We start from the raw sequence: 110716 nt of genomic DNA, 5'->3' as shown, positions 1-110716 counted from the left end.
AAGCTTTGTCGGATCTCATAGAAGCCGAAACAGAAAGTCAGCGTGTGCAGGCGCTGCGTGTTTTTTCCGGGAAGCTTGGTGAACGGATAGAACTCTGGCGCAAGCAGTTGATTGAGGCCGCATCGCTGCTTGAGGCGGTCATTGATTTCGCGGATGAAGAGGTGCCTGTCGACGTTACCGAACGGGTAAGCTACCTCGTCAAAGAGACGATTCAGTCCCTTGAGCGCGAAATTTCTGGAATCTCCGCTGCAGAAAGGTTGCGAACTGGTTTTGAAGTCGCAATCGTTGGTGCCCCAAATGTCGGAAAGTCGACGTTGCTAAATGCGCTCGCTGGTCGAGAGGCCGCGATCACATCCGAGCTCGCGGGTACCACGAGAGATGTGATTGAAGTAAGGATGGAGATTGATGGCCTTCCTGTGACTCTTCTTGATACTGCAGGCCTTCGCGAGACAGACGATTATGTGGAGCAGATCGGCATCTCACGTGCACTTGAGCGTGCAAAAACGTCCGATTTGCGCGTTCTGCTCTTGGGGGATGGCGTCTCGCCAGAAATTGACTTGAGCCCTGATGACATCGTCGTACGGTCAAAGTCAGACATCACCGGCATTGATGGCGGGATTTCGGCGGTAACGGGGCAGGGGATCGATGAGCTGGTCGGTCAGATTGGTGATCTTCTGAAAGACAGGGTTTCGTCCGCCGGGTTGGCATCGCGTGAGCGGCATCGTGTCGCCTTTCTCGCCGGTCAGAACTGGCTCAAGCAAGCGCTTGCACATTTGGCATTTGGTCCGGAACGATACGACCTCTCTGCAGAAGAAATCCGCACGGCCATTCGTGCGCTTGAGGTTTTGATCGGTCGTATTGACGTTGAGAATCTGCTAGACGAGATATTCTCAAGTTTCTGTATCGGCAAGTAGGAGTGTTTCACGTGAAACATCGCGATTTTGATGTTGTGGTTGTTGGCGGAGGCCATGCAGGAGCCGAAGCCGCAGCGGCCTCCGCGCGTTTCGGAGCACGAACTGCGTTGATTACGCTGACACTTGACGGGATCGGGGTGATGTCCTGCAATCCAGCGATCGGTGGGCTCGGGAAGGGGCATCTTGTACGTGAGATAGACGCGATGGATGGCGTCATGGGGCGGATTGCAGATCGTGCAGGGATTCAGTTCCGCCTATTGAATCGCCGAAAGGGCCCCGCTGTGCAGGGGCCGCGTGCTCAGGCTGATCGGGGAATCTATCGTAAGGCAATGCAGAGCGAGCTTGCTGACACGCAAAATCTTACAATTGTGAAGGGCGAGGTCGTCGATCTTCTGTCTGTAGATGGCAAGGTAGGCGGAGTTACGCTCGCCGACGGTAGCGAAATCGCGACACCTACAGTTGTGTTGACGACAGGTACATTCCTGCGCGGCGTAATCCACATTGGGGATCAAAAGAGACCAGGTGGGCGCATGGGTGATCAGCCCTCGGTCCGCCTTGCTCAGCGGATCGACTCCTTGGGGCTCGAACTAGGGCGCTTGAAGACTGGTACTCCGCCTCGCCTTGATGGTCGCACCATCAACTGGTCGATACTCGATGAACAGCCTGGAGATGATGAGCCGGTCCTGTTTTCTTTTTTGTCCAAGGCACCCGTCGTGCGGCAGGTAAGCTGCGGTATCACGCACACGAACTCAAAGACGCATGATATCATCCGCGAAAACCTCCACCAATCTGCGATGTATGGTGGGCACATCGAAGGTGTTGGGCCGAGGTATTGCCCCTCGATCGAAGATAAAGTCGTGCGGTTTTCTGATAAGGACTCTCACCAGATATTTCTGGAACCTGAGGGCCTGGATGACCACACGATCTATCCGAACGGAATCTCCACATCGTTGCCAATAGATGTGCAATTGTCCTATGTCCGATCGATTTCAGGTCTAGAAAACGTTGAGATCACGCAGCCAGGCTATGCGATTGAATATGACTTCGTCGATCCAAGGTCTCTGGATCTACGGCTTGGTGTTCGTAACCTTCCAGGCCTTTTCTTGGCGGGGCAGATCAATGGTACGACAGGGTACGAAGAGGCGGCTGCACAAGGTCTTGTGGCAGGTCTGAACGCTGCGCAGGAGGCCAGAGGTTTGGAGCCTGTTCTGTTTGGTCGCGCTGATTCTTATATTGGGGTTATGGTGGATGACCTCACGACCAGGGGAGTGGTTGAACCATATCGGATGTTTACCTCTCGGGCTGAATTTCGGCTGTCTCTTCGTGCTGACAATGCAGATCAACGTCTGACACCGCGCGCCATCGCCCTCGGTTGTGTATCTGAGCGTCGTAAGTCACTGTTTGAACGGAAGCAGCGACAGCTTGACGCAGGTAAGAAGCTGCTCAATGAGCGTAGCTTCTCATCTCGGGAGATTGTCGCGATGGGAATACCTGCCTCAGCCGATGGGCAGAGAAGGACAGGTTACCAGTTGTTGTCGTTTCCAGATGTCACCATCGACAGTCTGAAAAAGGCAGAGGATTCCTTCTCGGAGATTGATCAGCCTATCGCGGAGCAGCTGCAAAAGGACGCTCTATATGCCAATTATATCCAGCGCCAAGAGCGTGATGTTGCAGCGCTACGACGTGATGAAGCACTTGAGATTCCTGTCGATTTTAATTTCGATCTGGTCGAAGGGCTCTCTCATGAGTTGAAGCAGAAGCTATCGCGTGCGCGCCCGAAGAACCTGTCGCAAGCGGGGAAGGTTGACGGTATTACGCCTGCAGCTCTTTCCTTGCTCTTGCTCCGGATTCGTCGCTTTTCTGAGGTGCGCAGCGCATGAGCGACTTGCTCCCGGGGTTGGATGTTTCACGTGAAACACTGCAGCGGCTTGAAGTGTTTCAGCAACTACTTATGAAGTGGTCGCCGAAGATCAATCTTGTGTCGAATTCAACGATTCAAAATAGTTGGAATCGACATATCCTCGATTCTGCGCAGCTGTTCACGCTTTTTGATCAAGCCGAAGGTCACTGGCTGGATCTTGGGGCTGGGGGTGGATTTCCCGGGCTGGTCATTGCAATCCTTCGGGTAGAGCTTGCACCACAGTTGAAAGTCACTCTTGTCGAAAGCGATCAGAGAAAGTGCGTTTTTCTTCGCCAAGTCCTGCGAGAGACAGGGGTGGTCGCGAACGTGCTGGCGGAGAGAATCGAAGCGCTCGAGCCGCAGAATGCCACGGTCCTGAGTGCACGTGCTCTTGCAGATCTTGAAACCCTTCTAGGGTTTGCTGAGCGGCATATGGCCGAGGATGGAACCGCCTTGTTTCTGAAGGGCGTAAATTGGAAAAAAGAACTCACTGCAGCACGGAAATCGTGGAATTTCAGCTGTTGCCATCGTAGAAGTGTAACTGACCCCAACGCCGTCGTCCTTTCCATTGGAGCATTGGCCCATGTATGACCCCTCGCGCCCCAGCGGGCCAAAAATCATCGCGATTGCCAACCAGAAGGGAGGCGTCGGTAAGACAACGACAACGATCAATCTCGGTGCCGCTCTTGCTGAGCGTGGGCTCAAGATTCTGGTCGTGGATCTCGATCCTCAGGGGAATTCGTCGACCGGTCTCGGCATCGATGTAGAAAACCGCACAAACACAACCTACGAGCTGTTGGTTGATGAGCTTGCGCTCAGCGACGTCATTCTTGAAACCCGTCACACCAATATCTCGCTGATCCCGGCGACCGTTGATCTTAGCTCCGCGGATATCGAGCTGTTCTCTAATGAAAAGCGCAGTTTTTTGCTGCATGATGCCCTTCGTCGAACCGAGATCGATGGGTTTGGCTTCGATTATATCCTGATTGATTGCCCTCCGTCGCTCAATTTGCTGACAGTAAACGCGATGGTTGCTGCGCATTCTGTTCTCGTTCCACTCCAAAGTGAGTTCTTTGCGCTTGAAGGGTTGTCGCAACTGATGCTGACCGTTCGCGAGGTTCGCCAGTCTGCCAATCCAGATTTGCGGATCGAGGGGGTTCTGCTGACCATGTATGACGCGCGCAACAACCTGTCGAAGCAGGTCGAAGACGACGCTCGCGAAAATCTGGGTGATCTTGTCTTTGCGACAGTCATCCCGCGCAACGTTCGGGTAAGTGAAGCGCCGTCTTACGCAATGCCCGTGCTGAGCTATGACAGTCAATCCAAGGGGGCTGTCGCTTATCGCGATCTCGCCGAGGAGTTGTTGCGCAAGAATGCGCGTCTGGCCGCCTGAGCCCAACTCAAAGAATAAAAGGAAGAGCAGTCATGTCAGAGAAAAGGGAACAGCGGCGCGGACTCGGGCGAGGTCTGTCTGCGCTCATGTCCGATGTTGACATCAATCCAGGAAAACCCGAAATCGAGACGACACCAAAGACCCCTGATCGACTTGTGCCGATCGAGAAGATTATCCCGAACAAGGACCAGCCGCGCCGGACGTTTACCGATGCCCAGCTAAGCGAACTGTCAGAATCGATCAAGGCCAAGGGCATCATCCAGCCGCTGATCGTGCGTGTTGCTCCGAGCGATCCTGAAAAGTTTGAAATCGTCGCAGGGGAACGTCGCTGGCGCGCGGCGCAGCTTGCTCAGGTGCATGAGCTTCCGGTTCTGGTTCGCGACCTTGATGACCAGGAAACCCTTGAGATCGCGATCATCGAGAACATTCAGCGTGCGGACCTGAACGCGATTGAAGAAGCGGCGGGTTACAAGGCCTTGATGTTCAAGTTTGGACACACTCAAGAGCGGATCGCAGAGGCGTTGGGGAAAAGCCGGTCTCATATTGCCAACCTGCTGCGGCTGCTTAATCTGCCCGATCAAGTTCAGGAATACGTGCGCGCTGGGGAACTTTCGGCCGGTCATGCCCGAACACTGGTGACGTCCCGCGATCCCGAAACCATGGCGGAAGAAATCATCCGCAAGAAGCTTTCGGTGCGTCAGGCCGAAGCGCTCTTGCGGGCTGAAAATCAACCGGCGCGGCCCAAGGTGGTGAACATGCCAGGTGTGACCGAGGTGGAGAAAGACGCGGACACACGCGCGCTCGAGGGGGATCTGTCCGCTGCCTTGGGCATGAAAGTCTCGGTCGGGCACAAGGCTGGCACTGAGTCGGGCAAGCTGACGATTTCCTATGAAACGCTTGAAGAGCTAGACACGCTTTGCATGATCCTCAGCGCCGCGCGCTGAGGATTACACGGTCAGCAGATCTGCGGTCAGGGTGTTAAGTACCATCCGGCCGCTCTGCGTCACGCCAAAACGCTCATTTGTCTGCCACATCAGGCCCATGTCGATCAGGCTGGACAGATCGAGCGTTTCGGCCTTTTCGCCGCCAATCTGCGCTGCGCGCGCAGAGTCGATGCCCTCGGACAGGCGCAACCCCATCATCAGGAATTCGTTCCAGACGTCGTTAGATGACAGCCACTCGGTTTCGTCTCGGAAACTGGCGTTCAACCAGTCTCCGGGCATCCGGCGTGCAACAGTGGCATGTCGATGGCCGTTCAGCGTGACCCGTCCATGCGCGCCAGGGCCGACGCCGACATAGTCGCCACCTCGCCAGTATACCATATTATGCCGTGACATTGCGTCGGGGCGCGCGTGATTTGAGACTTCGTAGGCGGAAAATCCCTGCGCTTCGCAGATTTCCTGCGTTGCGAGGTACATATCGGCCCCGAGATCTTCGTCAGGTAAGCCGCGCAAGCCACCCGCCTGAAACCGATCCCAGAAAGCCGTACCCTGTTCAATGGTCAACTGATACAATGACAGGTGGTCACCCGCGATATCTAGTGCTTCGCGAAGTTCTGTACCCCAATCATTGAGTGTTTGCCCCTGCCGCGCATAGATAAGATCAAAGGTCACACGGTCGAACACAGATTTCGCCACGTTCAGGGCGCTCAGCGCTTCATCGACCCCGTGCAGGCGACCGAGTTTGCGCAGATCATCGGGCCGCAACGCCTGAACGCCAAGCGAAACTCGGTTCACACCGGCAAGGGAAAAACCCTCGAACTTGCGGATTTCGACAGAGCGGGGGTTGGCTTCAAGCGTGATCTCGATGTCATTGGCCCAGGCCCAGTGCTCGCGCGATGCATCCAGCGCGGCGCGCACGGTTTGCGGGTCCATCAGAGACGGTGTTCCACCGCCAAAATAGATCGAATTGAGCACGCGGCCTTCGGTCATCACGCCATAGCGCCGAATTTCCGAGGCCAGCGCTTCGGCCCATCGCGACTGGTCGACATGGCTGACGACATGCGAATTGAAATCGCAATAGGGGCATTTGGCTTCGCAGAAGGGCCAGTGGACGTAAAGCCCAAGGCCTCCTGCGCGCCACGTGTCGGACAGGTCAGCCAAAGCAGCCGGTCACGAATTTGTTGAAGGCATCGGCGCGGTGGCTGATGCGGTTCTTTTCGAAGCGATCCATCTCGCCAAAGGTGATGTCATGGCCCGAGGGTTGGAACACCGGGTCGTAGCCATGGCCCTGATTGCCCCGCATCGGCCAGACGATCTGGCCTTCCATCACGCCGGGGAACACCTCGTCATGGCCATCGGGCCAAGCGAGGACCAGTGTGCAGCAAAACCGCGCTGTCCAAGGCTGGGGCGCGCCGCTGGCGACCAGCTCGTCATGGGCGCGGGTCATCGCCATGACGAAATCGCGCCCGTTCGGGGTTTCGGCCCAGTCGGCGGTATAAACGCCGGGAGCGCCGTTCAGCGCGTCGATCTCGATGCCGCTGTCATCGGAGAGGGCGGGCAAACCGGTTGCCTTGGCCGCCGCGTGGGCCTTGAGCCGGGCGTTGTGCACGAAGGTGGTGCCATCCTCGACCGGTTCGGGCAGGTTCATCTCGGCGGCGCCGACCACTGAAACCCCGTGAGGTTTCAGCAGATCGGCGATCTCGACGAGTTTGCCGGCATTGTGAGTGGCGACCAGAAGTCGGTCGCCAGTGAACTTGCGGGTCATGCCACGGCGGCCTTTTGCGCTGCGACCAGCTCGGCCACACCTTTTTCGGCGAGGTCCATCAGCGTGCTCATCTGCTCGCGGTTGAAGGTCGCGCCCTCGGCAGACATCTGCACTTCGATCAACTGACCGTCTGCGCGTAAGATGAAGTTTCCGTCGACGCCGGCTTCGCTGTCCTCGGGATAGTCGAGATCGAGCACCGGCTGGCCCGCGTAGATGCCGCAGGATACGGCAGCAACCGGCGATACCAGCGGATCGGAGGTGATTGCCCGCGCCTTGATCAGCTTGTTCACCGCCAGTTTCAGCGCAACCCAGCCGCCGGTGATCGACGCGCAGCGGGTGCCGCCATCGGCCTGGATCACGTCGCAGTCGATGGTGATCTGGCGTTCGCCAAGCGCAACGCGATCGACGCCGGCGCGCAGGCTGCGCCCGATCAGGCGCTGAATTTCGACGGTGCGCCCGCCTTGCTTGCCGCTGGCGGCCTCGCGGCGCATCCGGCTGCCGGTCGATCGGGGCAGCATGCCGTATTCCGCCGTGACCCAGCCGAGGCCCGAGCCCTTGATGAACGGCGGCACGCGTTCTTCAAGCGAAGCGGTGCAGATGACGGCTGTATCCCCGATCCGGATGAGGCAGGAGCCCTCGGCATGTTTCACAACGTTCGTTTCGATTGAAACGGCGCGCATTTCGCTTAAATCTCGTCCTGACGGTCTCATCTGAACCCCTTTCTCGGTTGCGTTCGGGATACTGATGCCACGCCAGCCCCGCAACCCCGATTGACGGCAGGATGACAGCGTCTTTAATGGTCGGACGGCTTCGGAGGGCATGTATATGATAGAGGACCAAAGCCTGCTCTCGCAGATGAATGATCGCTCGCGCGAAGTTTTTCGCAAGGTCGTCGAGGGCTATCTCGACAATGGTGAGCCGGTGGGCTCGCGCACGCTGAGCCGCGCGCTGTCGGAAAAGGTATCGGCGGCGACGATCCGCAACGTGATGCAGGATCTCGAATTCCTTGGCCTGCTGGACAGCCCGCATGTGTCGGCGGGGCGGATTCCGACGCAGCGCGGCTTGCGGATGTTCGTCGATGGCTTGCTCGAGGTGCGCGATCTCGATGTGCAGGATCGCGAGGCACTGGATGCGACGCGGGGCACCGGGGCGGGGGATGTCGGCGGTCTGCTCGACCGGGTCAGTACGGCGTTGTCGGGTGTGACCCACGGCGCGAGTCTTGTGCTGACACCCAAGCATGAAGCCCCGATCAAGCATATCGAATTTGTCAGCCTCGGGCATGACCGGGCGCTGGTCGTGCTGGTCTTTGCCGATGGCCATGTCGAGAACCGCCTGTTCAAGCCGCCTCCCGGGCAGACACCCAGTTCGATGCGCGAGGCAGCGAATTTTCTCAACGCGCTGATCGAGGGGCGCACCCTGTCAGAGCTGCGGCGTGTCATGGGCGATGAGATCGTGCGGCGACGCCGGGAGATCGACAGCCTTGCCGCCGAGCTGATCGAGGCGGGGATCGCCAGCTGGGAAGGCGATGCCGACAGCTCGGCGCGGCTGATCGTGCGCGGGCGGGCGAATCTGCTGGGCGGTGAGGCCGAAAGCGACGAGCTGGACCGTATCCGCAGCCTGTTCGACGATCTGGAGCGCAAGCGGGATATCGCGGAATTTCTTGATCTGGCGGAAAGCGGCGATGGGGTTCGGATTTTTATCGGATCGGAGAACAAACTTTTCTCACTTTCGGGTTCCTCTCTGGTGGTGTCTCCCTATATGAACGCTGATCGTAAGATCATCGGTGCGGTGGGGGTCATCGGCCCCACGCGCCTCAACTATGGCCGGATCGTTCCGATTGTGGATTACACGGCCCAGCTGGTCGGCAAGCTGCTTGCCGAACGGAGCTAGAGGTTAAGACATGGCAGACCCGAAGAACGACGATTTTCTCGATGACATCGAATCGGCAGAGGCAGAGGCCTATGCCGAGGATGAGGCCGAGATCGACCCCGAAGCGCTGGCTCTGGACGAGTTGCGTGCCGAGCGGGACGATTACAAGGACCGCTTCATGCGCGCCCTGGCCGATGCCGAGAACGCCCGCAAGCGCGCCGACAAGGACCGCCGCGAGGCCCAGCAGTATGGCGGCTCGCGCATGGCGCGCGATCTTCTGCCGATCTACGACAATCTTCAGCGGGCGCTGAATGCGGCGCGGGAAGAGAACGTGGCGCCGGCGCTGATCGAAGGCGTTGAACTGACGCTGCGCGAGCTGAGCAATGTGTTTGCCAAGCATGGCATGACCACGATCACCCCGAAGGTCGGCGATCGCTTCGATCCGAAGGAACACGAAGCGATGTTCGAAGCGCCGCTGCCGGGAACCAAGGCTGGCGAGATCATTCAGGTCTCTGCCGAGGGCTTCATGTTGCATGACCGCCTGCTGCGTCCGGCGCAGGTGGGTGTCAGCTCGATGCCTGCAAGCTGAGCAATCAGCTTCTGCGCCAACGGCTCCGTTGAGCCGAGGCATCGCAGGCAGCGGGCAGGGTGAGGCCAGCCCCACACGTGGGATAAAGTGGGGGCCAGCCCCCACACCCCCGGGATATTTTCAGCCAGAAGAAGACAGGGGCGGCGCTTTCGGGCGCCGTCAGTTGTTTTTGATCAGTGCCTTCAGATCGTACAGCGCCTGCAAGGCGTCGCGCGGGCTGAGGTCGTCTGGGTTGAGATCCGTGAGGCGTTGTTCCACGGGGGACGGCCCCGTTGCTGGCGGGCTGGCCTGGGCGGCGGCGGAGAACAGCGGCAGATCGTCGATCAGCGCTTTTGGCGTGGGTCGGTCGCGCTCTCCCTTTTCCAAGGCTTCGAGCACGGTGCGGGCTCGGTCGATCACCGGCTTTGGCAGACCCGCCAGTTGGGCAACCTGCACGCCGTAAGAGCGGTCGGCGGCGCCCTTGCGGACTTCGTGCAGGAAAATGACCTCGCCGTCCCACTCCTTGACCGCGACCGTGGCATTGGTGACGCCGCTGAGCTTGCCGGCCAATTGGGTCAGTTCGTGGTAATGCGTGGCGAAGAGGGCGCGCACGCGGTTGCTGGCGTGCAGGTGTTCCAGTGTGGCCCAGGCGATGGACAGGCCATCGTAGGTAGCCGTGCCGCGGCCGATCTCGTCGAGAATGACCAGCGCGCGCTCGTCTGCCTGATTGAGGATGGCGGCGGTTTCGACCATTTCCACCATGAAGGTCGATCGCCCGCGCGCGAGATCGTCCGACGCGCCGACACGGCTGAAGACTTGGGACACCAGCCCGACATGAGCGCTTTGCGCGGGCACGAAGCTGCCCATCTGGGCGAGCAGAGCGATCAGTGCATTCTGGCGCAGATAGGTCGATTTACCCGCCATGTTGGGGCCAGTGAGCAGGGTGATCGCGGCGCCATCGCCTTGAGGCATCAGGGCGCAGTCATTGGCAATGAAGGCGCCGGCATTTTGCTGTTGCAGGGCGCGTTCCACGACCGGGTGGCGGCCTCCAACGATATCGAAGGCGCGGCTGTCGTCGACCTTTGGCCGGGTCCAGTCTTGTTGGCGGGCGAGGTCGGACAGGCCGAGCGCGAGATCCAGCTCGCTGAGTGCGAGGCCTGTTTCCGATAGCTGCGGGGCGCTGTCGAGGATGGCACGGCGCAGGCTTGCGAATTGGCGTTTCTCGATTTCGAGACAATCTCCCGCGGCATTCAGGATCCGGGTTTCCAGCGCCGACAGCTCGACCGTGGTAAAGCGGACCTGATTGGCGGTGGTCTGACGATGGATGAAAGTGTCGCTCAGCGGGGGGGACATCATCTTTTCCGCATGGGTCGCGGTTGTTTCGATGAAGTAGCCCAGCACATTGTTGTGCTTGATCTTCAGCGAGGAGACCCCCGCCTGTTCGGCATAGCGCGCCTGCATCCCGGCGACGACGCCGCGGCCTTCGTCGCGCAATTGGCGCGACGCGTCGAGGTCTGCATCATAACCGGGCGCGATGAAGCCACCATCGCGGGCGAGTAGCGGCGGTTCGGCGACAAGGGCCTGATCCAGCAGGGACAGTAGATCGGTGTGGCCGTGCAGGGCTTTGCGGGATTCGGACAACAGGGGCGGCAAATCGGCGTCGGCCAGCGCCTCCGAGATGTCCTCGGCCTGTTCCAGCGCGTTGCGCACGGCGGCAAGATCACGCGGGCCGCCACGATCGAGGCCAAGGCGCGACAAGGCGCGATCGAGATCCGGTACCTTGCGCAGCCGTTCACGAAGCGCTGTCGCCTGCGGCGTGTCCATGGCCCAGTCGATGGCCTCCAGCCGTTCGTGGATCACTGGCAGGACCCGCGAGGGCGACGAGACGCGGCGTTCCAGCAGGCGCGCGCCTCCGGGGGTCACGGTGCGGTCTATGACCGACAGCAGCGATCCGGCGCGCCCGCCATTCATCGAATGGGTCAGTTCAAGATTGCGCCGGGTCGAGGCGTCGATCTGGAGCAGTCGGGAGATCGCTTCGCTTTGCGGTGGGCGAAGCAAGGGCAGGCGGCCCTTTTGGGTGATGTCGAGGTAGTCGACCAGCGCACCCATGGCGGAGAATTCAGGCCGGGAAAAATTCCCGAAGCCGGAAAGTGTTTGAACCCCAAAGAGATCGCACAGGCGTGCCTCGGCGCTGCTGCTATCGAATGATGCGCGCCCTAGAATCGTGGGAACAATTCCCAAATCAGAGAATACAGCGCGAAGCTCTTCGTCGACCGCGTCTGATACCAGCAACTCCGATGGTGCCAGCCGTGCCAATTCCGCGCCGATGCGCGCGCGGCCCAGCGGCATGACGTGAAACGCGCCGGTGGAAATATCTGCCCAGCTGATCGCCCAGTCGTCGCGCAGCGCAGTTAGCGCGGCGAGGTAATTGTGACGGCGGGCCTCGAGCAGGGATTCCTCGGTCAGCGTGCCGGGGGTGACAAGACGCACCACTTCGCGATGCACCACGGATTTGGCGCCGCGCTTTTTCGCCTCGGCGGGGCTTTCCATCTGCTCGCAGACTGCAACGCGAAAGCCCTTGCGGATCAGCGTCAGCAAATAGCCCTCGGCGCTATGCACCGGAACGCCGCACATCGGGATATCGTCGCCGTCATGCTTGCCGCGTTTGGTCAGCGCAATATCGAGCGCTTCGGCCGCCGCCGCGGCGTCATCAAAGAACAGCTCGTAGAAATCGCCCATACGATAAAACAGCAGGGCGTCCGGGTGGCCGGACTTGATTTCGAGATATTGCGCCATCATCGGCGTGACCGTTGTCATCGCTTTCCTCGCCTGCACGTTTGGCACGGGCATAGCAAACCCGTCCGGAATGGTGAAAGGCGAAAACCACGTAGTTGAGCCGCGCCCGGCGCTGCGCTAACAAAGACGACGCCCACTTGAGGAGAGACACGCGCAATGGCCAAGATGAAGTACACCCGGGAAGAGGCGCTGGCCTTCCATCTCGAACCCGTTCCGGGCAAGTGGGAAATTCAGGCCACCGTGCCGATGACCACGCAGCGCGACCTGAGCCTGGCCTATTCGCCCGGCGTTGCGGTTCCCTGCGAAGAGATCGCGGCGAACCCCGAGCTGGCCTATGATTATACCAACAAGGGCAACCTTGTTGCGGTGATCTCGAACGGGACGGCGGTTCTGGGTCTGGGCAATCTTGGCGCGCTGGGATCGAAGCCGGTGATGGAAGGCAAGTCGGTGCTGTTCAAGCGCTTTGCCGATGTGAACAGCATCGACATCGAGCTTGATACCGAAGATCCCGATGAATTCATCAAGGCGGTGCAGCTGATGGCGCCGACCTTTGGCGGCATCAATCTCGAAGACATCAAGGCGCCCGAGTGTTTCATCATCGAGCAACGTCTGAAAGAGATCTGCGACATTCCGGTGTTTCACGACGACCAGCACGGCACGGCGGTGATCTGTGCCGCCGGTCTGATCAACGCGCTGCACATCTCGGGCAAGAAGATCGAGGATGTGAAGATCGTGCTGAACGGCGCGGGGGCGGCGGGGATCGCCTGCCTTGAACTGATCAAGGCGATGGGTGCAAAGCACGACAACTGCATCATGTGCGACACCAAGGGCGTGATCTATCAGGGCCGCACCGAGGGCATGAACCAGTGGAAATCGGCCCATGCCGCCGTGACCGACGCGCGCAGCCTCGAAGAGGCGATGAAGGGCGCCGACGTGTTCCTTGGTGTCTCCGCCAAGGGGGCGGTGACGCAGGATATGGTGGCGGGCATGGCCGAGAACCCGGTGATTTTCGCCATGGCCAATCCCGACCCCGAGATCACGCCCGAAGAGGCCCATGAGGTGCGCCCCGACGCCATCGTCGCCACCGGCCGCAGCGATTATCCCAATCAGGTGAACAACGTTCTGGGCTTTCCCTACCTGTTCCGCGGTGCGCTTGATATTCACGCGCGGGCGATCAATGACGCGATGAAGATCGCCTGCGCCGAGGCGCTCGCCGCCATCGCCCGCGAGGATGTGCCAGATGAGGTCGGACTTGCCTATGGCAAGCAGCTCAGCTTTGGTCGCGATTACATCATCCCGACGCCGTTCGATCCGCGCCTGATTCACCGCGTTCCGCCCGCCGTAGCAAAGGCAGGGATGGACACGGGCGCGGCGCGCCGACCGATCATCGACATGGAGGCCTACGAGGAAACCCTGCGCGGGCGGATGGATTCCACCGCTCCGATGCTGCGCAGCATCAACAACCGGGCGCGTCAGGCGCAGGCCCGGATGATCTTTGCCGAAGGCGATGACGTGCGCGTGCTGCGCGCCGCCGTGATGTATCAGCGCAACGGGCTGGGCAAGGCGTTGGTGGTGGGCCGCGACGACGATGTGAAACGCAAGCTCGAAGAGGCCGGGCTGGGCGATGCCTTCCGCGAAATCGAGGTGGTGAACGCCGCCAACACCCGGCATCTCGAGACCTACAAGGATTTCCTCTATAAGCGGCTGCAACGGCATGGCCGCGACCAGAAGGACATTCACCGTCTGGCGGCGCGCGATCGGCACGTGTTCGGCGCGCTGATGCTGGCGCATGGGCATGCTGACGGCCTCGTCACCGGTGCGACCCGCAAATCGGCGCATGTGATGGAGCGGATCAACACGGTGTTCGATGCCGACGCGCCGCATGGTGCGGTCGGGGTCACGGCGCTGCTGCTCAAGGGGCGGATCGTGCTGATTTCCGATACGCTGGTGCATGAATGGCCCGACGAGCGGGATCTGGCGACCATCGCCGAGCGCGCGGCAGGCGTGGCGCGGCATCTGGGGCTGGAGCCGCGGGTGGCTTTCGTGTCGTTCTCGACCTTTGGCTATCCGGTGTCGGAACGGGCGACCAAGATGCATCTTGCGCCACAGATCCTTGATGAGCGCGGCGTCGATTTCGAATACGAAGGTGACATGACCGTCGACGTGGCGCTGAACACCAAGGCGCAAGAGGCCTATCCGTTCCAGCGCCTGACCGGCCCGGCGAACATCCTTGTGGTGCCGGCGCGGCACTCGGCGTCGATCTCGGTCAAGCTGATGCAGGAGATGGCCGGGGCGACGGTGATCGGGCCGATTCTGGCCGGGGTGGATGCCTCGATCCAGATCTGTTCGACCAACATGACGGCGAATGACATCCTCAATATGGCGGTTCTGGCGGCCTGCAAGGTCGGCTGAGGCACGCCCGTCCCGCTGGCGCTGTCGGCGGGACGGTCAGGAATAGGAAGGGCTTAGATGACGATCTGGAACCTTGGGTCCATCAATGCGGATCTGGCCTACGCGGTGCCGCATCTTCCGGCGCCGGGCGAGACCATCGCGGCAACGTCGCGGATGGTCGGGCTTGGCGGCAAGGGCGCCAACATGTCGGTGGCGGCGGCACGCTGCGCGGCGCGGGTGGTGCATCTGGGCGCGGTCGGCGCGGATGGGGCCTGGGCGATCGAGCGGATGATGGAATACGGCGTCGACACCCGGTTCATCGCGACGGTCGACGGGGTGACGGGCCATGCGGTCATCATGATCGACGCGGCCGGTGAAAATTCCATCATCCTGCACCACGGCGCCAATCATGAGATCCCTTATGACCTTCTGGCGCGGGCGCTGTCCGAGGCGGGCACCGGCGACTGGCTGCTGATGCAGAATGAAACGCTGCTTCAGCCCGAAGCGGCGCAACTGGCGCGGCGCATGGGGCTGAAGGTGGCCTATGCGCCCGCCCCGTTCGAGCCAGAGGCGACGCGCGCGGTGCTGCCCCATGTCGATCTTCTGGTGCTGAACGCGTTGGAACTGGAGCAGTTGCAGCAAGTGCTGGGGTTGGATTTTGCCGGGATGGGCGTGGCCACGGTGGTGGTCACCGAGGGCGCAAAGGGCGGCAGGGTGCACCAGCAGCGCGGCGGCTGGCAGCCCGAGCGGTTCGATGCGCCTAAAGTCGTGGCGGTCGATACCACCGGCGCCGGGGATACCTTTACCGGCTATTTGGTGGCGGGGCTGGATCGGGGGATGCCCTTGCGGCAGGCAATCGGGCTGGCGGCGCGGGCCTCGGCGCTGATGGTCACGCGGAATGGCACGGCGGATGTGATCCCGGATTTGAAAGACGTGCAGGACGCGGGCCTGTAACCCCTTTCGCCCCGCAGAAATCCGGCCTAGCGTCGCGGCATGGACAAGGTCACCACACATCAGGCGCAGGATGATCCGCGCAACGACGAGATCCTGATCTGGGTCAATGGCACGCTGAAACCAAAGGCCGAGGCGATGGTCTCGGTCTATGATTCCGGGTTTATGCTGGGCGATGGGATCTGGGAAGGGCTGCGGCTGTACAATGGCCGCTGGTCGTTTCTGGAGGAGCATCTCGATCGCCTGTTCGAGGCGGCTCTGGCGATCGATCTTGATATCGGGATGGATCGCGCCGCGCTGATCTCTGCGATCCGTGCCACGCAGGACGCCAACGGCATGGTTACCGATGCGCATTGCCGGCTGATGGTGACGCGCGGGGTCAAGATGCGGCCCTTTCAGCATCCCTCGCTGTCGGTGTCAGGGCCGACCATTGTGATCCTGATGGAACATTCGAAGCCGTCCATCCCGCGCCCGATCCGGCTGGCGACGGTGCCGCACCTGCGCGGTCTGCCGATGACGCAGGACCCCAAGCTGAATTCGCATTCCAAGCTGAACTGCATCCTTGCCTGCATCGCCGCCGAAAAGGCAGGCGCGGATGAAGCGCTGATGCTGGATGTGCATGGGTTCGTGAATACGACGAATGCCTGCAACTTCTTCATCGTGCGCAAGGGCGCGGTTTGGACCTCGACGGGCGATTACTGCATGAATGGCATCACGCGTGGCAAGGTGATCGCGCTTTGCAAGGCGCATGGAATCCCGGTGTATGAGCGCAATTTCAGCCTCGTCGACACTTACGGCGCCGACGAGGCCTTCCTGACGGGAACCTTTGGGGCACAGACGCCGGTCGCCGAAATCGACGGTCGAACGATCGGAACGGGCGAAATGGGCCCGGTCACGGAAAGGATTCGGCAGCTTTACAAGGCGATGGTGGCACCATGAGGGATTTTTCATGAGGCTCTGGCGATGAGAATTGCCATGTGGTCCGGCCCGCGGAACCTGTCGACGGCATTGATGTATGCTTTCGGCAGTCGACCTGATTTTCATGTCGTGGACGAGCCATTCTACGGCCCGTATCTGCGCCGCACCCGCCTGCCGCATCCGATGGCACAACAGATCATGGAAGACCGGTTCGAAACCGCGCGCGAAGTGTCAGCGGCTTTGCGCGGCCCGCTGCCGCAAGGCAAGCAGCACGCGTACCACAAGCACATGTGTCAGCACATGATTCCGGGAATGCCGCGCGATTTCATGACATCCTGTGTGCATGTGTTCTTGCTGCGCCACCCCGCGCGGGTGGTGGCGAGCTTTTCCAAGGGCTACGAGGATCCGACCGCCGCCGACATCGGCTTTGAAGCGCAGGCCGAGCTTTATGATCACGTGCTGTCGCTTGGTCTTCACCCGCATGTCATCGACAGCGCCGATATCCGCAACGATCCCGAAAGGCAGCTGCATGACCTGTGCAAGCGCATTGAGCTGGAATTTGATCCAAGGATGCTACATTGGCCGCTTGGAGGCCACCGGTCAGATGGCATCTGGGCGTCGCACTGGTATGGGGCCGTGCACAGGTCTACCGGCTTTGCCGGGCCCGAAGGCCCGCTGCCCGAGCTTGATGCCGCGGGGCGCGCGCTTGTTGCGCAAGCCATGCCACATTACGAGAAAATGCGCGCACAGTTAGCTTAGGCCGAGAGCGCTCAGGGTTTTTTGGCAGCGCTTGCCTTGGTAGAACCGGTCAAGAACTCTGCAGGCGCGTCTTTGACCGCTGAAAAAAAGTGTCATGCTGGATCGCAGCTTCAACGCGTCGATAGAGCCGAGAATCCTCACAGGATCCGTTTCGGGTTGATGCAAGAGCAGCAAGGACGCTTCTGCAAGCCGTGCGCGAAGAATTGGGTGCGACAGGTAGGCCTCGGCCTCTGCCAGATTGGCGATACCGTAATGCCGCGCGGTCTGAGACCGGCCAAGACATTCGAGCTGAGGAAAAACGTACCAGATCCAATGGCTTGTCTTGTGTCCCTGACGGAGTTCGCTGGTAATCTGTGTCCAATGGGCGTCTTGCGCCGCGAGAAAGTCGTTGAGTGCCGCCATTTTCAACCTTTCACCAGGCCGGGGCGCTGCCCCGGACCCCGGGATATTTAGAGCCAGAAGAAGCAGGGAAGAACGCTCGCGGCCTCTTCTGGCCAAAAATATCCCCGCCGGAGGCGCGTCCGGCGGGGGAAACAGTACGGCGCTTGTGAAAGGCTCAGCCCTTCAGACGGCGGTTCCGCGCGGCCAGAAGTTTCAGGCGCAGTGCGTTGAGCTGGATGAACCCCTTGGCGTCTTCCTGGTTGTAGGCACCAGCGTCATCTTCGAAGGTCACATGCGCCTCTGAGTAGAGCGACTGTTCGGACCAGCGAGCAATGGTGCGCGCCGAGCCCTTGTAGAGTTTCAGACGGACGGTGCCGGTCACATGCTCTTGCGACTTGTCGATCAGCGCCTGAAGCATTTCGCGTTCGGGCGAGAACCAGAAGCCGTTGTAGATCAGTTCCGCGTAGCGCGGCATGATCGAATCTTTGAGGTGACCTGCGCCGCTGTCCAGCGTGATCTGCTCGATGCCCCGATGTGCCTCAAGCAGGATCGTGCCGCCCGGGGTCTCGTAGATGCCACGGGATTTCATGCCGACGAAGCGGTTCTCGACAAGGTCGAGAACGCCGATGCCATGCTTGCCGCCCAGCTCGTTCAGCTTGGTCAGGATCGTCGCGGGCGACATCGCCTCGCCGTTGATCGCGACCGCATCACCTTTTTCAAACGAGATCTCGATCAGCTCGGGCTCGTTCGGGGCCTGCTCGACGGGCACAACGCGCTGAAGGACGTATTCGGGCGCTTCCTCGGCGGGATCTTCCAGAACCCGGCCTTCAGAGGAGGTGTGAAGCAGGTTCGCATCGACCGAGAACGGCGCTTCGCCGCGCTTGTTCTTGGCGATCGGAATCTGATTTTTCTCAGCAAAATCAATTAGTTTTGTGCGAGAAGACAGATCCCACAACCGCCACGGCGCGATCACCTTGATATCCGGGTTCAGCGCATAGGCGGCCAGTTCGAACCGCACCTGGTCGTTGCCCTTTCCGGTCGCACCATGCGCCACCGCATCGGCGCCGCAGGCTTCGGCGATCTCGACGAGACGCTTGGAGATCAGCGGGCGCGCGATCGAGGTGCCCAGCAGGTAAAGCCCTTCGTAAAGAGCGTTGGCGCGGAACATCGGGAAGACGAAGTCGCGCACGAATTCCTCGCGCAGGTCTTCGATGTGGATCTCGGTGGCCCCCATCATCTCGGCTTTGGCGCGCGCCGGTTCGAGCTCTTCGCCCTGACCGAGATCGGCGGTAAAGGTTACCACCTCGCAACCGTATTCGGTTTGCAGCCATTTTAGGATGATCGAGGTGTCGAGGCCTCCGGAATAGGCCAGGACGACTTTCTTGGGCGCCGACATGATAGGTTGTTCCTTACGCTGAATCTGCCGCGCGGTTTATGGCCTTTTGACGTAAGGAGCAAGGATCGGTCGTTGACCACCCCTTTTCCTGTGATAGCCCTGCCGGGAAAGTCGACAGATGAGGCGGGCGCGATGGGCTGGAAACTCTTCCTTCACTCGGTACGGATGGTGCTGGACAACCTTGGCGTCGCGCTGCGGCTGTCGGCATTGCTGTATCTGGTACAGATGGCGTTCACGGTGTTTCTTTTCGTCACACCGGATGATTCGCTGCAACAGCCGACGGCCGGAACCGTGGAGCTGTTGCTGCTGTCGATCTTCGCGGTGGTTGCAAGCCTCTGGATCGCGGTCGGCTGGCATCGCTTTGTGTTGACCGGAGAAGAACCGGCAGGCTTCGTGCCGCGCTGGCACGGATCAGAGATGCTGTCGTATTTCGGGCGCTCCTTGCTGATCGGCTTCATGCTGATCGCTCTGGGATCTGTCATTGCCGGGCTTGTCCTTGGTATCGGCTCATCGCCCGCGCTGATCGGCCTGATGACGTTCGGTCTTGTCGGGCTTGGCAGCTATATCTTCTTTCGTGTGGGACTCGTGCTGCCTGCATCGGCCATGGGCAAGCGCATGAAGATGCGGGAAAGCTGGGATGCGACCTCTGGCGATTCCACCGCGCTGCTGCAATTGGCGCTGATCGTCATCGGGGCCAAGCTGTTGATCGAAATCCCCGGCATGATCGATGGAAACACCACCGGGCCGATCAGTTTGATCTACGGGCTTGTCATCGACTGGTTCGTCACGATGTTTGGTGTGTCGCTGCTGACGACGCTTTACGGCGTCTTCATCGAGGGCCGTCGACTGTAAGCGGCTTGCCAAGCGCATCGGATTGCGCAAGGTCAGGGCATGGACAGCTTTCAAGACCGGGCCCGCGCCGCCGCCGAGCGGATGCGCGAGGTTTTCCCCGAGACACCACTTTTGCGCAATGCCCACCTGTCGCAGCTTTATGGCGCGGACATCTGGCTCAAGCGTGAGGATCTGAGCCCGGTGCGCAGCTACAAGCTGCGCGGCGCGTTCAACGCCATGTCGAAACGCCCGGAGGCCGAACTTTTCGTTGCGGCCTCGGCAGGGAACCACGCGCAGGGCGTGGCCTTCATGTGCCGGATATTCAAGAAAAAAGGCGTGATCTTCATGCCGGTGACCACGCCGGATCAAAAGATCCAGAAGACCCGGATCTTTGGCGGCGAAATGGTCGAGATCGTGATGACCGGCGATTATTTCGACGATACGCTGGCGGCGGCGCAGCAATATTGTGCCGGAAAGGGCGGGCATTTCCTGTCGCCCTTCGATGATGACGATGTGATCGAAGGTCAGGCCAGCGTGGCGGCCGAGATTGAATCCCAGTTGGGTCGCTTGCCGGATCACGTGGTGATTCCCGTCGGTGGTGGCGGCCTTGGGTCGGGGATGCTGGGGTATTTCGGCAACGATGTGCAGTATACCTTTGTTGAGCCATCTGGCGGCGCCTGTCTGCGCGCGGCGCTGAAGGCGGGGCGGCCGGTGCCGCTGACGCAGGTGAATACCTTTGCCGATGGCGCTGCGGTCGGGCAGATCGGGATGCGGACCTTCGAATGTCTCAAGGATGTCGGGCTGGCGAACACGCTGGCGATTTCCGAGGATCGCCTTTGCACCACCATGCTCGAGATGTTGAACGTCGAGGGAATCGTGCTGGAACCGGCGGGGGCGCTGTCGGTTGATGCACTCAAGGATCTTGGGCAGTCGATCCGCGGCAAGACAGTGGTTTGCGTGACCTCTGGCGGGAATTTCGATTTCGAGCGTCTGCCCGAGGTGAAGGAGCGGGCGCAGCGCTATTCCGGTGTGAAAAAGTATTTCATCCTGCGGCTGCCGCAGCGACCCGGCGCCTTGAAGGATTTCCTTGGGTTTCTGGGGCCGGATGACGATATTGCCCGGTTCGAGTATCTCAAGAAATCCGCCCGCAACTTCGGCTCGGTTCTGATCGGCATCGAGACCACCGCGCCCGAGAATTTCGCCAAGCTTCAGGCGCAGCTGGACGCGCATGGCTATGCGCTGCGCGACATCACCGAAGACGAGACGCTGGCGCAGTTCCTGATCTAAGCGGCGCAGCGCTTTGGCAGTTCGCGCAGGAAATGGTCGCGGGACGATTGGTATAGCGCCGCGACAGCGGGCAGATCGACATTGGCGTCGCCCGCGTTGGCGGCGCTTTCCGCTGTCTGGCACAGGGCTGACAACGCGGAAAACCCCAGATTCAGCGCGCTGCCCTTGAGGTAGTGAAGTTTTTCTTCGATTTTCGAGGCGTTTCCGGCTGTCTCTGGCAGCTCTTCAAGCGTTGCCTCTACCTCCATGAGGAAGGCCTCGACGATCTCGTCGAAATCCTCGGCCCCGATTTCATCGCGAAGCTCGGCAACGCGGGTCCAGTCGATCATGGCGCACCTCCTGCGGGCAGGCTAGCCGCAGGAAGTAAAGATAGTCTGAGCGAAGCCGATCAAATTTTTGGGCGCGGTTGAAGGGGGTCTTAACACATCTGCGCTAAGACTGACCAAACTGCCTTTTCATGCCCGGAACGCCGCTTGCAACCGAACACAGCAGATATCATCACTCCCAGCCCGTCGTCACCGCATCTGCGGCGGATTCTGGTGGTCGATGACAGCGTTGTGCAGCTCAAGATCCTCAGCGCGATGCTGAAACGTTGGGGGTTCGAGGTCTGGCAGGCGGAAAGTGCCGAAGAGGCGCTTGAGCTTTGCGAACAGGTCGTGCCCGATGCCGTGCTGTCGGACTGGATGATGCCCGGCATGGATGGGCTTGAATTCTGCCGTCGGTTTCGCGCTCTGCGGCGCGACAATTACGGCTATTTCATTCTTCTGACCTCAAAGAGCGAAAAGGGGGAGGTCGCCGCCGGGCTGGATGCCGGTGCCGACGATTTCCTGACCAAACCGGTCAATTCCAACGAGCTGCGCGCCCGTATCAACGCCGGTGCCCGCATTCTCGAGATGGAGCGCAAGCTGACCGACACGCTGGGCAAGTTGCAGGGCGCTTATGATGCCATCGATCGCGATCTGCGGCAGGCCCGGACCATCCAGCAGGCGCTGGTGCCGCGCCGCCACCATGATTACGGCGGCGCGCGGGTCAGTCTGTTGCTGAAACCCTGTGGGCATGTCGGCGGCGATCTCGTCGGTTTTTTCAGTCCGAACAAGTTTGGGGTCGGGGTCTACAGCATCGACGTGTCCGGTCACGGTATTACCTCGGCACTGATGACGGCGCGGGTGGCGGGCTATCTCGGGGGCGATTTTCCCGACCAGAACATCGCGCTCGAACGCCGTTTCGAAAAGCTTGTCGCCTTCAGCCCGCCCGAAGAGGTCGCGCGTCGCCTGAACGATCGTCTGTCCGCCGATCCGGGGGTGCTTGAATATCTGACGATGGGCTATGCGATCATCGACATGGGCACCGGGCGGGTCCGGCTGGTGCAGGCGGGGCATCCGCCGCCGCTGCTGATCCATGCCAACGGCAGCGTGGAATACATCGGCAACGGCGGCTTGCCCATCGGCCTTGTGCCCGATGTGTCCTACGACCGGATCGAGATCGAGATGCAGCCGGGCGACCGTCTGCTGATCTATTCCGATGGCATTACCGAAGCCACGCTGAAGAACGGCGAGATGCTTGACCAGAGCGGTCTGGTTGATCTTGTCAGGCAATGCTCCGGCGCCCTCGGCACGGAATTCCTTGACGATCTGTATTGGCGGCTCAGCCAGCTCACGCGCGGCGGTATCATCCTTGAAGACGACGTGTCCGCCGCGCTGCTTGAATTCGACGGTTTGCCCGCTGGTCAGACCGCGTGACGGCGCACGAAATCACGGTCTCCGGGGTTCCCCAGCAGCTCTGCGGCGACCATTGGCGCCATCCATCGCACCGAATGCCCGAGCTCCAGCGGCGCGCCGTGCGGGCGCACCGGCAGCGCGGCATAGATGATGCACAGCTTCTCGGCCCACAGGTCGTATTCCGGCATGTAGGTGAAACGCCGGAACGCCCCGAGCCGCTGGGCACGCGCGATGTGCCAGCCGGTTTCCTCGTAGACTTCACGGTGCAACGCCTGCACCGGCGATTCGCCCGGGTCGATGCCGCCGCCGGGCAGCTGAAATTCGGGCCATGGCTCTGATTGGTGGGTCACCAGCAGCGCGCCATCGCGCGGCAGGATCGCATAGGCGCCGGGGCGCAGGGTATAGCGGCGCGCCGGCTCGGGCGCGTCTCCGTAGCGTCGGATCATCAGGGGCCCCTTGGTATCGAGCTTGCTCTGCCTATATGGTGCCGGTATGCCAACGCGCGGCAGATAAGGAAACCCCATGACCATCGGCACCAAACTTGCCTGGGATGACACAGTCCTCCCTTTTCAGCTCGATCTTCCCGACATCCGTGGCCGGGTGGCGCGGCTTGATGGCGTGCTGAACGGCGTTCTGTCCCAGCACGATTACCCCGAACCGATCGAGGCGCTTGTCGCCGAAATGACGCTGCTGACAGCGCTGATCGGCCAGACGGTCAAGCTGCGCTGGAAGCTGTCGCTTCAGGTGCAGACCCGCGGCGCGCTGCGGATGATCGCGACGGACTATTTTGCCCCGAGCGCCGAAGGCGAGCCGGCGCGCATCCGCGCCTATGCAAGTTTCGACCGCGATCAGGTCAGCGACGCCACGGCTTTCGATCAGCTCGAAGAGGGATATTTCGCGATCCTGATGGATCAGGGCGAAGGCACGACGCCCTATCAGGGCATCACCCCGCTGGCGGGCGGCTCGCTTGCCGCCTGTGCCGAAAGCTATTTTGCGCAATCCGAACAATTGCCGACGCGCTTCGCGCTCAATTTCGGCAAGGTGATGAACGCCGACGGTTCTGGCGAATGGCGCGCTGGCGGCATCATGATCCAGACCATGCCCAAGGCGTCGCCCTTCGCGCAGGGTGGCGGATCGGGCGATGGCGGGCTGCTCAAGCCCGAAGACCTCGTGCAGGGCGACGAGCAGGAAAACTGGCGCCGCGTCAATTTCCACGTCGATACGGTGGACGAGCTTGAACTGATCGGCCCCGACCTGCCGCCGACCGATCTTTTGGTGCGCCTGTTCCACGAGGAACAGCCCCGCGTCTACGATGCCCAGCCGGTGCGGTTTGGCTGCACTTGTTCCGAAGACAAGGTGCGCCAGTCGCTGTCGATCTATTCGGCCAAGGATATCGAGAAGATGACCACGGACGATGGTCGCGTCACCGCCGACTGCCAGTTCTGCGGCGCGCATTACGATATGGACCCCACAAGCGTGGGGTTCGAGGCCAACAAGTGAGCCTCGCCGGGGATCAGGAACGCGCGCTGCGTCGCGCACTTCTGGAAGACGGGCAGCCGTCGTCTGATTTTGACCTGAACCCCGGCACCCTGCTGCCCGAGGGCCGCAAACTGCGCCCGGCTGGCGTGCTTGCGGTGTTCATGCCCGGCCCAGATGGTCTGGAACTGCTGCTGACCAAGCGGTCGTCGCGGCTGAAACATCATCCCGGCCAGATTGCCTTTCCCGGTGGCAAGGTCGATCCTGTCGATGATGGCCCGGTGGCGGCTGCGCTGCGTGAAGCGCGCGAAGAGGTGGGGCTTTTCCCGGAAACGGTCGAAATTCTTGGGACTCTGCCGACGCATGAAACGGTGACCGGCTTTGTGGTGACGCCCGTCGTGGCGCTGGCGCCTTGCTTTGATCCGGTGGCTGAGCCGGGCGAGGTGGCCGAGGTGTTTCGCGTGCCCTTTGCCCATGTCACCAACCCGGCGCGATACCATATCGAAGGCCGGCGCTGGCGCGGTCAGCGTCGGCTTTACTACACCGCGCCCTATGGTCCCTATTACATCTGGGGCGCGACGGCGCGGATGCTGAGGGCGCTGGCCGGGCGCATTGACCCGTGAAGGTCGATGGCGAGTGGCTGACCGCCGCGCCGACTCAGGCGGTGTTGGGGATGCTCGAGTCGGGCGGCCACGTGGCCTATGCCGTAGGCGGCTGCGTGCGTAATGCGCTGATGGGGGTTGCCGTCGCTGATGTGGATATCGCGACCGATGCGTCGCCCCAGCGGGTTGTCGCGCTGGCGCAGGCGGCAGGGCTGAAGCCGGTGCCGACCGGCATCGACCATGGCACCGTTACCGTCGTCGCGGATGGCATCGGGCACGAGGTCACCACCTTTCGCACCGACGTGGAAACCAATGGGCGGCATGCGGTCGTGCGCTTTTCCAGTTGCATGGCCGAAGACGCGCAGCGGCGCGATTTCACCATGAACGCGCTTTATGCCGATGCGCGCGGGCAGGTGTTCGACCCGGTTGGCGGGCTGCCGGACCTGCAGGCGCGGCGCGTGCGGTTCATCGGGGACGCCAGCGCGCGCATCGCCGAAGATTACCTGCGCATCCTGCGGTTCTTCCGGTTTTGCGCTTGGTATGCCGATCCGGCGCAGGGCATGGACCCTGTTGCGCTGGCAGGGATTGCCGATGGGCTTGACGGTCTGGAAAGCCTCTCCGCCGAACGAGTGGGGCAAGAGCTGCTCAAGCTGCTGGCCGCGCCCGATCCCGCCCCCGCCGTTGCGACAATGTCGCAGCTTGGCGTGTTGGCGCGGGTGCTGCCGGGGGCAGTGCCGGATGCGCTGGCCCCGCTGGTACATCTGGAGGCGGGGCTGACGCCGGACCCGCTGCGACGTCTTGCGGTGCTTGGCGCGGACGGCGAGGGGCTGCGGCTGTCGAAGCATCAGAAAAAACGCCTGACGCTATACCGCGAGGCCAGCGGTAGCCTTGCCGAGATCGCCTGGCGTCATGGCGAAACCATCGCCCGCGATATTGCGCTGATCCGCGCGGCCAGCCTTGGCCAGACGCTGGACCCCGAGACTGAGGTCGCGATTGCAAAAGGGGTCGCGGCGGTGTTTCCCGTGAAACCGCGCGACCTGATGCCGGGCCTGCAAGGCGCGGCGCTTGGCGCGGCGCTCAAAGACATGGAAACGCGCTGGATCGCCTCGGGCTTCGCGCTGACGAAAGACGAGCTGATAGGATGATCGACCCGCTTTACGGTTTCGTGTTCCTCGGCCTGTTCTCGCCGGGGCCGAACGTGGTGCTGCTGACCGCGTCTGGCGCGCGGTTCGGGCTGAAACGCACCTTGCCGCATCTGTTCGGTGTGGTGCTCGGCGTGGGCATCACGGCGGGGTTGACCGGGCTTGGCATCGCGGCGCTGCTGGCGCAGGTGCCGACACTGGCGCTGATACTGAAACTCGCCGCAAGTGCGTGGATGCTGTGGATGGCCTGGGGGCTGTGGAATTCCCACCGCAAACAGGGCGATGGCCGCGAGCGCCCGATGAGCTTTGTCGAGGCGGTGCTGTTTCAATGGATCAACCCCAAGGTCTGGGCGGTGGCGCTGGCGGCGAGCTCGGCCTATCCCGGCGGGCTTGGCCCCGTGGCCGAGGCGATGCGGCTGGGCAGCGCCTTCAGCGGGCTGAACCTGCTGTGCTGCCTGTTCTGGGCCAGCGCCGGCAGCTTGCTGACATGGCTGCTGACCACCCCGCGCGCGTGGCGGATCTTTGCCCGGATCATGGCGCTGGCGCTGGGAGGCTTTTCCGTCATGGTGTTCCTGTAGGGAATCAGGGACACTCCGCGCGCAGGCGAAGGACCCCCCGACATGTTCCGCTACTTTGAAAACCTCGTTGATCCCTATTGCGATTACGAGCAGACAGACACCCCGCCGCGCAAGATGCTGCCGTTCATCGCGCAATACGCCAGGCCGTTCCGCAAGCTGTTCATCTGGGCGGGGCTGCTGTCTGTTGCGGTTGCCAGCGTCGAGATCGGGCTGATCTGGGCGATGGGCTGGGTGGTCGACATCCTCGCGGGGGATCCGGAGCAGGTCTGGGCCGATCATGGCACGGCGCTGGTGCTGATGGGGCTGTTCATCCTGCTGATCCGGCCGCTGATCCAGGCGCTGGATGTGCTGGTTCTGAACAATGCGATCATGCCGAGCTTTGGGGTGCTGATCCGCTGGCGGGCGCATGCGCAGGTGCTGCGGCAATCCATCGGCTGGTTCGAAAATGATTTCGCCGGACGCATCGCCAACCGCATCATGCAGACGCCCCCGGCGGCGGGCGAGGCGGTGTTTCAGGTCTTTGACGCGCTGACCTTTGCGCTGGCCTATATCGTTGGCGCGGCGGTGTTGCTGGCGGATGCCGATCCGCGGCTGATGCTGCCGCTGATCCTGTGGTTCGTAGGCTACGGCGTGCTGATGCGCTGGCTGATCCGCAAGGTCGGACCGGCGTCGAAGGCGGCGTCGGATGCGCGCAGCCTTGTGAACGGGCGGGTGGTCGACGCCTATACCAACATCCACTCCGTCAAGATGTTTGCGCAGGACCGTCAGGAACTCAATTACGCGAAAGAGGCGATCGACCTCGCCCGCGACACGTTTCGCGCCGAAATGCGGATCTATACGCAGATGGATCTGGCGCTGGTGGTGCTGAACGGGCTGCTGATCGTCGGCGTGGTGGGCTGGGGGCTGGTGCTGTGGATGCAGGGCACCGCTTCGGTCGGGATCGTCGCTGCGGCGACGGCACTGACGCTGCGGTTGAACGCCATGACCGGCTGGATCATGTGGGCGCTGACCACGTTTTTCCGCCAGCTTGGGGTTGTCGCCGAGGGGATGGAGACCATCGCCCAGCCCATCGCGCTTGTCGATGTGCCGGGGGCAAAACCGCTGGCGCTGAGCGACGGGCGGATCGAGCTGCAAGCGCTGACGCATCATTATGGGCGCGGGCAGGGCGGGCTAGAGAAAATTTCTCTGACCCTGAAGCCGGGGGAAAAGATCGGCCTTGTCGGGCGCTCTGGCGCTGGCAAGTCGACGCTGGTGAAATTGCTGCTGCGCTTTTACGATCCGGAATCGGGAAAAATTCTCATCGATGGTCAGGACGTGACGCAGGTGCAACAAGACAGCCTGCGCCGCGCCATCGGCATGGTGCAGCAGGACAGCGCGCTGATGCATCGCTCGGTGCGCGACAACCTGCTGTATGGCCGCCCCGATGCAAGCGAAGACGAGATGATCGCCGCCGCAAAACAGGCGCAGGCGCATGAGTTCATCCTGACGCTACAGGACGGGCAGGGCCGCACCGGCTATGACGCGCAGGTCGGCGAGCGCGGCGTCAAGCTGTCGGGAGGGCAGCGCCAGCGGATCGCGCTGGCCCGGGTCATCCTCAAGGATGCACCGATCCTGCTGCTGGACGAGGCAACCAGCGCGCTGGATTCCGAAGTCGAAGCGGCGATTCAGGATACGCTGTATGGCATGATGCAGGGCAAGACCGTCATCGCCATCGCACACCGGCTCAGCACTATTGCGCATATGGACCGCATCCTTGTCCTTGACGGGGGAAAGATCGTCGAAGAGGGCACCCATGATGTGCTTTTGGCGCAAAAGGGGCTATATGCCGGGTTCTGGGCCCGCCAGTCCGGAGGTTTCCTCGACCCCGACCAGCCCGCCACCAACACCTCCGAGAAGGCTGCGGAATGACTCTTTCCGAACTCATTGACCCATTTGCGCGCGCCAAGACGCCGCCCCCCACGACGCTCTGGCGTTTCATGGCATGGGCGATCCGCGGCGCTTGGCCGGTGCTGGTTCCGGCGGCGATCTTTTCCATTCTTGGCGGCGTGACCGAGGTTCTGTCGGCCAAGCTGCTTGGCGATGTCATCGACCGGGCCCTCGGAGGCGCGCCAAGCGAGGTGTTCAGCGCGCAGGGCTGGTTCCTGTTGATGTGCCTTGGCTTTTTCGTGCTGCTGCGGCCGGCGATCCTTGGGATGTCGGCTTATACGCAATCGGTGATGATGCAGCCGAACGTGTTCAACCTGATCCTCAGCCGGGTGCACCGCTATACGCTGGGCCACGCGGTGACGTTTTTCGACAATGATTTCGCCGGGCGCATCTCGCAGAAAGAAATGCAGACGGCCCGCGCGATGAACGATGTAATCACGGAAACCGTGCATTCGGTGCTGTTCGCGGTGGCCTCGGTGGTCGGTTCGGTCTGGTTGCTGGGCGCGGTCGATTGGCGCATCGCGCTGGGACTGGTGGTATGGATCGTTGCCTATGGCTTTCTCATTCGCCATTTCATGCCGCGCATCCGTTCGACCTCCAAGGCGCGGGCGGCGGCGCGGGCGATGGTCACCGGCCAGCTGGTCGACACCGTGACCAACATCAAGACCGTCAAGTTGTTCGCCCATGACGAATTCGAGGATCAGGCCGCGCTGGGGGCCATGAGCACCTATCGCGACCGGTTCATCGCCTTTGGCCATGTCTCGGCGCAGTTCCGATTCTGGCTGATGGCGCTGGCGGGCACGCTGCCGGTGCTGCTGATCGGCGGTGCCCTGTTCTACTGGTCGGTCGGCATGGTCAGCGCTGGCGATATCGCGGCGACCGGTGCGGTGGCGTTGCGCCTTGCGCAGATGACCGGCTGGGTCAGCTTTACCCTGATGGGCATGTACGCCAACATCGGCGAGATCGAAGACGGCATCCGCACCATCACCCCGGCCCACACCTTGCTGGATGCGCCCGGCGCGCAGGCGCTGGAGGTCAGCGACGCGCGGGTCGAGTTTCGCGATGTCGCGTTTTCCTATGGCCGCAAGGAAGGCGGCATAGACCATGTCGCGCTGAACATCGCGCCGGGGGAAAAGATCGGCGTGGTCGGGGCTTCGGGGGCGGGGAAATCGACGATGGTGGCGCTGCTGCTGCGGCTGTACGACGCCGAAAAGGGCGGCATCTTCATCGACGGCCAGAACATCGCCGAGGTCACGCAGGAAAGCCTGCGCCGCCAGATCGGCATGGTCACGCAGGAAACCGCGATGTTCAATCGTTCTGCGCTGGACAACATCCGCTATGGCAAGCCCGATGCCACCATGGACGAGGTCATCGCCGCCGCCGAAAAGGCCGAGGCGCATGAGTTCATTCTGAAGTTGCGCGATCACAATGGGCGCGAGGGCTACGAGGCGCATCTGGGCGAGCGCGGCGTGAAGCTGTCCGGTGGCCAGCGCCAGCGGATCGCTCTGGCCCGCGCGATCCTCAAGAACGCGCCGATCCTCGTGCTGGACGAGGCAACCAGCGCGCTCGATTCCGAGGTCGAGGCGGCGATCCAGTCGGCGCTTGACCGGGTGATGCAGGGCAAGACCGTGCTGGCGATTGCGCACCGCCTGTCGACGCTGTCGGAAATGGACCGGATCATCGTGCTCGACGCCGGGCGCATCGTCGAGGCGGGTAGCCACGACGCGCTGCTGGCGCAAAACGGCCTGTATGCGCGTTACTGGCATCGCCAATCGGGCGGTTTCATGGTGCCCGAGGCAGACGCCGCCGAGTGAGGCTTGCCAAATGGCCCGTCTCCGGGGCATGAGCAGCGCATGGAACAGGTTACGATAGAGCGGCTTGGCCACCAGGGTGACGGTATCGCCCCGGGGCCGGTTTTTGTGCCCGGCGCGCTGCCGGGCGAGGTGGTGGAAGGCGTCATCCGTGGCGACCGCATGGCGGAGCCGCGCATCGTCACGCCGGTGGAACAGCGGGTCAAGGCACCCTGCCGCTATGCCAAAAGCTGCGGCGGCTGCCAGTTGCAGCACGCCCGTGACGATTTCGCCGCCGAGTGGAAGGTTGGCGTGGTGCGTCAGGCGCTTGCCGCGCATGCGCTTGATACCGCGTTCCGCCCCATCGCGATCTCGCCGCCGCAAAGCCGCCGCCGCGCGTCTTTTTCGGCGAAGCGCACCAAGAAGGGGGCGCAGGCCGGGTTCCACATGAAAGGCTCGGACATCATCGTTTCGGTGCCTGATTGCCTGCTGGTGCAGCCGGAGCTGACCGGCGCGCTACCACTGGTCGAGGCGCTGGCCGTGCTTGGCGCCGCCCGCAAGGGAGAGCTGTCGGTGATGGTGACGACCTCGCTGCACGGGCTCGATGTGCGGGTGAGCGGTGGCAAGCCGCTGGACCCGACCGAGGAAATGCAGCTGGCAGAGCTCGCCCGCCGTCACGGCTGCGCCCGCATCGCATGGGACAATACGGTGCTGACCCTGCGTCCGGCAGAGCAGCAGATGGGCGCGGCGCGGGTGGTGCCACCGCCCGGCGCGTTTCTTCAAGCGACGCCGCAGGGCGAAGCCGCGTTGCTCGCCGCTGTGCGCGAGGCCGTGGGCGATGCGGCGCATGTGGTGGATCTGTTCGCCGGGTCGGGCACCTTTGCGCTGCCGCTGGCAGAGCGCGCGCGGGTTCATGCGGTGGAAGGCGATAAGGCGATGATCGCGGCGCTCGACAAGGGCTGGCGTATGGCGCAAGGCCTGCGCCACGTCACCACCGAGGCGCGCGATCTGTTTCGCGATCCGCTGATCGATAGCGAACTGTCGCGGTTCGACGCGGCGGTGATCGACCCGCCGCGCGCCGGGGCCGAAGCCCAGATCGCCCAGCTGGCGCTGGCGAAGCTGCCGAAGATCGCGCATGTATCCTGCAACCCGGTGACCTTCGCCCGCGACGCGGCGGCGCTGGATCTGGCGGGTTATACGCTGGATTGGGTGCAGGTGGTGGACCAGTTCCGCTGGTCGACCCATGTCGAGCTGGTGGCGTCGTTCACGCACAGGTGAGCGCGCCTTGAGCTATCGCGGTGGGTGAATTCGCGCTATGGTTGGCCGCAAAACAACCCATAACAATACGAGCGGACAGATGCGGTTTTTCAGGATTGCCCTGCTACTGGTGGCGGGTGCCCTCGCGGCGTGCAGCAACAGCAAGTTCAGAACCTACAATGGCCCCGAGATCACTCATGTGGTGGTGCAGAAAAGCGCCCGGCGCATGTATCTGCTGCACAACGACAAGGTGCTGGAAAGCTACGACATCGGGCTGGGCTTTGCCCCGTCCGGGGACAAGAAGATCGAGGGCGATGGCAAGACCCCCGAGGGGCTGTATTTCATCGACCGGCGCAACCCCAACTCCCGGTATCACCTGAGCATCGGCCTGTCCTACCCCAGCCCCGATGACCGGGCCGAGGCTGAAGCGATGGGCAAGAGCCCCGGCGGTGACATCTTCATTCACGGCACCCCGCCGCCGTACCGCAGCGCCGGGCGTGACTGGACCTGGGGCTGCATTGCCGTGAGCGATCGCGAGATGGAAGACATCTACGCCATGGTTCGCGACGGCACACCGATCACCATTCACCCCTGATCGAGGCTGCGATCGCCCGGCAGGCGGGCTGACGTGCGGCAAGCGCCACGTCAGCCCGCGGCCACCGGGGGGCTTACTGCCCGAGGGCGATCTGCTGGGCGCCCGGAATCGAAGACGCGCTCGGCACGCCGGTGACCAGCGTCCACCAGATCTTGCCGTTCGGCTCCTGAAACCAGGCGATGCCCAGATCGCGCGCTGCCGCGTCAAGGATCACGTCGCGGGTGGCGGGATCTTCCATCCATGCCGCGAGAGTTTCGGTTTCGGTTTCGTAGGTTTCCGAGATGTTCTCGCCCACGAGCCGCCCGGTGTAGCCGACGCGCTGCACCCGGTCGATCGGCGACGAGCCGTCCGAGCCGAAATGCCACGGGCGGTTCTGCACCGACATGTCGCGCGAGTGGGTCGCGGCGGCGGCGTTGAGCTGGGCATTCAGCTGCAGCGGCGCAACCCCGCGGGCCTGACGCAGCGCGTTGACCGAATCGAGCACCGAATATTCGATCCGTCCGGTGTCATTGGCCGAGATCCGGTAAACCTTGGGCAGAGGCTTGCCATCCGGTCCAAGCGCCGGAGCTTCGTTATAGGGCGCGGGGGCACAGGCTGCCGCCAGCAGCGCCGCCCCCATCATCAAGAACGCACGTCTTTGCATAATACTGCCTTGGTTGTTTCGGATCGAAATCTCGGGTTTAATCCCGATTAGCGCGTTGGGCGTTGCCAATCAAACGCACATCGGCGTGAATGCGCCGGGTTTGATTTGCGACTGCGGCATTCAGGTCATATGATGTGCCCTTGTTATCCGTATGTCCGGCGCTTGGCCGGACCCAGCTTGGGGGACAGGATCCACATGGCAGGTACAGGTTTTGACCGGCGCGCGTTCCTTGCGGCCGGAGCGGCATTTGTCGGAACTCCGGCACTGGCGCAAACGCTCGACAGCACCGGCACGGTCGAGATCGAGCGGGATGTCTCTAATATCGTACGCCGCAACGTGTCGAGCTTCCGCTCGCTCGACTGGCAGCCGTATTTCTCGAACCTGACCAAGGGCGCGATCCTTGTCGATACCCAGTCGCGCGCCTTGCACTACTGGGAAGAGGCCGGCACCTATCATCTCTACCCGTGTTCCGTGCCGCTGACCGAGGATCTGACCCGTCGCGGCCGCACCGAGGTGATCCTCAAGGACCCCAAGCCCAGCTGGCGTCCGACGCCGTCGATGAAGGAACGCAACCCCGAGTGGCCCGATTTCGTCGGCCCCGGCCCGGACAATCCTCTTGGCACCCGCTCGCTGCATCTGAGCTGGACCTACTATCGCATCCACGGCACCCATGACACCCGCAAGATCGGCCGCCGGTCTTCGAACGGCTGCGTGGGCCTGTATAATGAGCACATCGAAGCTCTTTACGACATGGCAGAGGTCGGGACGCAGGTGTTGCTAATTTGACAATACTGCGGCAGGCTGGACACGGGCGAAGTGAGTCAGATTGCAAAAAACTTTGATTGCTGGTTAGACAGACTCACGAGGTAAGTCTTGGGTGCTTGTCGTTTGAAATCATTACGACAAGCGATTTTCTGGAGGTTAACATGAAGAAACTCGCTCTCGCCACCGTTTTCGCTGCAACTGCATCGACCGCAATGGCTGGCTCCTATGCTAAGGATGACGTGGTCATGGAACCCGTTGTCGTCGTCGAAGAAGCACAGCAGTCGTCGTCGTCGGCTGGCATCGTGATCCCGCTGCTGCTGATCGCCGTGATCGCCGCCGCTGCGTCGAACTGATACCGGGTTTTCGGTTTTTGAATTTGGAAAAGGCGGTGTCCACGGGCATCGCCTTTTTCTGTGTCCAGCGCCCGGGTCGGGCTGGCCGGGTCCTAGACCCAGCCGCCAAGATTCTCTGAAATCACCGTGCACAGCGCATCGATATGCGCACCGTCGTCGTTGAGGCAGGGAATATAGCTGAACCGCTGGCCGCCCGCGTGTTCAAAGCTTTCGCGGATTTCCTCGTTGATCTCTTCCAGCGTCTCGATGCAGTCGGCGGAAAACGCAGGGGCAATCACCGCGATGTTTTTCTTGCCCTGTTTCGCCAGCTCGGCGACATGATCGACAGTGTAGGGCTTGAGCCATTCCTCGGGGCCGAACACCGATTGAAAGGTCGTGGTGATCTGCGTCTCGTCCCAGCCCAGCCGTTCGCGCAGCAGGCGCGTCGTCTTCTGACATTGGCAATGGTAGGGGTCGCCCTGCATCAGGTAGCGTTTCGGCATGCCGTGATAACTCACCACCAGCATGTCGGGCTTCTCCGGCAGCGCCGCATAGCCGCGTTCGACCGACTGGGCGAGGGCCTCGATATATTGCGGATGTTCGAAGTAGGGATCGACGACGCGGGCCGTCGGTTGCCAGGACTGATCCATCAGCGCCCGGAAGAACTGGTCGTTGGCGGTGGCGGAGGTCGCTCCGGCGTATTGCGGATAGAGCGGGAAGAACAGGATCTTGCGGCAACCGGCCTTGACCATCGCATCGACCTTGGACTGCGTTGACGGGTTGCCGTAGCGCATGCAGTAATCGACCATCACCTGATCGCCGTACTGCGCCTGCATCCGTGCGGCGATGGCGGCGCTCTGCTGCTTGGTGATCGTCATCAGAGGGCTTTCATTCAGCTCCTCGTTCCAGATCGACTTGTAGTTCCTGCCAGAGCTGAAGGGCCGCTTGGTCAGGATGATGGTCTGAAGCAGCGGCTGCCATTTCCATTTCGGATAGTCGATAACCCGCTGATCCGAAAGAAACTCACTAAGATACCGGCGCATCGGCCAATAGCTGTAGTGATCCGGCGTGCCAAGGTTGGCGAGCAGAATGCCGACTTTCGGCGCGGCCACCTTCGGGTGGTCGGCGGGGGCGTGAACGGGGCGGCTGGCGGTGTCGTCGAGCATTTCCTGACCTTTTCCCAAAGTGTTTTGCTTAGGTATCGCAGATTCTGAATGAATCAATCGCTCAGGGGCGTTTCCCGCGTATTCAGTACATCGGCGAGACGATGCGCCGCAGATCCGGGGCGCAGCGGCTTTTGTTGGCTGTCATCTGGGGCCCAGCCGGTCAGCGTGACGATTTCGTAGGTGGCGGGGATGCGGCCATCGGTTCCGAAGGTCTGCGCGTAAAGCTGGGCGGCGCGCAGCATCACGGCGCGCCGCGTGGGCTGTTTCAGCCGCGCGCTCAAGGCGTTGGTCTCTCCCATCGCGCGCAGGTCGCGCATCAGGTGCAGCGGGCTTTCATAGCTCGCGGTCAGCGCAAAGCTGTCGGCCACCGGCAGCGCCAGCCCGGCGCGTTGCAAAAGCCCGCCAAGGTCGCGGATCTCGCCCATCGGCAGCACCCGCGGGGACAGGCCGCCGGAGATCTCGATTTCCGCCTGACCAAGCGCGCTGCGCAGCTCGCTGAGGGTCTGCCCGCCGAAACACAGCGCAAGGCACAGCCCGTCCGGCGCCAGCGCGCGGCGGCATTGCACCAGCTGGCCGACCGGATCATTCGACCAATGCAGCGCCATCGCGTGGATCACCAGATCATGCGCGCCCTGTTTGAGCGCCAGCACGTCCTCGTCAGGAATAACGTCCAGCCCCGGCAGCATTTCCTGCCAGACCTGCGGAAAAGGGCTCACCACGACCGGTGATTTAAACGTTCTGTTAACCACGAAGAGGCGATCCTGCACCTCGTCGCGGGCGGCCTCGTGCAGAAACAGCGCGGGGTTGCTCGCGGCACGAGATCTGTGCCGGGCAAGGGCGGGGCGGTCGACGAGGGGCGCGGGACTGGTCATGGAGGACAGTTAGAATGTTCATGCCCGCGTTGCAAACCGTGCTGAAGCTGGTCTACCCGTCGCGCTGCCTGATCTGCGGCGGGCTGGTGGAAACCGATTTCGGCCTGTGCGGCCCCTGCTGGCGCGATACGCCGTTCATCTCGGGGCTGGTCTGCGATTGCTGCGGGGTGCCGCTGATCGGCGATTCGGAGGATGCGGAATTCTGCGACGACTGCCTGACCACGCCCCCGGCGTGGAGCCAGGGGCGGGCGGGGCTTGTCTACAAGGACAATGGGCGAAAGCTGGTGCTGATGCTCAAGCACGGCGATCGCCACGACATCGCGCTGCCCGCCGCCGTGTGGATGGCGCGCCAGATCCGGCCATTGCTGCGCGAGAACATGGTGGCGGTGCCCATCCCGCTGCATTTCCGGCGCCATTTTAAACGCCGCTACAACCAGTCGGCGCTGTTGTCGCGTGCGCTGTCGCGCGAGCTCGGGATCGACCATGCGCCCGATGCGCTGGAACGGCTCCGGCATACCGCCTCGCTCGAGGGCAAGACCCGCGAGCAGCGCTATACCACGCTGAGCGATGTGCTGCGGGTGCGCCCGTCGCGCGTGGCGGCGATTGCGGGCCGCCCGGTGCTGATCGTCGATGATGTCCTGACATCCGGTGCGACGCTTTGTGCGGCAACCGAGGCCTGTCTTGCGGCAGGCGCCAGTGAAGTTTGCGTCAGTGTACTGGCGCGCGTTGCAAAGGAGGCTTAGATCCGGTGAAATAGCTTGAAGCGAAAGGCCCCGTTGATGCAACCGATCGAGATCTACACCACCCCCTATTGCGGCTATTGTCAGGCTGCCAAGCGCCTGCTGAATTCGAAAGGCGCGGCGTTTCACGAGATCGACCTTGCGGTCGAGCCCTCGCGCCGTGCGGAAATGACCCAGCGCGCCAATGGCGGGCGCACCGTGCCGCAGATCTTTGTCGGCAAGACACATGTGGGCGGTTGCGACGAATTATATGCGCTGGAACGCGACGGCAAGCTCGATGCGCTTCTCGCCGCAGCTTGAGCTTTCCGGTTGACCCGTTCGGGGGTTGCGGTCCAGAACGAGCGGCACCCAGACAGACACGGCAGAATGACCAAACCAGAGACCGCGCTTGCCATATCGCTCTTTAGCGAGATCCTGACCGCGGACCAGCTCCTGCGGAACAGATTGACGCGCGTGCTGCCCAACAAGATGGAAATCTCGCATTTCTCTGTGCTGAACCATCTGGCGCGGGCGCAGGACGAACGCAGCCCGGCGCAGCTGGCGCGTAGCTTTCATGTCACGCGAGGGGCGATGACCAACACGCTCGCCAAGCTGGAGATGGCCGGTTACGTGCATATCCGCCCCGATTGGGACGATGCGCGGCGCAAGATGGTGGCGATCAGCACCGCTGGCAAGAACGCCCGCGAGGCGGCCTTGCTGGCGATGGCCCCGGTGGTGACCGAGCTGGTCGGCGAGATTGGCGCCGAAAAGGTGCGGGCCATGCTGCCGGTGCTGCGCGACTTACGCCTCAAGCTCGAGGGCGACTAGAGCGCCTTCAGCGCCTCGGCCATGTTCGACGCGGAAAATTCGGTGATCGTGGTCGCAACCACCCCGGCGGTGGTGAATGGATCGCCCGCGATGATACCGTCGATCTGCGCCCGTGTGCCTTGCGCGATGACGATGCCGCCGGTGCGCGGCTCTTTGGGCCCCGACATCAAGAACACCCCCGAGGCATAGCAGGCGCGCACGTAGTCCATGTGCGGCGCCAGCACCTTTTGCACCTCTTCGAAGGGCGCGGTGTAGTCGATGTCGATGACGAACAGGCGGTTGCCCTCGGGAATCAGGCTCATGCTTTTTCTCCCGGGGCGAGGGCGGCGGTCACGTAGTTGACCGACAGGTCGCGATCGGAAATATGCCAGGCCCAGCTGATCGGGTTGAACACATATCCCTTGCGGTCGACCGGGGTCAGCCCGGCGCGGCGCAACAGCTCGTAAAGCTCGTCCGGCGTGATGAATTTCTGCCAGTCATGGGTGCCCTTAGGCAGCCAGCGCATCACCCATTCCGCGCCGAGAATCGCCATCGCAAAGCTTTTCGCGTTGCGATTCAGCGTCGAACACAGGTGCAGCGCGCCGGGTTTGAGCAGGGCGCGGCAGGCGCTCAGATAGGCGAGGGGGTCGGCCACATGCTCGACCACCTCCATATTGAGCACCACGTCGAATTTCTCGCCCGTTGCGGAAAGCGCTTCGGCGGTGGTGTGACGATAGTCGATCGTCAGCTCCGATTGCTGCGCGTGCAGTTGCGCCACGGGAATGTTGCGCTCGGCGGCATCGACGCCGACCACGGTGGCGCCAAGCCGTGCCATCGGCTCGCAGAGCAGACCGCCGCCGCAGCCGATATCGACGATGCGCAGCCCTTCGAACGGGCGATCCGACGCAAGGTCGCGACCGTATTCGGCGGCCACCTGCCGGGTGATGTAATCAAGCCGCACCGGGTTCATCATGTGCAGCGGTTTGAACTTGCCGGCAGGGTCCCACCATTCGGCGGCCATCGCCTCGAACTTGGCGATCTCGGCTGGGTCGACAGTGATGCTCATATCTTGAATTTCCCCCATGGTCATTCGGGCCTGCCTGCCAATATAGTCCTGATATGGACAAAAACTCGGGCCAAAAGAGCGCAGTGCAGTATCTCTATCCGCCCATCGACCCATTCGACCAACGCATGATCGACATGGGCGATGGACACAAGATCTATGTCGAACAATGCGGCAACCCCCGAGGTCTGCCGGTCATCGTGCTTCACGGAGGCCCCGGTGGCGCCTGTTCGCCCGCCATGCGCCGCTATTTCGATCCGCGCGCCTATCGCGTGGTGCTGTTCGATCAGCGCGGGTGCGGGCGCTCGCAGCCCCATGCCTCGGTCGAGGGCAACACCACTTGGCATCTCGTGCGCGATATCGAGGCGATCCGCGAGGCGCTGGGGATCGAGGATTTCATCGTCTTTGGCGGCAGCTGGGGCGCGACGCTGTCGCTGATCTACGGCATCTCACATCCGGAGCGGGTGCGGCGGCTGGTGCTGCGCGGCGTCTTCATGATGACACAGGCCGAGCTTGACTGGTTCTATGGCGGCGGCGCGGGGCAGTTCTGGCCCGAGCCATGGGCGCGGTTCCGCGACATGATTCCCGAGGACGAGCAGGGCGATCTGATCGCCGCCTATCACCGGCGGCTGTTCTCGGGCAACGTGCTGGAAGAGACGCGCTTTGCCCGCGCCTGGGCCAGCTGGGAAAACGCGCTGGCCTCGGTCTATTCCAACGGCAGCGGCGGCGATGCGCCCGGCGATTACGCCCGCGCCTTTGCCCGGCTGGAAAACCATTATTTCGTCAATGCGGGCTTCCTCGAAGAGGATGGCTGGATCCTGAACAATGTCGATCGGCTGGCGGACATCCCCGGCGTGATCGTGCAGGGGCGCTACGACATGATCTGCCCGCCGCGCCGCGCGTGGGAGCTGGCGCAGGCTTGGCCCGATTGCGATCTGCGGATGATCCGCAATGCCGGGCACGCGCTGTCCGAACCGGGAATCAGCGCCGAGCTGGTGCGGGTGATGGACAAGATCGCCGCAGAAGAAGGTTTACAGGACCCATGGCCCCGTTAACCTCTGGTCTTTCTGTCCTGGCCGGGATTCGTTTCGGCCCAAGGGGGGCTGCATGAGCGGGTTCAAACGACGTCGCCTGATCCAGACCGCGCTGGCCGCAGCGGTGCTTGGCGCGTCCGGTCTTGCCGCGGCGCCTGCCCGCATCGGCGGTACGCTGCGGGCTGGGCTGTCGGGCGCAAGCGCCACTGACAGCTGGGATTCGCGCAAGATCACTGGCGGATTCATGGCCGCTGCGGCGATGGCCGTTTTCGACACACTGACCGAAATCGCCGCCGACGGCTCGCTGCGCGCCGAGCTTGCCACCGACTGGACTGCCAGCGCCGACGCGCGCATCTGGGACGTGACGCTGCGCAAAGGCGTGCGCTTCCACGACGGCAGCGATTTTGGTGCGCGCGATGTGCTCGCGTCGCTGGCGCTACACAAGGGCGGCGGCTCTGGCGCGCGGCCGCTGGTCGAGACCATCGCAAAGGCGGATCGCCTGTCGGATCATCGCATCCGGTTCACGCTGGCGGCGGGCAATGCGGATTTCCCCTACCTGCTCGCCGATCCGCAGCTGTTGATCTATCCGGCGAGCCGCATCCCAGAGGCGATGGCACAGGGAATCGGCACCGGGCTGTATCGCGTCGCGGCATTCGAGCCGGGGCGGCGTTTTGTCGGCACGCGGGTCGAGGGGCATTACAAGGACGGTTCCGCGGGCTGGTTCGAAGCGCTGGAATTTCACGCCATGCCGGATGGCGCGGCGCGGGCTTCGGCGCTGCGCTCGGGGCAGGTCGATGTCATCGACCGGGTTGCACCGTCGCGGGCGGCGCGGCTGCGCGACGTGCCGGGGCTGACGGTGCAGCAGGTGTCGGGCAACCAGTTTTACGGCTTCGCGATGCAGACGAGTACTGCGCCGTTTGACGCGCGGCACATTCGGCAGGCGCTGAAACACGCCATCGACCGGCAGGCGATTCTGGATGCCGTGTTGCTGGGGCATGGCCGTATCGGGGCCGACAGCCCCATCGGCCCGCTCAATCACCACGACGCCGCGCTGACTGCGCCAGCCTATGACCCGGATCTGGCCGCATGGCATCTGCGGCAAGCGGGGCTCAGCCGGCTTTCCGTTGCGCTGCATGTTTCGGACAGCGCGTTCGAGGGCGCGGCCGAGGCGGCGCAGCTTTATGCGAACGCCGCCCGCCCTGCCGGGATCGAGATCATGCCAACCGGTGCACAGGATGCTGATTGGCAGGACACGCCGTTCCGCGCCACCGCGTGGTCGGGCCGGGTGACCGAAGACTGGATGTTCTCGACCGCGCTTCAGCACGGCGCGCCGTGGAACGAATCGCATTGGGGCATGGCGCAAAGCCCGCGGTTTCAGGCGCTGCTGCTCGAAGCCCGATCCGAGCTCGACAGCGCCCGGCGCGGGGCGCTTTATTCCGAGATGCAGCAGATCTTGCGCGATGAAGGTGGCCTGTTGATCCCGGTGTTTGCCGACCACCTGTCAGCGGTGGGCGAGCGCATCGCCACGCCGCCAACCCTTGGGGTGGCGCGTGGGCTGGACAATGCACGGATGGCGGAACGCTGGTGGCTGGCCTGATCAGCCGTTGAGCAGCGCCAGCGCCTTGGCATGCAGCGACGCATTCGCCGCTGCCAGAACGCGGCCGCCGCCATGGGCCGGGCCGCCTTCCCAATTGGTGACGATGCCGCCTGCCGCCTCGATCACCGCAATCGGGCCGCCGACGTCATAGGGGAACAGCCCCGCCTCGATCACAAGGTCGATGTGCCCCGCCGCCAGCAGCGCATAGGCATAGCAATCGGTGCCGTAGCGGGTCAGCTGCGCCTGCGCCTTGACCTTTTCGAATGCGATTCGATCAGCAGGGGCGCCGATCTCGGGGAAGGTGGTGAAGAGGATCGCCTTGGCCAGATCTGTGGTGGCTCGGGTACCAAGATTGCGGGTGCCAAGCGGGCCGACATAGTCGGCGCGGCCGAGGCCACCACAGAATCGCTCGCCGGTGAAGGGTTGATCGACAATGCCAAGCCGGGGGCCGCTGTCGTCGGACAGAGCAATCAGCACGCCCCAGGTCGGGGTGCCCGACAGAAAGCTGCGCGTGCCGTCGATGGGGTCAAGCACCCATGTCAGGCCGCTGGTGCCGGTTGTGCTGCCCAGCTCTTCTCCAAGGATGCCATCCGCTGGGCGGCGCTGTGCCAGTACCTCGCGCATCGCGACCTCGGCGGCGCGGTCGGCGATGGTCACCGGGTCGAAGCCAGAGGCATCCTTGTTTTCGGCATCAAGCCCAAGCGCGCGGAAATGCGGCAAGATCGCCGCGCGTGCGGCATCGGCCAACGCATGGGCGGTCGCCCAAAGCTCTGCCGCGAGCGGTTCGGAGATATCGGCACGGTGACGGCCGTTGGCCCCGTTGGCGTGTGTAGAGGTCATGTGCCCGCTCCGTTGCTGGATCTGCTGATCAGCTACCGCAGCGGGCCCAGAGGCTCAAGCCACGTCGGAAAGGACGCGGGCGAGTTCGAACAGTCGGCGACGCTGGTTCTCGGGGATCGCGTAATACGAACGCACCAAATCGAGCGCTTCCTTGTCGCCAAGGATGTCGGCGGGCATGGCCGCGACCGGGGCGTCTGTGGCGTCCTGTTCGGATTCGATGCCCTCAAAGAAAAAGCTCACCGGGACGTCGAGCGCGTCGGCGATATCCCAAAGCCGGGATGCGCTGACCCGGTTTGCACCGGTTTCGTATTTCTGGATCTGCTGGAACTTGATCCCGACCTGTTCGGCAAGTTGCTGTTGGGTCATTCCCACCAGCCACCGGCGGTGGCGGATGCGTTTGCCTACATGGACGTCGACGGGATGCGTCATCGGTTGTTCCTTCTATCACGCCCGGTGGGGCGATGTCTTTTCTTCTTGTTCTGGCATCAACGGCCGAACGACCAAGAGACGCGTCGCCTCAGCCAATCCCTGATGGCGCGAAACTACATCGGCGGATTGCACCGAAGCAAGCATTTTGCGCCCCTAACGATGAGGACGGTTAACATGAAACAAGTTAAGGTTGAGTGAAAGATGAGTCGCATTCTAGATTTTCGTGTTATTGACTCAAAAAGCTTATAACGATCAAACTATGGCACAGGCCGGAGACGCAAATGCGCGCTTATCACATTAATTCGCATGATATTTCTCCGCAACTGACAGAGTTGCCCGATCCCGCGGCGAAAGCTGATCACATCACCGTGTCGATCCGCGCCTGCGGGCTGAATTTCGCGGATCTGCTGATGATCGATGGCAGCTATCAGGACACGCCGCCGCTGCCCTTCACGCTTGGGATGGAGGTCGCCGGTGTGGTCGAGACGCTGGGCGAAGGGGTCACCGGAATTGCCGTGGGCGACCGGGTCGCGGTGTTCGGCGGGCAGGGCGGCCTCGCAAGCCGCGGCGTGTTTGACGCGGCGCGGACGGTGAAGATGCCCGACAGCATGAGCTTTGAAGACGCGGCGGCGTTCCAGATCGCCTATGGCACCTCGCATCTGGCGCTGGATCACCGCGCGCGGCTGCGCCCCGGCGAGACGCTGCTGGTGCTTGGGGCTGCCGGTGGGGTCGGGCTGACGGCGGTCGAGATCGGCAAGCTGATGGGCGCAAATGTGATTGCCTGCGCAAGAGGCGCTGACAAGCTGAAGGTGGCTCAGGCGGCCGGGGCGGATCATTTGATCGACGCCACGGCGGGGGATCTGCGCGCTCAGGTCAAGGCATTGGGCGGCGCGGATGTGGTCTATGACGCGGTTGGCGGTGCGCAGTTCACCGACGCCTTCCGCGCCTGCAAACCCGAAGCGCGCATACTGTGCATCGGCTTTGCCTCGGGGGAGGTGCCGCAGATCAAGGCCAATCACCTGCTGGTCAAGAACCTGACGGTGATGGGCCTGTACTGGGGGGGCTATCTCGACTTTGCGCCGGGGGTGCTGACCGGCTCGCTGGAAACCCTGTTCGGCTGGTACGCCGAGGGGCGAATCCGCCCGCATGTCAGCCATGTGCTGCCGCTGGAGCGGGTGGCCGAAGGGCTCGATCTGCTTCGAACCCGCAAATCCACCGGCAAGGTTGTGATCACCATGCCCTGAAGGCTGTCAGCTCATGCCGAGCCGTTTCATCCGGCGATACAGCGTCGCGCGCCCGATCCCGAGCGCACGGGCGGCTTGGCTGACATTGCCCTCGGCACGGGTCAGCGCCCGTACCACCGCCGCCCGCTGGGCCTTTTCAAAGCCGCTCGGCTCGTCCTCGCCGCGATCGAACAGATCCGCCGCCGGGCGCGGTTTGAGCGCGCCGCGCGGTTCCAGCTGAAAGCTGCGCCGCGCGGCGCGGGTCGCCCCGATCACCAGATCGTCGGCATCGACCGCCAGCAGAACCGCTGCGTCATCGTCGCTGTCGGCGACAATGATCCGGGCTTTGGGGAAATACGCGCGGAACAGGTCGGATTCGATGGCACGGGCGGTCTGTGCCACGGTTGCGGCAATCAGCCGGTTCATGCCTTCGGTCTGATCGGCCCGCGCCGACGAGATGTCCAGCGCCGCCACCACCGCGCCATCGGGGCCGAAGATCGGCGCGTCCATGCAACTCATAGAGATGTTGCGGGCGAGGAAATGGTCGCCCCGGTGAATGGTCAGCCGCCGGGTTTCGGCAAGGCAGGTGCCGATGCCATTGGTGCCCTCGGCGGCCTCGGACCAGTCGGCGCCGGGGGACAGCCCCCAGGAATCGAAGGTGCCCGCATCGGCGTCGGTCCGGCGCTGGTCGAGCACAAGGCCGAATTCATCGGTCAGCAGCACGCCGCAGCCAGACCCACAGACCAGCCCGAACAGCTGGTCGAGCTTTGGCATGGCGATATCCAGCAACTGCCCGACGCGATCCTTGCGACGGCTCAGCGCGGGCTGATCGAGCCGGTCTTTCGCCCGCCGTTGCGCCGGGTCGAGCCCGTAATGGGTCATCGAGCGTTTCCACGAGGCCGCAAGCAGCGATTTCGTTGCTGCCCGGTCAGAGCTGACGGTCCTGAAGACCCGGTCGATATGCTCGGTCGATGGCGTCATCTGTGGTGTTCCTCCGCTGCGAGGCCGCCTTTGCGCGAGGGGCCTTCTGTCTGGGCGAAGCCTAATCTTCCGACCCGGCGACGCGCCATGCGACCTTGGAACAAGAGCCCGCGCCACTGCGCAACGATGGTGCGATGGCGCAAGAAGGGTTGATCCCGTGCGCCCTCGACCCTTTCGCGAGCTTTACATTCAGGGTGATCACCGATTGGGTAATTCTCAAGAGTTGGCACTTCACTTTAGGCAGACGGGACTCACATGGCGATCACGGCAAGCATTCACCACCTGACCCACTACAAGTACGACCGCCCGGTCACACTTGGGCCCCAGTTGATCCGCCTGCGCCCGGCGCCCCATTCCCGCACGCGGGTGATTTCGCATTCGCTGCGGGTGTCGCCCGCCGGGCATTTCGTCAACCACCAGCAGGACCCCTATGGCAACTGGCTGGCGCGCTTCGTCTTCCCCGAGCCGGTGCGCGAGTTCAAGATCGAGGTCGATCTGGTCGCCGACATGACGGTCTACAACCCGTTCGACTTTTTCGTGGACGAGATCGCCGATGAGTGGCCGTTTGAATACCCCGAAGAGTTTCGCAACGATCTGCGCATCTATTCGCGCCCCGAGCCGGTCGGCGCGCATCTCAAGGAGTACCTCAAGGGCATTCCCAAGAAAAAGATGAACACCGTCGACTTCCTCGTCGATATCAACATGAAGCTGCAGCAGCACATCGATTATATCGTGAGGCTGGAACCGGGTGTGCAGACCCCCGAGGAAACGCTTCAGCACAAGCGCGGCTCGTGCCGGGATACGTCTTGGTTGCTGGTGCAGATCCTGCGCAACCTCGGCTTTGCGGCGCGGTTCTGTTCGGGCTACCTGATCCAGCTGAAGCCGGATCTTCAGGCGCTCGACGGCCCGTCCGGCACCGATCACGATTTCACCGACCTGCACGCGTGGTGCGAGGTGTTCCTGCCCGGCGCTGGCTGGATCGGGCTTGATCCGACATCGGGCCTGCTGACCGGGGAATCGCATATCCCGCTGGCCGCAACGCCGCATTACCGCAACGCCGCGCCAATCACCGGCGGGTTTGCCGCCGACGGCGCGCCGAAGGTCGAGTTCGATTTCGACATGACGGTGATCCGCACTGCCGAGCATCCGCGCATCACCAAGCCGTTCTCGGACGAGGCATGGGAGGCGCTCGACAAGCTTGGCGACAAGGTCGACGCGGTGATCCAGCAGCAGGACATGCGCCTGACCATGGGCGGCGAGCCGACCTTTGTGTCGATCGATGATTTCGAAAGCGCCGAGTGGAACACCGCCGCCGTCGGTCCGACCAAGCGCGACAAGGCCGACCAGCTGATCCGCAAGCTGCGCGACCGCTTCGCGCCGGGCGGCTTCCTGCATTACGGGCAGGGCAAATGGTACCCGGGCGAGACGCTGCCGCGCTGGACCTTCTCGCTGTACTGGCGGCGCGACGGCGTGCCGATCTGGAAGAACCCCGATCTTGTCGCACGTGAAACAGCCAAGGGGGCCGATGCCGCCGACGCCGGAAAATTCATGGCCGCCTTTGCCGAGAACATCGGGCTGAACCCGGATTTCGCGCAGCCCGCTTTCGAAGACCCGGTGGAATGGATCATCAAGGAAGCCGAACTTCCGGTGAATGTGACCCCCGAAGACAACAAGCTCAAGGATCCCGAGACGCGGGCGCGCATCGCGCGGGTGTTCAACCGTGGGCTCAACAAGGCGGCGGGCTACGTGCTGCCGATCCAGCGCCAGTGGCAAAGCAAGCATGTCCCGCCGACCACGCGCTGGCAGTCCGAGAAATGGAAGACCCGGCGCGGCCATCTGTTCCTGATCCCCGGTGACAGTCCGGTGGGTTTCCGCCTGCCGCTGGGCGCGCTGCCCTACATCCCGCCCTCGTCCTACCCCTATGTCTATCCGACCGATCCCTCGGTGCCGGTCGAGGATCTGCCTGATTTCCACGCCGAATTCGACGAGCGCCGCGCCGCGCTGATGGACGCGCTGGAACGCATTGCGCAGGACGAGGCCGATCAGGCCCGCGAGGAATCGGAAACCCTGCCCGATGTCACCCCCGGCCACGAGCAGAGGGTTACGGCGGCCCGTGACACCGGCGCGCGCCAGGCCATGATGCCACAGGGCGTCGGCGTCGATCCGGCGGGCAGTCAGGTGCGCACCGCCATCGCGGTCGAGCCGCGCGATGGCCGGTTGTGCCTGTTCATGCCGCCGGTCGAGGCGCTGGAGGATTACCTCGAGCTGCTGACCACCGCCGAGCAAACCGCCGCCGAGCTTGGCCTGCCGCTGCATATCGAAGGTTACACCCCGCCGAATGACAGCCGCCTGAACGTGATCCGCGTTGCGCCCGACCCCGGCGTGATCGAGGTCAACATTCACCCGGCCCACAACTGGAAAGACGTCAAGGAGATCACCTTCGGCGTCTACGAAGACGCCCGCCAGACCCGGCTTGGCGCCGACAAGTTCATGATCGACGGCAAGCATGTCGGAACCGGCGGTGGCAACCACGTGGTGGTCGGCGGCGAGACGCTGCTCGACAGCCCGTTCCTGCGCCGGCCCGACCTGATGCGCTCGATGGTGCTGTATTGGCTGCGACACCCGTCGCTGTCCTACCTGTTCTCAGGGCTGTTCATCGGGCCGACCAGTCAGGCGCCGCGCATCGACGAGGCGCGCCACGACAGCCTGTACGAGCTGGAAATCGCGCTGTCGCATTTCCCGGCGCCGGGAGAGGGCGAGCCGCCGCAGCCGTGGCTGACCGACCGCCTGTTGCGCAACATGCTGATCGACGTTACCGGCAACACCCACCGCGCCGAGATCTGCATCGACAAGCTGTTCTCGCCCGACGGGCCAACCGGGCGGCTTGGCCTCGTGGAATTCCGCGGCTTCGAGATGCCGCCAGATGCCAAGATGTCGCTTGCCCAGCAGGTGCTGATCCGGGCGCTGCTGGCGCGGTTCTGGAAAGCGCCGATTCAGGGCAAGCCGGTGCGCTGGGGCACCACGCTGCACGACCGCTTCATGCTGCCGTATTTCGTCTGGCAGGATTTCCTTGATGTGCTGCGCGATCTCAAGGAACACGGCTTTGACTTCCGCTCCGAATGGTACGAGGCGCAAAAGGAATTCCGTTTCCCCTTTGCGGGCGAGGTCGAATACGAAGGCGTGCATCTGCAGCTCAATCAGGCGCTCGAGCCGTGGCATGTTCTGGGCGAACGCGGCGCCATCGGCGGCACCGTGCGCTATACCGACAGTTCGGTCGAGCGTATGCAGGTGCAGCTGACCGCGATGGACTCGGACCGCTATATCGTCACCTGCAACAAACGCCCGGTGCCGCTGGCAAAGACCGATGCCAATGGCGTCAAGGTTGGCGGCGTGCGTTTCAAGGCGTGGCAGCCGGCCGAGGCGCTGCACCCGACGCTGCCGGTCAACGTGCCGCTCGTGTTCGATATCTTCGATACATGGACGGGCAAGGCATTGGGCGGATGTACCTATCATGTCGCACATATGGGCGGGCGGAACTATGATACCTTCCCGGTGAACACCAACGAAGCCGATGCCCGCCGCCTTGCGCGGTTCGAGAAACTGGGTCATACCCCCGGTTCCTATTGGCCAGAGACCGAATATCCGCATCCAGAGTTCCCGATGACTCTGGATCTGCGGCGGATGCCCGGCCTCTGACCCCGTGACGGAGATGGAGACGCTTGAACAAGGTCGGCACACCCGATGCGCTGATGCGCTTCCTTCAGGGCTACGAGTCCCTGCCGGGGGTTGCCGATGAGCTGAAGCGCCCGGACGGGACATTGCGTCCTGTCTGGGATCCGCTGATACGCTATCTTGCAAGCAAGAGCCCCGAACAGCTGGCGCGCTCCTTTGCGCGGGGCGACCAGTATCTGCACGATACCGGGGTGTATTTCCGCCAGTATTCCGGCGATGAATCGACCATGCGCGACTGGCCGCTGAGCCATGTGCCGGTGATCATCGGTCAGGATGAATGGGACGGGCTGGCCGAGGGCATCGCGCAGCGGGCCGAGCTGCTGGAAAAGGTCATGGCCGACCTTTACGGCGACGGCGAGCTGGTCCGGGACGGGTTTCTGCCCGCCGATCTGATCGCGCAGAACCCCGAATGGCTGCGCCCCGTGGTCGGGATCAAGCCGCGCTCGGGGCATTACCTGCATTTTCTGGCCTTCGAGATCGGCCGCTCGCCCGATGGATCGTGGTTCGTTCTGGGCGATCGGGCGCAGGCGCCATCCGGGTCTGGCTTTGCGCTTGAAAACCGCATGGCGACCAGCCGGGTGTTTCACGATCTGTTCCCCAAAAGCAACGTCGAGCGGCTCGCGACCTTCTTTCGCGTCTTCCGCGACGCGATGGTCGGGCTCAAGGGGGGCGATGGCGGGCGCGTGGCGATCCTGACGCCGGGGCAGCACACCGACACCTATTACGAACACGCCTATATCGCCCGCTACCTCGGCTTCCTGCTGCTGGAATGCGAAGATCTCAAGGTGCAGGACGGGCAGCTTTCGGTGCGCACCATCGCCGGGCCAGAGCCGGTTTCGGTGCTGTGGCGGCGACTGGATTCGCGCTTTGCCGATCCGCTCGAACTCGACGAGACCTCGGCACTCGGCACCCCCGGCATGGTCTCGGCGCTGCGCTCCGGCGCAATGGATCTGGTGAACTGCCTCGGCTCTGGCGTGCTGGAAGCGCGGGCGCTGATGGCGTTCCTGCCGCGCATCTGCGAACACCTGATGGGCGCGCCGCTGAAGATGTCGAACATCGCCACATGGTGGTGTGGGCAGGATCACGAGCGCGCCTATGTGCTGGAAAACCTGGAACGGATGATGATCGGCTCGGCGCAGTCGACCAAGCTGCCCTTTGACATCGACCGCACCACGGCGCTTGGCGGCAAGTTCCGCGGCGAGGCGCGCGGCCCGATCGAAGACTGGATCGCACGCGAGGGCAAATCGCTGGTCGGGCAAGAGGCCGTCACCCTGTCGACCACCCCCGCGATGATCGACGGCAAGCTGAAACCGCGCCCGATGGTGGTGCGGGTGTTTGCCACGCGCACGCCGGATGGCTGGGCGGTGATGCCCGGCGGCTATGCCCGCATCGGGCGCGACGGCGATCCGACGGCGCTGGCCATGCAGGCGGGCGGCTCTGTCGCCGATGTCTGGGTGATGTCCGACAAGGCGATCCATGCCGACACGCTGACCAGCACGGCATCCGGGCCGCTTCTGCGCCGCCAGCCGGGGCTGCTTCCGGCGCGGGCGGCGGACAACCTGTTCTGGCTTGGGCGCTACGCCGAACGCGCCGAGGGCGCGGTGCGGGTGCTGCGGGCATGGCATCTCAGGCTCGAAGAGCATGGCACGCGCAACGTGCCGCTGGTCTCGGCGCTGGGGGATTTCCTCACCACCTTTGGCCATGACATCGAAGACCCGGTGCCCGTCATGTTGCTGGGCCATTTCGATGCCTCTGTGGTCTGCGCCAGCAAGGTGCGCGACCGGTTTTCGACCGATGGCTGGAACGCGCTGAACGATTTGTCGGAAACCGCCCGCAAGCTGGCCGCCAAGGTGACTCACGGCGACGATGCCGCCCGCGCCATGACCGTTCTGCTGCGCAAGACGGCGGGCTTTTCCGGTCTGGTCCATGACAATATGTTCCGCTTTCTTGGCTGGCGCTTCCTGACGCTGGGGCGGGCGCTGGAACGGGCGGATCACATCGCCGCCGTGTTGGCGGTGCTGGCGGACGAGGCAACCCCTCCCGGCGGGCTGGATGCCGCGGTCGAGATCGGCGACAGCGTGATGACCCACCGCCGCCGCTACACCATCGAGACCAGCCGCGAGACGGTGATCGACATGCTGGCGCTCGACCGGGAAAACCCGCGCTCGCTGCTCTATCAGATCGACATCCTGCGCGAAGAGGAAGAACAGATCGCCGACGCCACGGCGCAGCCGCGCATGGGCGAGGCGACCCGGCGTATCCTGATGCTTCAGACCATGCTGGCGGTGTCTACCTCTGGCCAGATTTCATCCCGGCGGTTGAACCGGATCCGGCGCGAACTGGCGGGGATCTCCGAAGCGCTGACCGCGCAATATCTGAGCTAGGGGCGTTTCATGTCGCAAAGCTATGACATCAAGCTGCGCATCGCCTACCGGTACGACCACCCGGCGGGATCGCATCGCACGCTGCTGCGGATTTTGCCGCGCAGCATCGAAGGTCAGCAGCAACTGCTTTACGGGCAGGTGACCACCGATCCGCCGCCGGATTTCCGGCTCGACGATGTCGATTTCTTCGGCAACCCGATGACCGAGGTCACCCACGAGGGGCGGCTGTCCGAGATCGACTTCCTGTTCGAAGGCCGGGTGCTGCGCCGCACCCCGCGTGACGGGCTCGATCTGAGCTGCGCGCTGAGCGATCTGCCGCGCGCGGTGGCGCAGATCCAGAGCATCCGTGCCCCCAGCCCGCATCATTTCCTTGGCCCGTCGCCGCGTCTGCGTCACGAATCCGAGATCGCCGCCTTTGCGCGGTGCTGCACCCGGCCGGGAATGTCGGCGCTTGAGGCGGTCGAGGCTGTGAGCCATGCGCTCAACGATCTGTTCGACTTCGACAGTTCCGCCACCGAAGTCACCACGACTCCGATCGAAGCCTTCCGCGCCCGCCGCGGCGTCTGTCAGGACATCAGCCATGTGATGATCTCGGCCCTGCGAGAGATTGGCGTTCCGGCGGGCTATGTGTCGGGCTTTCTGCGCACGCTTCCCCCCGAGGGCCAGCCCCGGCTGGAGGGCGCCGATGCCATGCACGCTTGGGTGCGGGCGTGGTGCGGCCCCGATGCGGGCTGGGTCGAATTCGATCCGACCAACGCGATCCGCGTCGGGCTAGATCACGTGACCGTGGGCTTCGGGCGCGATTATTCCGACGTTGCGCCGTCGAAAGGCTCGCTGCGCTCGGAAGGCGGGCACGAGACGCGCCACATGGTCGATGTGGTGCCCATCGAGGCAAAGCTCACCGCGTGAGCAGCTTTTCAAGGCTGCGCCCCATGACGCGGGCGCTGTCGATCATGTCGGTCACGCCGACCCACTCATCGGGTTTATGCGCCAGTTCCAGCACGCCGGGGCCATAGGCGATGCAGTTTTTCAGCTTGCCGATGCGGTCGATGTGCTTTTGATCATAGCTGCCGGGCGAGGCAACATAGGTGGGATCGGTGCCCAGCATGTCGCGGATCGCTTGCGCCACGGTCGTGACCACCGGCGCATCGCGGTCGGTCATCGACGGGATGACGCGGTTCAATTCGCGGATGTCATAGTCGAAATTGGCGCGGCTGGCCTTGAGATCGTCGAGCAGGGCGATGACCTCGTCGCGCACCCCGTCGGCGGTTTCCTCGACGAGAAAGCGACGATCGATGGTGATGCGGCAGCTGTCGGGCACGCAATGGGCGGGCAGACCATCGAAATCGGGTGGGTTTTCGGGTTGGCCGCCGTGGATGGAATTGATGTTCATCGTCGACTGGCGCGCGCCTTCGGGCACCACGGGCATGTCGGTATGGCGCGAGGCCATGGCGGGGAACAGCCTGTCTTCGAAGGCTTGCAGCACGGCGCCCATGTGCCGCACGGCGCAATCCCCGAGAAAGGGCATCGAGCCATGGGCGATCTCGCCTTTGGTCTCGATCTCGGCCCACCAGCCGCCGCGATGGCCAAGGCAGATGCGGTCCTTGTCGAGCGGTTCCGGGATGATGACGTGCTGCACCCGCTCGGGCGCGAAATAGCCCTGCTGCGCAAGGTAGGCGACGCCGCCGTAACCGCCGGATTCCTCGTCCGCCGTGGCGCTGATTTCGATGGCGCCAGCGAAATCGGGGTGTTGTTCAAGAAACGCCTCGGCGGCGATGACAGATGCGGCCAGCCCGCCCTTCATGTCGCAGGCGCCGCGCCCGTAGATGCGATCGTCTTCCAAAGCGCCGCCAAACGGATCGCGGGTCCAGCCAGCACCAATTTCGACCACGTCGTGATGGCTGTTGAAATGCACGCAATCTCCGGGCCGGGTGCCGGTGCGGCGGGCGACGAGATTCCAGCGCGGAAAGCGGTCGCTGTCGCCGGGTGATCCAACGGCACGGATCATCTCGCACTCGAAACCGCGGGCTGACAGGCGGGTTTGCATCAGCTCGCAGATGTCGCGGTAATGCTGGCCGGGCGGGTTCAGCGTTGGCACGCGAATAAGCGCCTGGGTCAGGTCGATCAGCTCGGCGCGTTTTGCTTCGATGCGGTGGGACAGGGGATCACTCATGCGCGCAGTGTTCCCGCGAATGCGGCGCTGTGCAAGCCGCCCCGAAAGCCGCAGGGATGTTCGCCGGGAAAACCCTGCGGGCGCGGCGCGTTCGGGGGCGAAACTTCGGCAGAAACGCCTGAGGTCTAGCGCAGCCGCGGTGCCGGGCCGATGGGCAGAATGCCAACCCATGTGCGGCCATTGCGGAATTCGAACGTGGCATCGATGCTGTCCTTGCGCCCCGACAGGCCCGACAGCAACGCCGCGCCTTGTTCGATCATCGCGAGCATTGCCGGAGCGATGCGCCCCGCCTTGCGCTCGGCTTCCAGCGCCTCGGCAAGGTTTTCGGCCCGCACGCTCAGCTTGCCATCCAGCACCCCGCTCTCCGTCACGTCGACATCCCCTGTCGCCGCCAGCTGAAGCGCGCCCTGATCCAGTTCCAGCCGCGCCAGCCGGATGCGGGTGATGTCGGCTTGCCCCGCCTGCGTGACCCCGACCGTTGCGTCCAGCCGCAAACCGCCGCTGCCAAGGCTGTCCTGCAGCGCCAGCTCGGCGGCGTTGAAGGTGGCATGATAGGCGGGCTCCTCGGGGATCAGCGTCACCGCGCCGGTCACCCCTGACATCGCCGCCGAAACGCCGCCCGACAGGTTGAGCACAGCCGCCTCGACGTGCAGGCGCTGCATCGTGCCGCCGTCGCTGACGATGCTGGCGCGCAGCCCGTCTCCGTCGATGTGGTAAGCTTCCTCGCCGCTGCTCAGCGAGGCCCCCTGCGGCAGGGCAAGGATGATGTGATCGCGGTTCCACACCATCTGCATCAGCATCAGTTGCGGGGTTTCGAGGGTCAGCCCGTCGCCCTCGCTGCGCAGTCCGGTAAAGCTGGTGTCGATACGGTTGGGAAACCCTTTCACCGCAACGTCATCCCAATGCACCATCACGCCGTCGGCGGCGCGGCTGGCGGCCCAGGCGTCGATGGCTTGCCTCTGGGCATGGGCCTGCCAGAACCAGACCCCCGACCAAGCGAGAGCGGCAAGAACGATGGCGGCAAGCAGAGGTTTCACGGGCAAGCCCCTTTCATGGCAGTTCAACGTGGTGTTTACAGTGCCAATGGGGAAAGGAAAACGCATGACGCTCTGGGTTTTTGGCTATGGCTCGCTTCTGTGGAATCCCGGCTTCGAGGTCGCGGAGACGGTGCATGCCACCCTGCCGGATTATCATCGTAGCTTCTGCATGCGCTCGATCCATCACCGTGGCACGATCGACACGCCCGGCCTCGTGCTGGCGCTGGATGAGTGCCCCGGCGCGCTGTGTCAGGGGCTTGCCCTGCGCGCCGCTCCGGGCACCGAAGACAGCACGCTGGCCTACCTGCGCGAGCGCGAACTGATCTCGTCGGCCTATATCGAACGCAACCTCGCCATCGATCTGGACAGCGGCGCGCGGATCGAGGCGGTCACCTACGTCATCGACCCGCACCATGTGCAATATTGCGGCGGCCTGCCGCTGGAAGAGCAGGCGCAAATCATCGCAAACGCCACCGGCGGCATGGGTCCGAATCGGCAATATCTCGAAAACACTGCTGATCATCTCGACCAGATTGGCATTCCCGATGCAGAGCTGCACTGGTTGCGGGCGCGCGTGCAGCATCTGGCCGATAACCGCTTGGCTTGACTGGGCTGCCGCCGTAGGCTCGCCGCAATCAAAAGAGCCATCCGGACGCCCTATGAACAAGCCCGACCTAGAGGCCGAGCCGCATTTCAGCCGACCCTTCCGTCAGACCGCGCTCATGCTCGCGGTTCTTGGCCTGTGCGCTGCCGGGGGCTTTGTGCTGCTGCCCAGCGTGCTGCCGGTGTTCGAGTCGAACCCCTATCTCAACGGCTTCATCGTCTTTGTCTTCGGGCTGGGAGTGCTGGCCTGTTTCTGGCAGGTGGTGCAGCTGATCCAGTCGGTGCGCTGGATCGAGAACTTTGCCTTTGGCCGCGATGCCGGGGCCACGCCGCCGCGCCTGCTGGCGCCGCTCGCGGCGCTGCTGAGGCGACGCGACACGCGGCTTCAGATCACCACCTCCTCGACCCGCTCGATCCTCGATTCGGTCGCGACCCGCATCGACGAGGCGCGCGAGATCACCCGCTATCTGGTCTCGCTGCTGATCTTCCTTGGCCTGCTGGGCACGTTCTATGGCCTTGCAACCACCGTGCCCGCGCTGGTCGATACCATCCGCAGCCTCGCCCCGACCGAAGGCGAATCCAGCACCGATACCTTTGCCCGCCTGATGACCGGGCTTGAAAGCCAGCTTGGCGGCATGGGCGTCGCCTTTGCCTCGTCGCTGCTGGGCCTTGCCGGATCGCTGATTCTTGGCCTGCTGGAACTGTTCGCCGGCCACGGCCAGAACCGCTTTTACCGCGAACTCGAAGAATGGCTCAGCTCGATCACCCGGCTGTCGTTCAGCGGCGATGGCGAAGGCGGGTCCGACGATGTCGTGGCGCATGTGCTTGACCAGATGACCGACCAGATGGAACGGCTGACGCTGATGTTCTCGCGCAGTCAGGACGGCCAGCAAGAGGTCGACGCGCGCCTTGGCCAGCTGGCGGATTCGCTGGAACGGATGACCGAACGGCTGGAAGCCACCGCGCCCTCGGCCAATTCGCTCGCGCGCATCGCCGAAGGGCAGGAACGGCTGGCCGAAGCGATCTCGGATCGCGAAACCGCCGATGGATTTGACGCCGAAAGCCGGATGCGGCTGCGCTCCATCGACGTGCAGATGCTGCGCCTGCTCGAGGAAATCTCGGCCGGGCGGCAGGAAACCATGGCCGAGCTGCGCACCGATCTGGCCACGCTCAACCGCACCGTGGGCAAGCTGGTGCAGGGGCAGCGCCCGCAACCGCCCCGTCACGAGAGCTGAGCCATGGCGCTGTCACGACGCACCGGCGCGCGGTTTCAGGCCAATATCTGGCCCGGCTTCGTCGATGCAATGACCGGCCTGCTGCTGGTGCTGATGTTCGTGCTGACCATCTTCATGGTGATCCAGTCGATGCTGTCCGACACCATCAGCGGGCAGGAAAGCCAGCTTGATACGCTGTCGTCAGATCTTGCCGATCTCAGTCAGGCGTTGGGGCTGCAACAACGCCGCAATCGGGAAATGACCGGCCGCATCGGCGAATTGGAAACCACGCTGTCCGATGCTCAAACCCGGATGAGCGAACAGCTTGGCCTGATCGCGCAGCTGACCGCGACCCGCGATCAGCAGGCTGCGCAGCTCGACGAAGCTCAGACCCGCATCAGCGGCTTCGAAGAGCGCGTCGCCGCGCTTCTGGCGCAACAAACGCAGGCGCAGGGCGAAATTGCCTCGCTCACCGCAGATCGCGACCGGCTCGGCTCTGAACGCGACGCGCTCGAGACCGCGCTGGCCGCGGCCCGCAGCGAAACCGACGCCGCCGCCGAAGCCGCCCGCCTCGCTGCCGCCCGCCGCGAGGCGCTCGAGGCGCTGGCCGAAGATCTGCGCGCGCAAAACGCTGGCAAGGAGGCACAGATCAGCACGCTGAGCGGGCAGGTGGACGCGCTGCAACAGGCCCTCAGCGAAGAAGAGGCGCAGCGCCTCGCCGATGCCGAAGCCGCCGCCGCGCTGCGCAACCGGCTGGAAAATGCCGACACCGAACTGACGGCGATGACCCTCGCCCTCGAAGAACAGCGCAAACGTGCCGAAGACACCCTGACCCTGCTCGCCGCCGCCCGCTCTGCCCGCGACACGCTGGAAGACCAGCTGCAAACCGCGCAGTCCCAGGCGCAATCCAGCGAAGCCCTGCGCGAACGGCTGTCCGAAGCGGAGAAGCAGGCGGCGCTGCTGTCAGTGGCGCGCGATCAGCTGTCGCAGACCGAAGCCCGCGCCAGCGAAGCCGAACGTCAGACCGAACTGCTCAACCAGCAGGCCGCGGCGCTGCGCAACCAGCTTGGCCAGCTTCAGGCGCTGCTCGACGATGCCAGATCGCGCGATGACGCCAGCCAGGTGCAGCTTCAGAATCTTGGTCAGGACCTGAACGCAGCGCTCGCCCGTGTCGCCAGCGAAGAACGCCGCCGCCGCCAGCTCGAAGAAGCCGAACGCAAGCGGCTCGAGGAACAGGCCAAGGATCTCGAAGCCTACCGCTCGGAATTTTTCGGAAAACTGCGCGGGGTGCTTGGCAATCAGGAAGGCATCCGGATCGAGGGCGATCGCTTCGTCTTCTCCTCAGAGGTGCTGTTCGACCCGGGCGCGGCAGAGCTGTCACCGGCGGGCACGCAGGAAATCGCCAAGATCGCCAGCATTCTGCGCGGGGTGATGAATGACATCCCCTCCGGCATCGACTGGATCCTGCGCGTCGATGGCCATACCGACAACCTGCCGCTCAGTGGCACGGGCCGCTATGCCGACAACTGGGAACTCAGTCAGGCGCGGGCGCTGTCGGTGGTCCGCTACCTCGTGGATTACCTCGGTTTCCCGCCAGATCGACTGGCCGCCAATGGTTTTGGGCAATACCAGCCCGTCGATCCGGCAGATACCGTCGACGCCCGCGCCCAGAACCGCCGTATCGAACTGAAGCTGACCGAACGGTAGGGCGCCCCTCTTCATCTTGCCCTTCAACTCCGGGGGTGTGGGGGCTGGCCCCCACTGTCTCCTACATAGCAAGGCTGGAAAACCATGCGCTCCCGTGCCAGAAGCGCGGCAATTCATGCAGGAGGCCGCCATGCACATCGTCTCTCTCATCGCCCGCCCGGAGGCGCTCGATGCCGCGCTGGTCTCGGCGCTTCGCAACGCGCTCGGGGGTGGCGACATCACTTGGCTGTCGAACGGCGAAGCCGCGGAGTTCCCGGTCGAGATTGCGCCCGCCGACCTTGACGCCCTGCGCGCGTCGATTGCCGATCAGGCGGACCTCAATCTGTTGCCCGCCACGGGCCGCCGCAAGAAGATGCTGCTCGCCGACATGGATTCGACGATGATCCAGCAGGAATGCATCGATGAGTTGGCCGATGAGGCCGGGGTTGGGGCGCGGGTCAAGGATATCACCGCCCGTGCCATGAACGGCGAGCTCGATTTCGAAGGCGCGCTGATCGAGCGTGTCAGCCTGCTCAGAGACTTGCCGGACAGCGTGATCGACAGGGTTCTAGCAACGCGCATTACGCTGATGCCCGGCGCGCCGCTGCTGCTGTCTACGATGAAGGCAAGCGGTGCCTATGCGGCGCTGGTGTCGGGCGGGTTCACTGCCTTTACCTCGAAGATCGCCGACCTTGTCGGCTTTGACGAGACCCGCGCAAACACGCTGATCGCCAGCGGCGGACGGCTGACCGGAGAGGTCGCGCACCCGATCCTTGGCCGCGAAGCCAAGGTGCAGGCGCTCGAAGAGATCACCGCACAGCTTGGGATCTCTGAGGCGGATGTGATCGCGGTGGGTGACGGGGCCAACGATCTTGGCATGCTGACGCGGGCAGGCATGGGCGTCGCCCTGCACGCCAAACCATCGGTGCAGGCGCAATGCGGCTTGCGGGTGAACCACGGCGACCTGACAGCGCTGTTGTATCTTCAGGGCTATTCGAAAGCGGAATTCGCCTGATCGGAGGCTGCGCTGATTGCGCGGGACGGAGGTGGGGGCCAGCCCCCACACCCCCGGAGTTTAAGGGCAAGATGAAGAGGGGCGCCTTACGGGAAGCTTGGGGCGCGGCGGATTTCGCCAGTCTGAAGGCCTGCAAAGTTGAGCACGTCGGGGTTGAGCGAGCGTTTCACATCGGGGTGGTCCGGGTCGAGCACGCCGAGGGAGACGAGAATCGCCGCTAAGGCGCAATCTGCGGCGCGGGTCGCACCGTCGGTGATCTTGAGCGCGAGGCCCTGACGGCGCTGCGGCAGGATGGCGATGAAAAAGCCTTCGGCGCCGGTTTTGATCGCGACCGGCTCTTTGGCGGCGCGCATCAGATGGGTGCAGGCGCGGCCCTCGCCCGCGACGAGCAGCGGATGGGCGATCATCGCCTGTGTGAGCGCGGCGGCGGCCTTTGAGAGCGTATCAGAGCGGGTTTGCGCCGAGGCGTAGAACGCCATTGCCCGCGCCATGCCGTGCATCGTGGTTGCGAAGTTCGGCGCCGAGCAGCCGTCGATACCGAAGCCCGGGGTAGGGGCACCGGTGACGGTCTCGAACAGCTCCTTCACCGAAGTTTGCACCGGGTGAGCGGGATCGACGTAATCCGGCCCGGCCTTGAGGTGTCTGGTCAGCGTTAGAAAGCCCGCGTGTTTGCCCGAGCAGTTGTTATGCACCCGGCAGGGGCTCTGGCCATCGCGGATCATTTGTAGTTTCAGCGCGCTGTCACGGGAGGGTTGCGGGCCACAGATCAGGTCATTGTCGCTCAGTTCCAGATCGCTCAGCCAGGCGTTGACCGCTGCCACATGCACCGGCGCGCCTTCGTGCGAGGCGCAGGACAGGGCCAGCCGCTCTGTGCTCAGCCCGAAGGCTTCTGCCGCGCCCGAAGCGACCAGCGGCAGCGCCTGAAGCATCTTGGCCGAGCTGCGCGGCAGGATCACCGTGTCCGGATCTCCCCAAGCTTGCGCGATCTCTCCGGTCTCGTCGCACAGAACGGCATGACCAAGATGGGCGCTTTCCGCAAAGGGGCCACGGATGATGTCGACCATGGGCACGGGGGGCTGTTGCATCTGGGGTCCTCACAATCAGGCGATATCTTGCCAACAGGGGCTTTATGGGCGCAGGTTTTTCAGTCTATCCTGCCGCGGTCGAGTAGTAACGGCCTATGCGCTTCGTGTGCCCCGCTGGTCAAGACCCGGGAGCCATGCGAGGAGGCAGGCGTCGAGGAAATAAGACAGCTGGAGGCTGCAGGACATGAAGGCATTTCGCTCTTCCATGATCGGGGCATTGACCGGGGCCGTTGCGCTTGCTTTCGCAGGGGTGGCTACGGCGCAGGAAGAAAGTCAGAACCGCGTCAACGCGATCACCGACTGGTCGGTATTCGAGGGGGACAACCCGCGCGAATGCTGGGCGGTGACCACCTACAAGGAAAGCGTCAACAGCAAGGACGGGCGCGTTGTGTCGGTCAGGCGGGGCGACATCCTGCTGATGGTGTTCTATCGCCCCGGTGCGAATGTGGCCGGGCAGGTGGCGTTTACCGGCGGCTATCCCTTTGCCCCCGGGTCGACCGTCAATGCCAATGTCAGTGGCAACCAGTTCGAGCTTTACGTTGACGGAGAATGGGCGTGGCCCGCGTCTCCGGCGGATGATGCCAAGCTGATCGCCGCGATGCGATCCGGCTCTGATGCAGTGCTGACGGCGCATTCGGCACGCGGCACGCAGACCAAGGATACCTTCTCGCTGATGGGGTTCACCGCCGCGATCGAAGATGCCGAGAAGCGCTGCAAGTAAGCTAGCGGCGCGCGAGGAAGCGTGCCGCGATCTCACCGGACAGAAAGGCGATCTCGCCGCCCGCGATGGTGGCGGCGATGCGCCCCGTGCCCCGGTGCCGGATCACGAGATCGGCGCGCAGCCCCGGCTCGATTCGCCCCCGGTCGTGCAGACCCAGCAGGCGGGCCGGACCCTCTGACACCAGCCGCCACGCGCCGGCTTCGTCCCGCAGGCCCAATTCGACGCAGCGTGATGCGGCGCGGGCCGGGGCGGGGTAGTGGTAATCCGATGCCAGTGCGTCGCACAGCCCGTTCCCGATCAGCTCTGCCGCCGCGATGTTGCCCGCGTGCGATGCGCCGCGCACCACGTTGGGCGCGCCCAGCACGATGCCATCGCCGGCCTCCCGCGCTGCCTGCGCGGCATCCAGCGTTTCGGGAAATTCCGACAGCCGCGCGCCGCGCGCGCGCCATATCGCGCGATCTTCGGCGCTGCGGTCATCGTGGCTGCCAAGGATCACCCCGCGCGCGCGCAGCCTTGCGCAGAGCGCATCCAGCGCGGCGGGAACCTCGGCGCGGCGCTCGTGCAGGGCGGTCATCAGCGCCAGATGTGCCTCGGGCGAGCGGCCCGATTTCAGCGCTTGCCCGGTCAGCCGCTGCGGCTTTCGCCCCGATGCCAGTCGGTCATGCTGAAGGTGGTCGTTGAACACCACCTGCCCGATGCCCCAGCGCGCCACCGCCGCTTCGGCATCGGCGAAACTGTCGAGGAAATGCGTCTCCAGCCGCAGTTGCAGCCGCAGATCCACCGGCACCGTCGGCGCGACGGCGTGTACAGAGGCAAAGACCTCGGCCGCGAACTCCGGCCCGCGCATGCCGCCTTCCCAAGACCAGAACTGCGCCAGCATCGCCGTGGTGATGCCGTTCGCCGCCAGCTCATGGGCGCAGGCAAGCACGCCCGCCGTGCTTTCGCGCAAGGCACCGCGCCGGGGGGCCATGTGGCGCTCGAAGCCATCGCCGTGGATGTCGACGATGCCGGGCAGAATGTCGTAACCGCTCAGATCGACGCGCGCGCCATCGCCGCCGATCCGCCCGTCGGCGATGCTCAGACAAGCGTCATCCCATCCGGCGGGGCGCATCACCCGCGCGCCTTCAAAGCTCAGTGCGATCATCTCGTGGCCTCCTGTCGGGGGTCGCAATAAGCCCTTCCGCCGCCCCGATAAAGGTGCAAAACTTGGGGCATGACATCTCCCCGCCTTGCCGCGCGCGCGCTGATCCTGATTGATGATCGACTGCTGCTGGTCAACGCTTATGGCGGTGGCCTCAGCGATCTTTGGTGCGCGCCCGGCGGCGGCGTGGAAAAGGGCAGTTCGCTGCACGACAATCTGGCCCGCGAAGTGCATGAGGAATGCGGCCTGTCGGTGACGGTGGGCGCCTTGGCGCTGGTCAATGAATTCCACGCGCCGGAACATGGCTTTCATCAGGTCGAGCTGTTCTTTCGCTGCGCCCTCGCGGGCGGCACGCTGTCTGATGACTGGCAAGACCCCGAAGGCGTGGTCACGCGGCGCCGCCTGTTTTCGCGGAGCGAGTTGTCGGGCATCCGGTTCAAGCCCGACAGCCTGTTGCAGGCCGCATGGGGCGACGGCGTGCGATACGACCCACTGGAACGGATCGTCCGGTAATGATGGGCTATCTTGCACGGCGGTTGGTCAGTCTTGCGCTCAGCCTTGTCGTCGCCTCGGCGGTGATCTTCCTCGTGGTCGAGGTGGCACCGGGCGATCCCGCCAGCTTCATGCTGGGGATGAACGCGCAATCCGATACGGTCGCGGCGTTGCGCAGCGAACTGGGGCTCGATCTGCCGCCCGTGCAACGTTACCTCGCATGGATCGGCGGCATGATGACCGGTGATTTCGGGGTTTCCTACACCTATCGCGCGCCGGTGGCGCAGATGGTCGCCGAGCGGGTGCAGGTGTCGTTGCCGCTGGCGCTGCTGGCGCTGGGGCTGGCGGTGGTCATCGCGCTGCCCGCCGGGATCGTCGCGGCGACGCATCGCGGCAAGGCCGCGGATCTGGGCGTTGTCGGGGCGACGCAGCTGGGCGTTGCGATCCCCAACTTCTGGTTCGCCATGCTGCTGGTGCTGCTTTTCGCGCTGAAGCTGCGCTGGTTCAGCGCCGGCGGCTTTCCGGGTTGGAGCGACCCGGTCATGGCGCTGAAATCGCTGACCCTGCCGGCGGTGGCGCTGGCGCTGCCGCAAGCGGCGATCCTTGCGCGCGTGCTGCGCTCGTCGCTGATCGACATCCTGTCCGAAGATTTTATGCGCACCGCCCGTGCCAAGGGCCTGTCGCGCCGCCAGACGCTCTGGCGCCACGGGCTGAGGGCAGCGCTGATCCCGGTGCTGACCATCCTCGGGCTGCAATTCTCGTTCCTGCTGGCGGGGGCAATCATCATCGAACAAGTGTTCTTCCTGCCCGGCCTTGGGCGGCTGATCTTTCAGGCCATCACCCAGCGCGACCTGATCGTGGTGGAATCCGTCACCATGCTGCTGGTCTTCGCGGTGATCGCGGTGAATTTCCTGACCGATCTCGCCTATGTCGCCGCCGACCCAAGGCTGCGCCGATGAAATCCCTCGTCCTAGGCGCCGTCCTCACCGTGCTGGTCCTAGCCGCCGCCCTGCTGTCCTTTGCCTGGACCCCAGGAGACGTCACCAGCGTCGACATTCCCGCCCGGCTGCAGCCACCATCGGTGCAGCATCTCCTCGGCACCGACCACCTTGGCCGTGACATGCTGAGCATGATCATGACCGGCGCGCGCACCTCGCTTGCCGTGGCGCTGGTGGCGGTCGGCATCGGCATGGGGCTTGGCGTGCCGCTCGGCCTTGCCGCCGCCGCCCGGCAAGGCGGCTGGCTCGACGAAACCATCATGCGCTTCAACGATCTGGTCTTCGCCTTCCCCAGCCTCGTCATCGCCATTCTCGTCACGGCGCTGCTTGGTCCCGGCGCGATCAACGCCATCCTCGCCATCGGCATCTTCAACATCCCGGTCTTCGCCCGCCTGACCCGAGGCGCGGCCCTGCCGCTCTGGCATCGCGAATTCATCCTCGCCGCCCGCACTGCCGGTAAATCCGCCCTGCGCATCAGCGTCGAACATATCCTGCCCAACACAACGAACCTGCTGATCGTGCAGGGCACCATCCAGTTCTCGCTCGGGATCCTCGCCGAAGCCGGGCTCAGCTATGTCGGCCTTGGCGCGCAGCCGCCAATCCCGTCCTGGGGCCGGATGCTCGCCGATGCACAAACCATGGTCGCCCTCGCGCCGCATGTCGCCATCATCCCCGGCACGGCCATCGTCCTGACTGTCCTGGGCCTCAACCTGCTCGGCGACGGGCTGCGCGATCGCCTCGATCCACGCCTGCAAGGACGCGCCGCCTGATGTCTTCTTCTGGCCTCAAATATCCCGGGGGGGAGCCGCAGGCGGGGGGGCAGCGCCCCCCCTTGCTTGCCCTCGATCACCTGTCGCTGCGTATCCATGACACGCCGATCCTGCACGATGTCACGCTTGGCCTCGCCGCCGGGGAAATCCTTGCCCTCACCGGTGAATCTGGTTCCGGCAAGTCGATGACCGCTTTTGCAACCATGGGCTTGCTGCCCAAGGGTGCCCGCCCGCAGGGGCGCATCGCGCTGCACGGCACAGATCTTCTGTCCGAAACCGAAGCGCAGATGAGCGCTCGTCGAGGCCGCGACATCGGCATGGTGTTTCAGGAACCGATGACGGCGCTCAACCCGTTTCACCGCATCGGCGATCAGGTCGCCGAAACCATCCGCATTCACCAGAAAACCTCACGGGGCGAAGCGAACAGGCAGGCCGCCGAAACCCTCGCCCGGACCGGCCTTGATCCGGCGAAAATTCCACCCTCGCGCTACCCGCACGAGCTCTCCGGCGGCCAGCGCCAGCGCGTCGTCATTGCCATGGCCATTGCGCTCAAGCCAAAGCTGCTGATCGCAGACGAGCCGACCACCGCGCTGGATGTCACCACGCAGGCGCAGATTCTCGATCTGCTGCACGGGCTGGTGCGAAGCGATGGTATGGCGATGCTGCTCATCACCCACGACCTTGCGGTCGTGGCGCAGCACGCCGACCGCATCGCGGTGATGAAGACTGGCCGGATCGTCGAAACCGGGCCCACCGCGCAGGTTCTCGCCGAACGAAAACACCCCTACACCCGCGCGCTGCTCGAGGCGTCAGCGCACCAGCCGCACTTGACGCCCAAGGCCCCCGGCGCCCCGCTGCTGGTTGCCAAGGACGTGGTGCGCAGCTATCCGGGCCGGCGCGCCGGGCTGAAACGCGGCGCGCCGGCGCGTGCCGTCGATGGCGTCAGCCTGACCGTTGCTAGCGGCGAGCGTGTCGGGCTGGTGGGCGAATCCGGCTGCGGGAAATCGACGCTGACCCGCGCCATTCTAGGCCTTGAGCCGGTGCAGGGCGGCAGCATCACCCTTGGCGGTCAGCCGGTGGGCAGCAAAGGCACCCGCCGCCAGATGCAGGCGGTGTTTCAGGATCCCTACGGCAGCTTCAACCCGCGCCACCGCGTCGGAAAACTGGTGTCCGAGCCGTTTCACCTCACGGGGGTGGCGCCCGAAACCGCCATCGCCGAGGCGCTTGCCGAGGTTGGCCTTGCCCCCGAAGATGCCCAAAGGCACATCCACGCCTTTTCCGGTGGTCAGCGCCAGCGCATCGCGATTGCCCGCGCGCTGATCATCCGCCCGGAACTGGTGATCTTCGACGAGGCGGTCTCGGCGCTGGATGTGCGGGTGCGCGCCCGCATCCTTGATCTGATCGCAGAGCTGACGAACCGGCACGGGCTGGCGTCGCTGTTCATCAGCCATGATCTTGGCGTGGTGCGCGGCATCACCGACCGGGTGATGGTGATGCGCGCTGGCAAGATCGTTGAACAGGGGCCGACCGCATCGGTGTTTGACAACCCGCAACATTGGTATACCAAATTACTCCTAGATGCGGCGCCCAAGCTGCCGCCTCTCTCGGGAGGAGGAGATACCGATGCTGGATGGCCTCACGCGCGATAGCGCGCAGATGCTTATTGGCGGGATGTGGCGCGACAGCGCGCAGACCTTGCCACTGACCAACCCGTCGACCGGGGCCGAGATCGGCCGCATTGCCAAGGGCACGCCCGCCGACATCGACGCCGCCGTGCAGGCCGCACAAGCCGCGCTGGATGGCGCATGGGGCACGATGAGCGCGCTGGAACGGGGCCGCATCCTGACCCGGATCGGCGTTGCGGTGCTGGAACATGTCGACGAGCTGGCGCAGATCGAGGCGATGGACGTTGGCAAGCCGCTGGGGCAGGCGCGGGCCGATGCGCTGGCGCTGGCGCGCTACTGCGAATTCTACGGCGGTGCGGCAGACAAGATCCATGGCGAGACCATCCCCTATCTGGACGGCTACACCGTCTATACCCTGCGCGAGCCGCATGGCGTCACGGGCCATATCGTGCCGTGGAATTACCCGATGCAGATCATCGGACGTTCGGTCGGGGCGGCCTTGGCGATGGGCAACGCCTGCGTTCTGAAGCCCGCCGAAGACGCATGTTTGACGGCGCTGGCCTTTGCCCGAATCGCGCAGGCGGCGGGGCTGCCCGATGGCGCGCTGAACGTGGTGCCGGGCCTTGGGGCCGAGGCCGGGGCGGCGCTGGCCGGGCATCCGGGGGTGAACCACGTCAGCTTTACCGGATCGGTCAGGGCCGGGGCGGCGGTGCAGCAGGCGGCGGGGGCCAACGTGGTGCCGGTGACGCTGGAACTGGGCGGCAAGTCGCCGCAGCTGGTGTTTGCCGATGCCGATCTGGATGCTGCGCTGCCGTTTCTGGTCAATGCCGGGCTTCAGAACGCCGGGCAGACCTGTTCGGCCGCCTCGCGCATTCTGGTGCAGCGCGAGGTGCTGGAGGAGGTCTCGCAGCGCATGGCCGAGGCTTATGCGGCCAAGGTCGTCGGCCCGGCGATGGACGATCCCGACATTGGGCCGCTGATCAACGCAAAACAGAAAGCGCGGGTCGAAGGGTTTATTGCCCAAGGCGCGGATTTGCCGCTGCTGGCGCGGGCGCAAATGGCCGAAGGGGTGCCCGAGGGCGGGCATTACGTGCGCCCGGCATTGTTCGGCCCGGTGCCGCCCGATCATGTGCTGGCGTGCGAGGAAATCTTTGGCCCGGTGCAGGTGATCATCCCGTTCGATACCGAAGACGAGGCGGTGCGCCTCGCCAACAGCACTGATTACGGGCTGGTCGCCAGCGTCTGGTCCGACAGCGGCGCGCGCCAGATGCGCTTGGCCAAACGGCTGCGGGCGGGGCAGGTGTTCATCAACAATTACGGGGCCGGGGGCGGCGTTGAACTGCCCTTTGGCGGCACTGGAAAATCGGGCCACGGGCGCGAAAAGGGTTTCGAGGCGCTCTACGGGTTCTCGGTGCTCAAGACCGTCGCAGCGCGGCATGGATGAGGGGGACGACATGAGATTGCAAGGCAAGAGCGCCATCGTGACCGGCGCAGGATCAGGCTTTGGCGAGGGTATCGCCATGCGCTTCGCTGCCGAGGGGGCGCAGGTTCTGGTGGCCGACATCAACCTCGAGGGCGCCGAACGGGTCGCGGCAGTCTGCGGCGGCGTGGCGCAGCGCGTCGATGTGGCCGATGGTGCCAGCGTCGAGGCGATGGTGGCGGCAGCGCAGGCCGGTTTCGGCAAGATCGACATTCTGGTGAACAACGCCGGGGTGACGCATCTGCCCGGGTTCATGGAAGAGGTGAGCGAGGCGGATTTCGACCGGGTCTTTGCGGTGAACTGCAAGTCGGTCTACCTGACGGCGCGGGCGCTGGTGCCGGCGATGAAGGCCGCGGGCGCGGGGGCGATCCTGAACGTGGCGTCTACGGCGGGGGTGTCGCCCCGGCCCAAGCTCAACTGGTACAACAGTTCCAAGGGCTGGATGAACACCGCGACGCGGGCAATGGCGGTGGAGCTGGCGCCCTTCGGCGTGCGGGTGAACGCGATCAACCCGGTGGCGGGGGACACGCCGTTGCTGGCAAGCTTCATGGGTGAGGACAGCCCGGAGATCCGCGCGAAGTTTCTGTCGACCATCCCGTTGGGGCGGTTCTCGACCCCTGAAGACATGGCGAACGCGGCGCTTTATCTGTGCTCGGACGAGGCGTCGATGGTGACCGGGGTGTGCATGCAGGTGGACGGCGGGCGCTGCATCTGAGGCCTTGCCCGGTGGCGAGGGGGGGTGGGGGCGCTGCCCCCGTCTCCTTGCGGAGACTCCCCCGGGATATTTTGCGCCAGAAGAAGAGGGGGCGACGGGCTGCGATTCCGGCTGTGTTGGGGCGTGGCTAGAGCCTGATGGGGGCGCGTTACGGGCTGCGCGCGTTCAGCGCGCGACCACCACCTTGCGCCCGCGGTGTTCGAGCAGTTCGAACGGCGTGTCGAAGACCTCGCGCAGGGTGTCTTCGGTCAGCAGGGCGGCGCTGGCGTCCTGCGCCACGATGCGCCCGTCCTTCATGGCGACGATATGATCGGCCCAGCCCGCCGCCGCGTTGATGTCGTGCAGCACGATCACGATGCTGCGTGCGCCGTCCCGCGACAACGCATGCAGCCGCGCCATCAGGTCGCGGGCATGGCGCGGGTCCAGCGCGTTGAGCGGCTCGTCCAGCAGCATCCACGGCGTTTCCTGCGCCCATGTCATCGCGATGAAGGCGCGCTGGCGCTGCCCGCCTGACAGGGTCGCGATGCTGCGGTCTGCCAGATCACTCAGGGCAAAGGCGACCAATGCGCGTTCCACCGCGTCGTGATCGGCCTGCGTGGGGCGACCCTGATGATGTGGCCAGCGGCCAAAGCTGACCAGTTCGTGCACCGTCAGGCGACTGACCAGCGCTGGGCTTTGCTGCAGCAGCGCCACGGCGCGCGCCCGGCTTCGCGGCGGTGCGGTAAACGGGTCCAGCCCGTCGATCCGCACGCTGCCGCAGGACGGCGATTCAAGCCCGGAAATACAGTGCAGAAGCGTTGATTTCCCCGCACCGTTGGGGCCGATCAGCGCGGTGATGCCGCCGCGTTCCAGCCGGGTCGAGACATCGTGCAGGATCTCGGTTCCGTCGACGACATAGCTCAGGTTCTGGACGTCGATCATCTGGGTCTCCGTTTGAGCACGAGGAAGAGGAAGGCCAGCCCTCCGAAGAATTCCACGATCACCGCCAGCGCCGAGGCGCTGCCGAGCAGCCGTTCGAACACGAATTGCCCCGCGACAAGGATCAGCGCCCCCAGCAGCGCCGCTGCCGGGATCAGCACCGCATGGCGGTGGGTGCCGGTCAGATGTCGTGCGAGGCTTGCCGTCAGCAGGCCAAGGAAGGTTACCGGGCCGACCAGCGCCGTCGAGACAGACACCATCGCCGCCATCAGCAGCAGCGCGATACGCACCATGCGGTCGTGATCCAGCCCCAGCCCGCGCGCGGTTCCGCGCCCCAATGCGCAGACATCCAGCGCCGGAGCGAGCCGGAGAGACACGGCCAGCGCGCCCAGCAGGACCACCGCAGACACGCCAAGCTGCCCCGGATCGACCGCGCCGAAGCTGGCGAACATCGCCTGTTGCACCACGGCGAAATCCGATGGGTCCATGAGGCGCTGGACCATCTCGGACGCGCCGCGCAGCAGCACACCAAGGATGATGCCGGTGAGGATCATCCGGGTGATGTCTTTCGCATCGCGCCGCAGCAGCAGCCCGAACAGCAGCACCGAGCCGAGGCCCATCGCGCCGACCTCCATCACGAAGCGCAGCCCCGAGGGGATCTGCGCAAAGCCGACGCCGCCAAGCGCTGTGACCAGCAGCGTTTGCAGCAGCACGAACAGCGCGTCAAAGCCGACGAGCCCCGGCGTCAGCAGACGGTTGCCCGCAACGGTCTGGAACAGCACGGTGGCAGCGCCGGTGGCGGCCCCGACGCAGACCAGCGCGCCCAGCTTTGCGGCGCGCAGTTCAAGGATGAAGCCATAGGGCGCACGGATCTGCCAGCACAGGAACGCGCCCGCGAGCAGCAGCAGCCCAAGGCCAAGCCAAAGCACCCGGCGCTCAGCCATGCCGCGCCCTCGGGGCGGCGTGCAGCAGCCACAAGAAGACCCCCGCGCCAAGCACTGCGATCACCGTCGCGGCAGGAATTTCAAACGGATAGCGCACTGCACGCCCGATCACGTCGGCGCCCAGCAGCAATGCGCCGCCACCGATGGCCACCATCGGCAGGTTGGCGCGCAGATTGTCGCCGCGCCAGCGCGCCACCAGATTGGGCGCGACCAGCCCGACGAAGGGGAAGGCCCCGACCGTCACCAGCACCAACGCCGTGATCACCGACACCACCACCAGCCCGAGGGCCCGCGTTTGCCGGTAATTCAGCCCAAGGCTGCGCGCCTGCGTCTCGCCCAGCCCGAGAATGGTGATCCGGTCCGCCACGAGATACAGCAGCCCGGCCAGCGCCGCGATCGCCCAGAGCCATTCGTATCGCCCCATCATGACACCGGAAAATTCACCCAGCCGCCACGCGCCAAGATATTGCACGAGATCCTCTGCCCAGGCGAACCAGATGCCGATGGCGCCAAGGATGCCTCCATAGACGATCCCGACAATGGGCAGCAGCATCGCGTCGTCGCGCGGCAGTCGTTTTGCCAGCGCCAGAAAGCCGATCATGCCGACCAGCGCGCAGGCGGCGGCGATCAGCATCTTGCCCGCCACCGCCATGCCGGGTGCGATCAGCGTCACCGCCAAAAGGCCCAGCATCGATGCCTCTGGCGCGCCGGTTAGCGAGGGTTCCACAAGGCGGTTCTGCACCACCTGCTGCACCACCACCCCGGCCAGCGCCAGCCCCGCCCCGGCCAGCAGCGCCGCCATGGTGCGGGGAATGCGGCTCACCAGCAGCAGCCAGCCGTCGCCCTCAAGGCTCGCCGCCCCAAGCAACAGGCTGACCGCGATCAGCGCCGCAAGCGCGGCAAAGGTGATGAGCCAGCCGCGCATGTCAGCCCTGCACGTCCGAAAACGCTTCGGTCAGCTGGTCCAGCGTGTGCATCATGGATTGGGCACCGCCCCCAGAGATATAGAGGGGCGCGGCATCAAGATACACGATGTGCCCATTCTGCGCCGCCTTGGTGCGCGCTACGATGGGGTTGTCGAGCGTCGCCTGCGCCGCCTCGCTACCCGCCTGAATCGCCGCGCCGCGGTCGATCACCAGCAGCCAGTCGGGATCGGTTTCAGCAAGGAATTCAAAGCTGATCGCCTGACCGTGGGTGTCGGCCTCCAGCCCCGGATGGGCTTGCGGCAGGCCGACCGCATCGTGGATCCAGCCAAACCGGCTGCCGGCGCCAAAGGCCGAGATCTTGCCGCCATTGGTCAGGATCACCAGCGCGTTGCCCTTGCCCGCAACCGCGTCGCGCGCGGCGGCCAGCTTGTCGTCAAGCTGCGCTTCGAGCGCTTGCGCCTGCTCTTCGCGGTTCAGCAGGGTGCCGAAGGCCTTGATGCGCGCGCGGGTCTGATCGACCATGCCGTTGCCCTGAATCGTCATGTCGATGGTGGGGGCGACGCGCGACAGCGGCTCGACCTGCGTGGCAGAGCGTCCCCCGGCGATAATCAGATCGGGGCCCATCACGGCCAGCGCCTCGAAATCCGGCTCGAAGAGCGTGCCGACGGTGGTCGCGTCCTTGGAGATTTCCTCGACGTTCTTCAGGTACAGCGGCGCGGGAAGCCCGGCGATCGGCTGGCCAAGCGCCGCGATGGTGTCGACCGAAGGCGCATCGAACACGGCGATGGTCTGCGGCGCTTGCGGCAGCGTGGCGGGGCCGGTGGCTGTTTCGATGGTGACGTCCGCGGCAAAGGCGGGCAGGGCGGTGGCACAGGCCAAAAGCCCTGCCAGAAGGATCGGTCGCATGGGCAAACTCCGGGTCGGGGAACAAAGGGCGTGGCATGGCCCGTCGGCCGGCTTCGCGAATGTTTCCTAGTGATAAGGTCGGGTATAGGCCGGTGGCAATCCCTTCCCTGACTTTTCCGATCAACTTTATGCAGGGACGGAATTCGCGATAGCGGGACTCATCTGGCGAGCGACAAGATCCCCGCGACATCCAGATGTCGTTCCATATGTGCCGCCAGATCGTCGAGCACGCGCAGCACGCCCGCATCGTATCCACCGCGACTGGCCACGCCGAATTGCGCCAGCCACGCGGCGCGAAAGCCATCGTCGCGGAACATGCCGTGCAGATAGCTGCCCTGCACCCGGCCATCGGCGCTGATCGCGCCTTCGGGCTGATCGTCGATATGGGCAAAGGGGCGGGCGCGGTCTGCACCGTCGCTGCGCCCGATGTGGATTTCATAGCCGCGAAACGGCTGCCCGCTGGCGGCATGGGTGGCGGTGGTTTCCGTCAGGCGCTTGTCACCGGTCATCACCGTGTCAAGCCGCAGCAGGCCGAGGCCTTGGGTGGTGCCCGCAGGCCCTTCGATCCCTTGTGGGTCAGACACGGTATCCCCCAGCATCTGGTAGCCGCCGCAGATCCCAAGCACATGGCCGCCGCGCCGCAGATGCGCCGCAAGGTCGATATCCCAGCCTTGCGCGCGCAGGAACGCAAGATCGCCACGCGTCGATTTCGTCCCCGGAATGATCACCACATCGGCATCGCCGGGAAGCGCCCGGCCCGGCCCGAGCATGGTCAGCCGCACGCCCGGTTCCTGCGCCAGCGGGTCGAGATCATCGAAATTGGCGATGCGCGACAGCGCGAGGCAGACGATGTGCAGCCCCTTTGCCCGCTTGGGCGTGGCGATATCAAAGGCGTCTTCGGCGGGTAGCTTCCACGCATCAGCGAACCACGGCAGCACGCCAAATCCGGGCCAGCCGGTGTGATCGGAGATCATCGTGTAGCCATCTTCGAACAGGGCCGGATCGCCGCGAAAGCGGTTGACGACAAAGCCGCGAATCATCGCGGCATCAGCATGATCGAGCACCGCCTGCGTGCCGACGATCTGGGCGATCACGCCGCCGCGGTCGATATCTGCGGCCAGCAGCACAGGCACATTCGCCGCCCGTGCAAATCCCATGTTGGCGATGTCGCGGGGGCGCAGGTTGATCTCGGCGGGGCTGCCCGCGCCTTCGACGATCACCAGATCATGCCGTTGCGAGAGCCGCCGAAAACTGTCGAGCACCGCCGTCATAAGACGCGGGCGCAGCGCGGCGTAGTTGCGCGCCTCGGCGGTGGCGATGCGCTTGCCCTGCACGATGATCTGCGCGCCGGTGTCGGTTTGCGGCTTGAGTAGCACCGCGTTCATGTCGCTGTGCAGCGGCAGCCCGCAGGCCAGAGCCTGAAGCGCCTGTGCGCGACCGATCTCGCCGCCATCGACGGTCACGGCGGCGTTGTTCGACATGTTCTGCGGCTTGAACGGCGCCACGTCGATCCCGCGCGCCCGCGCTGCCCGGCACAGCCCTGCCACCAGCAGCGATTTGCCGACGTTGGAGCCGGTACCCTGAATCATGATGGCTGGCATTCGCGTCTTCCTGTTCGGCTGATGGGCCGGTTCTGCTGACGGGGTAGCGGAGCGCGCCGCGCATCGCAATCCGGGGCGAGTCGTGGCGGTGTTGGGGTGGGCATTTCCCGTCAAAGCTGGGTTTTGTAACCTATCGGAAACCACAGATCCAAGATCTTTGTGATCCAGCGGTGCGGTGGTTTCACAAGAAACGGGCAAAATTCCGCATCCGTGTCAGCGGTCAGAAATCCACAATATAATTTACATATACAACGCCTTGTCATGTGTGATCACAAGCTGGATTGGGCTTTGAAACCCCTTGTCCAACCGGCAGGCGACCAAAAATGCAGCGCTGGACAAAACTCTTGCTTTTACCACGCGCGCCGCATAGGTGCAGCGGCGGGACACCCTTCCCCAACGAAGGGCATCTATCTGTAAGGTTAGGCTACATGGCTGACAAGCACCCCACCGCACGCCCGGCGAATCCGCGTTTTTCGTCTGGTCCCTGCGCGAAGATCCCCCATTTTACTGTCGACATGCTTGCGGATGCTGCGCTCGGGCGCTCGCATCGTGCCAAGATCGGCAAGGAAAAGCTCGCCGCTGCCATCGAAGGCACCCGCGAGATTCTGGGCATTCCCGCCGATTACAAGATCGGCATCGTTCCCGCCTCTGATACCGGCGCCGTTGAAATGGCGATGTGGTCGCTGCTGGGCGAGCGCAAGGCCACCATGGTTGCATGGGAAAGCTTTGGCGCTGGCTGGGTGACCGACGTGGTCAAGCAGCTCAAGATCGATGCCGAGGTCAAGACCGCCGAATATGGCGAGATCGTCGATCTTGCGACCGTGGATTTCGACACCGACGTGGTGTTCACCTGGAACGGCACCACCTCGGGCGTGCGCGTTCCCAACGGCGATTCGATCCCCGCCACCCGCGCTGGCCTGACCATCTGCGACGCCACCAGCGCCGCTTTTGCGCAGGATCTGCCTTGGGACAAGCTGGATGTGACCACCTTCTCTTGGCAGAAGGTGATGGGCGGCGAAGCGGCGCACGGCATGCTGATCCTGTCCCCCCGCGCGGTCGAGCGGCTGGAATCCTACACCCCCGCATGGCCGATGCCGAAAATCTTCCGCCTGACCAAGGGCGGCAAGCTGATCGACGGTATCTTCAAGGGCGAGACCATCAACACCCCCTCGATGCTGGCGGTCGAGGATTATCTCGTGGCGCTCGACTGGGCCCGCAAGATCGGCGGTCTGGCCAAGCTGCAAGAGCGCGCCGATGCCAACGCCAAGGTGCTGTGGGATTTCTGCGACCGTCATGACTGGATCGCCAATCTTGCCACCGATCCGGCGACGCGGTCGAACACGTCGGTTTGCCTCAAGTTCACCGACGCGCGCATCAAGGACGGTGCCGCCTTTGCCAAGGCCGTCGCCAAGAAGCTTGAAGAGTACAACGTGGCGCTGGACGTGGGCGCGTATCGCGATGCCCCCGCTGGCCTGCGCATCTGGTGCGGCGCGACCATCGAGGCGTCGGATGTCGAGGCGCTGACCCTCTGGCTGAAATGGGCGTTCGAGTCGGTGCTCGAAGAGCAGACCGCGACCGCCTGATCCCCGGATCATCCTTAAATTCCGCAACGGTGGGCCATCGACGGCCCACCGACCGCTCCCCCCATATCCAAAGGACCACCCCCATGCCCAAGGTTCTCGTTTCCGACAAGCTTTCCGAAACCGCCGTCCAGATTTTCCGCGATCGCGGCATCGAGGTCGATTACCTGCCCGACGTCGGCAAGGACAAGGACAAGCTGGCCGAGATCATCGGCCAGTATGACGGCCTTGCCATCCGTTCGGCCACCAAGGTGACGCCGTCGCTGCTGGAACATGCCACCAACCTCAAGGTCGTTGGCCGCGCTGGCATCGGCACCGACAATGTCGACAAGGAAGCCGCGTCCAAAAAGGGCGTGATCGTGATGAACACGCCCTTCGGCAACATGATCACCACCGCCGAACATGCCATCGCGATGATGTTCTCGGTGGCGCGGCAGATCCCCGAAGCCGATGCCTCGACCCAGGCTGGCAAGTGGGAAAAGTCGAAGTTCATGGGCGTCGAGCTGACCGCCAAGACGCTTGGCGTCATCGGTGCGGGCAACATCGGCGGCATCGTCTGTGACCGTGCGCGCGGCCTCAAGATGAAGGTCGTGGCCTATGATCCCTTCCTGTCGGAAGAGAAGGCCGCCGAGATGCAGATCGAGAAGGTCGAGCTGGACGTGCTGCTCAAGCGCGCCGATTTCATCACGCTACACGTGCCGCTGACCGATGGCACCCGCAACATCCTGTCCGCCGAGAACCTCGCCAAGACCAAGAAGGGCGTGCGCATCATCAACTGTGCCCGTGGTGGTCTGGTCGATGAAAAGGCGCTGGCCGAGCTGCTGAAATCCGGCCATGTCGCTGGCGCCGCCTTCGACGTGTTCGCCGAAGAGCCCGCCACCGACAACGTGCTGTTCGGCCTGAAAAACGTTGTGTGCACCCCGCACCTTGGCGCGTCGACCACCGAAGCGCAGGAAAACGTTGCGCTTCAGGTCGCCGAGCAGATGTCGGATTACCTGCTGACCGGGGCCGTGACCAATGCGCTCAACATGCCGTCGGTGACCGCCGAGGAAGCCAAGGTCATGGGGCCGTGGATCACCACCGCAGGTCATCTTGGCAACTTCATCGGCCAGATGACCGATGACGAGCCGATCAAGGCGATCAACATCCTGTATGACGGCGAAGCGTCGACGATGAACCTGCAGGCGCTGAACTGCGCGCTGATCGCGGGCATCATGAAGTCGATCAACCCCGAGGTGAACATGGTGTCGGCCCCGGCGCTGGCCAAGGATCGCGGCATCCAGATCGCCACCACCAATCAGGCGCAATCGGGCGTGTTCGAGGGCTATATCAAGGTGACCATCGCCACCCCGACCAAGGAACGCTCGATCGCGGGCACGGTGTTCAGCGACGGCAAGCCGCGCTTCATCCAGATCAAGGGCATCAACATTGACGCCGAGGTCGGCGAGCACATGCTCTACACCACCAACGAAGACATCCCCGGCATCATCGGCACGCTGGGCACCATGCTGGGCGAGCACAAGGTCAACCTTGCGAACTTTACCCTTGGCCGGTCGGTGCAGGGCGGCGAGGCTATCGCGATCGCGTATCTTGATGAGCCGATGAAGGACTCGGCGGTCGCGGCGCTCAAGGACACCGGGCTGTTCCGGCAGGTCAAGCCGCTGCATTTCGACGTGGCCTGACCCCGTCAGGGTCTGACTTTGGGGGCGCTCCTTTTGGGGGCGCCCTTTTTCGTGTCGTGTCCGCGGCGCCATATAGCGCTATCAATCCGGCGCGCCGCCCTTGTTCTGCGCTGCGGCATGACCAAGTATTATCGGGTCAGACAAGGACCAATCCGATGCAACCGATTTTCGCCGTAGGCGACGTTCACGGCTATCTTGATCAACTTCACATGGCGCTGGACACCATCGAGCGCGAGGGCGGCAAGGATGCGCCTATCGTCTTTACTGGTGATTTCGTCGACCGCGGCCCGGACAGCAAGGGCGTGATCGAGCTGCTGATGCAGGGGCAGGCAGAGGGCAGGCCGTGGGTCTGCATCATGGGCAACCACGACCGCTATCTGTTGCGCTATCTCGACTTTCTCGCCTTTCAGGACCGGCGCACCACGCGTCCGCTGTATTACACCGATCCGCCGATCGGCGGCGACAAGACGCTGGAGAGTTATGGCGTCGATACCGACGTGCGCCGCTGGCCCGAGGATATCCACGCCGACGCGCACAAGGCGATCCCGCAGGCGCATCTTGACTGGATCGCCGCGCTGCCGCGTCTGCACGAGACGCAGGACCAGATCTTCGTTCATGCCGGGCTGCGGCCCGGCGTGGCGCTGCACGATCAGGAAGAGAGCGATCTGCTGTGGATCCGCGAACCGTTCCTCAGCGATACCACCGATTGGGGCCGCGTCGTGGTGCACGGGCACACCGCCCTGCAAGCGCCCGAAGCCTATGTGAACCGCATCAACCTTGATGCCGGCGCAGGCTATGGCCGCCCGCTGGTGCCCTGCCTGATCGAGGGCCGCAAGGGCTTTGCCCTTGGCGCAGAGGGGCGACGCGCGCTGTAACTCACTGGGCGGCGGCGAGATCCTCGCCGCCCTTCAGCGCGACCCATGCATCATATTGCGACAGGAACACCTGCCCGGTCAGCGCATCGAGGAAATGCGAGCGTTTGAGCTTGTCCATCACCGGGCCCTTGACCTCGGTCAGATGCAGGTCGATGCCGTTTTCGCCAAGGCGGGTGTTCAGCTCTTCGAGGGTTTCCAGTGCGCTCATATCGACATCGTTGACCGCCGGGAACATCAGCACCACGTGGCGCAGATCATCGCAGATGGCGACCTTGCCCAGCACGTATTCCTCGAGAAAGCGGGCGTTGACGAAATACAGGCTCTCATCCACCCGCAGCGTCAGCACGTCGGGCAACGTGTCGACCTTGTGGCGCTTGACGTTGCGAAAGTGATGGGTGCCCGGCACAAGGCCAACCTCGGCCACATGCGGTTTCGACGTCTTGTAAAGATGCAGGAAGATCGACAGCAGCACCCCGGCCGAAACGCCGGTTTCCACCCCAAGCGTCAGCGTCAGAACGATGGTCGCGGCGACGGCGGTGAAATCGACCTTGCTGTAGACCCATGTCTTTTTCAGGATCGAGAAATCGACAAGGCTGAGCACGGCAACGATGATCGTCGCCGCCAGTGTTGCTGTCGGCAGGAAGAACAGCAGCGGCGTCAGCGCAAGGGTGGCAACGCCGATGCCGATGGCGGTATAGGCTCCGGCGGCGGGGGTTTCGGCCCCGGCGTCGAAGTTCACCACCGATCGTGAAAAGCCGCCGGTCACCGGAAAGCCGCCGGACATCGCCGAGGCGATGTTCGATGTGCCCAGCCCGATCAGCTCTTGATCGGGGCTGATGCGCTGGCGTCGCTTGGCGGCGAGCGTTTGCGCCACTGACACCGACTCCACAAAGCCGATGATCGAGATCAGCACTGCGGGCAGCAACAGCGTGCGCCACATCTCCACGTCGAACGACGGCGCAGACAGCGGCGGCAGGCCGGTCGGCACCTCGCCCACCAGCTTGACGCCATGGGCGCCAAGATCAAAGGCCCAGGCCGCCAGCGTCGTCAGCACCACGGCGGCAACCGGTCCGGCCTTGGCCCCGACCTCGGCCAGCTTTTTCGGCACCCCCAGCGAGACCAGAAGCGGCTTCAACCCCTTGCGGACCCAGAACAGGAACGCCGTCGCCAGCACGCCGATCACCAGCGTTATAAGGTTGGTCTGCCCAAGATGTTCAATCAGCGACGGCACCAGCTTCACCAAGGTCTCGCCGTGAGCATCGATTCCAAGGATGTGCTTCAGCTGAGACCCCGCGATCAGGATGCCCGAGGCGGTGATGAACCCGGCGATCACCGGATGGCTGAGGAAATTCGCGACAAAGCCCAGCTTCAGTATCCCCAGCAGTGTCAGGAATACGCCCGAAATGAAGGCCAGCGTGATCGCCGCGAGGGCAATGTCAGCCGGATCGGACAAGCCAAGCTGCCCAATGGCGGCGGCCGTCATCAGCGAGACCACCGCGACCGGCCCCACCGCCAGCGTGCGCGAGGTGCCGAACACCGCATAGGCCACCAGCGGCAGGATCGAGGCGTAAAGCCCCATCTCGGCGGGCAGTCCGGCCAGAAGCGCATAGGCCAGCGATTGCGGGATCAGCATGATGGTCACGATGATCGCCGCGACCAGATCCGACATGGCGGTGTCGCGGGTATAGCTGCGCGCCCAGCCAAGGATCGGCAGGTAGCTCGAGATTGGGGGTAGGGTCATCGGTTCGTCCTGGATTGGGCCGTGGCGGCGATCAGGGCCGCCGATGCCGCATATATATTCCAAATATAGAATTTGTGAAGCGCAAACACCGCGCCGGGTGGATATGCCGCCATGCAATCGAAACGCGGCCCTCGCCCAAGGGGCCAAAGCGGTTCGCCCGCCAAGATCGTATCAGGCCGGGCCACCGACCCGCGCGGCGCAGCATCGCCTTCCGACCGGCCGGTGGCAAGATTTGCTCCCCGAGCAGCGGGGCAGCCTGGCACCGTTGATCAGGCAGTTGGGGCACCACGGCCGCTTCGCGCCGCCATGCCAATCTTTCATCAGCGGGGTCGTGTCCCGTTCCCCCAGTCGGGAGGCAAGCGCGATGGCAACCCTGACACGTGCCCCTGAACGAAAAACGCCGCCCCCGAAGGAGCGGCGTCAAGCAGTGCCAAGAGGCGTGGATCAGAAACCCAGACCTTCGTACTTCTTCTTGAACTTCGACACGCGGCCGCCAGCGTCGAGCAGGCGCGACGTTCCGCCGGTCCATGCCGGGTGAACGGTGGGGTCGATATCCAGCGACATCTGGTCGCCTTCTTTGCCCCATGTGCTGCGGGTCTGGTAGATGGTGCCGTCGGTCATCTTGACGTTGATGACGTGGTAATCGGGGTGGATGCCGGATTTCATGGCTTCTCTCCTTACGCGCCGAGCGGCTTGTAGTTGGTGACTTCGGCGATACGGGCCGACTTGCCGCGGCGTTCGCGCAGGTAGTACAGCTTGGCGCGACGAACGCGGCCACGGCGCACAACCTCGATGCTGTCGATGTTGGTCGAGTACAGCGGGAACACGCGCTCGACGCCCTCACCAAAGGAAATCTTGCGAACGGTGAACGAGCCCGCGATGCCCTTGCCGTTCTTGCGGCTGATGCACACGCCTTCATAGGCCTGCACACGGGTCCGGGTGCCTTCGGTCACCTTGTAGCCGACGCGAATGGTATCGCCGGCCTTGAAATCGGGGATGGCTTTCCCCAGCGAGGCAATCTGTTCTGCCTCGAGCTGTGCGATCAGGTCCATCTGACGCTTCTCCTGGTTGCTCACGGTTGGTCCGTGAAGATGTCTCGCGCCCCAGAGCTCCGCGTCTTTGATCGGGTCCGCATCACATGCGCCCGCGGGAGGTTACCGGCGTCGTTCTCTTTATATGGGTCTTCGGGGCCTTCCGGGTCCGCCAAAGCAGCGGGTCAGGCAACACCAAAGAAGCCCGCGCGACTCGTTGGCTGCGCAGACGAGCTGCGTATAGGCGCAGGGGGCGCGCCGATCAAGGGAAATATGGGGCTAGAGCGGTTTCTTGAACCCGGCATGGCTTTGCTGAAAGCCAAGCCGCCGGTAGAAGCGATGCGCGTCGGTGCGGCTCAGATCCGAGGTCAATTGCACCAATGCGCAGCCGCGCCGCCGCGCTTCGGCGATGGCCCAGTCGATCAGTGTGGTGCCAAGCCCGGCGCCGCGGGCATCGGCATGGATGCGCACCGCCTCGATGGTGGCCCGCAGCGCACCCTTGCGTGACAGGCTGGGCGTCATCGACAGTTGAAGCGTGCCGATCACCGCGCCGCCCCGGTCCATCACCATAAGGCAGATATTCGGATCGGATTCGATGGCCTCGAACGCCTGAATATAGGCCTGCGCCACCGCTCCGCCGGTTTCCTCGCGCGCAGCGCCAAGCGGGTCGTCTGCGAGAAGGGCGACGATGGCGGGCAAATCATCGCGGGTGGCGCGGCGGATCATTTCTTGCCCTCATGCGCGGCCCAGAGATCGGGGCGGCGGGTGCGGGTGATGTCTTGCGACATGGCGCGGCGCCACTTGGCGATTTCGCCGTGATGACCCGACATCAGCACCGGCGGGATGGCGCGGCCCTTCCACTCGGCGGGCTTGGTATATTGCGGATGCTCGAGCAACCCGTGTGAAAAGCTTTCCTCGTCGGTCGACTCGGCATTGCCAAGCACCCCCGGCAGCAGCCGCACGGTGGCATCCAGCAGCGCCTGCGCCGCCAGTTCTCCGCCGGTCAGGACGAAATCGCCCAGCGAGACCTCGGTGATGTTGTAATGCTCGATGACCCGTTCATCGAGCCCCTCGAAGCGGCCACAGATCAGCGTTGCGCCAGGGCCGCGGGCAAGGCTTTGTGCCATCGCCTGATCGAACCGCCGCCCGCGCGGCGACAGGTAGATGATCGGGGCGGCAGGGTGGATGCGGGCGCGGGCGGCGTCGATGGCGTTGCCCATCACATCGGGGCGCAGCACCATGCCCGCGCCGCCACCGGCGGGGGTGTCATCGACGTTGCGATGCTTGCCAATGCCAAAATCGCGCAGGGGGATGGGGTCAATCTGCCAGATACCATCTTGCAAGGCCTTGCCGGTCAGCGACAGGCCCAGCACCCCCGGAAACGCCTCGGGGAACAGCGATATGACCTGCGCCGTCCAGGCGCGGGCTAGCGCCGGGCTGGACTCGACCAGCTCGCGCGGCTTTGCCGCCGCGCGAATGGTCTTGCGGCCGTGGGATTTCGGGGTCGGCGCGGAAGGGGTTTGATCGTCGCTCATGCGCAACGCCTTAGCGCCTTGCCCGGCGCGGCTCAAGCGGCGCGTTGCTCGGCGATGCTAGGCTCCGAAGTGCCATGTCCGGAAATGCGGTCGCGGATTTCCAGCACCCGGTCGGGATGCACGAACTGGTCCGACAATTCCGCGGCGCGTGCCGGGCCGGCTTCGACCAGTTCCTTGAGCTTGCAGAGCTGAAGCAACTCGGCATTGCCGAGCGTCGATGCATCGCCATCATGCCAGTGCTCGATGATGCGGCCGAAGAGTTCGGCAAGCGCAGGGCTGGCGCAATCATGCGCGTCGCCGGTCAATACCGCGTCAACGGTGGCGCGCATCTGGTCGGTTGCGGGGGCCTTGGCCAGCGCCCGACGCAGCGCAGGGCGGCGCATCAAATTGGGTTTGTTGGCGCGGCTGTCCAGCAGACGCGCAGCAAGGGTGGCCGCGCGGGACAAACCCGGACGCACGCCGAGCGTGCGGATTGGCGCGGAAATATTATTGAACGCGGGCGACAACACTGCCCAGGAGGAAAACAACTTGTGACGAACAGTATCCACAATTTTCTCCATTTTTTTGAAACTATTGCACAAGGCTTTTCCCCGGGGGCGCGCTAAAATCAAGAGGAATTCCGTAAATACCGAGACTTGCACTCCCCAAGGGATGCCGTCAGGTCACGTTGCCTTGTTTCTGCGCAAGCCTGCGCATGGTCTTTTTGGCTTCGGAAAGCGCCTCGTCCTCCAGGCCGCTGCGATTCAGCGCCAGAAGCACCTCGGCAATTCCCAGATCCGGCTGCTGGTTCATCGGCGGCGGACTCACCAGAAGGTTGCGAATCTGATCCGGCAGGCTCAGCAGATCGAGCAGGGGGCTCAGCGGGCCTTCGGGCCGCAGGGTGCTGTCTTCGAGCGGGCAGGACGCGGTGCGGGCCGCAACAGCGCCGACGATGGCAGGCAGGTCCGCGGCGTCGGGAAGCCCCTGCGAGAATTGGTCGAGATCCTGCGTCAGCCGGGTCGAGCGCAGGTTCTGCCACCAGCAAGAGCGCAGCCACGGGTCAGGCGCACGGGTGCTGAAATAGAACGTCAGATCCAGCGAGGGGCCGAACCAATGCGCGGCGTTCTCTGCGATCAGCGCCAGAATGGTTGGGGCGGCGTCGTAGCGGGTGATGCCGTTGCGGCCGGGCATGTGCCCGCTCAGATCCTCGGAAGAGATCAGCACCGGGCGCGGATCGTCGCGCCCGATGCCACGAAAGAAGCGCAGCGCGTTGCGGCCGATGGCGTCTCGGTGTTTGTCGCTGCGGCTCACCGAATAGCTGCGGGCGGAATGGGCCAGCGGCTCGAAATCCTCGCGCAGGTACAGCCGCAGATGCGGTTCCAGCAGCGCCCGGTTTCGGGACAATGCGATCTGGACAGTGCTGGTACCGGTCTTGTGAAATCCTGGGTGAATGACGACAAGCGTCATTCCAGCAGGCCCTCGGGCGGGTCGGCCACGATGCGCCCCGCCGCAAGGTCGATCGTCGGCACCGCTGCAAGGGTAAAGGGCAGCAGCACGGTTCTGGAGGCGCCGGGCACGATCAGTTCAAGAAGATCCGCCGCACCGTGGTTGAGCACTGCCTTGACCGTGCCGATCTCGACCCCGCCGGGGTCGACCACCGTCAGGCCGATCAGGTCGGCATGGTAATATTCGTCATCGGGCAGCGAGGGCAGCCGGTCGCGCGGCGCAAACAGCTGCGTGCCGTTCAGGGCGTCGGCGTCTTCCTTGCTGCGCACGCCGGACAGGCGCGCCGCAAAGCCGCCCTTGAGTGGGCGGGTGATCTGCACATCAAAGCTGCGGCTGCCGTCTTCGGTGGTCAGCGGCGCGTAATCCGCGATGGCTTCGGGATCGGCGGTAAAGCTCTTGAGGCGGACTTCGCCATGCACCCCGAAGGCGCCTGAAATCGTGCCGACGCAGATCGTATCGCTCAAGTTGCGTTCCTCTGAACATGAAAACTCCGGGTCACTGGATAGACCAGTGCCCGGAGCCTTTGCAATCATTCCCGCAGGATCAGAACCGAAGCCGCATCACGCGGGTCACACCCAGCCGCACGGTCCACTGGTCGGGATCGTCGACAATTGGGCTGTCGGCGGCATCGTTGCGGTAGTTTTCCCATGTCACCGCGCCTTCGATGCCCCAGTCGTCGTTCAACTGGTAGGTGGCGCCCATCTCGACGCCAGCGGACAGCAGCCCGCCATCGGCGTCGAAGGCACTGCGCGAAGCGGTGGCCTCGTCGCTGTCGACGCCGAAATAGGTGTTGGCGTAGCTGTCGTTGCCCCAGAACAGGCGCGGGCCCATGGTCAGCTTCCAGCGCTCGTCGGGGCGGGCGATGATGTCCATCCCGGCTTCGCCGACCCATCCCTCGCTACCGCCAAAGCCGCGGCGCACATTGCCGAAGACCTCGTAGGCGTTGCCGGTGTAGCTGACTTCAAAGCCAAGCTCGACGGTGGCGTCGATGTCATCCATGCCGCGCAGCGTGTCGTGGTCCGACGAATCGCGCTCGGAGATAAAGCGGAATGAGCCGCCGAACCCGAGGCCCATCGCATCGTTCCACGGATCGCTGTCGCCAAGGCTGAAGCCATTGTTCAGCGTCAGCCCGTGGAAGCTGAAGCCAAGGTCTGGGCCTGCCGAGTAATCGTCGGAGCCGAAGAAATCGGGGGCGCTGGCAACGCCGCCCCGCAGCGAGAACACCACGCCGGGCGACGTTCCCTGCGTCGACAGGGTTTCCTGCGTCGACAGGGTTTCCTGCGCCGAAGCGGTGCCGGCGATCAGCGCGGCGGCAAGCGGCAGGCAATAGGCAAGGCGAGCGATGAACATTTGGCAGGACCCCGGGCAAAGCGGTACGAGAGAAGACTAGCGTGATTGCCACGAAATGACAGCACCAATCAAACGACAAAGGCGCGCGGGATGATTTCCCACGCGCCCCATGCAACCTTGCAACAGTGGATTACTCTGCTGCGGTCTCTTCGCTTGCTGCGGCAACCTTGGCGGCCTTGGCTTCGGCGCGCTCGGTGGCGGCTTTGCCCGGCTTGGCCTTGTCGGGGTTGTTGCGCACTTTCTTTTCAATGACGCCAGCGGCTTCGAGGAAGCGCGACACGCGGTCAGTGGTCTGGCCGCCCTGGCTGATCCAGTACTGAACGCGCTCGACGTCCAGCTTTACGCGGTTTTCGTCATCCTTGGCGAGCAGCGGGTTATACGTGCCAACCTTTTCGATGAAACGACCGTCGCGCGGCATGCGCGAATCGGCGACGACGATGGCGTAGTGGGGGCGCTTCTTGGAACCGCCGCGGGCGAGCCGGATTTTAAGAGCCATTGGGTTTTCTCCTTTGAATGGCGTTGCTGACGGGGGCCGTCAGGATTGGTGATGTTCGTGGTGCTTGATGACTTCCTGAATGATGAAATTCAGGAACTTCTCGGCGAATTCCGGATCGAGATCCGCCTGACTCGCCAATTCCCTCAGCCGCGCGATCTGCTGTTCTTCCCGCGCGGGATCGGATGGAGGCAGCTCGTGGGTGGCCTTGAGCACCCCCACGGCCTGCGTGTGCTTGAACCGTTCGGCCAGCGTGAAGACAAGGATCGCATCGAGCCTGTCGATGCTTTCACGGTGCCCTTTCAGAAGGGATGCGGCGCGCGCAACCGGGTCGATGGTTTCAGTCAATGGCCCAGCCTTTCGGTTTGAAGAGGGAAACGGCGAAAATCGCCATCGCGATGCCATGCGCTGTCGCCCGAAGGGCGGCGGTCGCGGGGCGGTGCTGTTCGCAGGCGGCGCTCATCCCAGCACCTCGTCCGGGCCGGGGTGGCGGAACAGGTCGTCTTCGCCCATCGCAACGTTGGTGTAGGTCCGCTCATAGCGGGCCCCAAGCCGTTCGGCGAGCTTTGCCGAGCGGGTATTGCCGGGCACGATGTTCGAGGTTAGCGTGGTCAGGCCGAGGTCTTCGTAGGCGTAGCGGCGCACCCGCAGCGCGGCCTCGTAGGCGATCGAGCGCCCCTCGAAACCGGCAAAGGTCACCCAGCCGATTTCCGGTTCGGGCCAGCCTTCGGGGTTCCAGATGCCGCACAGACCGGCGGGCAAACCGCTGTCTTTCAGTTCGATGGTGAAATAGCCGTAGCCGCGCAGCAGCCAGTGCCCGAGATTGAGCGTGAACCAGCGCCACGCGTCGGAGCGGGTATCGCTGCCGCCAAACCCGTCGGAGCGGGGACGGTCCATCAGGAAGGCAATCACGGGCTCTGCGTCCGACGCGATGGGGCCGCGCAGGATCAGGTTTTCGCTCTCAAGGACAGGGGCGGCGACAAGGCTCATGCGTAGGCCTCCGGGTTGCCGTCGGAATCGGGGTTGTGGCGGAAGACAAGGCAATCATCCGGCGTGTCGCCATCGGGCAGGGGCGCGGCGGGGTCGTGGATCGCGCCCAGCCGTTCGGCCAAGGCGCGTGACCGGGTGTTGGCCGGGTCGACGTAGGATACCAGCGTGCCGAACCCCTGCGACCAGGCCCAATGCAGCGCGGCGGTCGCGGCTTCGAACGCATAGCCCTTGCCCTCGGCCGTTTCCAGCAGCGTCCAGCCGATTTCGCATTCGGGGAAATGCGGCGGCTGGCAGATGCCGACCTGGCCCAGAAACACGCCATCGCGGGTTTCGATGCCCCAAGCGCCGTGGCCCATCAGGTCCCACATCGCCACCTCGGACGCCATCCAGCGCCACGCGTCCAGATGCGACACCGCCCCGCCCATATAGCACGCACGATCCGTCCCGAGCAGCGCGCAAAGCGCCGTCAGGTCGGCCATTGTGTGGCCCCTCAGCGTGAGCCGAGGCGTATGCAGGACAGGGGCTGGCATTTACTTCTTCTTGCCGAATCCGCCAAGGCCGGGGGGCAGGCCACCGCCGCCGCCCAGACCGGGAAAGCCACCCAAGCCGCCGGGCATCTTGCCGCCCATCGCCTTGGCCGCGGCTTCGATTTGCTTGGGGTCCATTTGCGACGGGTCCATGCCTTCGGGCATGCCGCCCTTGCCGAACATGCCCTTCATGGCCTGTTTCAGCATGCCGCCTTTGCCCATCTTGCCCATCTTCTTCATCATGTCGGACATCTGCCGCTGCATCTTCAGCAGCTTGTTGAGATCGGCCACATCCATGCCCGCCCCTTTGGCGATGCGCTTCTTGCGCGAGGCCTGAAGCAGCGCGGGGTTGGCGCGTTCCTTCTTGGTCATGGAATTGATCAGGGCGATCTGCTGGCGCAGAACCTTGTCGTCCATGCCGGCATCGTCCATCTGCTTGGCCATCTTGGCCGCGCCCGGCATCATCTGAAGCATCGCGCCCATGCCGCCCATCTTGATCATCTGATCGAGCTGCATCTTGAGGTCGTTCATGTTGAACTGACCCTTGGAAAAGCGCTTCATCATGCGCTCGGCCTGTTCGGCCTCGAGCGTCTGCTGCGCCTTTTCCACCAGCGCGACGATGTCGCCCATGCCAAGGATGCGGCCCGCGACCCGGTCGGGTTCGAAGGTTTCCAGCGCGTCCATCTTTTCGCCAAGGCCGACGAACTTGATCGGCTTGCCGGTGATCGCGCGCATCGACAGCGCCGCACCGCCGCGCCCGTCGCCATCCATCCGGGTCAGCACCACGCCGGTGATGCCGATGCGGCTGTCGAAGTTTTCCGCCGTGTGCACCGCATCCTGACCGGTCAGGCCGTCGACCACCAGCAGCGTCTCGCGCGGGTTGGCGACGTCGCGCACCGCTTCGACCTGTGCCATCAGCTCGTCGTCGATCGACAGGCGACCGGCGGTGTCGAGCATGTAGACATCATAGCCGCCAAGGCTGGCCTGGGTCTTGGCGCGCTTGGCGATGGCCACCGGGTCTTCGCCCTTGACGATGGGCAAGGTGTCGACACCGATCTGCTTGCCGAGGATTTCCAGCTGTTCCATCGCCGCCGGGCGGTTGACGTCGAGCGAGGCCATCAGGACCTTTTTCTTGTCACGCTCCTTGAGCCGCTTGGCCAGTTTGGCGGTGGTGGTGGTCTTGCCGCCGCCCTGTAGGCCCACCATCAGGATCGGCGAGGGCGGTGTGTCGATGCGCAAGCTGCCGGGCTCGCCTTCGCCGGCAAGCGTGGCGATCAGCTCGTCATGGACGATCTTCACGACCTGCTGGCCGGGGGTGATGGATTTGGTGACCGCCGCGCCGGTGGCCTTTTTCTCGACCGCCTTGATGAACTGGCGCGCCACTGGCAGCGACACATCCGCCTCTAGCAGCGCAACGCGCACCTCGCGCAGGGCCGTGCGGACGTCATCCTCCGACAGCGCGCCCTGCTTGGTGAGCCGGTCGAAGACGCCGCCAAGGCGATCAGAGAGAGTCTCGAACATGGGGCCACTGGCCTTTCGTCTGTTGATCCATCGTGCCCCGAAGATGGGGGCGGCGCCGTTAATTCCAATGCGCCAAAGCGGAATGGCCTCCGTGGGCGCAACGCGCTGACGGAGGGCGATCCCGGGCCTGGCCCAAGGGACCGGAGGCACAATACGGCATCCGGAGTTGCGCGGGAGGTACCCTCTTGGCGCCGCCGAGTCAAGGATTGCAGGGCTGAGGCCCGGCGCAGGTTGATTTGCGCGCCCGGACAGGATAGCGACTCGCATGTTCCGGCGACTGGTCGGGGCCGGGTTTCGCATTATCTGACGATCGGGTGCTGCTTGACCGGATTCAATGTGACGCCGAATTACGCAAACGGGCCACACTCGCCCGGTTTTCCCGCGGATGTTCGCTGCTGCAGAAAATCAGGCTAGCCGATTCGCCCTGAACGCGCTAAGACCCAATCTAGAAACACGCATTTCAAAGGTGACTCACCATGAAAACTCTTATGACTTCGGCCGCTCTCTTTGCCGCTCTGTCGACCTCGGCCGCCTTCGCACAAGAGCCGGTTGCAGTCGTCACCGTCGATGACCCCTATGCCGTGACGTCGGGCGGCGTAGAGATTCCCGGCGATGCGCTGGCAGCAATGGGCGGCGCAGCCGTGATCATCGCGATCCTCGCGTCTTCGGACGGCGACAGCGACGGCTCCTCGTCGACCACGACCACCACGACCACCAACTAAGGTGATCGACCTGCGCGGCCCTGCACAGGGTGCGCAATTGCAGAATTTTCGAAACGCCCGGGGCCTCCCGGGCGTTTTTCTTTGTGCAGTATTCTGTCAGATGTGGCCGCGAGAGGCGGTTTTTATTGCAATTTCGAACAGGGCTGCGTCATATCGGCGGCGAAAGTGACCATACGCACAGGCCGATTGCATGATGACGAACTGGGACGAGATCCGCACCGCCTTTCAGGTGGCGCGGCTTGGCACCGTAAGTGGCGCCGCCGAGGTGCTCGGAGTGCACCACGCCACGGTGATCCGTCACATCGATGCGCTTGAACAGCGGATGGGCGTCAAGCTGTTCCAGCGCCATGCGCGCGGTTACACCCCAACCGAGGCCGGGCGCGATCTGGCCCGCGTCGCCCAGACCACCGATGACCAGTTCCAGCAGCTTGCCGGGCGCATTCGCGGGCAGGGCGAGGGGGTGTCTGGCGAATTGCTGGTCACCTCGCTGATCAATTTCTACCCGCTGATGGTTGGGGCGCTGACCTCGTTCCGCGCCGCCTACCCCGAGATCGTGGTGCGCTACATGACCGGGGCCCGGCTGTTCCGCCTTGAATATGGCGAAGCGCATGTGGCGCTGCGCGCTGGCGCTGTCCCGCAAGAGCCCGATAACGTGGTGCAAAGCTTTCCCCGGCAGGAACTGGCGCTTTACGCCTCGCGCAGCTACATCGCGGCGCGCGGCATGCCCAAGGAAGGGTCTGATTTCGCTACGCATGATTTCATCGGCTATGACGATCTCGAGATCCGCGCGCCCTTTGCCATCTGGATGCGTGCCAATGTGCCGCCCGAACGCGTGGTGTTTCGCGCCGAAGATGGGCGCGTGCAGCAGGCCGCGGTGAAAGCGGGCGCCGGGGTGGGTTTCATGTCTGTCCAAGAAGCCGCCAAGGATCCCGATCTGGTGCAGGTGCTGCCCCCGCGTGAGGAATGGTCGTCGGCGCTGTGGCTTGTGACCCATGTCGATTTGCACCGCACGCCGAAGGTGCAGGCCTTTCTCAAGCATCTCAAGGATTATGCGGCGGGCATGTCTGCCGCATGAGCCCGCAGGCTCAGGGCCATCTTGCCATGCTTAGCTTTTCGGCGCTGGTGGCCGGAAGCTTCGCGCTAGGTTCGATGGCGGCGCCGCAGATTGCGCCGGTGGCGCTGAACGCGGTGCGCTTCGTGATCGCGGGGGCGCTGCTGGCGCTGGTCGCCGGGATCAGCGGCAAGGTGACGCGCCAGAGCCTGCGCGCGCCGTGGCGCTATGGCGTGCTGGGCGGGTTGATGATCGCCTATTTCGTGCTGATGTTCGAAGGGCTGAAATTCGCGGCGCCGGTCAGCATGTCGGCGGTATTCACCCTGACACCGCTGATGGCGGCGGGGTTTGGCTGGTTTCTGGTAGGCCAGCGCATGACCCGGCGCATGGTGCTGGCGCTTGGCGTCGGTGCGACCGGCGCGCTGTGGGTGATCTTTCGTGGTGACCTCGGCACCCTGTTCCGGCAGGGCATCGGGCGCGGCGAGGCGGTGTATTTCATCGGTTGCGCCGCCCATGCATTCTATGCGCCGCTGGTGCGGCGGCTCAACCGGGGCGAGCCGGCGTTGGTCTTTACGCTCTGGACAAACCTTGCGGGCACCGCGCTGCTGCTGGTGATCGGTGCGCCCGAGATCATCGCGACCGACTGGGCAGTGCTGCCGGGCATCGTCTGGCTGACCATCGTCTATACCGCTGTCGCGGCGACGGCGATCACCTTTGTCTTGCTGCAATACGCTGCGCTGCGCCTGCCTGCTGCCAAGGTGATGGCCTATACCTATCTGACGCCGTCCTGGGTGATCCTGTGGCAGATGGCGCTTGGCAAGGGCTTGCCGCCGGCGATGATCCTTGTCGGCGTGGCGATGACCTGCCTTGCTCTCGTGCTGCTTCTCAAGCAGGACTGACGCCGGGCAGGCGCGCCTTAGTCGTGGGTATTTCCGGCGCTGGCTTCGGCGTGATCGCTCAGTTCGGATGCAAGGAACCGCTCGAAGGCATCAAGGTTGACCGGCTCGACCAGCCCGAAACCGAACATCCAGACCGAGGCTTCGCGCAGCGCGTCCGGTTCGAGCTTGCACCATTTCACTCGGCCCAGCTTGTCCTGACTGATCAGCCCCGCCGAGGCGAGGATGGCAAGGTGTTTCGAGATCGCGGCAAGCGACATGTCGAAGGGCTCGGCCACGTCGGTCACCGCCATGTCATCCTCGAGCAGCATCGCAAGGATGCGGCGGCGGGTCGGATCGGCGAGTGCGGCAAAGACGGCGGAAAGCGTGTCGGTCATGACCGCCATAAGCGGCGCGGCGGTGCCCGGCGTCAAGCCGCCGGAGCACAGTCAACCGCAGGGTTGAATATGCCTGCGCCTGCCCGATGGCGCTAACTGCGAGTGATTTCGGGACGGGTGGATCTGCGGCCATATAAATAATATATGTAAATCAACGTCTTGGCGTGCGAGCAAGAAAGAGTTACCGCTTCTTGACTCAGGCCCCCTCAGCCCTTAGCACCCTTCTGGAACCTCGAAGGGGCAAGACAGGGTGAACGATCCCGATCCAAAGCGGCAACTCGACGCGCTGGAGGCGAAGATCGCGGCGGCGAAAGCTGCCCGGGGCGACACCCGCAAGCACCAGGAGGAACATTATTCGCAAGCGCAACACGCTTGGCGGATGGTGACGGAGATGGTGGCCGGTCTGGGGATCGGCTTTGGCATCGGCTACGGGCTTGACGCGGTCTTCGGAACGCAGCCCTGGCTCATGGTGCTGTTCACATTGCTGGGCTTCGCGGCGGGGGTCAACGTGATGATCCGCACGGCGCGCGAGCTGCAAAACAAACAGGTGGCCGAACTGGCCAGGGACAACCCGGCCGAAATGGCCGACGAGACCGAAAAGAGGGACCGAGATGGCGACTGAAGCAGCGCACGGTGCAGAGATGGCGGAACATGGCGCAGGCCATGCCGAAGAGGCCACCGGACTCGTCTTCCACCCGATGGACCAGTTCATCGTCAAGCCGCTGTTCGGCCATGGCGATGTCGGCATGTTCACCATCACCAACGTGACGCTGTGGCTTGGCATCGCCATCCTTGCGATCTTTGCGCTGATGGTGCTGGGCACCTCGCGCCGCGCCATCGTTCCTTCGCGCACCCAGTCGATCGCCGAACTGGCCTACGGCTTCATCTACAAGATGATCGAAGACGTGACCGGCAAGGACGGCCTGCGGTACTTTCCCTATATCATGACGCTGTTCATGTTCATCGTGACCGCCAACTTCCTTGGCCTGATCCCGATGAGCTTTACCACCACATCGCATTTCGCCGTGACCATCGTGCTGGCGCTGGCGGTGTTCCTGACCGTGACCATCCTTGGTTTCGTCAAGAACGGCCCGTCCTTCCTTGCGATGTTCTGGGTCAGCTCGGCGCCGCTGGTGCTGCGTCCGGTGCTTGCGGTGATCGAGATCATCTCGTATTTCGTGCGCCCGGTCAGCCACTCCATTCGTCTTGCCGGCAACGTCATGGCAGGCCACGCGGTTCTCAAGGTCTTTGCGGGCTTTGCCGCTGTCGCCGCCGTCTCGCCGCTGACGGTTGTCGCGATCACCGCCATCTACGGGCTCGAAGTGCTCGTGGCCTTCATTCAGGCCTACGTGTTCACGATCCTGACCTGCGTCTACCTCAAGGACGCGCTGCACCCGCATCACTGACGACGGCCGGGCCATCTGGCCCGCGCCCCCCGCACACCCCTCTTCAAGATCACTTCCAGACGTAAGGAGATACCCCCATGGAAGGTCAACTCGCACACATCGGCGCAGGTCTCGCAGGTCTCGGCACCGGTCTCGCCGCTCTCGGCGTCGGCAACGTTGCTGCAAACTTCCTGTCGGGCGCGCTTCGCAACCCGTCGGCAGCTGCTTCGCAGACCGCCACCCTGTTCATCGGCATCGCCTTCGCCGAAGCACTCGGCATCTTCTCGTTCCTCGTTGCCCTGCTGCTGATGTTCGCCGTCTAAGACGGTACCAAAGCATCCTTACGCGCGGGCGGCCCTCTTGCTGAGCGGCCGCCCGAAGTAAAGACAACGTTCCGACGGAGGACAACATGGCGACCACACAACTCGCCGAAGATCTTGCGGGCTTTTGCGTCGACCAGCACGGCTCCGCCATCGGGATGCCCCAGCTTTGCGCCGACTGGATTCCCAACCAGATCTTCTGGCTGCTGATCGCCCTCGTGGTGATCTTTTTCATCCTGTCGCGCGTCGCTCTGCCGCGCATCGCGTCGGTTCTTGCCGAGCGGACCGGCACGATCACCAATGACATCGCGGCTGCCGAAGAGCTGAAGCGTCAGGCGTCCGAGGCCGAAAAGGCCTATGACAAGGCGCTTGCCGACGCCCGCACCGAAGCTCAGGCCATCGGCCAGCGCACCCGCGACGATATCAAGGCGCAGCTCGACGTCGCCGTGGCCAAGGCCGACGAGCAGATCGCCGCCAAGACTGCCGAATCCGAAGCTGCCATCGCTGAAATCCGCGCCTCTGCCGTGCAGAACGTCGAGATAGTGGCGAAGGATACCGCCCTTGCCATCGTTGCGGCACTTGGCGGCAAGGCCGACGCCCAGACGGTTTCCGCCGCGGTCGACAGCCGTCTGAAAGGATGAGAGACATGCGCAAGCTGACCCTGACCACCGCTTTTGGCATGTTTGCAGCCAGCCCCGCGCTGGCCGCATCCGGCCCGTTCTTCTCGCTGCGCAACACCGATTTCGTGGTGCTGATCGGCTTCCTGCTGTTCCTTGGGGTGCTTGTGTATTTCAAGGTGCCGTCGCTGCTGGGCAACCTGCTCGACAAGCGTTCGACCGGCATCCGCAACGAGCTCGACGAAGCCCGCGCCCTGCGCGAAGAAGCGCAGACGCTGCTGGCCTCTTACGAGCGCAAGCAGGGTGAGGTTGCGGCGCAGGCCGACAGCATCGTGAAAAACGCCCGGGTCGAGGCCGAAGCGGCTGCGGCGCAGGCGCACAAGGATCTTGAAGCGACCATCGCGCGCCGTTTGCAGGCCGCCGAAGAGCAGATCGCCTCGGCGCAGTCCGCAGCGGTGAAAGACGTGCGCGATCGCGCTGCGATGGTGGCGGTTGCCGCTGCGCGGGACGTGATTGCCCAGCAGACCTCGGCTGCCGACAAGGACCGTATGATCGACGATTCCATCTTGGAAGTCGGTGCCAAGCTGCACTGATCCCGCGGTTTCAGCAATCTGTCAAAGCCCGGCCTTGCGGTCGGGCTTTTGTCGTTTCCGAGGGGCGGAAATCTGGGCAAGATCTTGCCGATCACGTCTTGATGAGGTAGCGCGATTGGGCCGGGCGGCAGATCCGGACCCCAACAGATGAGGCAGATGTGGCGCATATCATTGTTGTCGGAAACGAGAAGGGCGGGGCGGGGAAATCCACCGTCTCGATGCATGTGGCGACCGCGCTGGTGCGCATGGGTCACCGGGTGGGTACGCTTGATCTCGACATGCGGCAAAAGACCATGGGGCGCTATTGTCAGAACCGGACGGCGTTTCTTGATTCCAAGGGCATCGACCTGCCGACCCCCCGGTACATCGAACTTCCCGAGGTTGCGCCCGAACAGCTTGCCCCCGGCGAAAACGTCAACGACCGCCGTCTGACCGAGGCGCTGGCGATCCTCGAGCCGCAGTCGGATTTCATCCTGATCGACTGCCCCGGTTCGCACACACGGCTGAGCCAGGTCGCGCATTCGATGGCTGACACGCTGATCACGCCGCTCAACGACAGTTTCATCGATTTCGACTTGCTGGCGCGGATCGACGGCGCGACGGATCGCATTCTTGGCCCGTCAGTCTATTCCGAAATGGTCTGGGGGGCGCGCCAGTTGCGGGCGCAAACCGGGCGCCCGCCGATCGACTGGATCGTGCTGCGCAACCGGCTTGGCGTGCAGCAGATGATCAACAAGCAGAAGATGGAGAGCGCGCTTGATCGGCTCTCCAAGCGGATCGGTTTCCGCATCGCGCCGGGGTTTTCCGAGCGGGTGATCTTTCGCGAACTGTTTCCGCGCGGGCTGACGCTGCTCGATCTGCGCGATATCGGGGTGCGGGCGCTGAATATCTCGAACGTTGCCGCGCGGCAGGAATTGCGCGACCTGCTGGTCACCATCAACCTGCCGGGCGTCACCGTCAAATTCTAGCGCCGGGCGCGGATCTTCAACGACAGCGCGGTCAGCCCGACGCCGGTGCTTAGCAGGTCGACGCCTAGGAACAGGCCCAGCAAGCTGCCGGGTTCACTGGGAAGCGCGACGATGACCAGCACGCCAAGGATCAACGAGACGGCCCCCGATGCGACCAGCCAGCCCCAGCCGGGCAGATGGCGCATCATCAGCCCCAGCCAGATCCGCAGCACGCCCGAGGCGATGAAGAAGCCCGCAATGAGCAGCGTCAGCGACACGATGCCCATCAGCGGGTTGGCGATCAGCGACACGCCGAAGGCAAGGATCAGCAGGCCCAGAAGGCCCGAGAGCCCGCGCCCGACGCCGCCACCCTCGTCCTGAAATGCGATCCACATCTGAATGGCCCCCCCGAGGGTGAAAATGCCCCCGGCAATGGCCACGGCCGTCAGCGATGCAGCGAACGGGTTGAGAAACGCCATCAGCCCGCCGACGATCAGCAGGGCGCCAAGAATGAGCATCCAGCGCCAGTCGGGGCGCAGGGGCCGTGGCGTGCGGCGGTTGGTGCTGTCGGCATGATCGGTCATGATCGCTCTCCATCTTTCTATAAACCGAACGAGCCCGCGCAGAGCCGGTTCCATGCCAAGATGTCGCAGCGGCCATCTCGAAACCGAAAGGCGCGTGGGCTGAACGTGCCAAGGTAGCAACGTTCAGCAGCTGTTAACCAATTTGGCCGTCTAATGACGAGATGAAAAACATCAGCCTCAGCTTCGTGGCCTTGTTGGCCGCCTGCAACATGGGGGGGCCGGGGTTCTATGGCGTAACGCCGGTCACGCGCAAGGTCGAGGGGTCGACCTTCGTGATGCGGTTCAGGGATGACATGGCCGAAGTGATCCGCACCAATCCCGAATTCCCGGCCCGCTACGGCCCGATTTCCGAGCGGGCGCAAAAAGCGGTCTTCCTTGAAACCGGCTGCAAGCCGGCATGGGTGACGGGCGATCCGGCGGTGATGGTGATGGGGCTTAGCTGCCATGGCCGCCCGGCCCCGAAGGAGCCGCGCAAGCGCATCATCTCCTGCGACATCATGGGTAGCTACATCAACGATCGTCTGGGCGGCGAGGCAACGCTGGAATGCTCCAAGCGCTGATCAAGATGGCGCGCTGACCGCCTTTTCGTAGAACAGGCTGGAGCCGTTGGTCTGATAGCCGCCGAATGGCTCACGCCTTGTGTAGCCGTAGCGCTCGTAGAGCGACACCGCAGCCGCCAGCTTGTCGCCTGTCTCCAGGCGTAGAAGATGCAGCCCTTCGCGCTCGGCGGCGGCTTCGAGATGTTCGAGCAGCCGTCGCGCCACGCCGATGCCGCGTGCCACCGGGGCTACGAACATCGACTTCACCTCGCCATAGCCATCCTTGTGTGCCAGCGCGGCGCAGCCCAGCAATTCGCCATCTTCCACCGCGCCGTAAAACGTGACCGACGGATCGCACAGTGCCTCGATATCAAGATATGCGTTGGCTTCGGGTGGAAACAGCGAATCCATCAGCGCATGGCTTTCGGCAAGCAGGGCAGCAGCGCGCGGATCGCGGGGCGAAACCAGTGTTATGGCAAGAGGCATTGGCAGCTCCGTTTCAGTCCGGCGATGAAACGCGCTAACATTCCGTAGGTCAATCCCTTAGATGGTCGTGGTTCACGCAATATCTTGTGGATAATCTGTGATCATCCGCGATATGCAGGCCAAATGGTTTGACAGTACCGGCCTGCAACGGCGAAACTGTCCGGCGCAACGGAATCAGGGCAGTATCAGGTGCAGTTCTCACGTCTTCGGCTATCAGGCTTCAAGAGCTTCGTCGATCCCACGGAACTTGTCATTGCCGACGGGCTGACCGGCGTGGTCGGGCCCAATGGCTGCGGCAAGTCCAACCTGCTCGAGGCGCTGCGCTGGGTGATGGGGGAAACCCGCGCCAAGGCGATGCGCGGATCGGGCATGGAAGACGTGATCTTCGCGGGTGCCTCGACCCGCCCGGCGCGCAATTTCGCCGAGGTCTGCCTGACCATTGACAATTCCGACCGGCTCGCCCCGGCCGGGTTCAATGATACCGACCAGCTCGACATCGTGCGCCGGATCACCCGCGACGTCGGCTCTGCCTACAAGGCCAATGGCAAGGAAACCCGCGCCCGCGACGTGCAGATGCTGTTCGCCGACGCTTCGACCGGCTCGACCTCTCCGGCGCTGGTGCGGCAGGGACAGATCGCCGAGCTGATCAACGCCAAGCCGCGCAACCGGCGGCGCATTCTCGAAGAAGCCGCGGGCATTTCCGGCCTGTACCAGCGTCGCCACGAGGCGGAGCTGAAGCTGTCGAGCGCCGAGGCCAACCTGCTGCGCGTCGATGACGTGGTCGAACAGCTGGCCGGACAGCTCGGGCAACTGGCCCGGCAAGCCCGGCAGGCGGCGCGCTACCGCGCCATCGGCGAAGAGCTGCGCCGCGCCGAAGGGCTGTTGCTGTTCCGTCGCTGGAAAGAAGCCGACGACGCCCGTCTGGCCGCCGAGACCGAATATCGCAGCCACGTCACCGGCGCGGCGCAGGCCGAGGGCGCCGCCCGCGCCGCGGCAAAGCTGCGCGCCGAGCGCGAGGAAAAGCTGCCATCGCTGCGCGAGGAAGAGGCGATCGCGGCGGCGATCCTTCAGCGCCTGACGGTGCAGCGCGACACGCTGTCAGATCAGGAAAGGCGCGCCGCTGAAACCATTGCCGCGCTGACCCGCCGCATCGCCCAGATGGCCAAGGACATGGAGCGCGAAGGCGGGTTGAACCGCGACGCCGGCGAAACCATTGCCCAGCTCGAGGCCGAAGCGCAAGCCTTGGCCGATGCCGCCGAGGGGCATGAGGAACGCCTTGAAGAAGCCTCCGAGGCCGCGTCCGAAGCCGCCGCTACCTTGCACGAGCGCGAGGCCGACCTTGCGCAGCGCACCGAGGATGTGGCGCGGCTTGCCGCCCGCCACCAGTCGGCGCACCGCTTCCTTTCGGATTCCAAGCGGCTGGTCGAGCGCTATGATGGCGAGGCCGCCCGTGCCCGCGCCGCCGTGGCGCAGGCCGGCGATGTGGCTGCCGAGGCCGCTCAGCTGATGGACGACGCCCGCGACGCCGCCGAAGCTGCGCAGGAGGCTGCCGAAGCCGCCGAAGAGCATCTCGCCGAAGCCGACGCCGCGCGCTCTGAAACCGCCAGTCTCGAGGCCGAGGCCCGCGCCGAACGTTCCAGCGCCGAGGGCGAGTTCAACGCCTTGCGCGCCGAGGTCACCGCCTTGGCCCGGATGCTCGATCGCGACACTGCCGAGGGCGGTCAGATCCTCGACCGGCTTCAGGTGCAGCAAGGCTATGAAAAGGCGCTTGGCGCAGCGCTTGCCGACGATCTGCGCGCCCCCGAAGTCGATGCCGACGGCCCCACCGGATGGTCGGCGCTGCCCCCCTATGACGACAGCCAGCCGCTCCCCGCCGGGGTGACGGCATTGTCGCAGCATGTCTCGGCGCCCGAAGTGCTGGGCCGGCGGATGTCGCAGATCGGGCTTGCCTCTGCCGTTGATGGCGCTCGCCTGCAACCGTTGCTGCGCCCCGGCCAGCGGCTGGTCAGCCTCGAGGGCGATCTGTGGCGCTGGGATGGCTACCGCGCATGGGCCGAAGATGCGCCCTCTGCCGCCGCGCTGCGGCTGGAACAGCGCAACAAGCTTGAAACGCTCAGGCAGGAGATGGCCGAGGCGACCGCCCGCGTCGATGAAATGCGCGCCGCGCATGAGACTCTGGTGGCGACACTGGCGCAACAGACCCAAGCCGACAAAAACGCCCGCGAGGCCCGCCGTCTGGCCGACCAGAACCTGAATGACATGGTCCGCGCCGCCAACCGCGCCGAGGCCGACCGCAACATGGCGACGGGCAAGCTGGAAAGCCTTGCGATGGCGGTCACCCGCCACGAAGACGACGCGACAACCGCGCGCAAGCAGCTGCTCGAAGCCGAGCGCGCCGTCACCGATCTGGGCGATCTGGAAACTGCCCGCGCCGAGGTCGAAGACATCAAGGTCACGGTTGAAGCCGCCCGCATGACCATGATGACCCGCCGCTCCGCCCATGATGAGCTGCGCCGCGAAGGCGACGCCCGCAAAAGCCGGGCGCAACAGGTCGCGAGGGATCTGTCGGGCTGGCGCAACCGTCTGGACACGGCGGAAAAGCGCAGTGCGGAACTGGCCGAGCGCAAGGCCGCCGCCGAGGACGAACTGGAAGAGGCCGTCGCGCTGCCCGCCGAACTGGCGGAAAAACGCGACGAGCTGAACGAGACCATCGCTCGCGACGAGGCCCGCCGCGCCGCCGCAGCCGAGGCGTTGGTGCAGGCCGAAACCGCCCTGCGCGAAGCCATCTCTCATGAGCGCGACGCCGAACGGCTCGCCTCCGAAGCACGCGAAGCGCGGGCGCGCTCCGAGGCCCGCGTCGAGGCCGCGCGCGAAACGGTCGATTCCGCCGCCGCCCGCATTCTCGAAGATCAGGAAACCACGCCGCAAAACCTGCTGGACCGGCTTGAAACCGCACCCGAAGACATGCCCCCGTCAGATCGCATCGAAGCCGATGTGAACAGGCTGAAACGCCAGCGCGACGCGCTTGGCGCGGTCAACCTGCGCGCCGAGGAAGACGCCCGAGAGATCCAGACCGAACACGACACGCTCGCCAGCGAAAAGACCGACCTCGAAGAGGCGATCAAGACCCTGCGCTCCGGCATTGCCTCGCTGAACCGCGAAGGGCGCGAACGGCTGCTCACAGCGTTCGAGCAGGTGAACAGCAACTTCCGGCTGCTGTTCACGCATCTGTTCAACGGCGGCGAGGCCAACCTCGTGATGGTCGAATCCGACGACCCGCTCGAGGCCGGGCTGGAAATCATGTGCCAACCGCCGGGCAAGAAGCTTTCGACTCTGTCGCTGTTGTCGGGCGGGGAACAAACCCTGACCGCGATGGCGCTGATCTTTGCGGTGTTCATCGCCAACCCCGCGCCGATCTGCGTGCTCGACGAGGTCGACGCGCCGCTCGATGACGCCAACGTCACGCGCTTCTGCGACCTGCTGGATGAAATGTGCCGCCGCACCGACACCCGCTTCCTGATCATCACGCATCACGCTGTGACCATGTCGCGGATGGACCGTCTGTTCGGGGTCACGATGCAGGAACAGGGCGTCTCGCAACTGGTCTCGGTCGATCTCAAAAGGGCCGAAAAGCTCGTCGCCTGACCTCTCCTGTAAGTCAAAGGCGCCGCGCCCGCCCTTCTTCTGGCCGAAAATATCCCGGGGGTTCGGGGGCTGGCCCCCGGCTTTCGTTTGTCCGGAGGCCAGCCCCCGGCTGTCGCTCCTCCGAGTACTTGCCCTCGTCCGCGGGAGCGGCCTAGCCCTCCGCCAGCTTGTGGCGTCGCCGCACCGCGCCCGGCCGTCCCGGCAGATCCAGCCGCGCGTCGTTGCGCGCCTGACGCGACACCACTTTTCCCTTCGAAATCACGCACAGCCGGTCGGGCCGCAGCCGTAGCGCCTCGATCGCCGAGCCAGCATCCAGCACCACCAGCGACGCCGCCTTGCCAACCGCCAGCCCGTAGTCATCCAGATGCAGGATTTTGGCATTCTCCTCGGTCACCATGGTGAAACAGCGCTGCATCTCTTCCGGAGAGGTCATCTGCGCCACGTGCAGCCCCATGAACGCCACGTCCAGCATGTCTGCCGTGCCCAGCGAGTACCAGGGATCCCGCACGCAATCCTGCCCCCAGCCGACCCGAATGCCCTGCGCCTGCATTTCCTTGACCCGCGTCAGACCGCGCCGCTTGGGGAAGGTATCGTGCCGCCCCTGAAGGGTGATGTTGATCAGCGGGTTCGGGATCGCCGCGATCTGCGCTTCGGCCATCAGCGGCAAAAGCTTCGAAACATAGTAGTTGTCCATCGAATGCATCGAGGTCAGGTGCGAGCCCGCCACCCGCCCTTGCAGCCCCAGCCGCTGGGTTTCGTAGCACAGCGTTTCGATATGACGCGACATCGGATCGTCGCTTTCATCGCAATGCAGATCGACCAGCAGGCCGCGATCCGCCGCGATTTCGCACAGCTCGCGCACGGATGCGGCGCCATCCGCCATGGTCCGTTCGAAATGCGGGATGCCGCCGACCACGTCGACGCCCATGTCGAGCGCGCGCAAGGTATTCGCCCGCGCCGTCGGATCGCGGTAGAACCCATCCTGCGGAAAGGCGACCAGTTGCAGATCGAGGTACGGCTTGACCGCCTCGCGCACCTGCAAAAGCGCCTCGACCCCTTTAAGCGTATCGTCGCAGGTGTCGACATGGCTGCGCACCGCCAGCAACCCCATGCTGACCGCCCAGTCGCAATAGGCCAGCGCGCGCTGCACCATCTCGTCGACGGTGGCGATCTGCTTCAACTCGCCCCAGAGCGCAATGCCCTCCAGCAGCGTGCCGGAGGCGTTGATGCGCGGCGTGCCGTAGCTCAGCGTCGCGTCCATGTGGAAATGCGGATCGACGAAGGGCGGCGAGACCAGATCGCCGGCGGCGTCGATCACCTCGCCCGCGTCGCTGCCCGACAGATCGCCGATGGCATTGATGGTGCCGCCGGTGATGCCGATGTCCTTGACGGTGCCGTCGGGCAGGATGCCTCCGGTGACGAGAATGTCGAATGTGGCCATCAGCGGTCTCCGCGATTGAAGGGGGTCATCAGGGCCGCGGGGACTTCGGCCCGGCGGGACATGGCGATCAGCGCAAGGATCGACAAAAGATAGGGGATCATCAGGAACACCTGATAGGGCACGACCTGCCCCAGCCCGGTCTGTTGCAAGCGGATCTGCAATGCGTCGAACCCGGCGAACAGCAGCGCGCCCAGCAGCGCCTTGCCCGGCTTCCACGCACCGAACACCACCAGCGCGATGCAGATCCAGCCGCGCCCGTTGACCATTTCGAAGAAAAAGCTGGAAAAGGCCGACATGGTCAGGAACGCCCCGCCGACAGCCATCAGGCCCGATCCGGTGATCACCGCGCCCATGCGCAGCGCGGTGACCGACAGGCCCTGCGCCTCGACCGCCTGCGGGTTTTCCCCGGCGGCGCGCAAGGCAAGGCCTAGCGGCGTGCGATACAGGATCAGCGCGGTCAGCCCGGTCACGGCAAAGCCTGCCCATGTCAGCGCCGTTTGCGAGAATAGCGCCTGCCCGAACCAAGGGATATCGGATAGCACCGGGATGTGCAGCGGCTGAAACGGGGTGATGCGCGGCGGGTTGGTGACCTCGGGCAGGGCGAGGCGATAGGCGTAATAGGCTGCCGCCGTGGCCAGCATGGTGATGCCAAGGCCGACCACATGTTGCGACAGGCCAAAGGGGATGGTCAGCAACCCGTGCAGCGCGCCAAACAGCGCGCCCGCGCCAAAGGCGACGGCGACACCCAGCCACAACGGCCCCCCGGCATAGATGGTGACCCAGCCTGCGAAGGCGCCAAACACCATGATGCCTTCGATCCCGAGGTTGAGCACCCCGGCGCGCTCGCAGATCAGCTCTCCCATGGTGGCGAAGATCAGCGGCGAGGCGATGCGCAGGATGGCGGCCCAGAAGCTGGCGCTGAGCAGGATGTCGATAAGCTCGGTCATCCGCGCACCACCCGGAACCGTGTCAGCAGGATCGCCAACACCATGAACAGCAGCGCGCAGGCCAGCAGCAGATCGGCGATATAGGTGGGCACCTCGGCGGCGCGTGACATGCTGTCGGCCCCCACGAAGATGCCCGCGACGAACAGCGCCGAGATCACGACCCCAAGCGGATGTAGCAGGGCCAGCATCGCGACGACAATGCCGGTATAGCCGAAATTGGCGGACAGGTCGGTGGTCAGGTTGCCCTTGAGGCCCGCGACCTCGGAAAAACCGGCCAGCGCGGCCAGCCCGCCCGAGATCAGCGCGGTTTTCAGCAGCACACGCGTCACCGGGATACCGGCAAAGCGGGCGGCATCGGGGTTCAGCCCGACGGCGCGGATTTCATAGCCCAGCGTGGTGCGGGTTTGCATGACCCAGACGCTTGCGGCGCAGATCAGCGCCAGCGCAAAGCCCCAATGCAGGCGCAGCCCGTCGATGATGCGGGGCAGCCGCGTGTCCCGTGGCAGCGAGGGCGATTTTGGCCAGCCCATGCCCATGGGATCCTTGAGCGGACCTTCGAGCAGGTAAGAGATCAACAGCGCCATGACAAAATTGAGCAGCAAGGTGGTGACAACCTCGTCAACGCCAAGCCGAGTTTTCAGGATGACCGGCCCGAGCAGCACCAGCGCGCCCGCAAGGATGGCCCCAAGCGCCATGAGCGGCAGGGCGAGCGGGCCGGGCAAGCCCTGAGTTCCGATCAGCACGGTCAGCAGCGCGCCGGCGTAAAGCTGCGCCTCGGCCCCGATGTTCCACAGCCGGGCGCGGAAGGCGACAGCGACGGCGAGGCCAGTGAAGATCAGCGGCGTGGCGCGGTTGAGCGTCTCCAGAGCGGCGAATTTCGACCCGGCAGCGCCCTTGAGGATCAACCCGAGGGTCTGCGCCGGGTTGGCCCCGGCCAGCGCCGCAAGGAGCGCCGCGACGGCGATGGTCGCCGCGATGGCGATGGCCGGTGGGGCGAAGGTGCGGGCGGGACTTGGGGCGGCGATGGGTTCGAGGCGCATCAGAATGGGATCCTTGCCGCCAGCGGTGCGTGGGGAAGGACGTGGTAGGCCGACCGCGCGCGCGGTGAGCAGTGGGGGCCAGCCCCCACACCCCCGGGATATTTTTCGCCAGAAGAAGGGAGGGGCGCCATTGATGTGGATTGAGATTCAGGCGGCATGGTCGAAGCCTTGTCCGGCCATCCATTGGCCAAGTTCGGTCGGGGTTTTTGTGCCTCGGGGGAAGTCCGGGGAGAGGCGGCCTTGCGAGATGACGCGGATGCTGTCCGAGAGGCTGAGGATTTCGTCGAGATCTTCGGAGATGAGCAGGATGGCCGCGCCTGCGTCGCGGGCGGCGATGAGCTGTTCCTGCACGTAGGTGACCGCGCCGATATCGAGGCCACGGACCGGCTGGTTGGCGAGGATGATGCGCGGGGTGGTTTCCAGCACGCGGCCAAGGATGAGCTTTTGCATGTTGCCACCCGACAGCAGGCGGATACGGGTGTCCGGGCCGGGGCAGCGGATGTCGTATTTGTCGATGATTCCGGCAGTGGCAGCGCGGGCGGCGCGCCAGTTCATCCAGCCGCCGCCTGCGGCGTAGCTTTCCAGCACGGCGTTTTCGGTCAGGGTGAAATCGGCGATGGTGCCGGTCTTGTGCCGATCTTCGGGAATACGCCCGATGCGGTGGTCCAGCGCGGCGCGGGGGGACCATGCCTGCGGGGTGGTTCCAGCGATGGTCAGGCTGCCTTCGGTGGGGCTGTCGAGGCCGCAGAGGAGATCGGCCAATGCGCCCTGACCATTGCCTGAAACACCGGCGAGGCCGAGAATCTGCCCGGCGCGCAGCTCCATGGTGATCTGCTCGAGGCCGGGCCGGTTGCCCTGCCTTGCGGTGCTGACCTTGTCGAGCTTCAACAGGGTCGCGCCGGGGCGGGCCTTGGCCGGGGCGGGGGCGGTGATTTCTGCGCCGACCATCAGCGTGGCGAGCTGGTGGCGATCGGTTTGCGCGGTGGCGGTTTCGCCCACCAACCTGCCGTGGCGCAGCACCAGCACGCGCGAGGAAATTGCCATCACCTCGTGCAGCTTGTGGCTGATGAAGATCACCGACAGCCCCTGCTGCGTCATCCGGCGCAGCGTATCGAACAGCGCGTCGGCCTCTTGCGGGGTCAGCACCGCCGTGGGTTCATCTAGGATCAGGATGCGGGCGTCGCGATAGAGCGCCTTGAGGATCTCGACCCGCTGGCGTTCCCCCACCGACAGGGTTGCGACGCGGGCATCGGGGTTGACCGCAAGGCCGAAATCCTGCGCCAGCTGCGCCAGACGCGCGCGCGCCGCGCTGCGCCCTGAAGACAGCGATAGCAGCGGCCGCGTGCCCAGCAGAACGTTGTCGAGCACCGTCAGGTTGTCCGCCAAGGTGAAATGCTGGTGCACCATGCCAACGCCTGCCTTGAGCGCCGCGCCGGGCTGGCCGGGGGGCAGGGTCTGGCCCATGACCTCGACCGTGCCGGCGTCAGCGGTGTAATGGCCGAACAGGATGTTCATCAGCGTGGTCTTGCCCGCGCCGTTTTCGCCCAGCAGTGCCACGACCTCGCCGCGCGCGAGGCTCAGGGAGATCCCGTCATTCGCAATCAGCCCGCCGAAGCGTTTGGTGATGCCGGAAAGGCGCAGGACGGGGCCCTGCGCCATGGGGTCGATGCGCATCAGGACGAGGCGGGCTCGCTGTCGTCGATGGTGACCTCGAAGCTGCCGTCCTTGATGGCGGCCTGCTTGGCGGCGACCATGTCGAGCGCGTCTTGCGGGATTTTGCCTTCGAAGGTGCCAAGGGGGGCGAGCGAGCAGCCGCCTTCTTTCATGAAGCTGTAGAGACCGTAATTGTCGGCCTCGAAGCTGCCATCAGAGACCTTGGCGATGGCGGCCGCCAGCGTCGGGCCGAAATCCCACAGCGCCGAGGCGACCACGGTGTCGGGGTAATCGGCTTGCGTGTCGATGACGTTTCCGATGGCAAGGATGCCCTTTTCCTGCGCCGCATCCGACACGCCGAAGCGTTCGGCATAGAGCAAGTCCACACCGGACTCGATCATCGCAAAGGCGGTTTCCTTGGCCTTGGGTGGATCGAACCACGAGCCGATGAAGCTGACCTGAAACTCTGCCTCGGGCTTGACCTCCTGCACGCCGGCCATAAAGGCGTTCATCAGGCGGTTGACCTCGGGGATGGGGAAGCCGCCGACCATGCCGATCTTGCCGGACTCGCTCATCGCGCCGGCGATGATGCCCGACAGGTAGGATGCATCCTGAATGTAATTGTCGAACACCGCGAGGTTGGGGTAATCGGGGTCGGGCAGGAAGGACGAGCCCATTAGGAAGGCGGTGTCCGGGTAATCGAGCACCACTTCGCGGGCTTCCTGTTCGACGCCGAAGATCTCGCCGATGATCAGTTGCACGCCTTGTTCGGCGTATTCGCGCATGACGCGCGGATAGTCGGTGTTGGCGGTGTTTTCGCTGAAGGTATAGGTGATCAGCCCCTGCTCGGCGGCGGCCTCGGCGGCGACATGGATGCGGCTGACCCATTGCTGTTCGACGGGCACGGTATAAATTCCGGCCACGGCAATCGGATCCTGCGCAAAGAGCTTTGCGGGCAGCATTCCGGCAGCGACGGCAAGGCCCGTAGAGCCCAGCAGCATCCGCCGCCGCGTCATTTCGGCAAGCATTTTCTTACGGTCGGTCATTGGACCCATTCCCCTGTTGATGATTAGTTTTTGACCAAACGGTAGGGGAATGGGCGGGCGGCTCACAAGACTCAATCGCGCCGCAGCGCAAATTCCCGCGCAGTGATGGTGCGGGAGGTGGTCGGCGCCTGTAAAACGGGCGGGGCGTCTCAGGCCAGAGCGTGACGCCAGCTGGCGGAATAGGCGCCGGTCACGTGATGGTCGAGCTGGCGTTCGATGTCACCCAATAGCGAGGAGGCGCCAAAGCGGAACAGGTCGGGGCGCAACCAGCGATCACCCAGCTCGTCCTTGAGCAGCGACAGGTAGACCAGCGCGTCCTTCGCCTTGGAAATGCCACCCGCGGGCTTGTAGCCGACCCGGTAACCGGTGTCGTCGTGATAATCGCGGATCGCCCGCATCATCACGAGGCTGACAGGCAGGGTCGCGTTGACGCTTTCCTTGCCGGTCGAAGTCTTGATGAAATCGGCGCCGGCCATCATGCAGACCATCGACGCGCGGGCCACGTTCTGAAGCGTGCCCAGCTCGCCGGTGGCGAGGATCGCCTTGACATGGGCATCGCCGCAAGCCTCGCGAAAGGTGCGCATTTCGTCGTAGAGCCCTTGCCAGTCGCCGGTCAGCACCTTGCGGCGCGAGATCACGATATCAATCTCGCGGGCGCCGGCCTTGACGCTTTCGGTGATCTCAGCGACGCGCAGGGCGAAGGGCGACAGGCCCGCGGGAAAGCCGGTGGAGACGGCGGCAACCGGGATGTTCGACCCGGCCAGCGCCGCGACCGCCGGGGCGATCATGTCGTGATAGACGCAGACTGCGCCGACGGTCAGGCCCGAAAGCCCTAGTGCCTCGAGCAGATCAGCGCGGACCGGCTGGCGTGCCTTGGCGCAGAGCCGGGCCACCCGGCCCGGCGTGTCGTCGCCCGCCAGCGTGGTGAGGTCGATGCAGGTGATCGCCCGCGCCAGCCATGCTGCCTGATGATCCTTTTTCAGAGACCTGCGCCCCGGCAGGGTCGCGGCGCGGCGTTCGATCGCCGAGCGGTTGGCCGTTGCCCGCATCACCTTGTCCATGTCGAGCGCCATGCCGGGATTGCGCGGGGCCATCGTCTGGGGAAGGTGGGTCGGGGCTATCTGGGTATCAATCATGGCTTGCTCCTCGGGGTCGGACGCTCGCACGGGGGCGCCTTGGGGCACAAGATAGCGCGCCACGTCAGCCTTAGCGAATCCGGTCGGACAGCCAGCGCAGCAGGGGGTTCTTTTGCGGGCGTAGCAGTTCGAGATGGAAAATCCGCGCCTTGGGGGCGTCGGACCAGATCAGCTCGGAGGCTTCGAACACCCGTTTGTTGTACTGCGGCGGAAGAACGTAGAAATCTACGTCGGAGTCCCAGAGCGCCTCTCGGAAGGCGGGCTGGTCGATCTTCATGCCCGAGGCGAGGTAGCGCCGCACCCAGTCGGCAAAGAACGCATCGGTGCGCGGGGATTTGCGATAGAGCAGCACGCCGCAGTTGATCTCGGGGAAGCTTTCGGGAAGGTCGAGGTCGATCTTCTTCAGGTGGCGCTTGCGGTGCCACAGGATCACCTGCGCGCCGCATAGTTCGTATTTGCGCAGCAGATCGAACATCGGGCTCAGATCGGCACGGATGATGGTGTCGTTGTCGAGGTACAGCGTTTCGTCATAGGGCGATTGCGAGAGCAGTTCGATCTTGGGGCGCTTCATGCCGTCGGGGATGATGAAGCCTTCGTCGAAGCCTGAAATGTCGTCGCCCTGCTTGCACCAGATGGCGGTTTCGATGTCGGGATTGGTGCGCTTCACGCTTGCCGCAGAGCGCCGCGCGACGTCGACGTGTTCGCGCCCCCAAGCTGTATAGATGACTCCGCGCCGTTTTGCCGTCATGCCGATGCCCTTTGGTTATGCTACTCGATTACGCCTCGCGGGCGGATCATGCAATTCTTTGCCTGAGCTGTTCCGGATGGGAGTGTCGGGCAGATGGGGGGCCAGCCCCCCAAACCCCCCGGGATATTTCCGGCCAGAAGAAGCGGGGAGCGTTGCACTGTGGGGTGGCGCTCTGGGCGCTTGAAAGACGGGCGGGGGTGGCGGCAAGGTGGCGCAAACGGAGGAGCGCCATGATCGCCATCATTTTCGAAGTCGTCCCGGCAGAGGGGCGGCGTACAGACTATCTGGATATCGCCGCGGCGATGCGCCCTATGGTCGAGGAGGTCGAAGGGTTCATCTCTGTCGAGCGGTTCGAAAGCCTGACGACGCCGGGCAAGCTGTTGTCGATCAGTTTCTTCGAAGACGAGGCGGCGGTGGCGCGATGGCGCCAGCTGGTGGCGCATCGCGGCGCGCAGAAAGCGGGACGGGACGGCATCTTTGCCGATTATCGTCTGCGGGTGTGTCATGTGCTGCGCGATTACGGCATGACCGAGCGGGATGAGGCGCCGCAGGACAGTCTTGCGTGCCATGGCTGAGGGGCAGGCGGCGCCCGTAGTGGGGCGCCGCCGCAGGGATCAGATGCCGGCCTTGACGATGGCGTCGGCGAGGATCGGCACGGTGGTCTTGTTCAGGCCTGCGATGTTCAGGCGCGAATCGCCGACCATGTAGATGCCGAAATCGCGGCGCAGGGTTTCCACCTGTTCCGGCGTTGCGCCGAGACGTGAGAACATACCCCGGTGTTGCGCGATAAAATTGAAGCGGTCGGAGTTGGTCAGGCGTTTCAGCTCATCCGCGAGCTGCTGGCGCAGGCCGAGCATCGAGCTGCGAACCTCTTCGAGTTCTGCGGCCCAGTCGGCGCGCAGTTCGGGATCGTTCAGCACCATGGTGACAAGCCGCGCCCCGTGATCCGGCGGGAAGCTGTAATTCTGCCGGTTGAGGTAGTTCAGCGTGCCCTGGTTGAGCTTGGTGCGCGCGGCGTCCTTGGACACGGCCATCAGCAGGCCGGTACGCTCGCGGTAGATGCCGAAGTTCTTGGAGCAAGAGGCTGCGATGATCACTTCGGGCATCGCCGCGCAGACCATGCGGGTGCCCATCGCGTCTTCTTCGAGGCCGTCGCCAAAGCCCTGATAGGCGATGTCGATCATCGGCACCGCTTCTTTTTCCAACAGCAGCTGGATGACGGCCTTCCACTGCGCCTGCGTCAGGTTGGCGCCGGTCGGGTTGTGGCAGCATCCGTGCAGCAGCACCACATCGCCGGGGGCGACTGCGGTCAGGTCGGCGATCATGTGGGTGAAATCCACCGCCCGGGTTTCACTGTCGAAATAGCGGTATTCGGTGAAGGGCAGTTTCATGTGCTTGAGGATCGACAGGTGGTTCGGCCAGGTCGGATCGGACACCCAGATCCTGGCCTTGGGGTTCGCCTGAAGCACGAGATCAAAGCCCTGACGCACCGCGCCGGTGCCGCCGGGGGTGGCCGCCGCCGCGATATTGCCGCGCGGCACCGCATCGCCAAGCACGAGGCTGGACAGCGCATCGGCAAAGCCGGGATCGCCTGCAAGGCCGGTGTAGCTCTTGGTGGTCTCGGCCTCCCAGAGCTTTTTCTCGGCGGCCTTGATCGCGCGCATGATCGGGGTGTTGCCGCTGGCATCCTTGTAGACGCCGACGCCAAGGTCGATCTTGGTGTCGCGCGGGTCTTCGCGATACTGTTGCATCAGCGCCAAGATCTTGTCGGCGGGCTGTTCCTTGAGATTTTCGAACATCAGGCGTCTCCGGTAGCGACGGGAAGGGTGGGGAACTGCCCCCATTCGCTCCAGGACCCGTCATAGAGGGAATGGTCGTCCTTGCCGATCCGCGTCAGGGCAAGGTTGAGGATCGCGGCGGTGACGCCGGACCCACAGGAGGTGATTGCGGGCTTTTTCAGATCGACGCCGGCGGCCTCGAAGGTGGCGCGCAGATCGGCGGGGGCCTTCATGGTGCCATCGGCGTTGAGAACGGAGCCGAAAGGCACGTTCCTTGCGCCGGGGATATGGCCAGAGCGCAGGCCGGGGCGCGGCTCGGCCACTTCGCCGCGAAAGCGCTCGGGGGCGCGGGCGTCGATGATTTCGGTGTCTTTCAGCTTCGAGGCGGCCGAGACCTGCGTGACGTCGCGCACCATCTGGTTCTGGCGACGCACGGTCATGTGGCGGTCGCGGATCACCGGGGGCATGTCTTCGATGTCGCGCCCTTCGGCCTGCCATTTCGCCAGACCGCCGTCGAGCACGGCGATATCGTCGTGCCCCATCAGCTTGAACAGCCACCAGACGCGGGCGGCGCTGAACAGGCCGTAACTGTCGTAGACCACGATCTGATGGCCGTCGCCGACCCCAAGCGCCCGCATCCGCGACATGAATTTTTCCACCGGGGGCACCATGTGCGGCAGCTCCGAGCGGGCATCGCTGACATCGTCGATATCAAAGAAGCGCGCACCGGGGATATGGGCGGCGTCATATTCCTTGCGCGGATCGCGCCCCGAACCGGGCATGTGCCAAGTGGCATCGAGGAGGCGCAGATCGGGATCTTTCAGATGCGCGGCCAGCCAGTCCGTCGAGACCAGCGTCCTTGGGTCGTCTTGCATCGTCAAAGGCCCTCCCGTGGCAGGTTGCGCGGTGTTTTCCTAAGCGTTGGGGGGCTGGGGTGCAAGGGTGTGGGTAACAAAGCCCTCCCGTGGCAATCGCATTTGACAACATACTTGTCGCAGCGTTTGATCGAGATAAGTAACAAACAAGAGGTGGGCCATGGCGCAAAAAGTCGTTCTAGATGCGATGATCAAAAGAGCTGACTTCGCGCAGCAGGCAGAGTCTATATCAATTGAGCTCGGCAACACCCTCAAGCTCTCAGAGATTACTGGTACGAGCCGGCTTTGTTGCACAAATC

General features: G+C 64.1%; 110 protein-coding genes (1 of these 110 cut by a window edge). 59 read left to right on the top strand and 51 right to left on the bottom strand.

Annotated elements, in window-relative coordinates; all coding sequences use genetic code 11:
* The 5 genes in view from mnmE to KO516_RS07500 are tightly spaced (at most 32 nt apart) and all read left to right on the top strand, a layout consistent with a single transcriptional unit that may run on beyond the window.
* A protein-coding gene (mnmE, locus tag KO516_RS07520; protein WP_216003166.1) for a tRNA uridine-5-carboxymethylaminomethyl(34) synthesis GTPase MnmE crosses the window boundary here: on the top strand, positions 1-914 show its 3' portion. 370 nt of this gene lie to the left of the window's left edge; the window shows 914 of its 1284 coding nt (coding positions 371-1284); its start codon lies beyond the left edge, outside the window; the stop codon is at positions 912-914.
* Between the two features lie 11 nt (positions 915-925).
* Complete coding sequence (gene mnmG / locus KO516_RS07515) at positions 926-2794, top strand: tRNA uridine-5-carboxymethylaminomethyl(34) synthesis enzyme MnmG (RefSeq protein ID WP_216003165.1); 1869 nt, start codon at positions 926-928, stop codon at positions 2792-2794.
* A complete protein-coding gene (rsmG, locus tag KO516_RS07510; RefSeq protein WP_216003164.1) occupies positions 2791-3405 on the top strand; it encodes a 16S rRNA (guanine(527)-N(7))-methyltransferase RsmG in 615 nt (204 codons plus the stop codon). Before mnmG ends, rsmG begins: the two co-directional genes overlap by 4 nt.
* Positions 3398-4207 (top strand): ParA family protein, encoded by an 810-nt coding sequence (locus KO516_RS07505; RefSeq protein WP_216003163.1) that lies wholly within the window; start codon positions 3398-3400, stop codon positions 4205-4207. The genes rsmG and KO516_RS07505 overlap by 8 nt, the downstream gene beginning before the upstream one ends.
* Positions 4208-4239: 32 nt before the next feature.
* Positions 4240-5151: a ParB/RepB/Spo0J family partition protein gene (locus tag KO516_RS07500; RefSeq protein ID WP_216003162.1), complete on the top strand. Its 912-nt coding sequence runs from the start codon at positions 4240-4242 to the stop codon at positions 5149-5151.
* A 3-nt stretch (positions 5152-5154) separates the two neighbouring features.
* On the opposite strand, the gene hemW is transcribed toward KO516_RS07500, so the two are convergent.
* Genes hemW through rph form a run of 3 tightly spaced genes read right to left on the bottom strand, consistent with a single transcriptional unit; the run spans position 5155 to position 7623 of the window.
* Entirely contained in the window at positions 5155-6300 is a 1146-nt protein-coding gene (gene hemW / locus KO516_RS07495) for a radical SAM family heme chaperone HemW (RefSeq protein WP_216003228.1), read from the bottom strand.
* A 1-nt stretch (position 6301) separates the two neighbouring features.
* Entirely contained in the window at positions 6302-6913 is a 612-nt protein-coding gene (gene rdgB / locus KO516_RS07490; RefSeq protein WP_216003161.1) for an RdgB/HAM1 family non-canonical purine NTP pyrophosphatase, read from the bottom strand.
* Positions 6910-7623 (bottom strand): ribonuclease PH, encoded by a 714-nt coding sequence (rph, locus tag KO516_RS07485; protein ID WP_216003160.1) that lies wholly within the window; start codon positions 7621-7623, stop codon positions 6910-6912. The genes rdgB and rph overlap by 4 nt, the downstream gene beginning before the upstream one ends.
* Before the next feature lie 115 nt (positions 7624-7738).
* On the opposite strand from rph, the gene hrcA reads away from it, so the two are divergent.
* Positions 7739-8803 (top strand): heat-inducible transcriptional repressor HrcA, encoded by a 1065-nt coding sequence (gene hrcA / locus KO516_RS07480; RefSeq protein ID WP_216003159.1) that lies wholly within the window; start codon positions 7739-7741, stop codon positions 8801-8803.
* Between the two features lie 10 nt (positions 8804-8813).
* Positions 8814-9371, top strand: a complete 558-nt coding sequence (locus KO516_RS07475) for a nucleotide exchange factor GrpE (protein WP_216003158.1) — start codon at positions 8814-8816, stop codon at positions 9369-9371.
* A gap of 159 nt (positions 9372-9530) precedes the next feature.
* Here KO516_RS07475 and mutS read toward each other — a convergent pair whose 3' ends face one another.
* On the bottom strand, positions 9531-12167 hold the full coding sequence (gene mutS, locus KO516_RS07470) for a DNA mismatch repair protein MutS (RefSeq protein ID WP_252737462.1): 2637 nt from the start codon (positions 12165-12167) through the stop codon (positions 9531-9533).
* Positions 12168-12302: 135 nt separating this feature from the next.
* On the opposite strand from mutS, the gene KO516_RS07465 reads away from it, so the two are divergent.
* From KO516_RS07465 to KO516_RS07450, 4 genes are read left to right on the top strand one after another with little or no spacing between them, the layout of a single operon-like run.
* Positions 12303-14558, top strand: coding sequence for an NADP-dependent malic enzyme (locus tag KO516_RS07465; RefSeq protein WP_216003157.1), 2256 nt, complete (start codon positions 12303-12305; stop codon positions 14556-14558).
* A gap of 57 nt (positions 14559-14615) precedes the next feature.
* On the top strand, positions 14616-15491 hold the full coding sequence (locus KO516_RS07460; RefSeq protein ID WP_216003156.1) for a ribokinase: 876 nt from the start codon (positions 14616-14618) through the stop codon (positions 15489-15491).
* 39 nt (positions 15492-15530) lie between these two features.
* Entirely contained in the window at positions 15531-16427 is an 897-nt protein-coding gene (locus KO516_RS07455) for a D-amino acid aminotransferase (protein ID WP_216003155.1), read from the top strand.
* A gap of 24 nt (positions 16428-16451) precedes the next feature.
* Positions 16452-17165 carry an HAD family hydrolase gene (locus tag KO516_RS07450; RefSeq protein WP_216003154.1) on the top strand — a complete coding sequence of 238 codons (714 nt, stop codon included), beginning with the start codon at positions 16452-16454 and terminating at the stop codon, positions 17163-17165.
* Here KO516_RS07450 and KO516_RS07445 read toward each other — a convergent pair.
* Both KO516_RS07445 and KO516_RS07440 read right to left on the bottom strand, forming a co-directional pair.
* Positions 17157-17567 carry a DUF1810 domain-containing protein gene (locus KO516_RS07445; protein WP_216003153.1) on the bottom strand — a complete coding sequence of 137 codons (411 nt, stop codon included), beginning with the start codon at positions 17565-17567 and terminating at the stop codon, positions 17157-17159. The genes KO516_RS07450 and KO516_RS07445 overlap by 9 nt on opposite strands.
* Before the next feature lie 154 nt (positions 17568-17721).
* On the bottom strand, positions 17722-18942 hold the full coding sequence (locus KO516_RS07440) for an argininosuccinate synthase (RefSeq protein WP_216003152.1): 1221 nt from the start codon (positions 18940-18942) through the stop codon (positions 17722-17724).
* Positions 18943-19074: 132 nt separating this feature from the next.
* On the opposite strand from KO516_RS07440, the gene KO516_RS07435 reads away from it, so the two are divergent.
* Together KO516_RS07435 and ilvA are read left to right on the top strand one after the other, a co-directional pair.
* Complete coding sequence (locus KO516_RS07435; protein WP_216003151.1) at positions 19075-19794, top strand: hypothetical protein; 720 nt, start codon at positions 19075-19077, stop codon at positions 19792-19794.
* A gap of 39 nt (positions 19795-19833) precedes the next feature.
* Positions 19834-21060 carry a threonine ammonia-lyase IlvA gene (gene ilvA, locus KO516_RS07430; protein WP_216003150.1) on the top strand — a complete coding sequence of 409 codons (1227 nt, stop codon included), beginning with the start codon at positions 19834-19836 and terminating at the stop codon, positions 21058-21060.
* Here the strand turns inward: ilvA and KO516_RS07425 are convergent.
* Complete coding sequence (locus KO516_RS07425; RefSeq protein WP_216003149.1) at positions 21057-21389, bottom strand: Hpt domain-containing protein; 333 nt, start codon at positions 21387-21389, stop codon at positions 21057-21059. The two genes, ilvA and KO516_RS07425, sit on opposite strands and share 4 nt — an antisense overlap.
* A gap of 144 nt (positions 21390-21533) precedes the next feature.
* On the opposite strand from KO516_RS07425, the gene KO516_RS07420 reads away from it, so the two are divergent.
* The gene (locus KO516_RS07420; protein ID WP_216003148.1) at positions 21534-22799 is read left to right on the top strand and encodes a PP2C family protein-serine/threonine phosphatase; all 1266 of its coding nucleotides are present in this window, start codon (positions 21534-21536) and stop codon (positions 22797-22799) included.
* Here KO516_RS07420 and KO516_RS07415 read toward each other — a convergent pair.
* Positions 22787-23224 carry an NUDIX domain-containing protein gene (locus KO516_RS07415; protein ID WP_216003147.1) on the bottom strand — a complete coding sequence of 146 codons (438 nt, stop codon included), beginning with the start codon at positions 23222-23224 and terminating at the stop codon, positions 22787-22789. The genes KO516_RS07420 and KO516_RS07415 overlap by 13 nt on opposite strands.
* Positions 23225-23300: 76 nt before the next feature.
* On the opposite strand from KO516_RS07415, the gene KO516_RS07410 reads away from it, so the two are divergent.
* From KO516_RS07410 to KO516_RS07375, 8 genes are all read left to right on the top strand, one after another.
* A complete protein-coding gene (locus tag KO516_RS07410; protein ID WP_216003146.1) occupies positions 23301-24278 on the top strand; it encodes an Hsp33 family molecular chaperone HslO in 978 nt (325 codons plus the stop codon).
* Positions 24275-24877 carry a CoA pyrophosphatase gene (locus tag KO516_RS07405; RefSeq protein WP_216003145.1) on the top strand — a complete coding sequence of 201 codons (603 nt, stop codon included), beginning with the start codon at positions 24275-24277 and terminating at the stop codon, positions 24875-24877. Before KO516_RS07410 ends, KO516_RS07405 begins: the two co-directional genes overlap by 4 nt.
* Positions 24874-26001: a CCA tRNA nucleotidyltransferase gene (locus KO516_RS07400; RefSeq protein WP_371742040.1), complete on the top strand. Its 1128-nt coding sequence runs from the start codon at positions 24874-24876 to the stop codon at positions 25999-26001. The genes KO516_RS07405 and KO516_RS07400 overlap by 4 nt, the downstream gene beginning before the upstream one ends.
* Positions 25998-26576, top strand: a complete 579-nt coding sequence (locus KO516_RS07395; RefSeq protein ID WP_216003144.1) for a LysE family translocator — start codon at positions 25998-26000, stop codon at positions 26574-26576. Before KO516_RS07400 ends, KO516_RS07395 begins: the two co-directional genes overlap by 4 nt.
* Positions 26577-26618: 42 nt before the next feature.
* On the top strand, positions 26619-28484 hold the full coding sequence (locus tag KO516_RS07390; RefSeq protein ID WP_216003143.1) for an ABC transporter ATP-binding protein: 1866 nt from the start codon (positions 26619-26621) through the stop codon (positions 28482-28484).
* On the top strand, positions 28481-30316 hold the full coding sequence (locus KO516_RS07385) for an ABC transporter ATP-binding protein (protein ID WP_216003142.1): 1836 nt from the start codon (positions 28481-28483) through the stop codon (positions 30314-30316). The genes KO516_RS07390 and KO516_RS07385 overlap by 4 nt, the downstream gene beginning before the upstream one ends.
* Positions 30317-30355: 39 nt before the next feature.
* Positions 30356-31570, top strand: coding sequence for a class I SAM-dependent RNA methyltransferase (locus KO516_RS07380; protein WP_216003141.1), 1215 nt, complete (start codon positions 30356-30358; stop codon positions 31568-31570).
* Positions 31571-31649: 79 nt separating this feature from the next.
* Positions 31650-32144, top strand: coding sequence for a murein L,D-transpeptidase family protein (locus tag KO516_RS07375; protein ID WP_216003140.1), 495 nt, complete (start codon positions 31650-31652; stop codon positions 32142-32144).
* A gap of 73 nt (positions 32145-32217) precedes the next feature.
* Here the strand turns inward: KO516_RS07375 and KO516_RS07370 are convergent, their stop codons facing one another.
* On the bottom strand, positions 32218-32787 hold the full coding sequence (locus KO516_RS07370; protein WP_216003139.1) for a CAP domain-containing protein: 570 nt from the start codon (positions 32785-32787) through the stop codon (positions 32218-32220).
* A 195-nt stretch (positions 32788-32982) separates the two neighbouring features.
* Here KO516_RS07370 and KO516_RS07365 point away from each other — a divergent pair, with 195 nt between their 5' ends.
* Together KO516_RS07365 and KO516_RS07360 are read left to right on the top strand one after the other, a co-directional pair.
* Entirely contained in the window at positions 32983-33573 is a 591-nt protein-coding gene (locus KO516_RS07365) for a L,D-transpeptidase (protein ID WP_216003138.1), read from the top strand.
* 140 nt (positions 33574-33713) lie between these two features.
* The gene (locus KO516_RS07360) at positions 33714-33905 is read left to right on the top strand and encodes a ferrochelatase (RefSeq protein ID WP_216003137.1); all 192 of its coding nucleotides are present in this window, start codon (positions 33714-33716) and stop codon (positions 33903-33905) included.
* A 92-nt stretch (positions 33906-33997) separates the two neighbouring features.
* On the opposite strand, the gene hemH is transcribed toward KO516_RS07360, so the two are convergent.
* On the bottom strand, positions 33998-35050 hold the full coding sequence (gene hemH, locus KO516_RS07355; protein ID WP_216003136.1) for a ferrochelatase: 1053 nt from the start codon (positions 35048-35050) through the stop codon (positions 33998-34000).
* 53 nt (positions 35051-35103) lie between these two features.
* Positions 35104-35922: an SAM-dependent methyltransferase gene (locus tag KO516_RS07350; RefSeq protein ID WP_216003135.1), complete on the bottom strand. Its 819-nt coding sequence runs from the start codon at positions 35920-35922 to the stop codon at positions 35104-35106.
* 14 nt (positions 35923-35936) lie between these two features.
* On the opposite strand from KO516_RS07350, the gene KO516_RS07345 reads away from it, so the two are divergent.
* The 3 genes from KO516_RS07345 (at position 35937) to KO516_RS07335 (ending at position 37469) form a co-directional block, all read left to right on the top strand.
* Entirely contained in the window at positions 35937-36665 is a 729-nt protein-coding gene (locus KO516_RS07345; RefSeq protein ID WP_216003134.1) for a ComF family protein, read from the top strand.
* A gap of 36 nt (positions 36666-36701) precedes the next feature.
* Entirely contained in the window at positions 36702-36962 is a 261-nt protein-coding gene (gene grxC / locus KO516_RS07340) for a glutaredoxin 3 (protein WP_216003133.1), read from the top strand.
* Between the two features lie 66 nt (positions 36963-37028).
* Positions 37029-37469 (top strand): MarR family winged helix-turn-helix transcriptional regulator, encoded by a 441-nt coding sequence (locus KO516_RS07335; RefSeq protein ID WP_216003132.1) that lies wholly within the window; start codon positions 37029-37031, stop codon positions 37467-37469.
* Here the strand turns inward: KO516_RS07335 and KO516_RS07330 are convergent.
* Together KO516_RS07330 and ubiG are read right to left on the bottom strand one after the other, a co-directional pair.
* A complete protein-coding gene (locus KO516_RS07330; RefSeq protein WP_216003131.1) occupies positions 37466-37771 on the bottom strand; it encodes a YciI family protein in 306 nt (101 codons plus the stop codon). The two genes, KO516_RS07335 and KO516_RS07330, sit on opposite strands and share 4 nt — an antisense overlap.
* Positions 37768-38514 (bottom strand): bifunctional 2-polyprenyl-6-hydroxyphenol methylase/3-demethylubiquinol 3-O-methyltransferase UbiG, encoded by a 747-nt coding sequence (gene ubiG, locus KO516_RS07325; protein WP_216003130.1) that lies wholly within the window; start codon positions 38512-38514, stop codon positions 37768-37770. Before ubiG ends, KO516_RS07330 begins: the two co-directional genes overlap by 4 nt.
* A gap of 53 nt (positions 38515-38567) precedes the next feature.
* Here ubiG and pip point away from each other — a divergent pair, with 53 nt between their 5' ends.
* Positions 38568-39566, top strand: a complete 999-nt coding sequence (pip, locus tag KO516_RS07320; protein ID WP_216003129.1) for a prolyl aminopeptidase — start codon at positions 38568-38570, stop codon at positions 39564-39566.
* Positions 39567-39618: 52 nt separating this feature from the next.
* Entirely contained in the window at positions 39619-41142 is a 1524-nt protein-coding gene (locus KO516_RS07315) for an ABC transporter substrate-binding protein (RefSeq protein WP_216003128.1), read from the top strand.
* Here KO516_RS07315 and hisN read toward each other — a convergent pair whose 3' ends face one another.
* Both hisN and KO516_RS07305 read right to left on the bottom strand, forming a co-directional pair.
* Entirely contained in the window at positions 41143-41982 is an 840-nt protein-coding gene (gene hisN, locus KO516_RS07310; protein WP_216003127.1) for a histidinol-phosphatase, read from the bottom strand.
* Between the two features lie 54 nt (positions 41983-42036).
* On the bottom strand, positions 42037-42411 hold the full coding sequence (locus KO516_RS07305; protein ID WP_216003126.1) for a helix-turn-helix domain-containing protein: 375 nt from the start codon (positions 42409-42411) through the stop codon (positions 42037-42039).
* A gap of 281 nt (positions 42412-42692) precedes the next feature.
* Here KO516_RS07305 and KO516_RS07300 point away from each other — a divergent pair, with 281 nt between their 5' ends.
* Positions 42693-43655, top strand: coding sequence for an NADPH:quinone oxidoreductase family protein (locus KO516_RS07300; RefSeq protein WP_216003125.1), 963 nt, complete (start codon positions 42693-42695; stop codon positions 43653-43655).
* A gap of 6 nt (positions 43656-43661) precedes the next feature.
* Here KO516_RS07300 and KO516_RS07295 read toward each other — a convergent pair whose 3' ends face one another.
* The gene (locus tag KO516_RS07295) at positions 43662-44615 is read right to left on the bottom strand and encodes a helix-turn-helix domain-containing protein (protein ID WP_216003124.1); all 954 of its coding nucleotides are present in this window, start codon (positions 44613-44615) and stop codon (positions 43662-43664) included.
* 255 nt (positions 44616-44870) lie between these two features.
* On the opposite strand from KO516_RS07295, the gene KO516_RS07290 reads away from it, so the two are divergent.
* The 3 genes from KO516_RS07290 to KO516_RS07280 are packed head-to-tail and all read left to right on the top strand — an operon-like array spanning position 44871 to position 51640.
* A complete protein-coding gene (locus KO516_RS07290) occupies positions 44871-48311 on the top strand; it encodes a DUF2126 domain-containing protein (RefSeq protein WP_216003123.1) in 3441 nt (1146 codons plus the stop codon).
* Between the two features lie 53 nt (positions 48312-48364).
* The gene (locus KO516_RS07285; RefSeq protein WP_216003225.1) at positions 48365-50731 is read left to right on the top strand and encodes a circularly permuted type 2 ATP-grasp protein; all 2367 of its coding nucleotides are present in this window, start codon (positions 48365-48367) and stop codon (positions 50729-50731) included.
* 9 nt (positions 50732-50740) lie between these two features.
* Complete coding sequence (locus KO516_RS07280) at positions 50741-51640, top strand: transglutaminase family protein (RefSeq protein ID WP_216003122.1); 900 nt, start codon at positions 50741-50743, stop codon at positions 51638-51640.
* Here the strand turns inward: KO516_RS07280 and KO516_RS07275 are convergent.
* Together KO516_RS07275 and KO516_RS07270 are read right to left on the bottom strand one after the other, a co-directional pair.
* Positions 51630-52904 carry an acetylornithine deacetylase/succinyl-diaminopimelate desuccinylase family protein gene (locus tag KO516_RS07275; RefSeq protein ID WP_216003121.1) on the bottom strand — a complete coding sequence of 425 codons (1275 nt, stop codon included), beginning with the start codon at positions 52902-52904 and terminating at the stop codon, positions 51630-51632. The two genes, KO516_RS07280 and KO516_RS07275, sit on opposite strands and share 11 nt — an antisense overlap.
* Before the next feature lie 125 nt (positions 52905-53029).
* Positions 53030-53941, bottom strand: coding sequence for a DUF2125 domain-containing protein (locus tag KO516_RS07270; RefSeq protein WP_216003120.1), 912 nt, complete (start codon positions 53939-53941; stop codon positions 53030-53032).
* 64 nt (positions 53942-54005) lie between these two features.
* On the opposite strand from KO516_RS07270, the gene KO516_RS07265 reads away from it, so the two are divergent.
* From KO516_RS07265 to serB, 4 genes are all read left to right on the top strand, one after another.
* On the top strand, positions 54006-54548 hold the full coding sequence (locus tag KO516_RS07265; RefSeq protein WP_216003119.1) for a gamma-glutamylcyclotransferase: 543 nt from the start codon (positions 54006-54008) through the stop codon (positions 54546-54548).
* Positions 54549-54600: 52 nt separating this feature from the next.
* On the top strand, positions 54601-55779 hold the full coding sequence (locus KO516_RS07260; RefSeq protein WP_216003118.1) for a biopolymer transporter ExbB: 1179 nt from the start codon (positions 54601-54603) through the stop codon (positions 55777-55779).
* Positions 55780-55782: 3 nt separating this feature from the next.
* Entirely contained in the window at positions 55783-57465 is a 1683-nt protein-coding gene (locus tag KO516_RS07255) for a peptidoglycan -binding protein (protein ID WP_216003117.1), read from the top strand.
* 130 nt (positions 57466-57595) lie between these two features.
* Positions 57596-58459 (top strand): phosphoserine phosphatase SerB, encoded by an 864-nt coding sequence (gene serB / locus KO516_RS07250; RefSeq protein WP_216003116.1) that lies wholly within the window; start codon positions 57596-57598, stop codon positions 58457-58459.
* Between the two features lie 86 nt (positions 58460-58545).
* Here serB and KO516_RS07245 read toward each other — a convergent pair whose 3' ends face one another.
* A complete protein-coding gene (locus KO516_RS07245; protein WP_252737461.1) occupies positions 58546-59544 on the bottom strand; it encodes an asparaginase in 999 nt (332 codons plus the stop codon).
* 184 nt (positions 59545-59728) lie between these two features.
* Between KO516_RS07245 and KO516_RS07240 the strand changes: the two genes are divergently transcribed.
* Positions 59729-60265, top strand: coding sequence for an invasion associated locus B family protein (locus tag KO516_RS07240; protein WP_371742039.1), 537 nt, complete (start codon positions 59729-59731; stop codon positions 60263-60265).
* 1 nt (position 60266) lies between these two features.
* On the opposite strand, the gene KO516_RS07235 is transcribed toward KO516_RS07240, so the two are convergent.
* Positions 60267-61409: an alpha-D-ribose 1-methylphosphonate 5-triphosphate diphosphatase gene (locus KO516_RS07235; RefSeq protein WP_216003115.1), complete on the bottom strand. Its 1143-nt coding sequence runs from the start codon at positions 61407-61409 to the stop codon at positions 60267-60269.
* A gap of 69 nt (positions 61410-61478) precedes the next feature.
* Between KO516_RS07235 and KO516_RS07230 the strand changes: the two genes are divergently transcribed.
* From KO516_RS07230 to KO516_RS07205, 6 genes are read left to right on the top strand one after another with little or no spacing between them, the layout of a single operon-like run.
* Complete coding sequence (locus KO516_RS07230) at positions 61479-61919, top strand: NUDIX domain-containing protein (RefSeq protein WP_216003114.1); 441 nt, start codon at positions 61479-61481, stop codon at positions 61917-61919.
* On the top strand, positions 61919-62857 hold the full coding sequence (locus tag KO516_RS07225; protein WP_216003113.1) for an ABC transporter permease: 939 nt from the start codon (positions 61919-61921) through the stop codon (positions 62855-62857). Before KO516_RS07230 ends, KO516_RS07225 begins: the two co-directional genes overlap by 1 nt.
* Entirely contained in the window at positions 62854-63666 is an 813-nt protein-coding gene (locus tag KO516_RS07220) for an ABC transporter permease (protein WP_216003112.1), read from the top strand. Before KO516_RS07225 ends, KO516_RS07220 begins: the two co-directional genes overlap by 4 nt.
* Positions 63666-65315 (top strand): ABC transporter ATP-binding protein, encoded by a 1650-nt coding sequence (locus KO516_RS07215; protein ID WP_216003111.1) that lies wholly within the window; start codon positions 63666-63668, stop codon positions 65313-65315. The genes KO516_RS07220 and KO516_RS07215 overlap by 1 nt, the downstream gene beginning before the upstream one ends.
* Entirely contained in the window at positions 65290-66735 is a 1446-nt protein-coding gene (locus tag KO516_RS07210) for an aldehyde dehydrogenase family protein (RefSeq protein ID WP_216003110.1), read from the top strand. Before KO516_RS07215 ends, KO516_RS07210 begins: the two co-directional genes overlap by 26 nt.
* Before the next feature lie 10 nt (positions 66736-66745).
* Positions 66746-67486, top strand: coding sequence for an SDR family oxidoreductase (locus KO516_RS07205; protein WP_216003109.1), 741 nt, complete (start codon positions 66746-66748; stop codon positions 67484-67486).
* Positions 67487-67651: 165 nt separating this feature from the next.
* On the opposite strand, the gene KO516_RS07200 is transcribed toward KO516_RS07205, so the two are convergent.
* From KO516_RS07200 to KO516_RS07180, 5 genes are all read right to left on the bottom strand, one after another.
* Positions 67652-68407 carry an ABC transporter ATP-binding protein gene (locus KO516_RS07200; protein WP_216003108.1) on the bottom strand — a complete coding sequence of 252 codons (756 nt, stop codon included), beginning with the start codon at positions 68405-68407 and terminating at the stop codon, positions 67652-67654.
* Positions 68404-69348, bottom strand: coding sequence for an iron chelate uptake ABC transporter family permease subunit (locus tag KO516_RS07195; RefSeq protein WP_216003107.1), 945 nt, complete (start codon positions 69346-69348; stop codon positions 68404-68406). Before KO516_RS07195 ends, KO516_RS07200 begins: the two co-directional genes overlap by 4 nt.
* The gene (locus KO516_RS07190) at positions 69341-70273 is read right to left on the bottom strand and encodes an iron chelate uptake ABC transporter family permease subunit (protein WP_216003106.1); all 933 of its coding nucleotides are present in this window, start codon (positions 70271-70273) and stop codon (positions 69341-69343) included. Before KO516_RS07190 ends, KO516_RS07195 begins: the two co-directional genes overlap by 8 nt.
* A gap of 1 nt (position 70274) precedes the next feature.
* Positions 70275-71180 carry a siderophore ABC transporter substrate-binding protein gene (locus KO516_RS07185; RefSeq protein WP_216003105.1) on the bottom strand — a complete coding sequence of 302 codons (906 nt, stop codon included), beginning with the start codon at positions 71178-71180 and terminating at the stop codon, positions 70275-70277.
* Between the two features lie 158 nt (positions 71181-71338).
* Entirely contained in the window at positions 71339-72781 is a 1443-nt protein-coding gene (locus KO516_RS07180) for a cobyric acid synthase (RefSeq protein ID WP_216003104.1), read from the bottom strand.
* Positions 72782-73209: 428 nt separating this feature from the next.
* On the opposite strand from KO516_RS07180, the gene KO516_RS07175 reads away from it, so the two are divergent.
* The 3 genes from KO516_RS07175 to KO516_RS07165 all read left to right on the top strand — a co-directional run bounded on the left by KO516_RS07175 (position 73210) and on the right by KO516_RS07165 (position 76918).
* Positions 73210-74364, top strand: coding sequence for a phosphoserine transaminase (locus KO516_RS07175; RefSeq protein ID WP_216003103.1), 1155 nt, complete (start codon positions 73210-73212; stop codon positions 74362-74364).
* An 83-nt stretch (positions 74365-74447) separates the two neighbouring features.
* On the top strand, positions 74448-76043 hold the full coding sequence (gene serA / locus KO516_RS07170) for a phosphoglycerate dehydrogenase (RefSeq protein ID WP_216003102.1): 1596 nt from the start codon (positions 74448-74450) through the stop codon (positions 76041-76043).
* Between the two features lie 155 nt (positions 76044-76198).
* Positions 76199-76918, top strand: a complete 720-nt coding sequence (locus tag KO516_RS07165; protein ID WP_216003101.1) for a metallophosphoesterase family protein — start codon at positions 76199-76201, stop codon at positions 76916-76918.
* 1 nt (position 76919) lies between these two features.
* Here KO516_RS07165 and KO516_RS07160 read toward each other — a convergent pair whose 3' ends face one another.
* The 14 genes from KO516_RS07160 to ffh all read right to left on the bottom strand — a co-directional run bounded on the left by KO516_RS07160 (position 76920) and on the right by ffh (position 87591).
* On the bottom strand, positions 76920-78659 hold the full coding sequence (locus KO516_RS07160) for a SulP family inorganic anion transporter (protein ID WP_216003100.1): 1740 nt from the start codon (positions 78657-78659) through the stop codon (positions 76920-76922).
* Between the two features lie 444 nt (positions 78660-79103).
* A complete protein-coding gene (gene rpmE, locus KO516_RS07155; RefSeq protein ID WP_216003099.1) occupies positions 79104-79325 on the bottom strand; it encodes a 50S ribosomal protein L31 in 222 nt (73 codons plus the stop codon).
* 11 nt (positions 79326-79336) lie between these two features.
* Complete coding sequence (gene rplS / locus KO516_RS07150) at positions 79337-79711, bottom strand: 50S ribosomal protein L19 (RefSeq protein ID WP_216003098.1); 375 nt, start codon at positions 79709-79711, stop codon at positions 79337-79339.
* A gap of 258 nt (positions 79712-79969) precedes the next feature.
* Complete coding sequence (locus tag KO516_RS07145) at positions 79970-80416, bottom strand: GNAT family N-acetyltransferase (protein WP_216003097.1); 447 nt, start codon at positions 80414-80416, stop codon at positions 79970-79972.
* Positions 80413-81225: a tRNA (guanosine(37)-N1)-methyltransferase TrmD gene (gene trmD, locus KO516_RS07140; RefSeq protein ID WP_216003096.1), complete on the bottom strand. Its 813-nt coding sequence runs from the start codon at positions 81223-81225 to the stop codon at positions 80413-80415. The genes KO516_RS07145 and trmD overlap by 4 nt, the downstream gene beginning before the upstream one ends.
* A gap of 32 nt (positions 81226-81257) precedes the next feature.
* The gene (locus tag KO516_RS07135; protein WP_216003095.1) at positions 81258-81806 is read right to left on the bottom strand and encodes a hypothetical protein; all 549 of its coding nucleotides are present in this window, start codon (positions 81804-81806) and stop codon (positions 81258-81260) included.
* Positions 81807-81882: 76 nt separating this feature from the next.
* Positions 81883-82671, bottom strand: a complete 789-nt coding sequence (locus KO516_RS07130) for a hypothetical protein (RefSeq protein WP_216003094.1) — start codon at positions 82669-82671, stop codon at positions 81883-81885.
* Entirely contained in the window at positions 82668-83174 is a 507-nt protein-coding gene (gene rimM, locus KO516_RS07125; RefSeq protein ID WP_216003093.1) for a ribosome maturation factor RimM, read from the bottom strand. Before rimM ends, KO516_RS07130 begins: the two co-directional genes overlap by 4 nt.
* A 79-nt stretch (positions 83175-83253) precedes the next feature.
* The gene (locus tag KO516_RS07120; protein ID WP_216003092.1) at positions 83254-84060 is read right to left on the bottom strand and encodes a MipA/OmpV family protein; all 807 of its coding nucleotides are present in this window, start codon (positions 84058-84060) and stop codon (positions 83254-83256) included.
* 130 nt (positions 84061-84190) lie between these two features.
* Positions 84191-84556 (bottom strand): 30S ribosomal protein S16, encoded by a 366-nt coding sequence (rpsP, locus tag KO516_RS07115; protein WP_216003091.1) that lies wholly within the window; start codon positions 84554-84556, stop codon positions 84191-84193.
* A gap of 39 nt (positions 84557-84595) precedes the next feature.
* Entirely contained in the window at positions 84596-84901 is a 306-nt protein-coding gene (locus tag KO516_RS07110) for a chorismate mutase (protein WP_216003090.1), read from the bottom strand.
* 111 nt (positions 84902-85012) lie between these two features.
* Positions 85013-85543 (bottom strand): GNAT family N-acetyltransferase, encoded by a 531-nt coding sequence (locus KO516_RS07105; RefSeq protein ID WP_216003089.1) that lies wholly within the window; start codon positions 85541-85543, stop codon positions 85013-85015.
* Entirely contained in the window at positions 85540-86073 is a 534-nt protein-coding gene (locus KO516_RS07100; protein WP_216003088.1) for a GNAT family N-acetyltransferase, read from the bottom strand. The genes KO516_RS07105 and KO516_RS07100 overlap by 4 nt, the downstream gene beginning before the upstream one ends.
* Positions 86074-87591: a signal recognition particle protein gene (gene ffh / locus KO516_RS07095; protein ID WP_216003087.1), complete on the bottom strand. Its 1518-nt coding sequence runs from the start codon at positions 87589-87591 to the stop codon at positions 86074-86076. It abuts the gene before it with no gap.
* A 476-nt stretch (positions 87592-88067) separates the two neighbouring features.
* On the opposite strand from ffh, the gene KO516_RS07090 reads away from it, so the two are divergent.
* The 3 genes from KO516_RS07090 to KO516_RS07080 all read left to right on the top strand — a co-directional run bounded on the left by KO516_RS07090 (position 88068) and on the right by KO516_RS07080 (position 90263).
* On the top strand, positions 88068-88313 hold the full coding sequence (locus tag KO516_RS07090) for a hypothetical protein (protein ID WP_216003086.1): 246 nt from the start codon (positions 88068-88070) through the stop codon (positions 88311-88313).
* A 193-nt stretch (positions 88314-88506) separates the two neighbouring features.
* Positions 88507-89388, top strand: coding sequence for a LysR family transcriptional regulator (locus KO516_RS07085; RefSeq protein ID WP_216003221.1), 882 nt, complete (start codon positions 88507-88509; stop codon positions 89386-89388).
* Complete coding sequence (locus KO516_RS07080) at positions 89385-90263, top strand: DMT family transporter (protein WP_252737460.1); 879 nt, start codon at positions 89385-89387, stop codon at positions 90261-90263. Before KO516_RS07085 ends, KO516_RS07080 begins: the two co-directional genes overlap by 4 nt.
* A 17-nt stretch (positions 90264-90280) precedes the next feature.
* Here KO516_RS07080 and KO516_RS07075 read toward each other — a convergent pair whose 3' ends face one another.
* Positions 90281-90637, bottom strand: a complete 357-nt coding sequence (locus tag KO516_RS07075) for a metalloregulator ArsR/SmtB family transcription factor (RefSeq protein ID WP_216003085.1) — start codon at positions 90635-90637, stop codon at positions 90281-90283.
* A gap of 250 nt (positions 90638-90887) precedes the next feature.
* Here KO516_RS07075 and KO516_RS07070 point away from each other — a divergent pair, with 250 nt between their 5' ends.
* The 6 genes from KO516_RS07070 to KO516_RS07045 all read left to right on the top strand — a co-directional run bounded on the left by KO516_RS07070 (position 90888) and on the right by KO516_RS07045 (position 94520).
* Positions 90888-91259 carry an AtpZ/AtpI family protein gene (locus KO516_RS07070; RefSeq protein WP_216003084.1) on the top strand — a complete coding sequence of 124 codons (372 nt, stop codon included), beginning with the start codon at positions 90888-90890 and terminating at the stop codon, positions 91257-91259.
* The gene (locus tag KO516_RS07065; protein WP_216003083.1) at positions 91249-92043 is read left to right on the top strand and encodes a F0F1 ATP synthase subunit A; all 795 of its coding nucleotides are present in this window, start codon (positions 91249-91251) and stop codon (positions 92041-92043) included. The genes KO516_RS07070 and KO516_RS07065 overlap by 11 nt, the downstream gene beginning before the upstream one ends.
* Positions 92044-92120: 77 nt before the next feature.
* Positions 92121-92345: a F0F1 ATP synthase subunit C gene (locus KO516_RS07060; protein WP_009505655.1), complete on the top strand. Its 225-nt coding sequence runs from the start codon at positions 92121-92123 to the stop codon at positions 92343-92345.
* Positions 92346-92431: 86 nt separating this feature from the next.
* Complete coding sequence (locus tag KO516_RS07055) at positions 92432-92983, top strand: F0F1 ATP synthase subunit B' (RefSeq protein WP_216003082.1); 552 nt, start codon at positions 92432-92434, stop codon at positions 92981-92983.
* A 5-nt stretch (positions 92984-92988) separates the two neighbouring features.
* On the top strand, positions 92989-93552 hold the full coding sequence (locus tag KO516_RS07050; protein WP_216003081.1) for a F0F1 ATP synthase subunit B: 564 nt from the start codon (positions 92989-92991) through the stop codon (positions 93550-93552).
* 158 nt (positions 93553-93710) lie between these two features.
* Positions 93711-94520 (top strand): division plane positioning ATPase MipZ, encoded by an 810-nt coding sequence (locus tag KO516_RS07045; RefSeq protein WP_216003080.1) that lies wholly within the window; start codon positions 93711-93713, stop codon positions 94518-94520.
* Here the strand turns inward: KO516_RS07045 and KO516_RS07040 are convergent.
* Positions 94517-95083 carry an HdeD family acid-resistance protein gene (locus KO516_RS07040; protein ID WP_216003079.1) on the bottom strand — a complete coding sequence of 189 codons (567 nt, stop codon included), beginning with the start codon at positions 95081-95083 and terminating at the stop codon, positions 94517-94519. The two genes, KO516_RS07045 and KO516_RS07040, sit on opposite strands and share 4 nt — an antisense overlap.
* Before the next feature lie 161 nt (positions 95084-95244).
* Here KO516_RS07040 and KO516_RS07035 point away from each other — a divergent pair, with 161 nt between their 5' ends.
* Positions 95245-95643, top strand: coding sequence for a hypothetical protein (locus KO516_RS07035; protein WP_252737459.1), 399 nt, complete (start codon positions 95245-95247; stop codon positions 95641-95643).
* Here the strand turns inward: KO516_RS07035 and KO516_RS07030 are convergent, their stop codons facing one another.
* Positions 95644-96108, bottom strand: a complete 465-nt coding sequence (locus KO516_RS07030) for a GNAT family N-acetyltransferase (RefSeq protein ID WP_216003078.1) — start codon at positions 96106-96108, stop codon at positions 95644-95646.
* A gap of 189 nt (positions 96109-96297) precedes the next feature.
* Between KO516_RS07030 and smc the strand changes: the two genes are divergently transcribed.
* A complete protein-coding gene (gene smc, locus KO516_RS07025) occupies positions 96298-99753 on the top strand; it encodes a chromosome segregation protein SMC (RefSeq protein ID WP_216003077.1) in 3456 nt (1151 codons plus the stop codon).
* Between the two features lie 151 nt (positions 99754-99904).
* Here smc and KO516_RS07020 read toward each other — a convergent pair whose 3' ends face one another.
* The 7 genes from KO516_RS07020 to KO516_RS06990 all read right to left on the bottom strand — a co-directional run bounded on the left by KO516_RS07020 (position 99905) and on the right by KO516_RS06990 (position 107764).
* Positions 99905-101194 (bottom strand): amidohydrolase family protein, encoded by a 1290-nt coding sequence (locus KO516_RS07020; protein ID WP_216003076.1) that lies wholly within the window; start codon positions 101192-101194, stop codon positions 99905-99907.
* Entirely contained in the window at positions 101194-102141 is a 948-nt protein-coding gene (locus tag KO516_RS07015; protein WP_216003075.1) for an ABC transporter permease, read from the bottom strand. Before KO516_RS07015 ends, KO516_RS07020 begins: the two co-directional genes overlap by 1 nt.
* The gene (locus KO516_RS07010; RefSeq protein WP_216003074.1) at positions 102138-103181 is read right to left on the bottom strand and encodes an ABC transporter permease; all 1044 of its coding nucleotides are present in this window, start codon (positions 103179-103181) and stop codon (positions 102138-102140) included. The genes KO516_RS07015 and KO516_RS07010 overlap by 4 nt, the downstream gene beginning before the upstream one ends.
* A 147-nt stretch (positions 103182-103328) precedes the next feature.
* Positions 103329-104840 carry an ABC transporter ATP-binding protein gene (locus KO516_RS07005; RefSeq protein WP_216003219.1) on the bottom strand — a complete coding sequence of 504 codons (1512 nt, stop codon included), beginning with the start codon at positions 104838-104840 and terminating at the stop codon, positions 103329-103331.
* Between the two features lie 14 nt (positions 104841-104854).
* Positions 104855-105880 (bottom strand): BMP family protein, encoded by a 1026-nt coding sequence (locus KO516_RS07000; protein WP_216003073.1) that lies wholly within the window; start codon positions 105878-105880, stop codon positions 104855-104857.
* Positions 105881-106029: 149 nt separating this feature from the next.
* Positions 106030-107016, bottom strand: a complete 987-nt coding sequence (gene deoC / locus KO516_RS06995) for a deoxyribose-phosphate aldolase (protein WP_216003072.1) — start codon at positions 107014-107016, stop codon at positions 106030-106032.
* Positions 107017-107086: 70 nt separating this feature from the next.
* A complete protein-coding gene (locus tag KO516_RS06990; protein WP_216003071.1) occupies positions 107087-107764 on the bottom strand; it encodes a hypothetical protein in 678 nt (225 codons plus the stop codon).
* Positions 107765-107994: 230 nt separating this feature from the next.
* Here KO516_RS06990 and KO516_RS06985 point away from each other — a divergent pair, with 230 nt between their 5' ends.
* Positions 107995-108339, top strand: a complete 345-nt coding sequence (locus tag KO516_RS06985) for an antibiotic biosynthesis monooxygenase (protein ID WP_216003070.1) — start codon at positions 107995-107997, stop codon at positions 108337-108339.
* Between the two features lie 39 nt (positions 108340-108378).
* On the opposite strand, the gene KO516_RS06980 is transcribed toward KO516_RS06985, so the two are convergent.
* Both KO516_RS06980 and sseA read right to left on the bottom strand, forming a co-directional pair.
* A complete protein-coding gene (locus KO516_RS06980; RefSeq protein ID WP_216003069.1) occupies positions 108379-109563 on the bottom strand; it encodes an amino acid aminotransferase in 1185 nt (394 codons plus the stop codon).
* Positions 109563-110417, bottom strand: coding sequence for a 3-mercaptopyruvate sulfurtransferase (sseA, locus tag KO516_RS06975; RefSeq protein WP_216003218.1), 855 nt, complete (start codon positions 110415-110417; stop codon positions 109563-109565). The genes KO516_RS06980 and sseA overlap by 1 nt, the downstream gene beginning before the upstream one ends.
* Positions 110418-110716 lie beyond the last annotated feature (299 nt).

Source organism: Citreicella sp. C3M06 (assembly GCF_018860705.1).
Taxonomy (GTDB): domain Bacteria; phylum Pseudomonadota; class Alphaproteobacteria; order Rhodobacterales; family Rhodobacteraceae; genus Salipiger.
This window is presented reverse-complemented; position numbering and strand designations above follow the sequence as displayed.

Excerpts from the sequence above, each read along its gene's own strand:
- KO516_RS07380 (WP_216003141.1), top strand. The coding sequence starts at position 30,356 with ATGGAACAGGTTACGATAGAGCGGCTTGGCCACCAGGGTGACGGTATC.
- KO516_RS07215 (WP_216003111.1), top strand. The coding sequence starts at position 63,666 with ATGTCTTCTTCTGGCCTCAAATATCCCGGGGGGGAGCCGCAGGCGGGG.
- KO516_RS07160 (WP_216003100.1), bottom strand. The coding sequence starts at position 78,659 with ATGACCCTACCCCCAATCTCGAGCTACCTGCCGATCCTTGGCTGGGCG.
- KO516_RS07365 (WP_216003138.1), top strand. The coding sequence starts at position 32,983 with ATGGCAGGTACAGGTTTTGACCGGCGCGCGTTCCTTGCGGCCGGAGCG.
- KO516_RS07260 (WP_216003118.1), top strand. The coding sequence starts at position 54,601 with ATGAACAAGCCCGACCTAGAGGCCGAGCCGCATTTCAGCCGACCCTTC.
- KO516_RS07395 (WP_216003144.1), top strand. The coding sequence starts at position 25,998 with ATGATCGACCCGCTTTACGGTTTCGTGTTCCTCGGCCTGTTCTCGCCG.
- grxC (WP_216003133.1), top strand. The coding sequence starts at position 36,702 with ATGCAACCGATCGAGATCTACACCACCCCCTATTGCGGCTATTGTCAG.
- KO516_RS07280 (WP_216003122.1), top strand. The coding sequence starts at position 50,741 with ATGTCGCAAAGCTATGACATCAAGCTGCGCATCGCCTACCGGTACGAC.
- KO516_RS07175 (WP_216003103.1), top strand. The coding sequence starts at position 73,210 with ATGGCTGACAAGCACCCCACCGCACGCCCGGCGAATCCGCGTTTTTCG.
- KO516_RS07000 (WP_216003073.1), bottom strand. The coding sequence starts at position 105,880 with ATGACCGACCGTAAGAAAATGCTTGCCGAAATGACGCGGCGGCGGATG.
- KO516_RS07245 (WP_252737461.1), bottom strand. The coding sequence starts at position 59,544 with ATGCAACAGCCCCCCGTGCCCATGGTCGACATCATCCGTGGCCCCTTT.
- KO516_RS07060 (WP_009505655.1), top strand. The coding sequence starts at position 92,121 with ATGGAAGGTCAACTCGCACACATCGGCGCAGGTCTCGCAGGTCTCGGC.
- KO516_RS07230 (WP_216003114.1), top strand. The coding sequence starts at position 61,479 with ATGACATCTCCCCGCCTTGCCGCGCGCGCGCTGATCCTGATTGATGAT.
- KO516_RS07445 (WP_216003153.1), bottom strand. The coding sequence starts at position 17,567 with ATGGCGGCACTCAACGACTTTCTCGCGGCGCAAGACGCCCATTGGACA.
- KO516_RS07435 (WP_216003151.1), top strand. The coding sequence starts at position 19,075 with ATGGGCTGGAAACTCTTCCTTCACTCGGTACGGATGGTGCTGGACAAC.
- KO516_RS07195 (WP_216003107.1), bottom strand. The coding sequence starts at position 69,348 with ATGGCTGAGCGCCGGGTGCTTTGGCTTGGCCTTGGGCTGCTGCTGCTC.
- hisN (WP_216003127.1), bottom strand. The coding sequence starts at position 41,982 with ATGACCTCTACACACGCCAACGGGGCCAACGGCCGTCACCGTGCCGAT.
- KO516_RS07375 (WP_216003140.1), top strand. The coding sequence starts at position 31,650 with ATGCGGTTTTTCAGGATTGCCCTGCTACTGGTGGCGGGTGCCCTCGCG.
- KO516_RS07180 (WP_216003104.1), bottom strand. The coding sequence starts at position 72,781 with ATGCCAGCCATCATGATTCAGGGTACCGGCTCCAACGTCGGCAAATCG.
- pip (WP_216003129.1), top strand. The coding sequence starts at position 38,568 with ATGGACAAAAACTCGGGCCAAAAGAGCGCAGTGCAGTATCTCTATCCG.
- KO516_RS07410 (WP_216003146.1), top strand. The coding sequence starts at position 23,301 with ATGACCATCGGCACCAAACTTGCCTGGGATGACACAGTCCTCCCTTTT.
- KO516_RS07210 (WP_216003110.1), top strand. The coding sequence starts at position 65,290 with ATGCTGGATGGCCTCACGCGCGATAGCGCGCAGATGCTTATTGGCGGG.
- KO516_RS07295 (WP_216003124.1), bottom strand. The coding sequence starts at position 44,615 with ATGACGCCATCGACCGAGCATATCGACCGGGTCTTCAGGACCGTCAGC.
- KO516_RS07315 (WP_216003128.1), top strand. The coding sequence starts at position 39,619 with ATGAGCGGGTTCAAACGACGTCGCCTGATCCAGACCGCGCTGGCCGCA.
- KO516_RS07120 (WP_216003092.1), bottom strand. The coding sequence starts at position 84,060 with ATGTTCATCGCTCGCCTTGCCTATTGCCTGCCGCTTGCCGCCGCGCTG.
- KO516_RS07005 (WP_216003219.1), bottom strand. The coding sequence starts at position 104,840 with ATGGCGCAGGGCCCCGTCCTGCGCCTTTCCGGCATCACCAAACGCTTC.
- KO516_RS07440 (WP_216003152.1), bottom strand. The coding sequence starts at position 18,942 with ATGTCGGCGCCCAAGAAAGTCGTCCTGGCCTATTCCGGAGGCCTCGAC.
- KO516_RS07465 (WP_216003157.1), top strand. The coding sequence starts at position 12,303 with ATGGCCAAGATGAAGTACACCCGGGAAGAGGCGCTGGCCTTCCATCTC.
- KO516_RS07505 (WP_216003163.1), top strand. The coding sequence starts at position 3,398 with ATGTATGACCCCTCGCGCCCCAGCGGGCCAAAAATCATCGCGATTGCC.
- KO516_RS07065 (WP_216003083.1), top strand. The coding sequence starts at position 91,249 with ATGGCGACTGAAGCAGCGCACGGTGCAGAGATGGCGGAACATGGCGCA.
- KO516_RS07035 (WP_252737459.1), top strand. The coding sequence starts at position 95,245 with ATGAAAAACATCAGCCTCAGCTTCGTGGCCTTGTTGGCCGCCTGCAAC.
- KO516_RS07330 (WP_216003131.1), bottom strand. The coding sequence starts at position 37,771 with ATGAGCCTGATTCCCGAGGGCAACCGCCTGTTCGTCATCGACATCGAC.
- ilvA (WP_216003150.1), top strand. The coding sequence starts at position 19,834 with ATGGACAGCTTTCAAGACCGGGCCCGCGCCGCCGCCGAGCGGATGCGC.
- KO516_RS07090 (WP_216003086.1), top strand. The coding sequence starts at position 88,068 with ATGAAAACTCTTATGACTTCGGCCGCTCTCTTTGCCGCTCTGTCGACC.
- KO516_RS07290 (WP_216003123.1), top strand. The coding sequence starts at position 44,871 with ATGGCGATCACGGCAAGCATTCACCACCTGACCCACTACAAGTACGAC.
- KO516_RS07100 (WP_216003088.1), bottom strand. The coding sequence starts at position 86,073 with ATGCCAGCCCCTGTCCTGCATACGCCTCGGCTCACGCTGAGGGGCCAC.
- KO516_RS06990 (WP_216003071.1), bottom strand. The coding sequence starts at position 107,764 with ATGACGGCAAAACGGCGCGGAGTCATCTATACAGCTTGGGGGCGCGAA.
- KO516_RS07415 (WP_216003147.1), bottom strand. The coding sequence starts at position 23,224 with ATGATCCGACGCTACGGAGACGCGCCCGAGCCGGCGCGCCGCTATACC.
- KO516_RS07265 (WP_216003119.1), top strand. The coding sequence starts at position 54,006 with ATGACGCTCTGGGTTTTTGGCTATGGCTCGCTTCTGTGGAATCCCGGC.
- KO516_RS07235 (WP_216003115.1), bottom strand. The coding sequence starts at position 61,409 with ATGATCGCACTGAGCTTTGAAGGCGCGCGGGTGATGCGCCCCGCCGGA.
- KO516_RS07275 (WP_216003121.1), bottom strand. The coding sequence starts at position 52,904 with ATGAGTGATCCCCTGTCCCACCGCATCGAAGCAAAACGCGCCGAGCTG.
- KO516_RS07475 (WP_216003158.1), top strand. The coding sequence starts at position 8,814 with ATGGCAGACCCGAAGAACGACGATTTTCTCGATGACATCGAATCGGCA.
- rsmG (WP_216003164.1), top strand. The coding sequence starts at position 2,791 with ATGAGCGACTTGCTCCCGGGGTTGGATGTTTCACGTGAAACACTGCAG.
- KO516_RS07080 (WP_252737460.1), top strand. The coding sequence starts at position 89,385 with ATGAGCCCGCAGGCTCAGGGCCATCTTGCCATGCTTAGCTTTTCGGCG.
- KO516_RS07350 (WP_216003135.1), bottom strand. The coding sequence starts at position 35,922 with ATGACCAGTCCCGCGCCCCTCGTCGACCGCCCCGCCCTTGCCCGGCAC.
- KO516_RS07055 (WP_216003082.1), top strand. The coding sequence starts at position 92,432 with ATGGCGACCACACAACTCGCCGAAGATCTTGCGGGCTTTTGCGTCGAC.
- KO516_RS07460 (WP_216003156.1), top strand. The coding sequence starts at position 14,616 with ATGACGATCTGGAACCTTGGGTCCATCAATGCGGATCTGGCCTACGCG.
- KO516_RS07335 (WP_216003132.1), top strand. The coding sequence starts at position 37,029 with ATGACCAAACCAGAGACCGCGCTTGCCATATCGCTCTTTAGCGAGATC.
- KO516_RS07030 (WP_216003078.1), bottom strand. The coding sequence starts at position 96,108 with ATGCCTCTTGCCATAACACTGGTTTCGCCCCGCGATCCGCGCGCTGCT.
- KO516_RS07255 (WP_216003117.1), top strand. The coding sequence starts at position 55,783 with ATGGCGCTGTCACGACGCACCGGCGCGCGGTTTCAGGCCAATATCTGG.
- KO516_RS07240 (WP_371742039.1), top strand. The coding sequence starts at position 59,729 with ATGAAGGCATTTCGCTCTTCCATGATCGGGGCATTGACCGGGGCCGTT.
- KO516_RS07205 (WP_216003109.1), top strand. The coding sequence starts at position 66,746 with ATGAGATTGCAAGGCAAGAGCGCCATCGTGACCGGCGCAGGATCAGGC.
- KO516_RS07450 (WP_216003154.1), top strand. The coding sequence starts at position 16,452 with ATGAGAATTGCCATGTGGTCCGGCCCGCGGAACCTGTCGACGGCATTG.
- KO516_RS07345 (WP_216003134.1), top strand. The coding sequence starts at position 35,937 with ATGTTCATGCCCGCGTTGCAAACCGTGCTGAAGCTGGTCTACCCGTCG.
- rpmE (WP_216003099.1), bottom strand. The coding sequence starts at position 79,325 with ATGAAATCCGGCATCCACCCCGATTACCACGTCATCAACGTCAAGATG.
- deoC (WP_216003072.1), bottom strand. The coding sequence starts at position 107,016 with ATGATTGATACCCAGATAGCCCCGACCCACCTTCCCCAGACGATGGCC.
- KO516_RS07020 (WP_216003076.1), bottom strand. The coding sequence starts at position 101,194 with ATGGCCACATTCGACATTCTCGTCACCGGAGGCATCCTGCCCGACGGC.
- KO516_RS07190 (WP_216003106.1), bottom strand. The coding sequence starts at position 70,273 with ATGCGCGGCTGGCTCATCACCTTTGCCGCGCTTGCGGCGCTGATCGCG.
- KO516_RS07220 (WP_216003112.1), top strand. The coding sequence starts at position 62,854 with ATGAAATCCCTCGTCCTAGGCGCCGTCCTCACCGTGCTGGTCCTAGCC.
- KO516_RS07360 (WP_216003137.1), top strand. The coding sequence starts at position 33,714 with ATGAAGAAACTCGCTCTCGCCACCGTTTTCGCTGCAACTGCATCGACC.
- KO516_RS07040 (WP_216003079.1), bottom strand. The coding sequence starts at position 95,083 with ATGACCGATCATGCCGACAGCACCAACCGCCGCACGCCACGGCCCCTG.
- KO516_RS07285 (WP_216003225.1), top strand. The coding sequence starts at position 48,365 with ATGCGCTTCCTTCAGGGCTACGAGTCCCTGCCGGGGGTTGCCGATGAG.
- trmD (WP_216003096.1), bottom strand. The coding sequence starts at position 81,225 with ATGAGCGACGATCAAACCCCTTCCGCGCCGACCCCGAAATCCCACGGC.
- serB (WP_216003116.1), top strand. The coding sequence starts at position 57,596 with ATGCACATCGTCTCTCTCATCGCCCGCCCGGAGGCGCTCGATGCCGCG.
- hemH (WP_216003136.1), bottom strand. The coding sequence starts at position 35,050 with ATGCTCGACGACACCGCCAGCCGCCCCGTTCACGCCCCCGCCGACCAC.
- KO516_RS07300 (WP_216003125.1), top strand. The coding sequence starts at position 42,693 with ATGCGCGCTTATCACATTAATTCGCATGATATTTCTCCGCAACTGACA.
- KO516_RS07075 (WP_216003085.1), bottom strand. The coding sequence starts at position 90,637 with ATGACCGACACGCTTTCCGCCGTCTTTGCCGCACTCGCCGATCCGACC.
- KO516_RS07145 (WP_216003097.1), bottom strand. The coding sequence starts at position 80,416 with ATGATCCGCCGCGCCACCCGCGATGATTTGCCCGCCATCGTCGCCCTT.
- ffh (WP_216003087.1), bottom strand. The coding sequence starts at position 87,591 with ATGTTCGAGACTCTCTCTGATCGCCTTGGCGGCGTCTTCGACCGGCTC.
- KO516_RS07425 (WP_216003149.1), bottom strand. The coding sequence starts at position 21,389 with ATGATCGACTGGACCCGCGTTGCCGAGCTTCGCGATGAAATCGGGGCC.
- rpsP (WP_216003091.1), bottom strand. The coding sequence starts at position 84,556 with ATGGCTCTTAAAATCCGGCTCGCCCGCGGCGGTTCCAAGAAGCGCCCC.
- KO516_RS07225 (WP_216003113.1), top strand. The coding sequence starts at position 61,919 with ATGATGGGCTATCTTGCACGGCGGTTGGTCAGTCTTGCGCTCAGCCTT.
- KO516_RS07015 (WP_216003075.1), bottom strand. The coding sequence starts at position 102,141 with ATGACCGAGCTTATCGACATCCTGCTCAGCGCCAGCTTCTGGGCCGCC.
- KO516_RS07130 (WP_216003094.1), bottom strand. The coding sequence starts at position 82,671 with ATGACGCTTGTCGTCATTCACCCAGGATTTCACAAGACCGGTACCAGC.
- KO516_RS07385 (WP_216003142.1), top strand. The coding sequence starts at position 28,481 with ATGACTCTTTCCGAACTCATTGACCCATTTGCGCGCGCCAAGACGCCG.
- serA (WP_216003102.1), top strand. The coding sequence starts at position 74,448 with ATGCCCAAGGTTCTCGTTTCCGACAAGCTTTCCGAAACCGCCGTCCAG.
- hrcA (WP_216003159.1), top strand. The coding sequence starts at position 7,739 with ATGATAGAGGACCAAAGCCTGCTCTCGCAGATGAATGATCGCTCGCGC.
- rplS (WP_216003098.1), bottom strand. The coding sequence starts at position 79,711 with ATGGACCTGATCGCACAGCTCGAGGCAGAACAGATTGCCTCGCTGGGG.
- KO516_RS07200 (WP_216003108.1), bottom strand. The coding sequence starts at position 68,407 with ATGATCGACGTCCAGAACCTGAGCTATGTCGTCGACGGAACCGAGATC.
- KO516_RS06985 (WP_216003070.1), top strand. The coding sequence starts at position 107,995 with ATGATCGCCATCATTTTCGAAGTCGTCCCGGCAGAGGGGCGGCGTACA.
- KO516_RS07185 (WP_216003105.1), bottom strand. The coding sequence starts at position 71,180 with ATGCGACCGATCCTTCTGGCAGGGCTTTTGGCCTGTGCCACCGCCCTG.
- KO516_RS06980 (WP_216003069.1), bottom strand. The coding sequence starts at position 109,563 with ATGTTCGAAAATCTCAAGGAACAGCCCGCCGACAAGATCTTGGCGCTG.
- KO516_RS07500 (WP_216003162.1), top strand. The coding sequence starts at position 4,240 with ATGTCAGAGAAAAGGGAACAGCGGCGCGGACTCGGGCGAGGTCTGTCT.
- KO516_RS07390 (WP_216003143.1), top strand. The coding sequence starts at position 26,619 with ATGTTCCGCTACTTTGAAAACCTCGTTGATCCCTATTGCGATTACGAG.
- KO516_RS07370 (WP_216003139.1), bottom strand. The coding sequence starts at position 32,787 with ATGCAAAGACGTGCGTTCTTGATGATGGGGGCGGCGCTGCTGGCGGCA.
- rdgB (WP_216003161.1), bottom strand. The coding sequence starts at position 6,913 with ATGACCCGCAAGTTCACTGGCGACCGACTTCTGGTCGCCACTCACAAT.
- sseA (WP_216003218.1), bottom strand. The coding sequence starts at position 110,417 with ATGCAAGACGACCCAAGGACGCTGGTCTCGACGGACTGGCTGGCCGCG.
- KO516_RS07050 (WP_216003081.1), top strand. The coding sequence starts at position 92,989 with ATGCGCAAGCTGACCCTGACCACCGCTTTTGGCATGTTTGCAGCCAGC.
- KO516_RS07165 (WP_216003101.1), top strand. The coding sequence starts at position 76,199 with ATGCAACCGATTTTCGCCGTAGGCGACGTTCACGGCTATCTTGATCAA.
- KO516_RS07085 (WP_216003221.1), top strand. The coding sequence starts at position 88,507 with ATGACGAACTGGGACGAGATCCGCACCGCCTTTCAGGTGGCGCGGCTT.
- KO516_RS07010 (WP_216003074.1), bottom strand. The coding sequence starts at position 103,181 with ATGCGCCTCGAACCCATCGCCGCCCCAAGTCCCGCCCGCACCTTCGCC.
- KO516_RS07305 (WP_216003126.1), bottom strand. The coding sequence starts at position 42,411 with ATGACGCATCCCGTCGACGTCCATGTAGGCAAACGCATCCGCCACCGC.
- KO516_RS07455 (WP_216003155.1), top strand. The coding sequence starts at position 15,531 with ATGGACAAGGTCACCACACATCAGGCGCAGGATGATCCGCGCAACGAC.
- mutS (WP_252737462.1), bottom strand. The coding sequence starts at position 12,167 with ATGACAACGGTCACGCCGATGATGGCGCAATATCTCGAAATCAAGTCC.
- KO516_RS07105 (WP_216003089.1), bottom strand. The coding sequence starts at position 85,543 with ATGAGCCTTGTCGCCGCCCCTGTCCTTGAGAGCGAAAACCTGATCCTG.
- rph (WP_216003160.1), bottom strand. The coding sequence starts at position 7,623 with ATGAGACCGTCAGGACGAGATTTAAGCGAAATGCGCGCCGTTTCAATC.
- ubiG (WP_216003130.1), bottom strand. The coding sequence starts at position 38,514 with ATGAGCATCACTGTCGACCCAGCCGAGATCGCCAAGTTCGAGGCGATG.